The 109,444-nt window shown below is 29.2% G+C and carries 104 protein-coding genes (1 of these 104 running past the window's edge); 77 read left to right on the top strand and 27 right to left on the bottom strand.

Annotation, left to right across the window (positions count from 1 at the left end; all coding sequences use genetic code 11):
- Nucleotides 1-374, top strand: a 374-nt coding sequence (locus O5Y44_RS01055; protein ID WP_371465223.1) for an IS3 family transposase, incomplete at its 5' end; no start/stop codon positions are given.
- Nucleotides 375-505: 131 nt separating this feature from the next.
- Here O5Y44_RS01055 and O5Y44_RS01050 read toward each other — a convergent pair.
- Together O5Y44_RS01050 and O5Y44_RS01045 are read right to left on the bottom strand one after the other, a co-directional pair.
- Nucleotides 506-901 (bottom strand): type II toxin-antitoxin system HicB family antitoxin, encoded by a 396-nt coding sequence (locus tag O5Y44_RS01050; RefSeq protein ID WP_271965255.1) that lies wholly within the window; start codon nt 899-901, stop codon nt 506-508.
- A 28-nt stretch (nt 902-929) separates the two neighbouring features.
- The gene (locus tag O5Y44_RS01045; RefSeq protein WP_271965256.1) at nt 930-1,112 is read right to left on the bottom strand and encodes a type II toxin-antitoxin system HicA family toxin; all 183 of its coding nucleotides are present in this window, start codon (nt 1,110-1,112) and stop codon (nt 930-932) included.
- A gap of 453 nt (nt 1,113-1,565) precedes the next feature.
- On the opposite strand from O5Y44_RS01045, the gene purE reads away from it, so the two are divergent.
- The 18 genes from purE to O5Y44_RS00955 all read left to right on the top strand — a co-directional run bounded on the left by purE (nt 1,566) and on the right by O5Y44_RS00955 (nt 27,685).
- Nucleotides 1,566-2,042 carry a 5-(carboxyamino)imidazole ribonucleotide mutase gene (gene purE / locus O5Y44_RS01040; RefSeq protein ID WP_316447553.1) on the top strand — a complete coding sequence of 159 codons (477 nt, stop codon included), beginning with the start codon at nt 1,566-1,568 and terminating at the stop codon, nt 2,040-2,042.
- Nucleotides 2,039-3,082, top strand: coding sequence for a 5-(carboxyamino)imidazole ribonucleotide synthase (locus O5Y44_RS01035; RefSeq protein ID WP_371465221.1), 1,044 nt, complete (start codon nt 2,039-2,041; stop codon nt 3,080-3,082). Before purE ends, O5Y44_RS01035 begins: the two co-directional genes overlap by 4 nt.
- Complete coding sequence (locus tag O5Y44_RS01030) at nt 3,075-6,752, top strand: phosphoribosylformylglycinamidine synthase (protein ID WP_371465219.1); 3,678 nt, start codon at nt 3,075-3,077, stop codon at nt 6,750-6,752. The genes O5Y44_RS01035 and O5Y44_RS01030 overlap by 8 nt, the downstream gene beginning before the upstream one ends.
- Complete coding sequence (purC, locus tag O5Y44_RS01025; protein WP_371465217.1) at nt 6,752-7,453, top strand: phosphoribosylaminoimidazolesuccinocarboxamide synthase; 702 nt, start codon at nt 6,752-6,754, stop codon at nt 7,451-7,453. Before O5Y44_RS01030 ends, purC begins: the two co-directional genes overlap by 1 nt.
- Complete coding sequence (gene purF / locus O5Y44_RS01020; RefSeq protein ID WP_371465215.1) at nt 7,446-8,897, top strand: amidophosphoribosyltransferase; 1,452 nt, start codon at nt 7,446-7,448, stop codon at nt 8,895-8,897. The genes purC and purF overlap by 8 nt, the downstream gene beginning before the upstream one ends.
- Nucleotides 8,897-9,901 (top strand): phosphoribosylformylglycinamidine cyclo-ligase, encoded by a 1,005-nt coding sequence (gene purM / locus O5Y44_RS01015; protein ID WP_316447549.1) that lies wholly within the window; start codon nt 8,897-8,899, stop codon nt 9,899-9,901. The genes purF and purM overlap by 1 nt, the downstream gene beginning before the upstream one ends.
- Nucleotides 9,898-10,461, top strand: coding sequence for a phosphoribosylglycinamide formyltransferase (gene purN, locus O5Y44_RS01010; RefSeq protein WP_371465213.1), 564 nt, complete (start codon nt 9,898-9,900; stop codon nt 10,459-10,461). Before purM ends, purN begins: the two co-directional genes overlap by 4 nt.
- Nucleotides 10,458-11,978: a bifunctional phosphoribosylaminoimidazolecarboxamide formyltransferase/IMP cyclohydrolase gene (gene purH, locus O5Y44_RS01005; protein WP_371465211.1), complete on the top strand. Its 1,521-nt coding sequence runs from the start codon at nt 10,458-10,460 to the stop codon at nt 11,976-11,978. The genes purN and purH overlap by 4 nt, the downstream gene beginning before the upstream one ends.
- 1 nt (nt 11,979) lies before the next feature.
- Nucleotides 11,980-13,215, top strand: coding sequence for a phosphoribosylamine--glycine ligase (gene purD, locus O5Y44_RS01000; protein WP_371465209.1), 1,236 nt, complete (start codon nt 11,980-11,982; stop codon nt 13,213-13,215).
- A gap of 50 nt (nt 13,216-13,265) precedes the next feature.
- The gene (gene purB, locus O5Y44_RS00995; RefSeq protein WP_003145935.1) at nt 13,266-14,570 is read left to right on the top strand and encodes an adenylosuccinate lyase; all 1,305 of its coding nucleotides are present in this window, start codon (nt 13,266-13,268) and stop codon (nt 14,568-14,570) included.
- A gap of 37 nt (nt 14,571-14,607) precedes the next feature.
- Complete coding sequence (locus O5Y44_RS00990; RefSeq protein WP_204643091.1) at nt 14,608-16,263, top strand: formate--tetrahydrofolate ligase; 1,656 nt, start codon at nt 14,608-14,610, stop codon at nt 16,261-16,263.
- A 256-nt stretch (nt 16,264-16,519) separates the two neighbouring features.
- A complete protein-coding gene (locus O5Y44_RS00985; protein ID WP_371465206.1) occupies nt 16,520-17,806 on the top strand; it encodes an adenylosuccinate synthase in 1,287 nt (428 codons plus the stop codon).
- A gap of 299 nt (nt 17,807-18,105) precedes the next feature.
- Nucleotides 18,106-19,032 (top strand): helix-turn-helix domain-containing protein, encoded by a 927-nt coding sequence (locus tag O5Y44_RS00980; protein ID WP_371465205.1) that lies wholly within the window; start codon nt 18,106-18,108, stop codon nt 19,030-19,032.
- A 285-nt stretch (nt 19,033-19,317) separates the two neighbouring features.
- On the top strand, nt 19,318-22,287 hold the full coding sequence (locus O5Y44_RS00975) for an SEC10/PgrA surface exclusion domain-containing protein (protein WP_371465203.1): 2,970 nt from the start codon (nt 19,318-19,320) through the stop codon (nt 22,285-22,287).
- A gap of 928 nt (nt 22,288-23,215) precedes the next feature.
- Nucleotides 23,216-24,145, top strand: coding sequence for a helix-turn-helix domain-containing protein (locus O5Y44_RS00970; protein WP_371465201.1), 930 nt, complete (start codon nt 23,216-23,218; stop codon nt 24,143-24,145).
- A 233-nt stretch (nt 24,146-24,378) separates the two neighbouring features.
- Complete coding sequence (locus tag O5Y44_RS00965) at nt 24,379-25,764, top strand: ABC transporter permease (RefSeq protein ID WP_371465199.1); 1,386 nt, start codon at nt 24,379-24,381, stop codon at nt 25,762-25,764.
- Between the two features lie 15 nt (nt 25,765-25,779).
- Nucleotides 25,780-27,039, top strand: coding sequence for an ABC transporter permease (locus tag O5Y44_RS00960; protein ID WP_271987642.1), 1,260 nt, complete (start codon nt 25,780-25,782; stop codon nt 27,037-27,039).
- Between the two features lie 13 nt (nt 27,040-27,052).
- Nucleotides 27,053-27,685, top strand: a complete 633-nt coding sequence (locus tag O5Y44_RS00955) for an ABC transporter ATP-binding protein (RefSeq protein ID WP_204642338.1) — start codon at nt 27,053-27,055, stop codon at nt 27,683-27,685.
- Nucleotides 27,686-27,739: 54 nt separating this feature from the next.
- Here the strand turns inward: O5Y44_RS00955 and O5Y44_RS00950 are convergent, their stop codons facing one another.
- Nucleotides 27,740-28,198, bottom strand: a complete 459-nt coding sequence (locus O5Y44_RS00950; protein ID WP_316447621.1) for a nucleoside 2-deoxyribosyltransferase — start codon at nt 28,196-28,198, stop codon at nt 27,740-27,742.
- A gap of 165 nt (nt 28,199-28,363) precedes the next feature.
- Between O5Y44_RS00950 and O5Y44_RS00945 the strand changes: the two genes are divergently transcribed.
- From O5Y44_RS00945 to codY, 8 genes are all read left to right on the top strand, one after another.
- The gene (locus tag O5Y44_RS00945) at nt 28,364-30,472 is read left to right on the top strand and encodes a DNA topoisomerase III (RefSeq protein ID WP_371465196.1); all 2,109 of its coding nucleotides are present in this window, start codon (nt 28,364-28,366) and stop codon (nt 30,470-30,472) included.
- A 143-nt stretch (nt 30,473-30,615) separates the two neighbouring features.
- Entirely contained in the window at nt 30,616-31,290 is a 675-nt protein-coding gene (gene cmk / locus O5Y44_RS00940; protein WP_371465194.1) for a (d)CMP kinase, read from the top strand.
- Nucleotides 31,291-31,309: 19 nt separating this feature from the next.
- Nucleotides 31,310-31,897: a lysophospholipid acyltransferase family protein gene (locus O5Y44_RS00935; protein WP_316447618.1), complete on the top strand. Its 588-nt coding sequence runs from the start codon at nt 31,310-31,312 to the stop codon at nt 31,895-31,897.
- Nucleotide 31,898: 1 nt separating this feature from the next.
- Complete coding sequence (locus tag O5Y44_RS00930; RefSeq protein ID WP_371465192.1) at nt 31,899-32,330, top strand: acyl-CoA thioesterase family protein; 432 nt, start codon at nt 31,899-31,901, stop codon at nt 32,328-32,330.
- A gap of 223 nt (nt 32,331-32,553) precedes the next feature.
- On the top strand, nt 32,554-33,705 hold the full coding sequence (locus tag O5Y44_RS00925; RefSeq protein WP_371465190.1) for a cysteine desulfurase family protein: 1,152 nt from the start codon (nt 32,554-32,556) through the stop codon (nt 33,703-33,705).
- Nucleotides 33,695-34,945 carry a tRNA uracil 4-sulfurtransferase ThiI gene (gene thiI / locus O5Y44_RS00920; protein ID WP_371465188.1) on the top strand — a complete coding sequence of 417 codons (1,251 nt, stop codon included), beginning with the start codon at nt 33,695-33,697 and terminating at the stop codon, nt 34,943-34,945. Before O5Y44_RS00925 ends, thiI begins: the two co-directional genes overlap by 11 nt.
- A 20-nt stretch (nt 34,946-34,965) precedes the next feature.
- Nucleotides 34,966-36,270 carry an FADH(2)-oxidizing methylenetetrahydrofolate--tRNA-(uracil(54)-C(5))-methyltransferase TrmFO gene (trmFO, locus tag O5Y44_RS00915; RefSeq protein WP_271965291.1) on the top strand — a complete coding sequence of 435 codons (1,305 nt, stop codon included), beginning with the start codon at nt 34,966-34,968 and terminating at the stop codon, nt 36,268-36,270.
- 79 nt (nt 36,271-36,349) lie between these two features.
- The gene (gene codY, locus O5Y44_RS00910) at nt 36,350-37,132 is read left to right on the top strand and encodes a GTP-sensing pleiotropic transcriptional regulator CodY (protein ID WP_271965292.1); all 783 of its coding nucleotides are present in this window, start codon (nt 36,350-36,352) and stop codon (nt 37,130-37,132) included.
- Nucleotides 37,133-37,206: 74 nt separating this feature from the next.
- On the opposite strand, the gene O5Y44_RS00905 is transcribed toward codY, so the two are convergent.
- The 3 genes from O5Y44_RS00905 to O5Y44_RS00895 all read right to left on the bottom strand — a co-directional run bounded on the left by O5Y44_RS00905 (nt 37,207) and on the right by O5Y44_RS00895 (nt 38,371).
- Nucleotides 37,207-37,590 carry a thioesterase family protein gene (locus tag O5Y44_RS00905; RefSeq protein WP_271965293.1) on the bottom strand — a complete coding sequence of 128 codons (384 nt, stop codon included), beginning with the start codon at nt 37,588-37,590 and terminating at the stop codon, nt 37,207-37,209.
- A gap of 18 nt (nt 37,591-37,608) precedes the next feature.
- Nucleotides 37,609-38,082 (bottom strand): NUDIX hydrolase, encoded by a 474-nt coding sequence (locus O5Y44_RS00900; RefSeq protein ID WP_271965294.1) that lies wholly within the window; start codon nt 38,080-38,082, stop codon nt 37,609-37,611.
- Nucleotides 38,083-38,188: 106 nt separating this feature from the next.
- Entirely contained in the window at nt 38,189-38,371 is a 183-nt protein-coding gene (locus O5Y44_RS00895) for a DUF2929 family protein (RefSeq protein WP_003145970.1), read from the bottom strand.
- 237 nt (nt 38,372-38,608) lie between these two features.
- Here O5Y44_RS00895 and O5Y44_RS00890 point away from each other — a divergent pair, with 237 nt between their 5' ends.
- From O5Y44_RS00890 to O5Y44_RS00850, 9 genes are all read left to right on the top strand, one after another.
- Nucleotides 38,609-39,493: an NUDIX hydrolase gene (locus tag O5Y44_RS00890; RefSeq protein ID WP_271987651.1), complete on the top strand. Its 885-nt coding sequence runs from the start codon at nt 38,609-38,611 to the stop codon at nt 39,491-39,493.
- 27 nt (nt 39,494-39,520) lie between these two features.
- The gene (locus O5Y44_RS00885) at nt 39,521-40,228 is read left to right on the top strand and encodes a YoaK family protein (RefSeq protein ID WP_271965297.1); all 708 of its coding nucleotides are present in this window, start codon (nt 39,521-39,523) and stop codon (nt 40,226-40,228) included.
- Nucleotides 40,229-40,403: 175 nt separating this feature from the next.
- Nucleotides 40,404-41,309 carry a tyrosine-type recombinase/integrase gene (locus tag O5Y44_RS00880; protein WP_271987302.1) on the top strand — a complete coding sequence of 302 codons (906 nt, stop codon included), beginning with the start codon at nt 40,404-40,406 and terminating at the stop codon, nt 41,307-41,309.
- Between the two features lie 71 nt (nt 41,310-41,380).
- On the top strand, nt 41,381-42,016 hold the full coding sequence (locus O5Y44_RS00875) for a segregation and condensation protein A (RefSeq protein ID WP_371465184.1): 636 nt from the start codon (nt 41,381-41,383) through the stop codon (nt 42,014-42,016).
- A 1-nt stretch (nt 42,017) separates the two neighbouring features.
- Complete coding sequence (gene scpB, locus O5Y44_RS00870; protein WP_271987304.1) at nt 42,018-42,566, top strand: SMC-Scp complex subunit ScpB; 549 nt, start codon at nt 42,018-42,020, stop codon at nt 42,564-42,566.
- Nucleotides 42,567-42,575: 9 nt separating this feature from the next.
- Nucleotides 42,576-43,307: a pseudouridine synthase gene (locus tag O5Y44_RS00865; RefSeq protein WP_271987305.1), complete on the top strand. Its 732-nt coding sequence runs from the start codon at nt 42,576-42,578 to the stop codon at nt 43,305-43,307.
- Between the two features lie 19 nt (nt 43,308-43,326).
- Complete coding sequence (locus O5Y44_RS00860; protein WP_003145978.1) at nt 43,327-44,043, top strand: response regulator transcription factor; 717 nt, start codon at nt 43,327-43,329, stop codon at nt 44,041-44,043.
- An 11-nt stretch (nt 44,044-44,054) separates the two neighbouring features.
- Nucleotides 44,055-45,356 carry a MurT ligase domain-containing protein gene (locus tag O5Y44_RS00855; protein WP_371465181.1) on the top strand — a complete coding sequence of 434 codons (1,302 nt, stop codon included), beginning with the start codon at nt 44,055-44,057 and terminating at the stop codon, nt 45,354-45,356.
- A 4-nt stretch (nt 45,357-45,360) separates the two neighbouring features.
- Nucleotides 45,361-46,089, top strand: coding sequence for a type 1 glutamine amidotransferase (locus O5Y44_RS00850; protein WP_204642257.1), 729 nt, complete (start codon nt 45,361-45,363; stop codon nt 46,087-46,089).
- A gap of 80 nt (nt 46,090-46,169) precedes the next feature.
- Here O5Y44_RS00850 and O5Y44_RS00845 read toward each other — a convergent pair whose 3' ends face one another.
- Nucleotides 46,170-47,411: an aminotransferase class I/II-fold pyridoxal phosphate-dependent enzyme gene (locus tag O5Y44_RS00845; RefSeq protein WP_371465178.1), complete on the bottom strand. Its 1,242-nt coding sequence runs from the start codon at nt 47,409-47,411 to the stop codon at nt 46,170-46,172.
- 321 nt (nt 47,412-47,732) lie between these two features.
- On the opposite strand from O5Y44_RS00845, the gene clpX reads away from it, so the two are divergent.
- The 11 genes from clpX (at nt 47,733) to prmC (ending at nt 57,960) form a co-directional block, all read left to right on the top strand.
- The gene (gene clpX, locus O5Y44_RS00840) at nt 47,733-48,941 is read left to right on the top strand and encodes an ATP-dependent Clp protease ATP-binding subunit ClpX (RefSeq protein WP_271965312.1); all 1,209 of its coding nucleotides are present in this window, start codon (nt 47,733-47,735) and stop codon (nt 48,939-48,941) included.
- A 22-nt stretch (nt 48,942-48,963) separates the two neighbouring features.
- Nucleotides 48,964-51,261, top strand: a complete 2,298-nt coding sequence (gene lon, locus O5Y44_RS00835; RefSeq protein ID WP_271965314.1) for an endopeptidase La — start codon at nt 48,964-48,966, stop codon at nt 51,259-51,261.
- Nucleotides 51,262-51,263: 2 nt separating this feature from the next.
- Nucleotides 51,264-51,860 (top strand): ribosome biogenesis GTP-binding protein YihA/YsxC, encoded by a 597-nt coding sequence (yihA, locus tag O5Y44_RS00830; RefSeq protein WP_271965316.1) that lies wholly within the window; start codon nt 51,264-51,266, stop codon nt 51,858-51,860.
- A gap of 464 nt (nt 51,861-52,324) precedes the next feature.
- On the top strand, nt 52,325-52,597 hold the full coding sequence (rpsP, locus tag O5Y44_RS00825) for a 30S ribosomal protein S16 (protein WP_003145074.1): 273 nt from the start codon (nt 52,325-52,327) through the stop codon (nt 52,595-52,597).
- A 132-nt stretch (nt 52,598-52,729) separates the two neighbouring features.
- The gene (locus tag O5Y44_RS00820) at nt 52,730-53,374 is read left to right on the top strand and encodes an amino acid ABC transporter permease (RefSeq protein WP_271965318.1); all 645 of its coding nucleotides are present in this window, start codon (nt 52,730-52,732) and stop codon (nt 53,372-53,374) included.
- 3 nt (nt 53,375-53,377) lie between these two features.
- Nucleotides 53,378-54,007, top strand: coding sequence for an amino acid ABC transporter ATP-binding protein (locus O5Y44_RS00815; RefSeq protein ID WP_371465175.1), 630 nt, complete (start codon nt 53,378-53,380; stop codon nt 54,005-54,007).
- A 12-nt stretch (nt 54,008-54,019) separates the two neighbouring features.
- A complete protein-coding gene (locus tag O5Y44_RS00810) occupies nt 54,020-54,850 on the top strand; it encodes an amino acid ABC transporter substrate-binding protein (protein ID WP_371465173.1) in 831 nt (276 codons plus the stop codon).
- Nucleotides 54,851-55,105: 255 nt separating this feature from the next.
- Entirely contained in the window at nt 55,106-55,351 is a 246-nt protein-coding gene (locus O5Y44_RS00805) for a type B 50S ribosomal protein L31 (protein WP_003145327.1), read from the top strand.
- Between the two features lie 85 nt (nt 55,352-55,436).
- Nucleotides 55,437-56,015, top strand: a complete 579-nt coding sequence (locus O5Y44_RS00800; protein ID WP_204644375.1) for a thymidine kinase — start codon at nt 55,437-55,439, stop codon at nt 56,013-56,015.
- A 14-nt stretch (nt 56,016-56,029) separates the two neighbouring features.
- Entirely contained in the window at nt 56,030-57,118 is a 1,089-nt protein-coding gene (gene prfA / locus O5Y44_RS00795) for a peptide chain release factor 1 (RefSeq protein ID WP_271965325.1), read from the top strand.
- A complete protein-coding gene (gene prmC / locus O5Y44_RS00790) occupies nt 57,118-57,960 on the top strand; it encodes a peptide chain release factor N(5)-glutamine methyltransferase (protein ID WP_271965326.1) in 843 nt (280 codons plus the stop codon). The genes prfA and prmC overlap by 1 nt, the downstream gene beginning before the upstream one ends.
- A gap of 49 nt (nt 57,961-58,009) precedes the next feature.
- Here prmC and O5Y44_RS00785 read toward each other — a convergent pair whose 3' ends face one another.
- Complete coding sequence (locus O5Y44_RS00785) at nt 58,010-58,642, bottom strand: LexA family protein (protein WP_271965327.1); 633 nt, start codon at nt 58,640-58,642, stop codon at nt 58,010-58,012.
- Between the two features lie 551 nt (nt 58,643-59,193).
- Here O5Y44_RS00785 and gpmA point away from each other — a divergent pair.
- Nucleotides 59,194-59,880, top strand: a complete 687-nt coding sequence (gene gpmA, locus O5Y44_RS00780; protein ID WP_048802621.1) for a 2,3-diphosphoglycerate-dependent phosphoglycerate mutase — start codon at nt 59,194-59,196, stop codon at nt 59,878-59,880.
- Nucleotides 59,881-59,886: 6 nt separating this feature from the next.
- A complete protein-coding gene (locus tag O5Y44_RS00775) occupies nt 59,887-60,645 on the top strand; it encodes a hypothetical protein (protein ID WP_271965329.1) in 759 nt (252 codons plus the stop codon).
- A gap of 62 nt (nt 60,646-60,707) precedes the next feature.
- Here O5Y44_RS00775 and recD2 read toward each other — a convergent pair whose 3' ends face one another.
- Complete coding sequence (recD2, locus tag O5Y44_RS00770; protein WP_271965330.1) at nt 60,708-63,044, bottom strand: SF1B family DNA helicase RecD2; 2,337 nt, start codon at nt 63,042-63,044, stop codon at nt 60,708-60,710.
- Between the two features lie 274 nt (nt 63,045-63,318).
- On the opposite strand from recD2, the gene O5Y44_RS00765 reads away from it, so the two are divergent.
- From O5Y44_RS00765 to O5Y44_RS00640, 26 genes are all read left to right on the top strand, one after another.
- A complete protein-coding gene (locus tag O5Y44_RS00765; RefSeq protein ID WP_271965332.1) occupies nt 63,319-64,095 on the top strand; it encodes a Nif3-like dinuclear metal center hexameric protein in 777 nt (258 codons plus the stop codon).
- 15 nt (nt 64,096-64,110) lie between these two features.
- Nucleotides 64,111-64,500: a transcriptional regulator MntR gene (mntR, locus tag O5Y44_RS00760; RefSeq protein WP_271965333.1), complete on the top strand. Its 390-nt coding sequence runs from the start codon at nt 64,111-64,113 to the stop codon at nt 64,498-64,500.
- Between the two features lie 12 nt (nt 64,501-64,512).
- Nucleotides 64,513-65,445, top strand: a complete 933-nt coding sequence (locus tag O5Y44_RS00755) for a thymidylate synthase (protein WP_271965334.1) — start codon at nt 64,513-64,515, stop codon at nt 65,443-65,445.
- 10 nt (nt 65,446-65,455) lie between these two features.
- Nucleotides 65,456-65,947 carry a dihydrofolate reductase gene (locus O5Y44_RS00750; RefSeq protein WP_271965335.1) on the top strand — a complete coding sequence of 164 codons (492 nt, stop codon included), beginning with the start codon at nt 65,456-65,458 and terminating at the stop codon, nt 65,945-65,947.
- A gap of 3 nt (nt 65,948-65,950) precedes the next feature.
- Nucleotides 65,951-66,790 carry a DegV family protein gene (locus O5Y44_RS00745; RefSeq protein ID WP_271965336.1) on the top strand — a complete coding sequence of 280 codons (840 nt, stop codon included), beginning with the start codon at nt 65,951-65,953 and terminating at the stop codon, nt 66,788-66,790.
- A gap of 15 nt (nt 66,791-66,805) precedes the next feature.
- Nucleotides 66,806-67,060, top strand: coding sequence for an IreB family regulatory phosphoprotein (locus O5Y44_RS00740; RefSeq protein ID WP_003146016.1), 255 nt, complete (start codon nt 66,806-66,808; stop codon nt 67,058-67,060).
- Nucleotides 67,061-67,489, top strand: a complete 429-nt coding sequence (gene ruvX / locus O5Y44_RS00735; protein ID WP_271965337.1) for a Holliday junction resolvase RuvX — start codon at nt 67,061-67,063, stop codon at nt 67,487-67,489.
- A gap of 24 nt (nt 67,490-67,513) precedes the next feature.
- A complete protein-coding gene (locus O5Y44_RS00730; protein WP_003146018.1) occupies nt 67,514-67,819 on the top strand; it encodes a DUF1292 domain-containing protein in 306 nt (101 codons plus the stop codon).
- Between the two features lie 3 nt (nt 67,820-67,822).
- Nucleotides 67,823-68,953 carry an endolytic transglycosylase MltG gene (gene mltG / locus O5Y44_RS00725; RefSeq protein WP_271965338.1) on the top strand — a complete coding sequence of 377 codons (1,131 nt, stop codon included), beginning with the start codon at nt 67,823-67,825 and terminating at the stop codon, nt 68,951-68,953.
- Between the two features lie 167 nt (nt 68,954-69,120).
- A complete protein-coding gene (locus O5Y44_RS00720; RefSeq protein ID WP_271965339.1) occupies nt 69,121-69,870 on the top strand; it encodes an RsmE family RNA methyltransferase in 750 nt (249 codons plus the stop codon).
- Between the two features lie 12 nt (nt 69,871-69,882).
- On the top strand, nt 69,883-70,206 hold the full coding sequence (locus tag O5Y44_RS00715; protein ID WP_271965340.1) for a DivIVA domain-containing protein: 324 nt from the start codon (nt 69,883-69,885) through the stop codon (nt 70,204-70,206).
- 32 nt (nt 70,207-70,238) lie between these two features.
- Nucleotides 70,239-71,417 carry a bifunctional phosphopantothenoylcysteine decarboxylase/phosphopantothenate--cysteine ligase CoaBC gene (gene coaBC, locus O5Y44_RS00710; protein WP_271965384.1) on the top strand — a complete coding sequence of 393 codons (1,179 nt, stop codon included), beginning with the start codon at nt 70,239-70,241 and terminating at the stop codon, nt 71,415-71,417.
- A gap of 32 nt (nt 71,418-71,449) precedes the next feature.
- Nucleotides 71,450-73,813, top strand: coding sequence for a replication restart helicase PriA (priA, locus tag O5Y44_RS00705; protein ID WP_371465159.1), 2,364 nt, complete (start codon nt 71,450-71,452; stop codon nt 73,811-73,813).
- A 163-nt stretch (nt 73,814-73,976) separates the two neighbouring features.
- Nucleotides 73,977-74,300: a YlxM family DNA-binding protein gene (gene ylxM, locus O5Y44_RS00700; RefSeq protein WP_003146027.1), complete on the top strand. Its 324-nt coding sequence runs from the start codon at nt 73,977-73,979 to the stop codon at nt 74,298-74,300.
- An 11-nt stretch (nt 74,301-74,311) separates the two neighbouring features.
- On the top strand, nt 74,312-75,664 hold the full coding sequence (gene ffh, locus O5Y44_RS00695; protein ID WP_271965342.1) for a signal recognition particle protein: 1,353 nt from the start codon (nt 74,312-74,314) through the stop codon (nt 75,662-75,664).
- A gap of 3 nt (nt 75,665-75,667) precedes the next feature.
- The gene (trmL, locus tag O5Y44_RS00690) at nt 75,668-76,144 is read left to right on the top strand and encodes a tRNA (uridine(34)/cytosine(34)/5-carboxymethylaminomethyluridine(34)-2'-O)-methyltransferase TrmL (protein WP_271965385.1); all 477 of its coding nucleotides are present in this window, start codon (nt 75,668-75,670) and stop codon (nt 76,142-76,144) included.
- Nucleotides 76,145-76,334: 190 nt separating this feature from the next.
- Nucleotides 76,335-76,808 carry an rRNA maturation RNase YbeY gene (gene ybeY / locus O5Y44_RS00685; protein WP_371465156.1) on the top strand — a complete coding sequence of 158 codons (474 nt, stop codon included), beginning with the start codon at nt 76,335-76,337 and terminating at the stop codon, nt 76,806-76,808.
- Nucleotides 76,809-76,810: 2 nt separating this feature from the next.
- Nucleotides 76,811-77,719 carry a GTPase Era gene (era, locus tag O5Y44_RS00680; protein WP_271965344.1) on the top strand — a complete coding sequence of 303 codons (909 nt, stop codon included), beginning with the start codon at nt 76,811-76,813 and terminating at the stop codon, nt 77,717-77,719.
- Nucleotides 77,703-78,434, top strand: a complete 732-nt coding sequence (gene recO / locus O5Y44_RS00675; RefSeq protein ID WP_271965345.1) for a DNA repair protein RecO — start codon at nt 77,703-77,705, stop codon at nt 78,432-78,434. The genes era and recO overlap by 17 nt, the downstream gene beginning before the upstream one ends.
- Nucleotides 78,435-78,447: 13 nt before the next feature.
- Nucleotides 78,448-79,242: a glutamate racemase gene (racE, locus tag O5Y44_RS00670; RefSeq protein WP_271965347.1), complete on the top strand. Its 795-nt coding sequence runs from the start codon at nt 78,448-78,450 to the stop codon at nt 79,240-79,242.
- A 9-nt stretch (nt 79,243-79,251) separates the two neighbouring features.
- Nucleotides 79,252-79,836, top strand: a complete 585-nt coding sequence (locus tag O5Y44_RS00665) for an XTP/dITP diphosphatase (RefSeq protein ID WP_271965348.1) — start codon at nt 79,252-79,254, stop codon at nt 79,834-79,836.
- On the top strand, nt 79,826-80,038 hold the full coding sequence (locus O5Y44_RS00660; protein ID WP_271965349.1) for a ferredoxin: 213 nt from the start codon (nt 79,826-79,828) through the stop codon (nt 80,036-80,038). The genes O5Y44_RS00665 and O5Y44_RS00660 overlap by 11 nt, the downstream gene beginning before the upstream one ends.
- A 202-nt stretch (nt 80,039-80,240) precedes the next feature.
- Nucleotides 80,241-82,361, top strand: coding sequence for a DNA translocase FtsK (locus O5Y44_RS00655; RefSeq protein ID WP_371465226.1), 2,121 nt, complete (start codon nt 80,241-80,243; stop codon nt 82,359-82,361).
- Between the two features lie 63 nt (nt 82,362-82,424).
- A complete protein-coding gene (locus O5Y44_RS00650) occupies nt 82,425-83,192 on the top strand; it encodes a hypothetical protein (RefSeq protein ID WP_271965351.1) in 768 nt (255 codons plus the stop codon).
- 116 nt (nt 83,193-83,308) lie between these two features.
- A complete protein-coding gene (pgsA, locus tag O5Y44_RS00645; protein WP_271965352.1) occupies nt 83,309-83,878 on the top strand; it encodes a CDP-diacylglycerol--glycerol-3-phosphate 3-phosphatidyltransferase in 570 nt (189 codons plus the stop codon).
- Nucleotides 83,879-83,934: 56 nt separating this feature from the next.
- Nucleotides 83,935-84,483 carry a GrpB family protein gene (locus tag O5Y44_RS00640; RefSeq protein ID WP_271965353.1) on the top strand — a complete coding sequence of 183 codons (549 nt, stop codon included), beginning with the start codon at nt 83,935-83,937 and terminating at the stop codon, nt 84,481-84,483.
- Nucleotides 84,484-84,503: 20 nt separating this feature from the next.
- Here O5Y44_RS00640 and O5Y44_RS00635 read toward each other — a convergent pair whose 3' ends face one another.
- The 9 genes from O5Y44_RS00635 to O5Y44_RS00595 form a co-directional block, all read right to left on the bottom strand.
- Nucleotides 84,504-84,746: a CBU_0592 family membrane protein gene (locus O5Y44_RS00635; RefSeq protein WP_048802648.1), complete on the bottom strand. Its 243-nt coding sequence runs from the start codon at nt 84,744-84,746 to the stop codon at nt 84,504-84,506.
- A 63-nt stretch (nt 84,747-84,809) separates the two neighbouring features.
- A complete protein-coding gene (gene xerS / locus O5Y44_RS00630; protein WP_271965354.1) occupies nt 84,810-85,856 on the bottom strand; it encodes a tyrosine recombinase XerS in 1,047 nt (348 codons plus the stop codon).
- 476 nt (nt 85,857-86,332) lie between these two features.
- The gene (rpmB, locus tag O5Y44_RS00625) at nt 86,333-86,521 is read right to left on the bottom strand and encodes a 50S ribosomal protein L28 (RefSeq protein ID WP_003144993.1); all 189 of its coding nucleotides are present in this window, start codon (nt 86,519-86,521) and stop codon (nt 86,333-86,335) included.
- A 117-nt stretch (nt 86,522-86,638) separates the two neighbouring features.
- Complete coding sequence (locus O5Y44_RS00620) at nt 86,639-88,039, bottom strand: GntP family permease (protein ID WP_271965355.1); 1,401 nt, start codon at nt 88,037-88,039, stop codon at nt 86,639-86,641.
- Nucleotides 88,040-88,118: 79 nt separating this feature from the next.
- Complete coding sequence (locus tag O5Y44_RS00615; protein ID WP_271965356.1) at nt 88,119-88,661, bottom strand: DUF1697 domain-containing protein; 543 nt, start codon at nt 88,659-88,661, stop codon at nt 88,119-88,121.
- 66 nt (nt 88,662-88,727) lie between these two features.
- Entirely contained in the window at nt 88,728-89,285 is a 558-nt protein-coding gene (gene efp, locus O5Y44_RS00610) for an elongation factor P (RefSeq protein WP_003145634.1), read from the bottom strand.
- Nucleotides 89,286-89,441: 156 nt separating this feature from the next.
- On the bottom strand, nt 89,442-90,083 hold the full coding sequence (gene trmB, locus O5Y44_RS00605; RefSeq protein ID WP_271965357.1) for a tRNA (guanosine(46)-N7)-methyltransferase TrmB: 642 nt from the start codon (nt 90,081-90,083) through the stop codon (nt 89,442-89,444).
- Between the two features lie 12 nt (nt 90,084-90,095).
- Nucleotides 90,096-92,963 carry an insulinase family protein gene (locus tag O5Y44_RS00600; RefSeq protein WP_371465150.1) on the bottom strand — a complete coding sequence of 956 codons (2,868 nt, stop codon included), beginning with the start codon at nt 92,961-92,963 and terminating at the stop codon, nt 90,096-90,098.
- Between the two features lie 24 nt (nt 92,964-92,987).
- Complete coding sequence (locus O5Y44_RS00595; RefSeq protein WP_102169808.1) at nt 92,988-93,500, bottom strand: adenine phosphoribosyltransferase; 513 nt, start codon at nt 93,498-93,500, stop codon at nt 92,988-92,990.
- 276 nt (nt 93,501-93,776) lie between these two features.
- On the opposite strand from O5Y44_RS00595, the gene O5Y44_RS00590 reads away from it, so the two are divergent.
- The gene (locus O5Y44_RS00590; protein WP_371465149.1) at nt 93,777-94,154 is read left to right on the top strand and encodes an iron-sulfur cluster biosynthesis family protein; all 378 of its coding nucleotides are present in this window, start codon (nt 93,777-93,779) and stop codon (nt 94,152-94,154) included.
- A 66-nt stretch (nt 94,155-94,220) separates the two neighbouring features.
- Nucleotides 94,221-94,754: a VanZ family protein gene (locus O5Y44_RS00585; RefSeq protein ID WP_271965360.1), complete on the top strand. Its 534-nt coding sequence runs from the start codon at nt 94,221-94,223 to the stop codon at nt 94,752-94,754.
- 90 nt (nt 94,755-94,844) lie between these two features.
- On the opposite strand, the gene O5Y44_RS00580 is transcribed toward O5Y44_RS00585, so the two are convergent.
- The 9 genes from O5Y44_RS00580 to uvrC all read right to left on the bottom strand — a co-directional run.
- Complete coding sequence (locus tag O5Y44_RS00580) at nt 94,845-99,077, bottom strand: leucine-rich repeat protein (RefSeq protein ID WP_271965361.1); 4,233 nt, start codon at nt 99,075-99,077, stop codon at nt 94,845-94,847.
- Between the two features lie 217 nt (nt 99,078-99,294).
- Nucleotides 99,295-99,921, bottom strand: a complete 627-nt coding sequence (locus O5Y44_RS00575) for a DsbA family protein (RefSeq protein WP_371465147.1) — start codon at nt 99,919-99,921, stop codon at nt 99,295-99,297.
- Between the two features lie 20 nt (nt 99,922-99,941).
- Nucleotides 99,942-102,203, bottom strand: coding sequence for a single-stranded-DNA-specific exonuclease RecJ (recJ, locus tag O5Y44_RS00570; protein WP_371465146.1), 2,262 nt, complete (start codon nt 102,201-102,203; stop codon nt 99,942-99,944).
- A 33-nt stretch (nt 102,204-102,236) separates the two neighbouring features.
- Complete coding sequence (locus tag O5Y44_RS00565) at nt 102,237-102,515, bottom strand: LapA family protein (RefSeq protein ID WP_003146067.1); 279 nt, start codon at nt 102,513-102,515, stop codon at nt 102,237-102,239.
- On the bottom strand, nt 102,515-104,506 hold the full coding sequence (gene ligA, locus O5Y44_RS00560) for an NAD-dependent DNA ligase LigA (RefSeq protein WP_371465144.1): 1,992 nt from the start codon (nt 104,504-104,506) through the stop codon (nt 102,515-102,517). Before ligA ends, O5Y44_RS00565 begins: the two co-directional genes overlap by 1 nt.
- A 6-nt stretch (nt 104,507-104,512) precedes the next feature.
- Nucleotides 104,513-106,696 (bottom strand): ATP-dependent helicase, encoded by a 2,184-nt coding sequence (locus O5Y44_RS00555; RefSeq protein ID WP_371465142.1) that lies wholly within the window; start codon nt 106,694-106,696, stop codon nt 104,513-104,515.
- Between the two features lie 235 nt (nt 106,697-106,931).
- Nucleotides 106,932-108,071 carry a recombinase RecA gene (gene recA, locus O5Y44_RS00550; RefSeq protein WP_048802663.1) on the bottom strand — a complete coding sequence of 380 codons (1,140 nt, stop codon included), beginning with the start codon at nt 108,069-108,071 and terminating at the stop codon, nt 106,932-106,934.
- Nucleotides 108,072-108,087: 16 nt separating this feature from the next.
- Nucleotides 108,088-109,002 (bottom strand): fumarylacetoacetate hydrolase family protein, encoded by a 915-nt coding sequence (locus tag O5Y44_RS00545; protein WP_371465140.1) that lies wholly within the window; start codon nt 109,000-109,002, stop codon nt 108,088-108,090.
- A gap of 131 nt (nt 109,003-109,133) precedes the next feature.
- On the bottom strand, nt 109,134-109,444 hold the end of the coding sequence (gene uvrC, locus O5Y44_RS00540) for an excinuclease ABC subunit UvrC (protein ID WP_371465139.1). Its footprint extends 1,438 nt past the window's final position; the window shows 311 of its 1,749 coding nt (coding positions 1,439-1,749); its start codon lies beyond the right edge, outside the window — the gene reads right to left on this strand; the stop codon is at nt 109,134-109,136.

Raw genomic sequence — 109,444 nt, 5'->3', positions numbered from 1 at the left:
CAAATTTAAATCAGATAAAAAGGATGTTAGAACAAGCATTTAATAAATTTCCAAATACAGACGGATTAATTATGCATTCGGATCAAGGGTGGCAGTATCAACATTCACACTATAGAAGTGAGTTGAAAAAACATGGAATCATTCAATCAATGTCTAGAAAGGGAAATTGTTATGATAATAGTATCATGGAATCATTTTTCGGAAGAATGAAGACGGAGATATTTTATGGTTATGAAAAGAATTATATGTCATTTGAAGAGTTTAGTAAAGCTGTATATGAATATATAGCTTATTATAACAACAAGAGAATTCAATCAAAAACGAAATGGATGTCACCTGTACAATACAGGATAACATCCACATGTTTAAACTAAATATATATGTGTCCAGAATTTTGGGTACACATCAGTTTCTCCGAAATTACGATTTTTGAGTTACCCCCTATATTACTTATATTAAATCAAAATAAAAACAGTGGATTCATTCCACTGCTTTTTTAACTTTGTTATACTCCTAATTCATTTTTTAACGCTTGCTGTAATACTTGTGAAAAGTTTATTTTTTTCTCTTTCCCTAAGTCTACTAACCATTTTGGCAAAGTAACCATTTTATTTACTGCTTTGTTTTCTTCTCTACGTCTAATAAAATCAGTATCAACATTAATTAATTGTAATTGTTGATTGTCGTTTAATTTAGCTTGTAACTCTTGATATGTACTTGGTTTAGGTATACTCATTTTTTCATCTTCTAATACTAATAAATAACCCTCTAGAGCGTCTTTACTCATGTATAAAGCTTCTTCTAAATTATCACCAAAAGTAATACAACCTTTTAAATCTGGGAATGTTATATCTATATAATCTTTTTCTTGCGTAAATACTGCATAATACATATATTTCATGTGGTTAACCTCCTAAAATCAAGGGGTTTTATTTCAAGCCCGCTTGTTTTAATATCTTTTGTGCCGTCCCTTTTGGTAAATCTCTTTTTGGGTGCGGTACAGTTATAAGATAATCTTTGTTAGGGTGCTTAAATTGGTGGTGACTGCCTTTTATTCGGACTTCTTGCCAACCTAACTTATTAAGCTGTTTTATTAATTCTTTCGAACTCATGAGTTTACCTCCTAACACTATATATTTTAACATATGTTTTAACATATGTAAATGTTTTTGTAGAAGATTATTCATTATGATTTTTTTATCTTAAAATATTCTTGTTTTACTTATCGGTTTTTAAAATGATTTTTGCGAAAAAATAGGTTTTTCTTTTAACTTCGTAGTGTATTTTGTAAAAGTCAAGTATATCAAGGCTCTAGAATATTTAAAAATCAAATGTCTGTATTTTCATATGTAAATAAACAGTATAAATAAATGAATAGGTTAAAAAGTTCATAAAATCTTAAATATTGTTTATATAAAATTAAAAATATCCGATTTTTATTCTATTTATACTTGATAAAAATTTAAACAAGTAGTATAATTTGAAATGTAGACGTACGATAAAAATAAAATATGTAAATATATAATCAAATAACGTACATTCAAATAAAAAAAGGAGCTTAAAGTATGAAAGTTGCGGTAATTATGGGTTCGAAGTCGGATTATACAACGATGGAAGAAACTTGTAAGTTGTTAGAAGAGTTTGAAATTCCTTTTGATAAAAAAGTAGTAAGTGCACATAGGACGCCTGATCTTTTAGTTGAATTTTCTAAAAACGCGAAAAAAAATGGTTATTCATTAATCATAGCAGCTGCAGGTGGTGCAGCACATCTCCCTGGGATGGTTGCTTCTATGACGACATTACCAGTTATTGGTGTTCCGATTAAATCTAGTGTTCTTAGTGGAGTTGACTCATTGTATTCGATAGTACAGATGCCTGCAGGTGTACCTGTCTTAACTATGGCAATTGGGGTAGCTGGAGCTAAAAATGCGGCTATTAGTGCATTATCAATACTAGGAATTTATGATGAGAAATATGCTAGTAAGTACGAACGATTTAAAAAAGAACAAGAAAGAATAGTATTGGAAGAGATGAAACTATGATTAAGACGATATTACCAGGAAAGACTATTGGAATAATCGGTGGTGGTCAATTAGGAAGAATGCTCGCTATGAGTGCCAAAGAGATGGGTTACAAGATTGCTGTTCTAGATCCTAGTGACAGCTGTTGTGCAAAAATTTTTAGCGATATTTTTATTCAAGCTGAGTTCAATGATTTCGCAAGTGTTGAAAAGTTATGTTCGGTTAGTGATGTCATCACTTTTGAATTTGAGAATATTGATGCCGCTTCTTTAGAAAAACTAGAGAAAAAGTATAATATTGTCCAAAGTTCAGAAGTATTAAGAACTACTCAGCACAGATATTATGAAAAAGAATTTGCTAGAAAATTAGACATTCCAACAGTAGACTATATGTATATTGAAGAAGATACTAATGTAGAAATAACTAAGCCTTATTTAATGAAAACTGTACGTTTTGGTTATGATGGAAAAGGTCAGAAAAAAATAAGCTTTAGTGAAGAAGTAGAACCACATACGTTACTAGAAGAGTTCGTTAAACTTGATAAAGAAATTTCGGTCGTGGCTGTTAAAGATAAAGACGAGGTTAATATCGTTGCAGTAGTAGAAAATGAACATAGAAATAATATTCTATATCGTTCGAAAGTACCTACTTCAGCTACTAAGGAGCAAGAAGCTCTTGCAATAGAGTATACGAAAAGAATTCTTAGTAATTTTGACTATTACGGAGTACTTACTGTTGAATTTTTTATAAGTGAAGGAAAAGTTATTTTTAATGAAATAGCACCACGAGTTCACAATTCAGGTCATATTACGATGCAGAGTGCAACTAAGAGTCAATTTAGAGCTCATATTGAAGCTATTTGCGGCTTAAAAGTTGGTAAGATAGAAAATAAAGAAACGACATTATATAATATCCTAGGTCAAGACTTAAATTATTATATAGATGTGTATAAAAATAATGGTGGTTACTTACACTTATATGAAAAAGAACCACGACAAGATAGAAAAATAGGACATATTAATTTTTACGGTGATGTAATTTTAGGAGGAGAACATGACTAATAAACGAATTTTTGTAAAGAAACGTAATGGATATAATAAAGAAGAATTACAGCTAAGAGATAACCTGAACTTAGAGTTTAATCTAGGTCTTGACTCTGTCGAGTTGTATGTAATTTATGATGTCTTTAATATTGATGAAGAAACTTATGAACTAGCTAAAACTTCTGTATTTTCTGAGATTGTTGTCGATGAAGTGTTTGAAGATATTGAGCTAAATGATGGGAAGCACTTCGCTTATGAAGTGTTACCTGCTCAATACGATCAAAGAGCTGACAGCGCAAAAGAAAGCATAAGATTGCTTAACTCGAAAAGTAAAGCAACTGTACGAAGTGGTAAGCTAGTTCTTTTTAATAAAAAATTAACAGATGAACAATTAGAACTTGTAGAAAGTTACTTAGTAAATCCTATTGAAGCTCGTAAAAAAGATTTATCAATTCTTGACTTTACATTAGATTCTACTCCAAAACCACTAAAAGATTTAGCTGGATTTTTAGAGTTTGACAAAGATGCGTTACTTGGTCTTAAAAAAGAATTTTCTCTAGCGATGAATATTGAAGATTTAGTATTTATCCAAGATTACTTTAAAAAAGAAGGTCGCGTACCAACTGAAACTGAAATCTATGTATTAGATTGTTACTGGAGTGACCACTGCCGACACACTACATTTGAAACTGTGTTGGATGAAGTTAAAATTGAGTCAGAACTTTTCCAAAAAGAGATGCAAGATGCATTTGATTATTACTTAAACGTCCGTGATGAACTTGACCGTAACGATAAACCTATCACGCTTATGGATATGGCGAGTATTATCGGTAAATATCATGTAAAAGTATTAAAAGATGAAAATATTGAAGTAAGTGAAGAAATTAATGCATGTTCATTCTTTACTACTATAGAAAATAATGGTGAAAAAGAACGTTGGTTAATCCAATTCAAAAATGAAACTCATAACCACCCAAGTGAAATCGAACCATTTGGAGGAGCGAGTACTTGTATAGGGGGAGCTATTAGAGACCCACTATCAGGACGTAGTTACGTTTATCAAGCTATGCGTATTTCAGGAAGTGGTAATGTATTACAAAAACGTGAAGATACTTTAAAACACAAACTTCCCCAAGTAGATATAGCTAAAGGAACTGCACACGGTAATTCATCATACGGTAACCAAATTGGACTTGCGACTACTTTTGTTCGTGAATTATATGATGATAGCTATGTAGCTAAACATATGGAAGTTGGTGCTGTAGTCGGAGCTGTTAAGGACGGAGATTATAAACGTGAAACTCTTGTCGATGGTGATATCGTTGTAATGATTGGTGGTAGAACTGGTCGTGACGGTATTCAAGGTGCGAGTGGTTCAAGTGTAGAACATACTAATGATTCATTAAATACTATGTCTAGCCAAGTTCAGAAAGGTAATGCCCCTGAAGAACGTAAGTTACAGCGTCTATTTAGAAAACCAGAAGTTACAAGACTTGTTAAAAAATGTAATGACTTCGGTGCTGGTGGTGTTTGTGTAGCTATCGGTGAACTTTCTGATGGTATTGAAATTCATTTAGAAAAAGTTCTTACTAAATATCAAGGATTGAATGCTACAGAATTAGCTACTAGTGAATCTCAAGAACGTATGGCAGTAGCTATTGATAAGAAAGATTATGATGCGTTTGTTCGTAAATGTGAGAAAGAAAATATTGAATACGCTCATGTTGCTACGGTAACTAATAGACGTCGCTTAGAGATGTATTACAACGATGAGAAGGTTGTTGATATGAGTGCTGATTTCTTAGAGACAAGTGGTGTTCGTCAAAAATCGTCAGTTACGATGAAGGATAACAATGCAGCTAATCCATTCTTAAATAAAGAAGTAACTCGTGAAAATATTTTAAGTGAATTAGGTGAGTTAAATGTAACTTGTCAAAAAGGTCTTGCTCAAAAATTTGACTCATCAATTGGTGTAACTACAGTACTTATGCCTTTTGCAGGTAAACATAAACTTACACCAGTTCAAGCAAGCGTTCAAGCTTTACCAACATTACATACAACAAGTGATACAGCGACAATCTTAACTTATGGATTTATTCCAAAAATTTCTTACTACTCACCATTCCTATCATCTATTTATGCGGTGTTAGAATCAGTAGCAAAAGTTTATGCAGTAGGTGGAAATAAAGATAGCTTATACTTCTCATTCCAAGAGTACTTCGAAAAATTAGGAACTGATAGTACTAAATGGGGTAAAGTTACTCAAAGTTTATTAGGAAGTATTTATGCTCAAAAAGAAATTGGTAGACCAAGTATCGGTGGTAAGGATAGTATGTCAGGTACTTTCAATGACTTAAATGTAGTTGAAACATTAATTTCATTTGCTTGTACACCTGTAAAAATAGCTGATGTAATAACTCCTGAACTTAAACAAGTTGGCAATAGATTATATTATGTACCTGTAGAAAAAGATGAAAAAGGATACCCAGACATTAAGAAAACTTTAGAAAATTATGAACTTATTCATAAATATATTAAAGAAGGTAAGATAGTATCTGCTTATGTCCAAGAAGAGGGAAGTATTGCCGCTTCATTAGTGAAAATGTCACTAGGTAATGATTTAGGTTTTGAAGTTGAAAAAGAAAACATTCTTAACTTTGATCCAGCATCTCTTGTAGTAGAAGCAACAGCTGAGCTACCATTTGAAGAATTAGGAAAAGTTAGTGAAAGAATTATAATTAATAACGAAGTGTTTATGCATAAAGATATTTACGAAGCATATACAAAAACACTAAATAAAGTTTATCCATTATATCAAAATGAAGATAAAGGTAATGTAGAAAACTTACATACAGAATATAAAGAGAAAAAATATTATCCTGAATATGTAGAAGATGTAAAAGTGGTTATTCCAGTATTCCCTGGTACAAACTGTGAATATGATAGTGAAAAAGCCTTCTTAGAAGCGGGAGCTACACCAATAACAGTAGTTATTAGAAATACACGTGAAAATGATATTGAACAATCGATAGAAGAGTTCACAAAAACTATCGAACAGTCTCATATAATTATGTTCCCTGGAGGATTCTCGAGTGGTGATGAACCAGATGGAAGTGCTAAATACATTGTAAACTTCTTAAAAAATGAAAAAGTTAAAGAAGCGATCCATAAACACCTTGCTCAGAAAAAATTAATCTTAGGTGTGTGTAATGGATTCCAAGCATTATTAAAATCAGGGCTATTACCTTATGGTGAAGTAAGAGAGTTGGCAGAAGATGATCTAACACTATATAGAAATGATAGTTATGAACATATTTCAACTACAGCCTTTACTCGTGTAGCTAATACAAATTCACCTTGGTTACAAGATTTTAACATCGGAGATCAACACGAAGTAGTGTTCAGTCATGGTGAAGGTAAAGTTGTAGGACTTAATATTAACAAATTTAAACATCTTGTAGCTTTCCAATATAGCGACTTTGATGGTAATGCTACATTAAATGGTCGCTTCAATCCTAATGGATCAATTCTAGCTACTGAAGGATTAGTTAGTGAAGATGGACTTATACTAGGAAAAATGGGACACAGCGAGAGATACGGAGCTACATTATATAAAACAAATACAATAAAAGTAAAACAAGATATATTCAAAAATGGAGTGAATTACTTCAAAGGGGGAAGAAAATAATGAAACTTTTATATGAAGGAAAAGCTAAACAACTGTTCGAATGTGAAAACAATGATGAGATTTATGTGCATTATAAAAATAGTGCTACAGCCTTTAATGGTGTGAAAAAAGAAGAATTTGAAGGTAAAGGAGTATTTAATAATACAATTACTTCATTAATCTTCGAGTATCTAAAAAAACAGGGTGTAAAAACTCATTTCATTAGAAAAGTTAACGAAACAGATCAAATATGTAAACACGTAACTATTATTCCTTTAGAAGTAATTGTACGTAATATAGTAGCTGGTTCTATGGCAAAAAAATATGGACTTGAAGAAGGAAAAAAATTAAAAAAACCAGTCTTTGAACTTAGTTATAAAAATGATGAACTAAATGATCCATTAATAAACAATGATCATGCAGTTGCATTAGAAATTGTTACAGAAGAAGAGTTAGAAAATATCAGAACTCAAGCTTTAAAAATCAATGAACTATTACAAAAATTGTACTTAGATGCAAACTTAGTACTTGTTGACTTCAAAATTGAATTCGGAAAAACTAAAGATGGTGAAATAATTCTAGCTGATGAAATTTCTCCAGATACATGTCGTCTTTGGGATAAGGATACAAATGAGAAATTAGACAAAGATAGATTTAGAAGAGATTTAGGTTCAGTAATGGAAGCTTATGAAGAAGTTTTAAGGAGATTAAAAAATGCGTAGTCTTAATGAAGAATGTGGAGTATTTGGTATTTGGGGACATCCTGAAGCAAGTAATGTAACGTACTTCGGTTTACATAGTTTACAACATAGAGGTCAAGAAGGAGCTGGAATAGTTTCTAAAGAAGGTACAACACTTAGAGGGCATCGTGACCTAGGTCTAGTATCAGAAGTATTTCGTGATAAAGAAAAATTAGAAAGATTAGTAGGTGAAAGTGCTATTGGACATGTTAGATATGCAACTAGCGGTAGCAATAGTATTCAAAATATTCAACCATTTCTATTTCATTTCTATGATATGAGTGTTGGTATCTGCCACAATGGTAACTTAATCAATGCGAAAACTTTAAGAAAAGAATTAGAAGAACAAGGTGCAATATTCCATTCGTCTTCTGATACAGAAGTACTAATTCATCTTATTAGAAGAAGTAAAAAAGAAACGTTTAAAGAACAGCTTAAAGAAAGTCTAAATATTATCAAAGGTGGATTTACATATTTAGTATTAACAGAAAAAACTCTTTACGGTGCGGTAGATCCAAATAGTTTTAGACCTTTAGCGATAGGTAAGATGAAAAATGGGGCCTATGTTGCGGCAAGTGAGACTTGTGCATTGGATATAGTTGGTGCAGAGTTTGTATGTAATGTAGGTGCTGGAGAGCTAGTTACTATTAATGATAAAGGTATTAGAATCGAGAAATATACAGAAGATACACAAGTAGCTATAGCAGCGATGGAATATGTATATTTTGCTAGACCAGACTCAAATATTGCTGGTATTAACGTTCACAGTGCTAGAAAAAGAACAGGTCGAACACTTGCTAAAGAGCAACCTACACCAGATGCTGATATGGTAATAGGTGTACCTAACTCATCTTTATCAGCAGCTAGTGGTTATGCAGAAGAAAGTGGACTTCCATATGAAATGGGATTAATTAAAAATCAATATGTTGCTCGTACATTTATACAGCCTACACAAGAACTTCGTGAGCAAGGTGTTAGAATGAAATTATCGGCGGTTCGTGGAGTAGTTCAAGGTAAGAGTATTGTATTAGTTGATGATTCGATAGTTCGCGGTACTACTAGTAAGAGAATAGTGAAAATGTTAAAAGAAGCGGGAGCAAGAGAAGTGCACGTAAGAATAGCATGTCCACCACTTATGTTCCCAAGTTTCTATGGTATAGATATTTCTACTACACAAGAACTTATCTCAGCAAATAAAACAAATGAAGAAATTTGTGAAATTATTGGAGCGGATTCTCTAGGATTTCTAAGTGAACAAGGATTAATAGATTCTATTGGTTTAAACTATGATGCACCGTATACAGGGTTATGTATGGAGTGCTATAACGGAGATTATTCAGCAGGTCTATATGACTATGAAGAAAGTTACGTTAATTCAATGACAGATATTCAAATACAATTTCTAAAAGAGAGGGGTAGAATGTAATGAGTAAAAAGTATGAAGAAAGTGGTGTAAGTTTACAAGCTGGTTATGAAAGTGTGGAGCGTATTAAAAAACACGTAGCTCGTACAAAAAATCTTGGTATGATGTCAGCTATCGGTGGCTTTGGGGGAGCGTTCGACCTTAGTAGTTATAACTTTAAAAATCCTGTATTAGTTAGTGGAACTGACGGTGTTGGAACAAAATTAAAACTTGCATTCGAATTAGATATTCATAATACAATTGGTATAGATGTTGTAGCGATGTGTGCTAATGACATACTAGCTCAAGGTGCCATTCCATTATTTTTCCTAGATTATCTAGCTGTAGGTAAAAACTACCCTGAACAAGTAGAAGCAATTGTTGAAGGTGTTGCTGAAGGTTGTGTTCAAGCAGGATGTGCGATAGTCGGAGGAGAGACTGCTGAGATGGCAGGATTTTATGAAGATGGAGAATATGATATTGCTGGATTCTGCGTAGGAGCTCAAGAAAAAGAACTATTATTAAGTACTGAAAATACAAAAGCTGGACAAGTTGTGATTGGTCTTCCATCAAGTGGAGTACATTCTAATGGTTTCTCTTTAGTAAGAAAAATTTTAAAAGATAATAATATTGGTTTAAACGAAGAATTTAATGGAAGTACAGTAGGAAAAACATTATTAACACCTACTAAAATCTATGTAAAAGAAGTGCTTAAAGTACTAGAAGAGGTAAAAGTAGCTGGAATAGCTCATATTACAGGTGGTGGTTTCCATGAGAATTTACCTCGTGCTCTTAAAGATGGATTAGGTATGAAGATTGATAAAAATTCATATGAAGTACCAGCGGTATTCAAGTATCTACAAGAAAAAGGTAAAATCGATGAAGAAGAAATGTACCACATCTTTAATATGGGTGTAGGAATGGTATTAATAGTAAACAAGGAAGACGTAGATAAAACTTTATCATTAATAGATAATGCGTTTGTTCTTGGAGAAGTAACAGATGAAAGTGGAATAAAAATAGTATGAAGAAAGTAGCAATATTTGCATCAGGAACAGGAAGCAATTTTGAGAAAATTGCAGATGATGAAAGATTAAAAGATAAAATCTCAATTGAGCTGTTAGTATGTGATAAGAAAGATGCAGCGGTTATTAGAAAAGCACATGATAGAAATATTAAGGTGTTTATATTCTCTGCAAAAGATTTTGAGTCAAAAGAAGCATATGAAAGTGTAATTTTTGAGAAAGTTAAAGATTTAGATTATATATTTTTAGCAGGATATATGAGAATTATTTCACCTTATTTCTTAGAAAAATATAAAAAGACAATTCTTAATTTACATCCGTCTTTATTACCCAAATTTAAAGGTAAAGATGCTATCGAACAAGCGTTCAATGCAGGTGAGAATGAGATAGGAATTAGTATCCATTATGTAAATGAAGAACTTGATGGTGGAGAAGTGATTGCACAAAGATCATTTGAAGTTTTAGAAGAGGATACTTTAGAAACTGTTATTGAAAAAGTACATAAACTAGAACATAAATTATATCCAGAAGTAATATTGAAGTTAGTTGAGGAGGCACTATGACTAAAAGAGCATTAATAAGTGTAAGTGATAAAACAAATATTGTAGAATTTGCAAAAGGTTTAGAAAAACATGGTTTCGAAGTTATTAGTACAGGTGGAACTTATACACATTTAAAAAATAATGGTGTAAGCTGTATTAGTATCGAAGATGTTACTCATTTTCCAGAAATTTTAGAAGGTCGCGTAAAAACTTTGCACCCTAAAATTCATGGAGGTCTATTATCAAAACGTGGTAATGAACTTCATAATAAACATGTAGCTGAAAATAACATTGAATATATTGACTTAGTTTGTGTAAACTTATATCCATTCGAAGCTACTGTAAAAAAAGAAGATGTTAGTGAAGAGGAGATTATCGAAAATATCGATATCGGTGGTCCGAGTATGCTAAGAAGTGCTGCTAAAAACTTCAATGACGTAGCAGTAGTTACTGATATTAATGACTATGATAGAGTACTTTCTGAACTTGAACAAGGTGGTATTACTTATGAAACAAGAAGAGCATTAGCTATAAAAGTATTTAATACAACAGCTAGTTATGATGCTGCTATCGCTAATTACTTTAATAAAAAAGATAACTTAGTACCTGAAAAATTAACATTATCGTATAAACTTCAAGATAGTCTTCGTTATGGGGAAAACCCTCATCAAAAAGCTTATCACTATGTACAAGATAATAACGAAAGTTATGCTTTGCAAAATGCTGTGCAACTTCATGGTAAAGAAATGTCATACAATAACATTCAAGATGCTTCTGCAGCACTAGATATTCTTTCAGAGTTTGATGAAACTACATGTGTTGCTGTTAAACACATGAATCCATGTGGAGTAGCGACAGGAAATTCTGTATTCGAAGCATATAGTCGTGCATATGAAGCGGATCCTGTATCAATCTTCGGAGGAATCGTTGCAGTAAATGGAAAAGTAGATAAAGAAACTGCTGAAAAAATGCACAGTATCTTTTTAGAAATTATATTAGCGACAGATTACGATGAAGAAGCGTTAGAAATACTAACTAAAAAGAAAAATCTACGTATTTACAAACTGTCAGAAAAAAATAATAATCATGAACAACAAATTAAAAGTGTACGAGGTGGAATCTTAGTACAAGATTTTAATGATAAACTAGCAGATGAATATGAAAGTGTGACTGAGAAAAAAGTTGATGAAACTCAACAAAAAGATATTGAGTTTGGCTTAAAAGTGGTAAAACATGTTAAATCAAATGCAATAGTAGTAGTAAAAGATGGGCAAACTTTAGGAATTGGTGCTGGTCAGATGAATAGAGTAGGTTCATGTAAAATAGCTTTAGAACAAGCAGGAGAAAAAGCAAGAGGTGCAGTGCTAGCTTCAGATGCATTTTTCCCAATGAGAGATAGTGCTGATATTGCGGCTGATTACGGTATCGCTGCGATAGTGCAACCAGGTGGATCTATACGAGATCAAGAAAGCATAGATGCATGTAATGAGAAAGGTGTGGCGATGGTCTTCAGTAAAATACGTCACTTTAAACACTAATATGGCTAAAGTATTAGTAGTAGGAAGCGGCGGTAGAGAGCACGCTATCGCTTATAAATTCCATAAAGAAGGTCACGAAGTACATATGGCAGGAATTAATCCTGCAGTCGAAGAATTTGGAGTATGTGTAGCATTAACAGAAGACCAAATACCAAGCTACGCAAAAACAAATGGTATCGACCTTGTTTTCGTTGGCCCGGAAGTGCCATTAGTTAATGGTCTAGTAGATGAACTACAAAAAGAAGGTGTACGTGCCTTTGGACCATCTAAACTTGCAGCGCAATTAGAAGGAAGCAAAGTATTCTCAAAAATGATGATGAGAAAGTACGATATTCCGACTGCAAAATATGAAAGTTTCAATGATTATAAACAAGCTAAAGAGTACTTAAGCAAGCAAAAAGCTCCGATTGTTCTTAAAGCAGACGGACTAGCAGCGGGGAAAGGTGTAATTATAGCGAATACTCTAGAAGAAGCACAAGCTGAACTTAAGGAAATGATGTGCAATGCTAAATTCAATAAGGCCGGTTCTAGTGTCGTTATTGAAGAATTTCTTCAAGGTGAAGAATTTTCGTTGATGTGTTTTGTTTCTGATAGAAAAGTATATCCGATGGAAATTGCTCAAGATCATAAACGAGCTTTTGATAATGATGAAGGATTAAATACTGGAGGAATGGGAGCATATCTTCCACTTAAGAAAATTACTCAAGAAGACATTGATGAAGGGGTTAGAAATGTTGTTCAACCCATGGTTGATGCTATGAGTGATGAAGGAATGCCATTTTACGGTATATTATATGCCGGTCTTATGAAATGTCATGATGGTGTAAAAACTATTGAATTTAATGTTCGTTTTGGAGATCCAGAGAGTGAAATTCTACTTCTATCATTAGAGAGTGATTTATACGAAATAGCAAACAATATTATAGATGGTAAAGAAGTAGAGTTAAAATGGAGTGAGGATGCTTTTATCGGTGTTGTAATGGCAGCGAAAGGATATCCTGAACACAGTGAAAAAGGAGCTGTAATACACGGCTTAGATAAAGTGTCAACACCAGTATTCCATATGGGAACTAAGCGTGTAGGTGATGATATAGTAATTAATGGTGGTCGTGTATTATTAATTTGTGCACAAGGAAAGAGCTTGCAAGAAGCGTATAAAAAAGTGTATAATGAGATAGTAAAAATAGAATGTGAAGAACTATTTTACAGAAAAGACATCGGTCATTTGTCATTATAATATTTTTAGATAGATCGATTGAAATAAAAAAACATCAGGAGATTATTGCAATGATTGAAAGATATAGTAGAGAAGAAATGCGTAATATCTTTAGCGATGAGAATCGTTTTAAAGCATATTTAGAAGTAGAACTTTATGCGACAGAAGCTTGGAGTACATTAGGTGTTGTACCAAAAGAAGATGTTGAAAAATTATTCGCTAATGCAAAATTTGACCTACCAGGTATTTTAGAATTAGAAAAAGAAACAAAGCATGATATAGTAGCATTTACTCGTAATGTTTCTAGTTATCTAGGTGATGAAAAAAAATGGGTGCACTATGGATTAACATCTACTGATGTTGTTGATACTGCTTATGGATATTTATATAAACAAGCTAATGATATACTTTACAGAGATCTATTAAATTTCCAAGAAGTATTAAAGGAAAAAGCACTACAATATAAATTCACACCATGTATCGGACGTACTCACGGGGTTCATGCTGATATTAGCAGCTTTGGATTAAAATTCGCACTTTATTATGATGAATTTAATCGTCATATCAAACGTTTCAACGAAGTAAGAAAAATTATTGAAGTAGGAAAAATTTCTGGAGCCGTAGGTACATTTTCAAATACACCACCAGAAGTTCAAGACTATGTTTGTGCAAAATTAGGAATTGAATCAAGTAATATTTCAACACAAACTTTACAACGTGATAGACATGCTGATTACTATGCAACGTTAGCATTAATAGCAAGTTCAATCGAAAAAATTGGGGTGGAAATTCGTCATCTACAACGTACAGAAGTAAGAGAAGCAGAAGAATTCTTCTCGAAAAATCAAAAAGGTTCAAGTGCAATGCCTCATAAACGTAATCCAATCTCAAGTGAAAACATGGCAGGGTGTGCTAGAATTATGCGTGGATACATGTTTGCAGCTTACGAAAATATTCCATTATGGCATGAACGTGATATTTCTCACTCAAGTGCAGAAAGAATTTTAAGTAATGATGCAACAACATTATTAGATTATATGTTAAACAGATTTACTAATGTTGTGAAAAATCTAACAGTATTTACAGATAACATGATTAAAAATATTTATGCCACTAACGGTGTGATTTTCGCTCAAAGAACTATGAGTAACCTTATCGAAAAATACTCATTCTCTCGTGAAGAAGCATACGATTTAGTACAACCACTTGCGATGAAATCTTGGTTCGAAGGTATTCCATTTAGAGAGCTTCTTGAAGAAAATGAAACTATTAAAAATACAGTTTCTAAAGAAGTGTTAGATAGTTGTTTCGATCTAAATGTACATCTAGTAAATATCGATAAGATCTATAAACGTATTCCAGGATTGGAAGATTAAAATAAAAAACAAAGACCAAAGAAAAGAGGTAGATTAAATGAAGTCAGACTTTCAAATTTCAAACGAATGTGAAAAGAAACATATTGCTGAAGTAGCAGGAAAATTAGGGATAAAAGAAGAAGATTTAATATTATACGGAAATCACAAAGCAAAAATTCAAACAAAAAATATCAAGAAAGATATTAGTGAAGATGCTAAACTAGTATTAGTAACATCTATTAACCCAACATCAAGTGGTGAAGGGAAAAGTACTGTAACTATCGGTTTATCTGATGGATTAAATAAAATCGGGAAAAAATCTTGTGTTGCACTACGTGAACCATCTTTAGGACCTGTATTAGGAAGAAAAGGTGGAGCAGCTGGTGGAGGATATGCACAAGTTGTACCGATGGAAGATATTAACCTACACTTTACTGGAGATATGCATGCTATTACTACAGCGCACAATGCAATCGCAGTACTAGTAAATAACCATGTATTTCAAGGTAACGAATTAGAGATTGATAAGATTGTCTTTAATCGTGTTATGGATATGAACGCACGTGATTTACGTCATATTAAAGTTAATGCTGGAACTGACTTAGAGCGTCTTGATGGATTCGATATTACAGTAGCTAGTGAAATCATGGCAATCTTATGTTTATCAGAAGGATTAGGAGATCTTAAAGAAAAATTAAGTAATATTCTTGTTGCTTACAACAAAAAAGGTGAACCTGTTTACCTAAAAGATTTGAAAATTGAAGGTGTTATAACTTCATTATTAAAAGATGCGATTAAACCAAATATTGTTCAAACATTAGAAAACAACCCAGCGATTATTCACGGTGGACCATTCGCAAACATTGCGCATGGATGTAACTCAATCTTAGCTACAAAAACAGCTTTAAAATTTGCTGACTATGTAATTACAGAAGCTGGATTCGGAGCTGATTTAGGAGCTGAGAAATTCTTAAACATTAAATGTCGTAAATCAGGTTTAAGACCAAAAGCTGCAGTGGTAGTTGCAACAATTAAAGCATTAAAACTACACGGTGATATTGAAGAAAAAGATCTAAAAGAAGAAAACTTAGAAGCATTAGCTAAAGGTGTTCAAAACTTAGAAAAACATATCGAAAACTTACGTAAATTTAATTTACCAATAGTAGTAGCTCTAAATGTCTTTGTTACTGATACAGAAAAAGAATTAGCGTTCTTGGAAAACTGGGCAAAAGAACAAGGCGTAGAATTCTCTCGTACAGAAGTATGGGAAAAAGGTGGTCTTGGTGGAATAGACCTAGCAGAAAAAGTAGTAAAAGCTGTTGAAGGAAACGATAAAGAACTTCAATTATTATACAAAGATGAAGCTTCAATCATTGAAAAAATTGAAACTGTATGTCGTGAAATATATGGAGCTGATGGAGTTAACTTCTCTGATGAAGTTAAGGCTGAAATCGAGAAAATAGAAAATCTTGGATTCAAGAACTTACCAGTATGTATGGCAAAAACTCCAGCTTCATTAACAGATAATGCAAAAATTAAAGGTCGTCCTACTGGATTTAACATTACTATTAACGATGTTAAACTACGTAGTGGTGCAGGATTCGTAGTAGCTTATGCGAATAAAGTATTAACAATGCCAGGACTTCCAAAAGTACCAAGTGCATTAAATATCGATATCGATGAAGAAACAGAAACAATCTTAGGAATCTTCTAATATTATATTAATAACAAGTAACTCGAAAAATAGTTTATGCTATTTTTTGAGTTATTTTTTTGTTTTACTTTTTCAATGTAGTTGACAGGGTTCAATTATGATTGTTTTTAATGAAAACGCATAAAAGTGAACAAAGTGTGAAAATAAGCTATATCGTACGATAATTTTGAGTTTTTTATAAAAAATGGTTGTAAACGTCTGTATTTGTGATATAATTATTAATGGAAAAAATAATTGCTTTCAGGAGGCGTAACTAATGTCAATAATCGTAGTAGTAGGTTCACAATGGGGAGATGAAGGTAAAGGTAAAATTACCGACTTTTTAGCAGAACGTGCGGATGTAATTGCTCGTTATCAAGGGGGTAACAATGCAGGACATACTATTAAGTTTGATGGAAAAACTTACAAACTTCAATTAATCCCATCTGGAATTTTTAATGAAGAAAAACTTTCAATTATCGGAAATGGTCTAGTAGTAGATCCTAAGTGGATTTGTAGTGAGATTGATAGACTAAGAGAAAGTGGAGTTACTTGTAAGGGACTAAGAATCTCTAATAGAGCACACGTAGTATTACCATATCACTTAAAACTTGATGAGGTTGAAGAAGCTCGTCGTGGAGAAAATAAAATTGGTACTACTAAAAAAGGTATCGGACCATGTTATGTGGATAAATACAAACGTTGTGGTATCCGTATAGCTGATTTATTAGATGCTGATCTATTCAAGAAAAAATTAGAACAAAATCTGAAAGAAAAAAATGAACTATTCGAAAAAATCTATGAAACTGAAGGATTCACAGTAGAAGAAATCTTCAATGAATACTTCGAATATGGAAAACAATTAGCACAATATGTTACAGACACTTCTAAAGTATTAGAAGATGCGCAAAACGAAAATAAAAATATCTTATTCGAAGGTGCGCAAGGTGTAATGCTAGATATCGATCACGGAACATACCCATATGTTACTTCATCTAACCCATCTGCAGGTGGAATCACAGTAGGTAACGGATTTGTTCCAACAAACGGACTTAAAGTATTAGGTATTTCAAAAGCTTATACATCACGTGTAGGTGATGGACCTTTCCCAACAGAATTATTCGATGAAATTGGGGATACAATTCGTGAAGTTGGTCATGAGTATGGAACAGTTACTAAACGTCCACGTCGTATTGGATGGTTTGATACTGTAGTAATGCGTCATTCAGCTCGTGTATCAGGTATGACTAATCTGTCAGTAAACTGTCTAGATGTACTTTCAGGTCTTAAAGAAATTAAAATCTGTACAGCTTATGACTATAAAGGTGAAATCTTAACTGAATATCCAGCTAATGAAAATATCATTAAAGATTGTAAACCAATCTATGAAACATTACCAGGATTTGAAGAAGATATTACAGGTGTTAAATCACTAGATGAACTTCCTAAAAATGCAAGAAAATATCTAGAAAAAATTGAAGAATTAGTAGGGGTTAAAATCTCTGTCTTCTCTACAGGACCAGACAGAACACAAACTCACTTATTAGAAGATTTATGGAACTAGTATAAAGATTAATATAAAAAAGAACCTCGAGGTATAGAGTGTAATGCCTTGAGGTTTTTTAGTGGAATTCAAATATAAATCTATATATTACATACGACAGATTTGTCACATAAATTTCTATATAAGGAAATTAAATGAAAAATACTTTACAATGGGACATATTTGTCATGTTTTAAAAATATAAGTTAATTTAATGATAAAATATAGAAGGAAACATTATTATAACAGTATTTACTTACATCTATTTTAGATAATTATAGTAATAAATTTTAGCTAATATTAAATTTAGGAGATGAAGAATGAACGATAATAAAATGCATGGACGAGTTTTAAAAAAACTAAGAGAGGAAAGAGGATATAAATTAAAAGATGTAGCAGGTGATGTGATATCTACAAGAACACTAATGCGTTTTGAAGCTGATGAAACTAGTATTTCTATTTCTATTTTTGAAAAATTATTGGATAATTTGAATATTAATTATCTAGATTATTTTACTTTTTATTTGGATAATACCGACTCTGAAACTACTGAATTTGCTAATAAATTGCAGAAACTGTTACAATCTGGTTCTTCATCAAAGTTAGTAAATGAATGTAAAAAAGAGCTAAAGAAAAAAGATATAGATTTTAGTAAGAGATTAACTATATTGATTTATTTAAATAATATTCTATGGGATAAGGATAAAGAATTATTTGAAGAGAATCGAATATTAATAAAGGATAGAATTGATTCATTGGATAAATTGGGATCTGATGAAATTTACGGACTGTTTATTTTAATATATTCGTCTTCAAAAGGTGATTATTCAGTAGAATATATTGAAAGGGTTATTGAAGATTGCTTTAAAAATATCCCAGTAAGAAACTATTTGAGTAAATATATGAGTGCTGCATATTGTGATTTGTTAAAAGTAGCGCTATCGTTCTTAGTGAGAGCTGGTTACTATGAATTAGCTGAGAAAAGATGCAAAGAGACGCTTAAGCTATTTAATGAAAATCCGTTGTTAATAAATAGAGCTGCTTTTTCTAAGGAAGTCGTTGCAATAATGGCTACGCTATATTTAAGGCAAAATAAGGAAGAAGGAGTTATTTTAGCGAATAAAATTCTGAAATATGAAGATATTGTTGCTGAGATTACTGGTGATTCTTATTACAGACAGGTAAGGGATGTAACTTATGAAGCTTATTGTAAAGTTAATAAGACAGGTATTGATATAGAATTTTAATAATAGATGTATTTATAAAATAATATATTTTAAAGAAACTAATTTACTACATAGTGATTTAGTTTCTTTTTTACATGTTCAATGTATTAATATAACTTTTAATATTAATTAATCCAAAGAAATAAGAGGACAGTTTTGTCATATTTAAGAAGAAAAATAAGTGAAATATTAACTATTTATTAAGTAATGTGACGATTTCTTCGTAATTTATGTTAACTCTGATACTATATGATAAAATTATCTTTATAAAGTGATTATTTACATATTTTTATGGAGGAATTAATTATGATAAAAAGGAAACAGAAGTTTTCCCTTAGGAAAAATAAACTAGGAGCAATGTCGGTTCTTTTAGGAATTAGTTTTGTTGGAGCTGTTGCTAGTGGCGGCGATGTTAAAGCGGGTGATGTTAATACTGAAAATACACCAAAGCTAATTGAAAAAGAAGTAGTAGGTAAGACTACAAAACAAGATGTAGAAAAAGCTCAAACAAAGGTAGATGCATCTAAAGAAGCAAAAAGCTTAAAAAATAAAGATATTGAAAATAAAACAATAGAAATTAATAATACTGATAAGAAAATTAATGAATTAAATTCAGAGATAGACAAGTATAAAGATGCTACTGATGAAAATATCAATAAAGCTGAAAAGAAAGTTGATTCAACTTCAAAAGATTTAAAAAATAAAACTAGTGAATTAGTAAAAACTAGAGAAGAAAAAGAAGGAAAAGAATCAGACTTAGAGACAGTTCGCCAAGATGTAGCAGAAAAATCTAAAGACTTAGAAACTAAAAAAGAGAAAGCTAAAGAAATCAAAGATGAAATTGATAATACAGAAAATGTTACTAAGAAATTAGAAACTGAAAAAGCTAAAGACAGTGAAGTGAAAAAAGAATTAGAAACAGAAAAATCTAATAAAGTAGCTGCTGAGAAAGAATTAGAAAAAGCTAAAGAATTTGATGCAAAATTAGCTGAAGATACTAAGAAAGCTGAAGAAAACTTAAAAGCTAAAAACGAAGAATTAAAAGCTAAAACAGCTGAACTTGATGAAGCGAAGAAAGATGAAAATACTAAAAAAGCAGAATATGATGCAGTTGTAATGCCTTATGGTAGAAACGTAAAATATAAAATTGCGTTAGACCAAAGATTCGTAGACAAATTCCAAGAGTTTATGGACTTAAACCTTAACTGGAGATCTAAAGGTTTAACATCTAAACAGTTCATAGCTAAAAAAATTGAAATGATTGATGAATTAATTGCAATTGAAAAAGAAATTGGTTATGAATTTAAATTCAACAATTATAACCATGAAGATGATTACGAAATTAACCTTAAAGATATGTCAGAAGAAGAAAGACTTAAAATGTCACAATATGGTATGCACCTACTGAACCAAGTTCGTAAACAATTTGGATTAGAACCATTAAAAGTCAACAAAAATTCAATGCAAATTGCTAAAGAAATCTCTGAAACAATGACTAGAGATAATCACAGTTCACTTGATGCAGGACACTATGTAAAAGGTATCTCTGAAGTAGCAGGTAAACACGGACTATTACGTGGAGGTAACTTCTACGAGAACTTATATAATGCTGGTTCTGAAACTAAAAAGGATAATACAATGTCAAGAAATGAGCTATATGCGCATGTTTACAACTCAGTGATGTTATTCTTCTATGAAGGAATTATCACAGGTGCTTATAGTCATGCCGAATCATTATATAAAGCTAATGACCCAATGGGATTAAGTGTCGCTCATTTTGAAAACGTTGGGTTGACTGATAATTCAAACAGAATGCCAAAAGAATTAATTGAAAAATACAAACAATACATTAAATTCGATGAATTTGGTAATATTCTTGAATATAAAGCAATGCCAATGGATATCTTCAATGAATTTGAAAAAGCAAGAGCAACGCTACCAAAAACTGGAATTATTAAAATCTCTTACATTAATGTAAAAGAAAGAAATGCAATCCCAGGTGAAGTTGCAAATCATATGCCAACTTATGATGATCCAAGCGATGAGGCAATGGAACGAGCTAAAGAAAACTATAAAGCTAAATACAGCAACGAATCTAAAGATACAGTAGAATTACCAGCAGTACCAGATCTTGAAAGCTTCAAGAAAGTATACGCTGATGCTGTAAAAGTTCGTGAAAGTAAAGAACAACCATTAGTAGATGCTAAAGCTAACGTAGATAGTGCTACTAAAGCATTAGACGAACTTAAAGCAATTGAAAAACAAACAGAAAAAGCAACAGCTAAAGTACAAGAAGTTGACGCTAAAATCAACAACTTAACTACTAAAGCAGATGAACAACAAAAAGTTGTTGATCAACTTGAGTTAGATAACGTTAAATACGTTGAAAAAATGACTAAATTGGCTGCTGATTTAGACGTTGCACAAAAAGATGTAGAAGAAAGTGCTAAATTATTAGATCAAGCTAAAGCCTTACAGAAAGAAACTGAAGATAAAATTAGCAAACTTAATACTAAGATTGCTGAACTAAAGTCTGATGTAAAAGCAACTGAAGAAGAATTGAATAAAGCAAAAGCTGATTTAGAAAAATTAAGAATAGATAGAATTCAGTTAGATCAAAATAAAGAAAAACTAGCTAAAGCTCAAGAAGAAAAAGCTAAGTTAGAAGAAGAACTAAAAACTCTTACTACTGAATTAGATTCAATTAAAAAACAATTATTAGAGGATACTAAAGAATTCGAGAGAATTCAAAGACAGTATAGATTAGAAAACTTCAAATGGGCAATATTAGCTGATAATAATACAATAGATCCAATAGAGTTTGATTTAGAGAAATATTTAAGAGATGAAGAAGAGAAGAAAAGACAATCTGAAATAATCCCAGAAATTCCAGAAACTCCTATTAAAGAAGAAAAACCTAATTTACCAGGAACACCAGAAGATAAGAATCCTGGAAAATCAGGTGAACTAGGAAAAGAATTAAATAAAGATCTAATCCCAGGTAAAGAACAAACTCTAGAAAAAGACCAAAACCCAAGGAAAAATCCAGGAGACAAACCAGATCCGAAACCGGGTCCTGAAGACACGCCAAAACCAGGTGACAAAGCTCCAGGTTCATCAAATAACCAACCTAACTTACAACGCACAAGAGTCAATTCAAATGGATTAAATACTCTACCTAATACAGGTGAAAATCAAACAGGAATGGCAACTGTAGCAGGATTAGTAGCATTAGCAGTAGCTGCGAAACTACGTAAAAATAAAGAAAATAATTAAGTTAAATAATAGTTTAATTGTCTCCCTTTTTATGAGAAGGGGGGACAATTATTTTATAAATATAAGTAGAAAAGAATAAAGTAGAAAACGAATATTGAAAAAATTAAGATAATAAAGCTTAAAATTAATTAATTAAATTTTAGTATTAAATTTTTATTAAAGAAATTTTAAGATAATGAATTTCTTAGAATTCAATACATCTAATTATTTCTTATTTCTGAGCGATTTCTACTGTTATAAAATAACAAAATTAATCTAAAGAATTTTAGAAAATAATTACTTTTAAAAAATAATTCTAGTATTAAATCCAAAAGAGTGTCACTGATGTCACTTTTGTGTAAATATAAACTATAAAATGCCAAAAAGTGACAATTTTAACACAAAACGTAAATTATGAAAAAATAATGCTATAATAATAAATGTCTATAAGAGTCCGTACTTATTATTTACTAAAACAAAGACAAAATATCTTGTTAACACTTTTGGTTGTTTTTTCGTTGACATAGATATGCTAGGGAAAAGAAGGTATAATTATAGAAAAGAAAGTTGAAGTTTATTAAAGATAATTTTGTTAACTTGCTATTATAAATTAATTTGAAAAAGTTGTTCAAAAGAATTTATATTTAACAAAATTGGAGAAAAATATTACGTACCTAAATATAATTAAGTAAAAAATATAATAATGATGAGAAAAGTATTAATTTTGAAGTTTATAAAACAAGGGTAATTAAACGGAGAAAAATATAGGCGTAAAAAAGAGTAACTGTGTTGTGTTGTGTTGTCGGTTACTCTTTTTTAATTTGTCTAAATTGTGAACATTTAACTTGAATGATTTAATAAAAATGAAAAAATCAAGCACTCTTACAACATTAATTACATTATTTATGTTATAATTGTACTGAGATTTATTTAGGAGGCGGATACTTAAGTGGACGAGAAAAAAATACATGGAAAAGTCTTCAAACAAATACGAGAAGAACGAGGCATAAAACTGAAAGATGCAGCAGGTGATGCCATTTCAGTGAGAACTTTAATCAGATTCGAGGCTGATGAAACTAGTGTTTCTTTAGATGTATTCGAAAAGCTACTTGTAAATATTGGTATTAAATATCATGATTATTTTTCTGAGTATATACCGCTTGTAGATTTCGATATATCTGAATTTTTAAGAGAAGTGAGAAATCTAGATTCGTCAGGAAGTACCACAGCTATTAGATCTTTGGCTGTAAAAAGCTTACAAAAAGATAAAATAAGTATGAATGAAAGACTATATATTGATCAGATTATTAGTATATCTGGTGATCTTGAGGGACCTAAGATAATTAAAGAAAATAGGGAAATTGTTTTAAATCATCTAAGAAGTTTAGATAGTCATAATTCTAATGAAATGTTAACATTAACTTTTATGTTAAGAACATCTACAGCAGAAGAATTTTCAGATGATTTTATTCGTCGTGTAATAGAGGAAAACATGAAACCTGTTATTTCAGATAGTATATTTTCTGTTGAGAGATCGGAAAGATCTCTGATATTAGTACATGGTGCTGTAGCATTGTTATCGAGAAGAGGATTTGTTGAAGAGGCTGAAGAAAGGTGTATAGAAGCTATAAATTTACTCAAGACGCATTATGCTAATGTTACTTATTTTCAGTATCATATGAATGCTTTTAACTACATATTAGCTCAAATTCAACTTAAGCTCAATAAACCTGAAGGAGTAGAACTTGCTAACAAATGTATACGTTATTTAGACGCACAAATTGCTTTAAACAATCTTCTTGCTGATAATTTAACTAGGGATAGATTAGTTAAATGGTTTTATGAGAGAAATAAAACAGGTATTGATTTTGAATTCTAAAAAATTATCTATTAATGATAGTGTAAATTAATTAAAAATGTGTTTATCCAAAATATCGAGAAACAAATGAATCTTGTGTTTTGGATTTTTATTTGTATTATTAATTAAAACGTTTTAAATTTATATGAATAATATAAGTTTAATTTTAAGTAAAAGCGTTATCATATAAATAAAGGTTGATAATAGTTATTAATCCTATTTAAGTTAAAATATTATAAAAAGAGGTGTAAAAAATGTCAATTTTAACTAAAGCTTGGTTATATATAACTAGGAAAAGTTTTAAATCATTTGTTATATTTTTGATTTTAGTAACAATGTCATCATTAATTTTAAGTACTATTTCAATAAAAAAATCAACAGATGCTTTATCTAAAGAAACTTTCCAGAATATAACTAGTAGTTTTTCTATGGAGATTAATAGAAAAACTAATCCAGGTACTGCAAGAGGTGCAGGTAACTTAATCGGGGAGGATATAGAAAAAATAAAGAATCTTCCTGGTGTGAAAAAATATATAAAAAGAATGAATGTGAGTGCCGATCTAGTTGATTTAGAACCACTAAAACTTGCTAATCACCAACAAGAGGAGAAAAACAACAAACAAAGACAACTTTTCTCTAAAACTGTAATTGTAAGTGGAACTAATGATTCTTCATTAGACGATAGATTCTCTGCTGAGACACTTAAGTTACAAGAGGGTAGACATCTTAAAGATGATGATAAAAACTCTGTTTTAATTCATGAAGGTTTTGCTAAGAAGAATAAAGTTAAAGTTGGGGATAAGATTAAATTAAAAGGTAATCCAAATGATGCTGATAATGAGAAAAAATCTGATAAAGAGGTAGAAGTTACTGTAGTTGGTATTTTTGGAGGACAAAATAAAGGTGTAACTTCTAGTCACATGGAGCTGTATGATAATATTTTTATAGCAGATACTCAAACTACTAAAACTTTATATAACTATGAAGATGGAAAAGAAATATATCAAGATGCAACCTTTTTAGTTGATGGAAAAGATAAGGTGGATAGTATAATTAACGATGCTAAGAAATTACCTATTAACTGGAAACAATATATGCTTGTTAAAAGCAATCAAAACTTCCCAGCATTACAACAATCATTAGATACAATATATAGCTTAACTAATGGAGTATTTATAGCTACAATAGTATTTAGTATAGTAATTCTTTCTTTAATTTTATTCTTATGGATAAACAGTAGAAGAAAAGAGATTGGTGTAAATTTAGCAATCGGGATGACAAAAGCAAGTATTATTGGTCAATTTATTCTTGAGGTTCTGCTAATTAGTATTCCAAGTTTTATAGCTTCGTATTTTGTTGGAAGTGCGATAAGTCAAAGTATGGGTAATCAAATTTTACAACAGTCAATTAAGTCGGTAAGTAAATCTATATCTAGTCAGGCTAATGGTGTTAATCTTGGAGCAAATGCAGAAGTTGAAGGTGCGAATAAAATTATTACAGCACTAGATGTAAGTGTAGGACTTGGCAATATGCTAACAGTAGTCGTTGTGGGAATTTTAATTATTATTGTTGCTGTAGGTATTGCTTCTAGTAGATTGGCTTATAGGAAACCAAAAGATTTATTATCGGATATTAACTAATGTAAGGAGAAACTCATGAGTATTTTTAATAGGGCATATCTTTATATTATTAGAAAAAAAGTTAGGAGTACCATTTTATTTTTCATTGTTACACTAATATCGTTGTTCTTATTGAGTGGAAGTATACTAAATACAACTGTGGGAACTATCTCTAAAAATCTATATAAAGATGTTAACTTTGGATTTACTATTGAAAGTATAGATAAATCAAATAAGGAAATAGAAAAGGATACTTTGAAGAAAATTAATGAAGTTGCTGGAGTAAACCAGAAGAATTATCTTTATGCGAAGTCTGTTAATGTAGTAGACAAAAAAGTTGTTCAAGAAAATCAAAATATTACCATTACTGAGGAAATAAAAAATAAGAGTAATTTAGTGATGATGAATGGAATAACTTCTACAAAAAATAATATAGATTTTAAAAGTGAAGTTCTGAAACTAGAAAAGGGAAGACATATAGAAGAAAATGATCAAAATAAAATCCTAGTTCATGAAAAATTTGCTTCAATGAACAATTTAAACTTAGGTGATAAGATTAAATTAGAACAAAATGGTAAAACTGTTGAATTTGTAGTAGTTGGAATTTTTTCAGGGGAGAAGACTAATAATTTTGAAGGATTAAGTTCAGATTTTATAGAAAATACAGTTTATACAGATTATAACTCTAGCCAAAAGTTATTAGACTATTCTTCTAATAACAAAGTTACATCTGTAGAGTATGGAGTTAATAATCCAACTAAGTTAGATGATATTATAAGAAGCGTTGAGAGTTTGGGAATAAATAATATCGCTGTCTCAAAATCCAACAAAAATTACGAATTAGTTACTTCTTCAGTTGAAAGTATTACAAAACTTACAAATATGATTAGAATTGGTAGTGTAATTGTAGGAGTTGTGATTTTATCACTAGTGCTTATGTTTTGGATAAGAGAACGATTATATGAAATTGGAGTTTTACTATCGTTAGGTATAAGTAAAATAAATTTAATTTTACAATTTGCTGTAGAAACTTTAATGGTTACGATATTTGGATTTTTATCAGCTTTAGGACTAGAGTTTATCTTACTTAAATATATTAGAGGTAATACTACAAGTATTTTTTCAGAAGATTTACCGAAAATAATTAGTGATGAACTAACTAAAATTTCGATTAATGGTTCAGATATTATTGGTGTGATAGTTGTTATGATAACTATTGTAATGATCTCAGTTATAGTTGCTTTACTACCAATATTAAAAATGAAACCGAAGAAAATTTTAACGCAAATAAATTAGAGAGGATTAAGAAATGTCGATTTTTAAATTAAAAAATGTAGATTACTTATATGAAAATAGCAAATCAAAAGTACTAAGTGGAATTACTTATAACTTTGAAGTAGGGAAGTTTTATGCAATAATAGGAAAGTCAGGTGCTGGTAAATCAACTTTATTATCTTTATTAGCTGGGTTAGATACTCCTTCTAGTGGGGAAATCTTATTTGATAACGTAAATATTGAAAAAATAGGATATAGTGAACACAGACGAAAAGATATTTCTTTAGTATTTCAAAATTATAATCTTATTGATTATTTAACACCATTAGAGAATCTAAAGCTAGTTTCGAAAAATGTGAATAAAGATATTCTTCTAAAACTTGGATTGGAAGAAGAGCAGATTAATCGTAATGTTATGAAACTTTCTGGAGGTCAGCAACAACGTGTAGCTATAGCGAGAGCATTAGTATCTGAAGCACCAATTATACTTGCTGATGAACCAACAGGAAACTTAGATGAGAATACTGCACAAGAGATTATTGATATTCTAAAAAAAGTTGCTGTTGAGAATAATAAATGTGTAATTGTTGTTACTCATAGTAACCAATTAGCAAATGCTGCTGATGTAGTATTAGAATTAAAAGATAAGAAATTGAAAGTTAAATAAAAATAAAGGGGTTGACTCAATCTATTAATTAGTTTGAGTCAACCCTTTTTAATGTTAAAGTTTAGTTTTTAGACAAAACAGTTTTTCTAGTTCGTCCATAGCTTCTTCAAAGCTGTATACTAGTGTACCATGTTTTAAAATACCACCAAGAACGTAATGGTTCATTGCATAGCTAGGTATATCGTATTTGTTAGCTGATTTTAATCTAATATCAGAATTAATAGCTATGATTTTTTTGTTCATTGCAATAGCTATTCCTAATTCTACCATAACTCCGCTGTCTTCGTTAGTTACATCTGCTAAGAATATGTCGCAATTTTCTACTGCGTATGTATCTCCATTGAAAATATCTTGTGGTGTAGGTAATGTTTGTTTATCTTCATTGAAAGGTTGCTCGATTGGATTGAAAACAGATAATCTTTCTCCGAATCTTTCACTTAATAATTTTCCCTCTTTTAAACGTTGAGCGATCTCCGCTTCATTAAATAATGCTCCTGCTAAATATAGTTTCATAGACAAAACCTCCTTTGTTGTTATATAAATTATAATATATTTAAGCTCTAATTTACAACTAATGTTTTAGGAAACTGATAGTGATTATATGTTCTACTAGTTATTTTAAACTATTTCTATTATAATAATTATAGTAGTATAGAAAAATATGTGAGGATATTATTAATGAAAAGTGTAGTACTTTGTGAAAAACCCTCTGTTGCTCGTGATATTGCGAGGAATTTAGGGGCTAAAAATAATAAAAATGGATGTTTAGAAGGAGATAAATATGTAGTTACATGGGCATTAGGACACTTGATTACCCTTCAAACACCGGATAAATATAAAGAATTTAATAATGTGAACTTAGAAAGTTTACCGATGATTCCGAAATATATGAAGACTGAGGTTATTAAGAAGACTTTTAAACAATATAAAGTAGTGGAGAATGCTCTAAATAGAAAAGATGTTAAAGAAATTATTATTGCAACTGATGCTGGACGTGAGGGAGAGTTAGTTGCGCGCTACATTATTGATAAAGCTAAATGTAATAAAAATATTAAACGTCTATGGATTTCATCTGTAACTGATAAGGCGATTAAAGATGGATTTAAAAATTTAAAAGATGGAAAAGAATATCTTGGGCTATATCACTCTGGGATAGCTCGCGCTAATGCGGATTGGTTAGTTGGGATTAATGCTTCAAGAGCCTTAACTCTGAAATATAATGCATCTTTAAACTGTGGTCGAGTTCAAACTCCAACTTTACAGATGGTTTTTGAAAGAGAAGAAAAAATTAAACAGTTTAAGCCGAAAGATTATTTTACATTTGAAGCTCAAATTGATGGTGTTAAGTTTAGCTGTAGTAACAGTGAGTTTAATTTAGGTAGAGCAGAACAGTTTATTAAGAAAAATATTAATAAAGACATTAAATTTAATGATGTTCAAAAAAAATCTAAGACTTCTTCGGCTAAACCATTATATAATTTAACAGATATTCAACAAACAGCAAGTGCTTTATTTGGTATGTCGCCGAAACAGACGCTGAATATTGTTCAAAGTCTTTATGAAAGACATAAGGTATTGACATATCCTAGAACGGATAGTAGATATTTAACAAGTGATATGAAAAATACTTTAAGAGATCGTGTGCAGGCTATAGGTGGAGATTTTAAAGAAATCACGGCTAAGTTACTAAGAGAAAAAGACTTAAATGCTAAGAAAATTATTAATAATGCAAAAGTAAGTGATCACCATGCGATTATACCTACAGAACAAAGACCAAATTATATGTCTATGTCTGAGATGGAGATGAAAATATATAATTTAGTGGCAAAAAGATTTTTAGAAAACTTACTACCTGACTATAAATATGAAGAAACAACTTACTCATTTACTCTAGAAAATAAGGTGTTTTCAGCAAAAGGTCTAAAAGTTCTTCAGGAAGGTTATAAAGTTTTAAGTAAAGAAGAAATCCAAGATAAAGTTATTAATCTAATGAATAATAGTCTTAAACTTGAATCATTAGTTTATAATAAGAAACAAACTACTCCTCCTAGTTATTATACTGAAGGTAGTTTAATATATGCTATGGAAAATCCATTTGAATTTGTTGATGATGAGAATGAAAGAAAAATTCTTAAGGAAACAAATGGTATCGGAACTGTTGCGACAAGGGCGGATATATTAGAGAAACTATTTACGAATGATTATTTAGTATTGGATAATGGAAGAATTAAAACTACTAATAAGGCTAAACAGCTACTTAATTTAGTTCCGAAAAATCTTAAGAGTCCGTCTCTAACAGCGGTATGGGAAAAACAACTTGATAATATTGCTAGAAATAAACTTTCTAAAGATAAGTTTCTAAATGATGTTAAACAATATACAAAATCTTGTATCGCAGAAATTAAAGATAGTGAAGATAAGTTCAAGCATGATAACATTAGTGGTAAGAAATGTGAAGAGTGCGATAGTTTTATGTTAGAAGTAGATAAAAAAGGAACTAAAATGCTAAAATGTTCTAATCCAAACTGTCGTAATCGCAAGGTGATTAGCCGTTTAACAAATCTTCGTTGTGATAATTGTCATAAGAAAATGACGTTATTCGGAAATGGGGAAAATGCTACATATCGCTGTCAATGTGGAAATTCGTTGAAACAAAAAGAAGTCGATAAGAGAATTAAATCAAGTAAAAAAGATAAGGCTAGCCGTGTAGATATGAAAAAATACATGAAGCAGGAAAAATTAGAAAATAACGCACTAGCAGGATTAGCAGGATTAAAGCTTAAGTAAAATTATAGAGATACATCTTGTTAAATTTATAGATTGAGTTTAATTAATGATGATGTTAAAAAAATTTTTTTCGTATAAATGTAGTGTTAAAAGCAAGTCTGTGCTATAATGTATATTGAAAAAATTTGTCTGAGAGGTATATAATGAAATATGTATCAGTGGCTGTAGATGGGCCAGCAGGATCTGGAAAAAGTACGATAACAAAAATGGTAGCTGAAAAACTAGGATTTAACTATGTTGATACTGGTGCTATGTATCGTGCATTAACTTATAATTTTCTATCTAATGATCTAAAAGAATTGGAAGAAAATAAAATTAAAGAATTACTTAAAGAGTTAGATTTTAGAGTAGAATATGTTGATGGTGTTCAATATGTATATGTAAACGATGTGGAAGTTAGTGATAAAATACGTACTGCAGAAGTTAGTAAGTATACTTCATTATTCGCTAAATCTCCTGCAGTAAGAGAATTCCTAATTGATACTCAAAGAAATCTAGCTCATACTAATAATATTATTATGGATGGACGTGATATTGCTTCAGTTGTCCTACCTAATGCAGATGTTAAAATATTTTTAACAGCATCTGTTGAAGAAAGAGCAAGAAGAAGGGTATTGGATTTTGAACGTCAAGGTATAGAAAATGTTGATTTTGAAAAAGTTAAGGAAGATATTAAAGCTAGAGATTGGCAAGATGAAAATAGAGATATTGCCCCACTAGTAAAAGTTGATTCTGCAACGTTAGTAGATACGACTTCTATGACTATTGACGAAGTTGTTGATAAAATGACTGAATTAGTGAAAGCTGTAGAAAGATAAAATTAAATAGGAGTGTAGCATGTATAATCTTATAAGAATATTATTAAGTTTATTTTATAAAACATTTTATAAAGTTACGATTGTTAATAAAGAAAAAATAGAAAATGCTAAAGGTGTAGTAATCTCAGGGAATCACCTGAGTAATCATGATCCATTATTATTCCCAGCTTTTTTCGAGAAAAATATCCGCTTCATAGCTAAAGAAGAATTGTTTAAAATAGTTTTTGTTAAACAAGCTTTAGAAGCGACAGGAGCAATTCCTATAAAAAGAGGCACATTTGATAGAACAGCGATAAATAACAGTATTAAATTACTTAAAGAAGGAGAAGTTATCGGGATTTTTCCTGAGGGTACTCGTTCTCATTCAAAAGATCTAGACCTTGGTCAATCTCATAACGGAGCGTCATTTATCGCTACGAGAGCGAAAACAAAAATTATTCCATTTGCTATTATCCCAAATAAAAATTTTAGAATTTTTTCTAGTATTAAGATAGTAATTGGTGATGAGATAGATGCTGCTTCTTTAAAAGAAGAAGGTAAGACTCATGACGAGATTACTGCTATATTAATGGAAAAAATTTCAGAATTGATTGCAAAGGAGAAATAAAGTGTACGAAAAAACGATTAAATTTAAATTAGAAAAAAAAATTTTCAATCAAGCTGGTTTTTTAGATAATAAATATGTTTACGAATGGATGAATCTTGCTAAGAAGTATTATTTAAACGGCTTAGGTATAGATATCGATTCTTTAATTAACTATAATTTATATTACGCTGATATTGATGTTAAGTATTCGATAAGATCCAATATAAGATATAATAGTCAAGATATTTTTATAAAAGCATGGATTGAAAAACATAGCGGAATCAAAACGATTTTTTCTTATGAATTTTTTGTGGATGGAGAAGTATTTATTATCGCTTCAAGTTCTCACAATATTCTAGGAACAGATAGTGACCGTGCTATAAGAATAGATAGAAATTTACCAAAATGGGATCAAATTCTTAAAGATGTTGTAGCAAATGAATATAAAGAGTAACTATAAATAATTAAAGGAGTTTCTCACTAATATGAAAATTTCATATTTTTGAGAGGCTCCTCTTATACTTTTAAAACTTTACGATGAATTTATGAATGTAGATATATTAAATATATCCTGTTTAATTGATAAATAATTGATTTTATTATATACTTTATAGTGGTTCAAAATATGTTTATTTTTTAAAAACATATTTAATTATTGAGAAAGAAAGGTAGATAGTATGATATATTTAGATAATTGTGCTACGACTAAACCGTATAAAGAAGCTCTAGATGCTTTTGTGGAAGTTAATACGTCTTATTATGGAAATCCAGCTAGTATCAACAAATTTGGAAAAACAACTAATAAGCTTCTTTCAGCTGCAAGAGCTCAAGTGGCAACTATTCTTGGTGTAGGGGAAGATAGTATCTTTTTTACTTCATGTGCTACCGAGAGTAATAATATTGCATTATTAGGAAGTGTTGAACACAAGAAAGATTTTGGAAATAGAATTATTGTTTCTAAGATAGAACATCCTTCAGTTTTAGAAACATTTAGAGAATTAGAAAGACGTGGTTTTATTTTAGACTATGTTAATGTTGATGAGAATGGTATTATAGATTTAAATCATTTAAAATCATTATTAACTAAAGAAACTATATTATTAAGTGTGATGCAAGTTAATAATGTATTCGGGGCAATTCAACCTATCAATGAAATTTCAGAGATACTAAAGGATTATCCAAAAGTTCATTTTCATGTCGATGGTGTTCAAGGAGTATTAAAAAATAGTATTGACCTTTCAAAAGTTGATAGTTACTCTATTTCTGCACATAAATTTCATGGATTAAAAGGTATTGGAGTGTTGTATTTAAAATCTAGACGAACAGTTCATAATATTACTTTTGGTGGTGGACAAGAGGATGGATTACGTAGTGGAACAGTAAATGTAGCAGCTGCGGTAAGTTTAGCAAAATCATTAAGATTATCGCAAGAAAAAGTTGAAGTGATAAAAGTTAAACACAAGGAATATAAAAAACTTATTGTTGATGAATTCTCTAAATATAAGCATATAGTAATTAATTCGCCATTGAGTGAAAATTTTGTGGATTCAATTGTTAATATTAGCTTACCAAAAATTAAGGGTGAGGTAATTGTTAACGCCTTGAATGATAGAGGTATTATGGTTTCTACAACTAGTGCTTGTTCTTCAAAAACATTCCATCTTAATGAGGCATTGTATGCAAGAGGATTATCTAAGGAAAATATAGAAGGTAGTATTCGAGTTAGTTTCTCATATGAAACTACAAGAAAAGAAGTTGAAACGTTTATTGAAGTATTAATAGATGAGTACAATAAAAAATTTAAAGAGGTAATTGAAAGTGGAATTTAGTCATATTATAGTAAGATACGGAGAACTTACTCTAAAATCTGGGAATAGAAATGAATTTCTAAAAAAACTTACAAAAAATATTAGATATAATTTACAAGGGTTAACAGGTTTTCATGTTCAAACAAAAAGAGATAGAATGTATATACATTTAGATCATAATGAAGATGTTCATGAAATTATGGAAAGATTAAAAAGAGTACCAGGTATTCATAATTTTTCACCTGTACTAAGAGCGGGATTAGATGTTGAAGAAGCTAAGAAGGTTATTGATAAGCTGCTTGAAACTAAGTTAGATAAGGAATACAAATTTAAAATTCAAACAAAAAGACCAAATAAAAACTTCCCGCACAACACAAATGAATTAAATAATGTATTTGGAAGTCATGTGTTAATAAACTATAAAAATCTAAAAGTAAATGTAAAACAACCGGATTTTGTTATTAATGTGGAAGTTCGTAGTGAAGGAATATTTATTTTTACTGATTTTATAAAAGGAGTGGGAGGGTTCCCAGTTAATACTTCTTCAAAAGCTTTATTACTATTATCTGGTGGAATTGATTCACCAGTAGCTGCACACACACTTCAGGTTAAGGGTGTAGAAGTTGAAATGATTCATTTTCAATCACCTCCTTTCACTTCTGCGGAAGCTCTACAAAAGATTTTTGATTTAACTACAAAATTAAGTCAAGTAGTAGGGAAAATTAAATTACACGTTGTTAACTTCACTAAGTTACAAACAGAGATTGTTAAACGTGTTCCGTCGAATTATACTATGACTTCGACAAGAAGATTCATGTTACGTATAGCTGAAGAAGTAGCTAAAAAAGAAGGATGTTTAGCAATTGCTACAGGAGAATCATTAGGTCAAGTAGCTTCTCAAACACTAGAGTCGATGAATTGTATTAATGAGGTAACTAACCTACCGATATTAAGACCACTATTGACAATGGATAAAGTAGATATAATTAAAATTGCTCAAGAAATTGAAACATTAGAAATTTCTAATCTTCCTTTTGAAGATTGTTGCACAATTTTCACACCAAAGGCACCAAAAACAAAACCAAGATTAGAAAAAATTAAAGCTTATGAAGCACGAGACGATTACTCAGATTTAATAACTGAGACATTAGATAGTGTTCAAACATATTTATTTGATAAAAATGGTAGAGTTATTACTCAAGATATGAAAGAACAAGAAGCTAAAAAAGAAGAAAAAGAAGATTTTTCAGATTTATTATAAAATAGAAAGTGAGATAATTAATGGAAAAAAAAGTAATTGTAATTGGAGCAGGACTAGCAGGAAGTGAAGCTGCTTGGCAACTTGCAAAACGTGGAGTAAAGGTTGATCTTTATGAGATGAGACCTAAGAAAATGACTCCAGCTCATAAAACACAAAACTTTGGAGAGTTAGTTTGTTCTAACTCACTACGAGCTAACAATATAACTAACGCTGTTGGATTATTAAAAGAAGAGATGAGAATGTTAGATTCAATCATTATTAAATGTGCGGATGCAACTCAAGTACCAGCTGGTGGAGCACTTGCGGTAGATAGAGATAAATTCTCAGAAATGATTACTGAAACTATTAAAAATCATCCAAATATTAATGTTATCGGTGAAGAACTACCACAAATTCCTAAAGGAGATGTGCCTGTAATAGTAGCAACAGGACCACTTACATCAGATGCATTAAGTCAAGATATTAGAAACTATACTAAACAAGATGGATTATATTTCTATGATGCAGCAGCACCGATTATAGAAAAAGATTCTATCGATATGGAGAAAGTTTATCTTAAATCAAGATATGATAAAGGAGAAGCAGCTTATTTAAATTGTCCGATGACAAAAGAAGAATTCACTAATTTCTATAATGAATTAATAACAGCTGAAGCTGCTCCGTTAAAAGAATTTGAAAAAGAAATTTACTTTGAAGGGTGTATGCCTTTTGAAGAAATGGCAAAACGTGGAGAGAAAACTCTATTATTTGGACCGATGAAACCAGTAGGATTAGAAGATCCAAAAACTGATAAACGTCCATATGCTGTTGTTCAATTGCGTCAAGATAACAGTGAAGGAACTCTATACAATATTGTTGGATTCCAAACACACCTTAAATGGGGTGAACAAAAGAGAATAATTAATATGATTCCTGGGCTTGAAAATGCTAATATCGTACGATATGGTGTTATGCACAGAAATACATACTTAAATTCTCCACAATTATTAGAAAAAACATATAGATTAAAAGAAGAAAAAAATATTTATTTCGCTGGTCAAATGACAGGGGTAGAAGGATATGTTGAAAGTGCAGCTTCAGGTATTGTTGCGGCGTTAAATGCGCTTTATAATACTGAAGACAGAGATGTAGTATTTCCAACTGAAACAATGATAGGGGCAATGGCTAACTATATCGTTGATAGCACAAGTAAAAACTTCCAACCAATGAATGCGAATTTTGGTATTATCAAACCACTTCCTGAAAGAATCAAAGATAAAAAGGAAAAATATGAAAGATATGCTAAAAGATCGCTAGAAATGTTAGAAAATTTCAAAATTGATTAAATTAATTTTTAAAAAGTCTTACAATTTATTGAAATAAATGTTATAATAGTCAGGGAAGTATTTTGTAAGGAGAAAATTAATGGCAAGTTTATTACAAAAAACAAGAAAAATTAGTACAATTTTACAAGAAGGACGTCACGATAACGTAGACTTTGAAGCTATGGCTATGCGTCTTAGTCCGATTTTAGATTCAGTAGTTTATATTCTAGATACTGAAGGGAATATTCTTGGTTATGATTCAATCGTTGATTATTCAAATGAACGTATGGAAAAAATTATCCAAGAACGAAAGGTTCCTAAAGCGTATTTGGATGCAACATTAAAAGTTTATGCTACAAAGGTTAATATTCCTTTCCAAGAACCATTATCAATTTTCCCCGAAGAAGAAGAAGAACGCTTTGAAGGAAACAGTTATACTGTAATCCTACCAATTCGAGGTGGTGGAGAACGTTTAGGTACACTTGTAATTGGTAGAATGGATAATGATTTCAAAGATGATGATTTAGTTTTAGCTGAGTATGCATCTACAGTAGTAGGTATCGAGATTTTACATGAAAAACAAGATAAAGAGAAAAACTTAGCAAGAGATAAAGATATGGTTAATATGGCTCTGAACTCATTATCATTCTCTGAGAAAGAAGCTATTGAACATATCTTTAGAGAATTAGATGGAACAGAAGGATTATTAATTGCTAGTAAGATTGCCGATAGAGTAGGAATTACTAGATCTGTAATCGTAAATGCTCTTAGAAAATTAGAGAGTGCAGGTATTATTGAATCTAAATCATTAGGTATGAAGGGTACATATATTAAAGTACTAAAAGAATATTTCTTAGAATTAATGTTTTCTAACGAATTTTAATAAGTAAAATTGTAAAAAAAGAAAGGTTGTAGATTTACAGCCTTTCTTTTTTTACTTGAAAATTATTTAGTATTCTATTTAGTTAATTTATCAATAAATTTTTTATTGTTAATAATTACTCTCGTGTGTGAAGCATCGCCGATTTTTTTATCTTCTTCGAAGGCTTCTAAAGAAAAAATAATAACTTTTTCTTTAATAACTTCAGTAATTTCTCCTTGAATTGCAATTTCTTTACCAACCAAAGTAGGAGCAAGATGGTTAATATTTATATTACTTCCAACACTACCAAATTCATCTGATAAGAAAGCATTCAGGTATGTTTTAGCAGCATTTTCCATAAATGCCACAAGACTTGGAGTGGCTAATACTTCTAGATCACCGCTTCCCATGAATTTAGCTGTGTTTGTATCTGATACGGTATATTTTTGTTTGAATTGTTTATTAATTTCTATATTCATAATTTTACTCCTATTGAATTATTCATAAAATGTAACTTCGTAGTCTACGAATTCATTATTTTTGTAATTGAATTTAGCTGAGAAGAATGGTTTATCTTTAACTAACCAATCAAGGAAGATATAGTCACCTTCCCATGTTTTTATATTTTGGATTTCAGATTTTTTAACCCATACTAAGTCACCTTCGTTACAATCTTCTGTCAGTGTACCTTTGTAGTTAGATGCAGTAAATACATAAGTATACCAGTCACGTTCACCATCGAAATTAGGGAAGGTAATAATACCTCTTAATTTAGGGTTAATAATATCTAAGTTTGTTTCTTCTTTTACCTCTCTAATTACGCAATCTTCTGGACTTTCCCCAGGTTCAAACTTTCCGCCAACACTAATTGTTAATCCTTCGTGAATATCGTTTTCTTTCTTTGTTCTTTTTAACATTAAGAAACTATCGCCATTGTCAATGTAGCACATAGTAGCTAATACATTATTCATTATATTATCATCTCCTCATATTTAAAGAAAAAGTAGGAAAGAGGATTTACCTCAATACCTACTTTCTTTTGTGAAAAATTTTTATTAAAGTTTTAAATAGCTTCGTTTAACGTTTTTTATCTAAACCTACAGCGTCTAGTAATGCAACAAATACTGTAAACATTACAGAAAGAATAGCACAGTCACGAAGTGTATTAACTTCACCATTGCTACCTAAAATAGATGATACGATAAATATTACAATAAATGCGAATATAAATGACCAAATTAGTGAAATAATATATTTCATCGTTATCACTCCTTAATTTTTTCTTATACTAACTATTATACAACTATTATCGAAATCTAGCAACATTTTTAATAATAAATTGTATTTATAACATTTGTGTGTAATAATTAAAGTAGTGATATATATAATATGTTATTGTACAAAAAAACAATGAAAACGAATCTAATTTTTCATAGTTTTCTAGAAATTTTCAAAAAATATGATATAATAAAATAAATAAAACTTTGGAGGTAGTTTATGTATCAAAAATTATATATCGATAAGAATTTAAAAGATAATATTTCAAGTGATATAAAACAATTGTTTTTTGATAATGAGATACCTTTTGAATTTATTGAAAGTCCAGACATTTTTGAATCTAATGTTTTGTTTTTAACTGATAATAAAAATAACCTTAGTTCTACATTGGCTAATGTATTCTTAATGAAACAAGAATATGATTTTCTAGATGTTAAAAATGCTATTTTTATTAGAAGTGTTGAAGACATAGTAAGGGTATTTAAAAATGATGTTTGGAAAAAATGGGCACAAGAGCTTCAATTTCTTTCTCAATGCAGTTTAGCTTATAGTAAAGATAAATTTGATAGAGAGCGATCAGAAAGAATTAGAGAAATTGCATGTGAAATGTTATCATATAAATATGATATTCCTGTAGAGAAAGTTAAGCTAGATTTTGCTGGAGAATTGGGATATCAAACACCTAAAGTAGAAACAAGAGCAGCCGTTATTAAAGATAACAAAATTTTATTAGTTAAAGAACAGTTTGATGGTAAGTGGGCTCTTCCGGGTGGTTATCAAGATGTTAATATGAGTATCAAAGAGAATGCAATAAAAGAAGCTAGTGAGGAAGCAGGAGCTGTTGTTAATCCTGTGAAAATTATTGCAGTACTTGATTATAATAGACATCATCATGTAAATTTTCCATTTGGAATGGTTAAGGTGTTTGTTTTATGTGAATATGTGAGTCATAGTTTTGTTGAAAATACTGAAACATTGGGAGCAGAATTTTATTCGCTTGATGAATTACCAGAATTATCAACAACTAGAACGACAAAAAAACAATTAGAAATGTGTTTCGATTGTTATAATAATATCGAAAATTGGGAAACTATATTTGATTAATTTTTATGAGGAGTGATTTTAGAGTTTATGAATTTACGAGAGACATTGATTAATAAAAATCTTCCAGTACATGAACAATTGATGTTCTGTTTATTGTTGACGGTTATGGGTGGTTTTTTTGATGCATATACATTTGTTAACTGTGGAGGTATTTTTGCTAATGCTCAAACGGGGAATTTGATTTTTGTAGGTATTGATTTAATTGAGGGGAATTTTGGAGAGGTCCTACATTATTTAATCCCTATATTTTCTTTTGTTGTAGGGGTATTAGTAAGTAAGTTTATTGAGTACAGGTATAAAGAGTTATCTATTTTCAAGCATATATTTATGTTATTATTGATACAAATGACATCTTTAATAGTAATTTCAATAAAACACCAGTTTTTTGGAATCGATGTGAGACCTATCGTTATTTCTTTTATTTGCGCAATTCAATATGATGGTTTTAGAAAAGTTAATAATTTAGTATTTGCTAGTGTATTTTGTACTGGTAATTTACGTTCAATGAGTGAGCATCTATACAAGCTTGTTGTTTTGAAAAAACAAGAGAGTAAAACACCGTTAATTATTTATTCTACAGTAATTAGTGTATTTTTATTCGGAGTAATTTTAGGGGCAGCTATGTCGAAATATTATCTACATAAAGCGATTATTGTTCCTATTGGTATAATTTCTGTTAATTTAGTTTTTATTGTTGTTATTTATAATAAATTCGGAAGAAAAAAATTAGTATAAAATAATAAAATTTCAAGGCGATTTTAGAAAGTTTTAATTAGCTTTTTAAATTGTCTTGGATTTTTTTATATTTCAAGAAAAATTGTTATAAATGCATTTACATAAAGTTTTATAGATGTTATAATCAATATAGATACAAAAAATAGGGTAGCTTTAATACTAAGGGGGTATTTATATGAGTGAAACAGTATTAAACAATTTTAATGAATATCTAATAAATAGAAAAGAGTTTTCAACAAATACTATTAATTCATACGATAGGGATTTGAAAAAAATCTTTTTATATTTAGCTGAAAAAGGATATTCAACAGATGATTATTCATGGCTTAATGAGGAATTCATTGCTCGATATATTGATTACTTAAGAGAAAAAGAGTATTCGTCAGCAACATTATCAAGAACGATTTCTACTGTCCATATTTTTGTAGAATATTTATGGATGGAAAAAATTATTCCTAATAGAATAAATATCGATGTACATATTGATAAAGAAGAACACCAAGATTTGGTAATTTTTACAAGACAAGAAATTTCAAAAATTTTAGATGTAAAAACACATAATCTTATCGGTTATAGAGATAAAGCGATATTTGAATTATCTTATTCTATAGGAATAAAACCTACAGAGTGTATTAACTTAGAACTTAAAGACGTTAATACTACTATTGGTTTCTTAAAATATAGAAAAAAAGAAGGGTATAGAACTGTCGCATTAAATAGAGAATCAGTTGAAGCGATTGAAAATTATATCGCAGAGTTGAAAAAGGAATATCCTGATATTAAGGACGATAGTAAGTTATTTTTAAATCATGATGGTGAAGGTATAAGTCGCCAAGGTTTTTGGAAAATATTTAAAAAACGTCAACAGGATTTAGGTTTGACGAAAGAATTAAATACTATGAATTTTAGAAATTCTTTAGCTATTCATTTGCTTGAAGATAAAGTTCCAGCCGAAGAAGTTCAAGAACTACTTGGTCTGAAAAATATTCATAGCTTAAAATTGTATTTCTCAAGTTTAGAGGGGAACAAATCTAAAAGAACAATGACTAATCATCCAAGAAAAACAATTAATAAAGGATAAAATTAATGTATAATGTTAACTTAGAGGTTTTTCAAGGGCCACTTGATTTACTTTTACATTTGATAGAAAAGATGGAAATTGATATTTATAATATTCCTATAGCGCGTCTAACAGAGAGTTATCTGGAATATATAAATAATAACGATGAATTTTCTTTAGAAAATGCAGAAGAATATATTGTTATGGCAGCAACTTTGCTTCATATAAAAAGTAAGAATTTACTTCCTAAGTTTGAAGATGAAAATATTGGTGATGAAGAGGATTTAGTTCAACAGCTTCTTGATTATAAAAATTACAAAGAATTGAGTGAAAAACTAGATAATCTTCAAAGAATGAGAGCTCAATTTTTAGATAAAGAAAGTGCTAATATAGAAGTAGAAGGTAGTATCGATTCACTTCGAATACCTTCTACTAAATTGTTAAGGGCGATGGAGAATATTCTTAGATCTTTTGATGAAAAAGATAGTGAAGTTTCTTTAATTAGTTATCGTAGAGAAGTCTCTTTTGAACAGGTAAAAGAGGAACTTATACATAAGTTCAGAAATAGACCGAAGATGCACTTTTATAATCTTGTAAAAACATATTCTCAAAAAAATGAGATAGTCTTGATGTTTATGGGAATCTTAGCTATGATAAAAGAACAAGAATTATTATGTGTTGACAAAGATGGTGAAATCATTTTAGAATATAAATTAAAGGAAAATTAATATGCTATTAGATGAAACAAAGAAAATAATTGAGGCTTTGCTCTTTATGAAGGGAGAGGATGGTCTTAATATTGAATATTTTTCTACCTTTATGGAGGTGGAACAACACGAAGCGGAAAATATGTTGAATGTATTCTGTGAAGATTATAATAAAATCAATAATTCGTTGATTATTAAAAAGTTTGGATCAACTTATAAAATGCTCTTAAGGGATGAAATGACAGAGGTAATAAAAAAAGCTGTTATTTCTAAAAATCTAGTTAAGTTATCTAAAGCTTCTCTAGAAACATTAGCGATAATCGCTTATAATCAACCAATTACAAAAGTTCAAATTGATAAGATAAGGGGTGTAAGTAGTGATTCTATATTACACTCTCTTGTTAGTAAGGAGCTTATAGTATCGAATAAGACTTTGGATACTATTGGGAAGCCTAAGTTATATGAAACTACAGACATATTTTTAGATGTTTTTGGTTTAGAAAGTTTAGAACAATTGCCAAAATCGGAAATTGTTAGTAATGAAGAGATTAATAAATTTTTACAAAATTAGGAGGATGACATGGCAGAAAGACTGCAAAAATTAATAGCTGCATCAGGATATACTTCAAGAAGAAAGGCTGAACAATTAATTCTTGATGGAAAAGTAAGTGTTAATGGTGAAGTCGTAAAAGAACTAGGTGTAAAAGCAGAACCAAGCGATATTATTATCGTAGAAGGTGTTCGTTTACTAAAAGAAAATAAGAGATATTATTTATTTTATAAACCTGAGAAGGTTATTACATCAATGTCAGATGAAAAAGATAGAACATGTGTAAAAGACTTCTTTGAGGATGTTAGTGAACGTGTTGTGCCTGTTGGAAGACTAGACTACGATACTTCAGGAGCACTTATAATGTCAAATGATGGGGAGTTTATTAATTTAATAACGCACCCTAAGCATAAGATTAGAAAGACATATGTTGCGAAAATTAATGGTAAATTAGAAGATAATCACCTTAGAATTCTTCGTAATGGTGTGAGAATCGATAATTATAAAACTGCTAAGGCAGAGGTGAATATCGTAAAAAATAAAAATAAGAGTGGTAATACTTTAGTTAGATTAACTATCCATGAAGGGAAAAATAGACAAGTTAGAAGAATGTTTGAAGCTTTAGGATATGAAGTTATGAAACTTAAACGTGAATCTATTGAAGACTTAACATTAGAAGGTTTGAAAAAAGGTGAATATAGAACCCTTACGATTCATGAGGTTAAAAGACTTATTAATAAAGCTAAGAATGGTGAAAAGTAAGATTAGGAAGTGATGTATTGTGGCAGAAAGAATATTAATAGTAGATGATGAGGAAAGAATTAGAAAATTATTAGTAATGTATCTAGAAAAAGAAGGATATATTGTAGATGAAGCTAGTAATGGTCATGATGGTTTAGAACGTCTAAAGTACATGGATTATTCTTGTGTACTATTAGATGTACAATTACCAATGTTAAATGGTAAGTCTATTCTATCTGAACTTAGAAAAACTAAGGCTACTCCTGTAATTATAATGTCTGCCCAAGCAGATGAACAAAGTAGGGTTGAAGGTTTTGAATTAGGTGCAGATGATTATGTAATTAAACCATTTAGCCCGAGAGAGCTTATGTTGAGGATTAATGCTATTCTTCAACGTACAAAACGTAGTGTATTTTATACTCCGGAGCTATATACGAAGGATGTGTTAGTTTTCCCTGGTTTAATTATTGATGTTAATTCACATAAAGTAATTGTTGAGGATAGTGAAGTTTTATTAACACCTAAAGAATTTGATCTATTATTATTTTTAGCTAAATCTCCGGATAAAGCTTTTAAACGTAATGAAATTTTACGAGCTGTATGGGATTATGATTTTTATTCTGATTTAAGAACTGTAGATACTCATATCAAGCGTGTAAGAAAAAAATTCGATAAAATTTCTCCAAAAGTTGCTCAGATGATTGTTACTGTTTGGGGAATAGGGTATAAATTTGATACATCACAAAATAGTCTATAAAAGGAGAAAACATGCTAGGATTTTATAGAAATTTAGCGAAATTAACTAGAACTGCTAGTAAAATTGCAGGTAAAAAAGGAACGGATCTACCGGGTAAAGTATTAAGAAAAGTAAATGACAATGTACTAACAAAACTGGCTAGTGATTTTGATGAAATTGTATTCGTAACCGGAACTAATGGTAAAACAACTACATCAAATCTTATTGGACACACCCTAAAAACTGCTGGAGAAAATTTCATAAATAATTTTGAAGGAGCAAATATGTTGGATGGGATTATTTCAACTTTTGCTATTCAAGCTAAAAATGATACAAAGTTAGCAATTATAGAAATTGATGAAGGTTCAATTAGAAGGGTAATGAAATATATTACTCCTACTAAGTTTGTTATAAATAATTTCTTTAGAGATCAGATTGATAGATTCGGTGAAATTGATACTTTAATAGCAACAATAGGTGAACAACTAGAAGGAAAAAATATTCAACTTATATTAAACAGTGATGATCCTTTCGTTACAAGGCTATCAAAATATGGTGAAGATAATATATACTTTGGTATTTCAAAAGATGCTTATAAATTTTCTGATTTTGGTATTTCAGAATCTAAATTCTGTCCTAATTGCGGAATGGAACTAATTTATGATCATGTTCACTATAGTCAACTTGGTTTTTACCACTGTTCTAAATGTGATTTTAAACACCAAGATGTTAAATATGAAGTAACTAATGCTACTGTAGAACCATTTATTAATATGACTATTAATGAAGATACTTTGATTGAAACAAAACTAGCTGGTGATTATAATATATATAATCTACTTGCAGCTTATTCACTTTTAAAAGAACTTGGATTACAAGATGAAAAGATAAAGTACGGTTTAGAATCATATACTGCAACTAATGGACGTATGCAGAGTATTTCTTTAGCTGGTGGCTCAACAGTTTTATTAAATCTAGCAAAAAATCCGGCTGGATTAAATGCTTCTTTAGCAATTGCTAATTCGATAAAAGAGGAAATTAACTATCTATTAGTATTGAATGATAATGGTGCTGATGGTATTGATATATCTTGGATTTGGGATACTGATTTTAACATACTGAACGGTCAAAAGATTAATAATATTGTTTGTTCCGGTAAACGCGCAAAAGAATTAGCGCTGAGATTGAAGTATACAGGAATTAATGCTAATGTAGTTGTTTTAGAAAGTATTTCAGAAGCAGTTGAAAAACTAAAAAGTTATAAAGAGAAATATGCAATTGCTATTCCGAATTATACTGCTTTAGTAGAAACTCAAAAAGAATTGGAGAAATAATTCTATGGATTTGAAATTATATCATTTTATGCCAGATAAATTAAATTTATATGGTGATATTGGAAATGTTATTGCGCTAAAAAAACGTTGTGAATGGAGAGGTATCAATTTAGAAATTGAAAATATTACTTCGACTGATGGTGTAAAACTTACAGATTGTGATATGTTTTTCATCGGTGGTGGTTCTGATAGGGAACAATGTATAGCGACAGAACAATTTAGTAAAATTAAACATGAATTTAAATCAGCAATTGAAGATGGGATACCAGCTCTTACAATTTGCGGTGGTTATCAATTTTTAGGAGAATATTATAAGACTGTTGATGGTGATAAATTACCTGGTTTAAATATTCTTGACTTTTATACAGAATCAAAAAAGGATGCACCGCGCTTAATTGGTAATATATTAGTTGAATCCGAAAAATTTGGAAATATAGTAGGTTTTGAAAATCACGGCGGACGAACATATCATAATTATGAAACATTAGGAAATGTGGTAGTAGGATATGGAAATAATGATGAAGATAAAAAAGAGGGTATTTTATACAATAATCTGATTGGGACATATCTACATGGGCCTATCTTACCTAAAAATCCAAATGTCACAGATTATCTGATTAAAGCAGCATTAGATAATAAGTATGGAACATATGATTTTATTGAGTTGAATAATGATATCGAATTAAATGCCAATAAACATATGGTTGAATTATTGAAAAAATCAATTAAATAAAATTTAATGTTCAAAGATTACAAAGAAACGACTTAAAAGTATGATTATTATTAATCTAACTTTTAAGTCGTATTTTTTTATTAAAATTGTTTAATGCATTGTTTGAATTTGTTTATAAGTTCTGGAATTAATTCTTTATCTAAACATGAGAATGCGATTCTTATATGTTCATCATCCATTGAGTATACGCCATATTTATATTCGTTTAGGAATTTAAGTCTGAACTCATGTGCATTTATATTAGATGGTAATTTTATAGTAAAGAAGTAACCTGAATTAAATGGAAGAACTCTAACAAGTTGATCTAATTGTTCTGTGGAAATAGCTTGTTTTAATTCGTTATAACGTTCTTCAATTATTTTATCATTGATTTCTTTTTCTTCTAATGATTGTTTATTATCTAACAATCTCACAGCAATTTGTTGCGATAGGTTAGAAGGAGATGATGTAGTACTTCTCAAATAACCTTGTGTTTTTTCTAATAGAATTTTTCTTAATTCATTATTTTTAGTATAGTATGTAATAAAACCTACACGAAGTCCCCAACTGTAAAATTCTTTAGTGATACCATCTAGTTTGACTATTAAACAGTTTTCATTTTCTGCTAATTTATACGTAGCACTTAATGTTGGTGTTTTGTGATTTTTTTCAAAGAATAGTCCAAAATATGCATCATCAGAGACAATAATAAGTTGTTTATTTTTGTTTTCTTTTGCATATGTACTTATTACATCAACTAGTGAATTTAATTCAACATCAGATGGTGTATAACCCGTTGGATTATTTGGGAAGTTTAAAATTAGAGAAATTTTATCTTCTTTGATACTATAAAGAGTTTCTTTGAAGTTTGAGATACTAAACTCATTGTTTTCGTCAAATTGATTGTATTTATAAATCTTATTTCCTAACTTAATTGTATAAATCTGAGCATAGTTTTGCCAAAAAAGATTTGGTAGTAAAAGAGCATCTCCACTTTCGCTAAATAGATTTGCTGCGATATCGATTCCTTGGGTAATTCCTGTTGTAACCATAGGTAATGATAAAAAGTCTTTATTAATACTAGGGTTATCAGCTAAGATTTTTTCTTTCCATAATTCTCGCATTTTTGGTAATCCAGGTGTAGGAGAATAAGGTAGGTATTCTGAATTATTAATTTCTGTTATTACTTTATTTATTGAAGGTAAAGCCATAGCTTTTTTATTAGATGTAGCAATACCAATTGTGGCGTTAATCGCACCTGGAATAGCTGCTGTTTCTTTTGATTGAATTAATACGTCTTGAGGTAAAATTATATTTTCACCTAGTTTTGAAAAAAATGACATAGTATTCCTCCTGTTTTCTATATAGAATTATTATACCATTAATATGACATTACTAAAAGGGAGAATTATAATTAAGAAATTGAATAACATATAAAATTTTAAGAATTAAATTATAATAGGTGAAAGATTTTAAAATTTTAAATTTATTATAGTCTAAGATTTACTATAAAAGGTTTAATATTAAATATTATATGATAGTCTTTGCTAGAAAAAAATTGTATTGTATGGTATAATAATGTGTATCTTTTTGGGCTTTAAATAGATTAGATAATAAAAAGATAATAAGATATAAGATAAAGTTCAATAATGTGAGGTGTAATTATGGTAAAAAATAAAGAAGAAGTAAGATGTTCTTTTTGTGGAAAAAATACTAACGAAGTTTTTAAAATGATAGCTGGGAATGACGTGTTTATCTGTGATGAATGCGTTGATTTATGTTCAGATATAATCGAAGAAGAAATAGAATATAGAAATGCAAATAATAAACCAGCATTTAAATTATTAGAACCTCAAAAAATAATGGAGCATTTAAATGAATATGTAATCAGTCAAGATAAGGCGAAAAAATCTGTTGCAGTTGCTGTTTATAATCATTATAAGAGAATAAAAGCTGCAGAAAATCATGATATAGAATTACAGAAAAGTAATATTGCCTTAATAGGAAGTACTGGATCAGGAAAAACATTGATTGCTCAAACTTTAGCTAAAATGCTAGATGTCCCTTTTGCTATATCAGATGCAACTACGCTTACAGAAGCAGGTTATGTAGGAGAAGATGTTGAAAATATCTTACTTAGATTAATTCAAAATGCTAATTATGATATTGAAAGAGCTGAAAAAGGGATTATATATATTGATGAAATTGATAAAATTGCCAAAAAGGGTGAAAATGTATCAATTACTCGTGATGTATCAGGTGAAGGTGTTCAACAAGCTCTTCTTAAAATTTTAGAAGGTACTGTTGCTAGTGTTCCTCCTCAAGGTGGAAGAAAACATCCTGGAGAAGAAATGATTAAAATCAATACGAAAAATATTCTATTTATCATAGGGGGAGCTTTCTCAGGTATAGAAGAAATAATCAAACGTCGTCTAGGAGAAAAAGTTATAGGTTTTTCTAAGAGTGATGAACTAAAAGATGATGAAGATATTATTTCTAAAGTAAAACATGAAGATTTAGTTAAGTTCGGTATGATTCCTGAATTTATTGGACGTATTCCGGTAGTTTGTTATTTAGAAGAACTTGATGAGAAAGATTTAGTTAGAGTATTAACTGAACCAAAAAATTCAGTTGTTAAACAATATGAATATTTATTTGATCTTGATGGTGTTAAATTAATTTTTGAGGAAGAAGCGCTTGAAGAAATTGCTAAAGAATCTATCAAGAGAAAAACAGGTGCACGTGGACTTCGTTCTATTATTGAAGAACTACTACTTGATGTTATGTTTGAAATACCAAGTAAAAAAGGTATTAAAACTTGTACAGTAACACGTGATAACGTAATTAATAAAACAAAACCAATTTTAAAATAAATAGGTTAGAGAGGAGTTCGTTTTGACAAAATATTATTTATTAGAGAATAGAGATTTATTCTTTCCGTCTAATACTTATACAATAGATGTAACGGACAAAAAATTTTTAAAAACAATTAAAACTATTAAGAAAGATAAAATTCCAGTTTTTGTAACATATAAACGAAAACCAATTGATAGTTATGATGATTCATTTTCTGAAGAAGATGTATTTGATAGTAATGGTTTTAATGTGTTCTTTGGGACATATGGTCAATTAACAATTGATAAAAAGAATAAAAAATATGAGTATCAATGTTATGGTATTGCTGAGGTGAAAAGTGGTGTTTATAACAATAACCATGTTGAACACCTTGAGATTAATATTAGAGAAGTTGTGGATAATGGTTTTGATAAAACAGGTTTATTGAACAGTATCAGAACAAATTTTCTAAATTATTTAAAGAGAGAAAACTTCGATATTGATTACTATAAAACTGATGATTTAGAGAAATTTATCAATAAAAACATTAAGTTTTTCCCAATTGATAAAATGCTTAAACAACGTGTATTGTTCTTGTTAGATTTAGAGAAAAAGGCTATTTTCTTAAATAGAAGTCTAGAAGCTTTCTTAGTTGGAAATAGCTTTAAACGTGAAATTGACGAGAAGGTTCGAGCTAATATCGATACTCAACAAAAGGAATACTTCTTACGTGAACAGATGAAGGTTGTACAAGACGAGTTGAAACAAATAGCGCCAGAAGATGACGATATTGAAAAGATTCGTCAAGCTATTAATGAGATTGAATTATCTGAAGAGGATAAAGCGGTGTTATTAAAAGAAGTAGATAGGTTAGAAAAAACACCGGTAATGAGTCCTGAACATTCTATCATTAGAACTTATTTAGATACTGTTGTTGCTCTTCCGTGGAATACACTAACAGCTGATGAAATAGATATAAAGAATGCAGAAAAAATTCTTAATGAAGATCACTATGGTTTAGAGAAAATTAAAGAGAGAATTTTAGAATTTTTAGCAGTTAAAAAACTAAGAGATGATATGAAATCTCCGATTTTATGTTTATCAGGGCCTCCAGGTGTTGGTAAAAGCTCATTGGCTAAATCGATTGCCGCTTCTATGGGAAGAAGTTTTGTTCGTATTTCTTTAGGTGGAGTACATGATGAAGCTGAGATTCGTGGACATAGAAGAACTTACCTTGGTGCTTTACCTGGTAAAATTATTCAATCATTGAAGAAAATAAAAACTAAGAATCCAGTTATTTTATTAGATGAAATTGATAAAATGGCTTCTGATATAAAAGGTGATCCTGCTGCAGCTATGCTAGAGGTAATTGATCCCGCTCAAAATAATGAATTTGTAGACCATTATTTAGATATTCCATTTGATTTATCAAAAGTATTATTCATTGCTACAGCTAACAATTTGAGTTTAATTCCAGCACCACTTAGAGATAGGATGGAAGTAATTGAACTTGAGTCTTATACGATTAAAGAAAAAGAAAATATCGCTGCGAAATATTTAATACCACGTCAAATTAAAGAAAATGGCCTTAAAAAAGGTCAAATTACTTTTAGTAAACAGGCGATTAATAAGATAATAAATGGATATACTTATGAGGCTGGAGTAAGGAATTTAGAAAGAGTATTTGGTTCTATTTGTAGGAAAGCAGCATTAAAAGTTCTTCAAGGAGAAGCGAAAATCAAAGTAGGCGTTACTAATCTTGAGGATTTTGCTGGACCTGAAAAATATAGTTTAAAAGATAAAAATATTAAACCTGAGATTGGTTTGGTTAATGGTCTAGCTTATACTGTTGTTGGTGGAGATACTCTAGAAATTGAAACAAGCGTATCTAAAGGAAATGGTAAGATCATTCTTACAGGTAAACTAGGGGATGTAATGAAAGAATCAGCACAAATGGCGATTTCTTATTTGAGATCTAATGCTGAAAATCTTAATCTTGAGGATATTAATTTCTCAGAAATAGACATACATCTACACGTTCCTGAAGGTGCTGTTCCAAAAGATGGACCATCTGCTGGTATAACTATTACTACTTCGGTGTATTCTGCATTAACTAAAAAACCAGTTGATAATAACATAGCGATGACTGGAGAAATGACTTTACATGGAAAAGTTTTACCAATAGGTGGAGTAAAAGAGAAGATTTTAAGTTCTGAAAAAATGAATATAAATACAATAATTATTCCGACTAAGAATAAAAAAGATTTAATTGATATTCCGAAAGAAGTACTTGAGAAATTAACTATCTATTCAGTTGACAGTATTCAAGAAGTATTTAAAATAGTATTTGGAGAATAAAGATGAAAAAGTTAAATACACATAATGTTGATCTGCTTATAAGTGCAGTTTCAAAAAAACAATATCCTGAACATGATAAACCAGAAGTAGCGATGTGTGGTCGTTCAAATGTTGGTAAATCATCTTTTATTAATACAATATTAGAAAGAAAAAACTATGCGCGTGTTTCATCAAAACCTGGTAAAACTCGTACATTAAACTTCTTCGATGTTGATAATAAGTTAGTTTTAGTCGATGTACCAGGTTATGGGTATGCTAAATTATCAAAACCAGAAAAAGAAAAACTATATGATATGATTGTTGAGTATTTTACTAATAGTGAAAATTTAGGTTTTGTTCTACATTTAGTAGATAGTAGACATAAACCATCTCAAGATGATATAGAGATGAATGAATTTTTAAACTATTATGAAATTCCATTCGTTATAGTTATGACTAAAATTGATAAAATTTCTAAAAATGAACTTGCTAAGAATACAGGAATAATTAAACGTGAATTAGATTTAACTAATAATATGGCTATTATTCCGTTCTCTTCTGTTACTAAAATAGGTAAAGAACAAGTTCTAAACGAAATAGCTAAAGTATTAGAAGATTAAAAGTTAAAATAGAAAGGGCTGACCCAAAAGCCCTAAATGTTAACAAGGTTTATATGAAAACTCATAGACGTAGTGGTTTATTGATATCTAAATTCGCTTTATAAAAGCTTTTTAGATATCTAATAAACTGTTCGAGGGTGACTCGACAAAATCGATTTCTCGAAATCACGATTTTTGAGTCACTCCCTTCTATATTTTTAATTGTTAATAGGTTAGTGGAGTGAAATTTTTATAAATATTTTATCTTTACATAGTATAGAAAAATTGATATAATAGGGATTAGACGAGTCAACAAAAAAAGTTGACATTTTTCGTCAAAAAGTATTGACATACTTTTATTTTAATGTTAGAATAATATCTAGCTTAGAAAACTTAGCGTTATAGATTCAACTTTTTCATTAAAACACTTCATAAACACACACACATAAAATTAATAAAAAAGTTGAAACATAAGGAGTACAAACATGGCAGTAAAAATCCGTTTAAAAAGATTAGGTGCTAAAAAATCACCTTTCTACCGTATCGTTGTTGCTGATTCAAGATCTCCACGTGATGGACGTTCTATCGAAACTATCGGTACTTACAATGCTGTTAAAGAACCAGCAGAAGTTAAAATCGATGAAGAGTTAGCATTAAAATGGTTAGGTAATGGAGCTCAACCTTCTGACACAGTTAGAAGTTTATTATCAAAAGAAGGAATTATGAAAAAATTCCACGATTCAAAATTAAATAAATAATGAATATTTAGCCCCTTAATTATTAAGGGGTTTTTGTTTTTATAAAATTGTGTTATAATTAGATTTAAAATTCAAAAACAACCAACTATATGGCTGTCGATTGTGGTTAATAAATATAAAAGGAGGAAATATATGGAATATTTAATGGAAATATTGCCTAGTTTAATTAAAGGTGCTTTAATAACTTTAGAAGTATTTTTCCTAGTTTTAATTTTATCTATTCCGTTAGGTGTAATTATAGCTTTTATTATGAGATTTAATATAAAGCTATTGAATTATTTTATCAATATATATATTTGGATAATGCGTGGAACACCGTTGTTATTACAATTAATTTTTATATATTATGTACTACCTTCAGTAGGGATACGATTTGATAGGCTACCTGCTGCTATAATTGCATTTACGTTAAACTATGCAGCGTATTTTGCTGAAATTTTTAGAGGTGGTATTGACTCGATTCCAAAAGGTCAATATGAGGCTGCTAAAGTATTAAAATTTACTCAATTTCAAACTATTAGATTTGTTATTTTACCGCAGGTTATTAAGATTGTATTACCGAGTGTATTTAATGAAATCATGAGCTTAGTTAAGGATACTTCTTTAGTATATGCATTAGGAATAAGTGATTTGATTTTAGCTAGTAGAACAGCTGCTAATAGAGATGCAAGTTTATTGCCGATGTTTGTTGCTGGAGCAATTTATTTACTACTTATTGGTATTGTAACAATAATATCGAAACGAGTAGAACAGCGTTATAACTACGATAGGAGGTAACACATGTTAGAATTAAAAAATATAAGTAAGAAATTTAAAGATAGACAAATTCTTGAGAATTTTAATCTAACTGTAGAAGAGAATAAGATTTTAGCGATAGTAGGGCCTTCTGGCGGTGGGAAAACTACGTTGTTAAGAATGTTAGCGGGACTAGAAAAAATCGATTCTGGCGAAATTATTTACAATGGTGAATCACTCCCAATTGATGAATTAGAAAAGAGAAATTTATTAGGATTTGTTTTCCAGGATTTTCAATTGTTTCCGCATCTTACAGTCCTTGAAAATTTAGTACTTTCTCCAATTAAGACTATGAATATGTCTAAAAATAATGCTGAAGAAAAGGCGCTTACTTTATTGGATAAGCTTGGTCTAGATAAGCAAGTAAACAGTTATCCAATTTCATTATCAGGTGGACAAAAACAACGTGTTGCCTTAGCAAGAGCAATGATGATTGATCCTAAAATAATAGGTTATGATGAACCTACTAGCGCATTAGATCCAGAGCTTAGATTAGAAGTAGAGAAACTTATTCTTAAAAATAGAGAATTAGGTATTACACAGATTGTTGTAACTCACGATTTACAATTTGCAGAAAATATTGCAGATAGTATTCTGAAAGTAGAACCAAAGTAAGAGGTGATAATAATGAAAAAATTTAAACTACTTATTACCCTTCTTATTAGTGTTTTAATAATTAGTGGTTGTGCTTCTGGAGGAAAAGATAAACCTAGAAAAGATAATTGGGAAGCTTTTCAAAAAGACAAGAAGATTGTTATAGGTTTTGATAATACGTTTGTGCCTATGGGATTCCAAGATAAGAGTGGTAAAAATGTTGGATTTGATATAGATTTAGCAAACTCAGTTTTTGAAAAATATGGAATAAAAGTTGAGTGGCAAGCAATTAACTGGGATTTAAAAGAAACTGAGTTGAAAAATGGTAATATTGATTTAATTTGGAATGGATATTCAAAGACTAAAGAAAGAGAAAGTGTTGTTCAATTTACAAAGCAATATATGATAAATGAGCAAGTTGTAGTAGTAAAAAAATCTAAAAAAATTAAAAATATATCTGAACTAAAAGATAAGATACTTGGTGCTCAAAATGGTTCGTCAGGATATGATACTTTTAATGAGAAACCAGAAGTTCTTAAAAATATTGTGAAGAGTAACGATGCTACTCAATATGAAAGTTTTAATGAGGCGTTAATTGATTTAGAAAATGATCGAATTGATGCATTATTAATTGATAAAGTATATGCAAATTATTATTTAAAACAACAGAATAAACTCCAAGATTTTGATATTTTAAATGCAGGATTTGATAGTGAAGCATTTGCAGTAGGAGCGAGAAAAGCGGATGTTACGCTTGTTAATAAGGTGAATGAAGCATTTAGTAAATTATATGAAGAAGGAAAATTTCAAGAAATATCAAATAAATGGTTCGGAGAAGATGTTGCTACTGATGAGATAAAATAATAACTTAAGACTAGGAGATGAACTATTGAAGACGAATATAATAGTTTGTCTCTCTTGTATTTTTCAACTATAATAAAAGAGAGATTTTATAGCGAAAATATAATGCAAGGTGTCAACAAAAAAAGTTTACAAATATTAATAAAAGTACTTGATTTTTTTAAGATTATTATTTATAATAATAAGGTATGTGATTAACTCACTGAAAAATAACTCTGTTCGTATTAAAAGCGTTCAGGGCAGAAGGAGACGATAATAATGAGAGAAGGAATTCACCCAGATTACCGTAAAGTTGTATTCATGGATACTACAAGTGGTTTCAAATTTTTAAGTGGTTCAACTAAACCATCTAAAGAAACTATCGAGTGGGAAGACGGGAATACATACCCATTATTAAAAGTTGAGATCTCTTCAGATACACACCCATTCTACACAGGGCGTCAAAGATTCGCTCAAGCAGATGGACGTATCGAACGTTTCAACAAAAAATACGGTATCAAGTAAGAAAAATAAAACAGACATTTCTTTATTGGATTGTCTGTTTTTATTCTATTAGTAATTGTATAATATAAGCCCGAGGGGATTAATAATGATAGAAAATAGAAAATTCGGATGGATAGAATGTATTTGCGGAAGTATGTTCTCTGGAAAATCAGAAGAATTACTAAGACGTATAAAACGAGGGGTAATAGCCAAACAAAAAGTACTTCTATTCAAACCGTCTATAGATAATAGATACGAAGAGAATATGGTCTCTACACATAATGGAAATAGTTATGAGTCTGTAAATATTGATAAAGCTGAACAGATTTATGACTATATTATTGATAAAAAATATGATATCATAGGAATTGACGAAGTGCAGTTCTTTGATGAAAAAATTGTAGAAGTTATTAATAAGCTTGCTGATGATGGAATACGAGTTATTGTGGCAGGATTAGACATGGATTTTAAAGCAGAACCGTTTCATCCGATGCCTGAAATAATGGCTGTAAGTGAAATGGTAACAAAGCTTCATGCTGTTTGTAATAAATGCGGTAAAGAAGCTAGTCGAAGTCAAAGATTGATTGATGGTGAACCTGCTAGATATGATGATCCAATAGTAGTTATCGGTGCTAGTGAGTCATATGAAGCTAGATGTCGTCATTGTCATGAAATTAAAAGATAAATTAGGAGGAAGAAATGGAAATTTTTGGACAACTTGAGATAGTTGAAGAACGTTATGAGAAGCTAAATGAATTACTTAGTGATCCAGATGTTGTAAGTGATACGAAAAAACTTATGGAATATTCTAAAGAACAACGTTCTATTGAAAAAACTGTAGCTATATTTAGAGAATACAAAGATATAGTTCAACAAATTAAAGATACTAAGGAACTTCTTGAAATAGAAGAAGATAAAGAAATGAAAGAAATGATGCAAGAGGAAATCAAAGAATTAGAACCATCTCTTGCACCTATGGAAGAAGAATTAAAAATCTTATTATTACCAAAAGATCCTAACGACGGGAAAAATGTTGTTGTTGAAGTTCGTGGAGCAGCTGGTGGAGATGAAGCACAACTATTTGCTGGTGATTTATTACGTATGTACACTAGATTTGCTGAATCTCAAGGATGGAAAGTTGACGTCTTAGAACGTTCTGAAACTGGTATAGGTGGTATTAAAGAAGCGATCTTTATTATTTCTGGAGAAGATGTGTATTCTAAAATGAAATTTGAAAGTGGTGCACACCGAGTTCAACGTGTTCCTACAACAGAATCAAGTGGACGTATTCACACATCTACTGCAACAGTTGTAGTATTACCTGAAGCAGAAGAGATCGAAATTGATATTAATGAAAATGACATCCGTGTCGATACTTTCGCATCTAGTGGTGCTGGAGGACAATCGGTTAATACAACGATGTCAGCTGTACGTTTAACTCACATTCCTACTGGTGTAGTAGTTTCTATGCAAGATGAACGTTCTCAGATTAAAAACAAAGAAAAAGCTATGAAAGTTTTACGTGCTCGTGTTTATGATAAATATCAACAAGAAGAGCAAGCTAAATTCGACGCTGAACGTAAATCTAAAGTTGGAACAGGGGATCGTTCTGAACGTATTAGAACTTATAACTATCCTCAAAACCGTGTTACTGATCATAGAATTGGTTTAACTATTCAAAAATTAGACCAAATTATGGAAGGTAAACTTGATGAAGTATTAGAAGCGCTTCGTATTGCTGAACAAGCTGAGAAGATGGCAGAACTGAATAAAGGTGAAGAACTATAATGAACAGAAGGCAAGCTATAACAAGAGCTTGTCTTCTTTTAAGAAGACAAGGAAAAGAAGAATCATTAGCGAGATTTTTATTAATGTATATATTGGATGAAAATTCTCAACAATTTACAAATAATATTTCTGAGCAACTATCAAAAGAAAAAGAAGAATTGTATTTTTCTTTAATTGATAAACATATAGAGAAAAATGTGCCATTAAGTCACCTTGCGGGATTTGAGTATTTTTATGATAGAAAGTTTAAAGTCACTAAAGATGTATTATCGCCTAGAATGGAAACAGAAGAACTTATATATAAAGTTATTGAGTATATAAAATCTATTAATAAAAATAATATAAAAATTCTTGATTTATGTACAGGTAGTGGTATTATCGGAATAACTTTACGAAAAGAACTTGAATCTAAGTCGTTAGAGGTGGTCGCAAGTGATATAAGTGAAGAAGCTCTAAAAGTTGCTAAAGAAAATGCAATAATGAACGAGGCAGAGGTTAAATTTATACAATCTGATATTTTTGAAAATATAAATGAGAAATTTGATATCATAGTTTCAAATCCTCCATATATAGCATATAATGATAAAGTAACAATGGAAGATAATGTTTTAAATTACGACCCACATCTTGCTTTATTCGCAGAAGAAGATGGTATGTATTTCTATAGAGAAATAGTAGAAAACGCTAAAGAATATTTAGAAGAAGATGGTCTAGTATTTTTTGAAATAGGATATGATCAAAGAGAGAAGATACTGAAACTAGCCAATGAGAATGGATTTAAGGCTGAAGTGTATAAAGATATAAATGGCCGAGATAGGATGGCTATATTAGTAAGAATTTAAAAATAAGAGTTTCTTAGGGATTTATCTAAGAAACTCTTATTTTATAAAATTATAGTTCTCTATATACACCGACGCACTCACCAATAATTTCAACATTACGTGTTACTATAGGTTCATAGTCAGGATTACATGGATAAAGAATTACATTGTCATTTTTAACAAAAATTTTCTTTAGAGATGCTTCGTTCCATTCAGTTAATCTAACAGCAGCAATTTTACCGTTTCTAACAGAACTTTGTTGACGAATGAAAACTAGGTCACCATCAAATATACCAGCTTCTATCATACTATCTCCTTTTACACGTAATGCAAAATCAGCACGCATACCTTGATCGATAAAAATATGTTCATCATATTCTTCTTCAATATAAACACCATCTCCTGCACAGATTGTTCCTAAAATAGGAAGTTTAGAAACATCATCTAAATAGTTATTGTTGGAATTTAAATTACTATCTAAAGATTCTGTTTCCATTGTACCACTTTCTCCCATAAGCCATGCAGGATTTACTGATAAATATTCAGCTATAATTTGCAATTTATCTCTTTTAGGTGTGTATTTGCCTTTAGACCAATCGCTAATTGATGAAGGTGTAATTTTTGTTGAACGAGCAAGTTCAGCCTGTTTTATATTTTTTTCTTTTAAACATTTTTTAAATCTAATACTAAAAGTTGTAGTCATAATATTACATTCCAATCTATTTTCTATCTATATATTGATTATAAAGGAAACCGTATATAAAATCAAGGGTATATAATAAAAAAATTAAGAAATATGAATTTTTCTCTTGATTTTCGGTTTTCCGTATGTTATTATATAAGTACAAAGAAAATTAAGTTTTACGTATTAAATGAAAGAAGGTAATAGTATGTTTATATATTGGATAGTTATATTAGTTTTATTAGCTAAAGTCTTTACTTTTTTTGAGACTAACAAGTTAAAAATTGTAAAAAGGGGTAAAGTGGAGCATAAAGTATTTTAAAAATACAAAATTCATTATAAAGTCATTATGAACAGAAAATATTATTTATTATTATAAGATTAGATGGAAATTATTATTCAGCTAGTCTTATTTTTCTTAATATATATCAGAAAGTGAAAAATATATGTAATTTATCAAAATCAGCATACCTATAACGTTTTCAATATGTTTTTTATAATAAAAACTATGTACTAATACTAAAAAATATTGTATAATTAAAATATAATAATAAAACTAGGAGGATTTCTTAATGAAATTAGTATTAACTAGACACGGTGAAAGCCAATGGAATCTAGAGAACAGATTTACAGGATGGGTTGATGTTGATATCACAGATAAAGGAAGACAAGAAGCTATCAAAGGTGGTCAAACACTTAAAGAATTAGGTCTTACTTTTGATGTAGCGTATACTTCTTACCAAAAACGTGCTATCAAAACTTTAAACTTATTCTTAGAAGAATTAGATTTATTATGGATTCCAGTATACAAAAGCTGGAGATTAAATGAAAGACACTACGGTGCTTTACAAGGATTAAACAAAGCTGAAACAGCAAAAAAATACGGTGATGAACAAGTTCACATTTGGAGAAGAAGTTTCGATGTAGCGCCTCCTGCAGTAGATAAATCTAGTGACATGTACCCAGGAAACATCGATAGATATAAAGAAATTCCTGAAAATGAAATTCCAACAGGAGAAAGCTTAAAACTTACAATTGATCGTGTATTACCATACTGGGAAAGCGATATTTCTAAACAAATTAAAGCTGGTAAAAACGTACTTATTTCTGCTCACGGTAACAGTTTAAGAGCGTTAATCAAATACTTATTAAACATCTCTGATGAAAAAATCTTAGATCTTAACTTACCAACAGGTACTCCATTAGTATTTGAAATTGACGAAAACTTAAACATTATCTCAGCACCAGAATTATTCTAATAAGTAATGAAAAAGCTGATAATATTACTAACAACCTTGCTAATTTTGCAAGGTTGTAGTTCTAAGTCGGATATAACTACAGAACAATTGCAAAATCTTACAAATTCTGTTACTCTAAACCAGCTAGAAAAAACTGAATTTGATAAAAAAGATAATAAGTTGATAATTACTACTAATGATGAAGTCATTAACAAAGAAGGTTTTGAATCTTTATTGAAATCATTAAAACTTAATAATTTTAATGGGAAAACTCTAAATATTGATAATATTAATTCAAACGAGTTTAATAATAAAGATTTCAATATTGAAATTGTAACTAAAAATAAAAACTCAGTTGCATTTAATTTAAAAGATAGTGCTAACAAGAATTACAATATTTCGCAAACAAAATATTCAAGTGAATATATGAAGAATAAGCTAAGTTCATTTTCAAAAGAATTAATCACTTTTGACGAACTAGCAGGAACTATTGAAACAGATCTTGATAAGGGACGTCCTTTAGGCGATAAGGTAGAGAAATTTAAAGAGATGACTGACAAAGTAAATTCTTCGATAGCAACTCTAAAAACGCTAAATAATGAAAATATTGAGTATGAAAAATTAGATGAAGTTAAGGCTAAATTAGTTCGTTTAGATGCACTAACTAAAAATATGATTGCAGCAGTAAATAGTTCTGTTGCAGCAAAAAATGGTTCTGCAATAGCAGCAGCATTTTTAAATATTAATGATATAGATAAAATTGCTCGTGATTTAGCAGCTATGTAATAGATAAAACCTGGATATAGATTTTCTATGTCCAGGTCGTTTTATGTATGTAATTGAGGATACTACAGGAAATCTGTAGGTTTTATATTTTCCATACCGATCATAGGGTCAATAGTATTTATATTTTGAAAATCTAATATAAATGTTTTAAGCTCTTCATCGATTTCAATGTCTTCAATATCCGCTTCTCTGTCTGTTGTAAAGAACCATTCTAGAGCAGTCTGTCTATTGACAGTATTTGTAGGCTCGATTGACTTATAAAAAACATTATGATTTCCACATAATATTAGTTTTTTCTTTGCACGTGTGATAGCAGTATAAGTTAAATTTTTATTAAGCATAAAGTTATAATTATCAATAAACGGAATTATAACATTTTCAAATTCTGATCCTTGTGCTTTGTGTATAGAACATGCGTATGAAAGGGTAATTTGATTTAATTCTTGTTTTTCATAAGTAACAAAATTATCATCATAATCTATGACAATCTTTAATTTATTACCTTCTTTATAAATTTCTTTAATATAACCTATATCGCCATTAAATATATTATCTTCGGGTCTATTAACAAGTTGCATAACTCTATCTTCAACCTTATATATCAGTTCTCCATATTCAATTTGTTCTTCGTTATCGTTAAATCTTGATTGAATAGCTGTATTAATTTCATTTATACCACTAGTTCCTTTATAGATTGGAGCGAGAATTTGTATGTTTTCTTTACTAGTGTTTTTAAGTAAATCGTCATATACCGCAGAGATTACATTAATCATTTCATTTTTATTTGCTGAAATGAATTCCTTATCATCAAAGTTTTCTAATATATCGAATGGTATATCATTTTTTATAGAATGAGAGATGTTTATAATACTTGAATGTTCGCTTTGCCTAAAAATTTTATTTAATTTAACTGTTGATATGGCTTTAGAATTAATCAGGTCATTAAGAACATTACCAGGAGCGATTGATGGCAATTGATCATTGTCACCGACTAGAATGATTTTCGCATCTTTATGAATAATCTTTAATAAGTTATACATTAAGAATACGTCAATCATACTTGATTCATCTATTATTACCAATTCAGATTTTATGCTCTTATCACTAACAAATTCTTCCATATTTTCATCTTCTGTGCTCCAACCAATAGCTTTATGTATTGTTGATGCATAAAAGCCTGTACTTTCTGACATTCTTTTGGCCGCTTTCCCTGTAGGTGCACATAAGGTAATAATATTTCTAGTTTCATCCAATAAGTCATGAATACTATAGTTATTAATTTTTTGGAAGAGTTTAATAACTGCTAGTATAATTGTTGTTTTACCAGTTCCGGGACCACCAGTTAAAATAGAAAAGTTATTTTGTATACAGTTTTTTATTGCAGCAATCTGAACTATATCGTATTCTATTCCTAATTCATCTTCAACTTCTTCTATATATTTATCTAGAAGTTTTTCGCTAATATCTTCAGTGTTTTTCATTTCTAATCTTCTATTTATGTCACTATAGATAGAATACTCTGAATAGTATATTTCTGGTAAGAAAACTCTATCTTCAATTTCTATTAACTTTGCAGTATCTAGAGCATAAGTATATGTTTTTAGTATGTCTTCTTTATCGACAGCTATATTTCTAGAAGAATATAATATGTTAAAAGTATTGTATAGTAAGTTATTCTTTGAAATATATGTATTACCAGTAGAAAAACAATATGTATTTATAGTATAAATAAAACCGTATAGTATTCTTTCTTGATCATTCGCAGCAATTTCGTTAGTTTCTGCAATTTTATCTACTGTTTTAAAATTTACTCCTTTTATATCTTTAATAAGAGAGTATGGATTTTCTGTAATTGTACGTAACGTGTTATGCTTGTAAAAGTTATAGATTTTCAGAATTAAATTATTGCTAAGATTATATTCGTTTAGCTTTAAAATAATATCTTGAGTTTGTTTATTTGCGACAATTGTAGCATAAATAGTATCTTTACGCTGTGTAGGGATACCCTTTATTGCGAATAGTGCATCCTTATCTTCATATATTTTATCTAGTGCATCGACTCCTAAACTTTCTACTATTAATTCGGCAGTTTTTCTACCAACACCTTGAAAAATGGAACTTGATAAGTAGGATACAATAGCTTCTTTATCTTTTTCGATTACAGGTTCAACTACAATCGCGGATAGCTGAGTTCCGTATTTTCTATGTTGGACTATTTCGCCTTTGAATGAATATAATTCATCTTCAACGAAGTCGAAGTCATTAAATGTTCCTACAACGCTTAAATAATCTCCTTCAGCAAAATCATATTGATCATTTAAAAATATAGATAAAATATAATAATTATTTTCTTTATTATGAAAGATAATTTTATTTAGATAACCTTCTACAGTTTGCATAACAATCTCCTACGAATTTCTTTATAAGAACAATGATAATATATTATAAAGAAAATGTCTAGTATTCATAGGATAGGAGTAAAAATTAAACTAAATTATTGAGAATATATAGCCTTATAGGGTAAAATAATTTGTATAGCTATATTTTTATAGTATAAGAAAAAATATTGTGTGGAATAAATATGTTATTTTAGTTACAAAATAAGTTTCGTAATGGCAATATTTTTCATAAAATGTTATAATAAAATGATAATAAGATAAGGAGGTAGGTCTTATGAGAACGGTAAAAGATGTATTTATTCACTTAAATAAACTAGCTGATGTCAAGTTAGCAGAAAATTGGGATAATGTTGGATTGTTGTTAGGAAACAATAATAATGAGGTAAATAAAGTGTTAGTATGTTTAGATGTAACTACTGACGTCATAAAAGAAGCTATAGCTAATAATGTTAATCTAATAGTTTCACATCATCCTCTTATCTTTAAACCATTAAAATCTTTAGATTTTACTTCTGATTTTAAATCGAGAATTATTCGTGATTTGATAAAAAATGATATCTCAGTTATTTCATTTCATACAAATTTAGATTCTGCGACATTAGGTCTTAATGATTATTTAGCTAAACTTCTTAAATTAGAAGATATTCAAGTATTATTTGAACATAATTTAGATAAAACAGCTGGTTTAGGAAGAATTGGAAAATTAAGTAGTCCACTGAAATATAGTGACTTTATTACTTATTTAAAAGATAAATTTTCATTAGAAAATGTGGCGGCTGTTATTGGAGATAAAAAGGAAATCTCTACTGTTGCATTATTAGGAGGAAGTGGAGCTGATTTTATTTATACATTACCGGAAGTGGATGTATATTTAACTGGTGATGTAGGTTATCATGTAGCACTTGATGCAATAGAAATGAAAAAAAATATAATTGATATTGGTCATTATACTGAAAGTCTTGTAAAAGACTTGCTTTTAGATTATATCTCAGAATTAAATATAGAGGTAATTAAGTCAACAGTTGAAAAATCACCATTTACAATACTATAAAGGAGGTAACGATTTATGGCAAAAGCAACACCAACGATGGAAGATTATATAGAAGTGATATATTCATTAGTAAAAAATAAAGGTTATGCTAGAAGTGCTGATATCGCAGAAAAATTAGAAGTATATCCTTCTACAGTAACTAAAATGTTAAAAAAGCTTGATGTCGAAGGATATATTGTGTACGAAAAGTACAGAGGAATTGCACTTACTGAACAAGGTGAGAAAATGGGGGAATATGCCTTAACTCGTCATGAATTATTAGAAGATTTTCTTAGACTTATTGGAGTAGATGAAGATAAAATATATGAAGAAGTTGAAGGTATTGAACATCATTTTGGTAAAAGTTCATTAGAAAAAATAAAAGACTTAATGAAATATTTAAAAGAAAACAACTATAAAGCGTAATGGAGAATAATTGTGGTAGATAAAGAGTATTTAAAATTATGTCAGTACATTCTAGATAATGGAATAGAAAAAGAAGATAGAACTGGTGTAGGTACGAAAAGTATCTTCGGTTATCAGATGAAATTTGATCTTTCTGAAGGATTTCCATTATTAACCACTAAAAAAGTGAACTTTAATTTAGTTTGGTCAGAATTGCTGTGGTTTATAAAAGGTGATACAAATATCAAGTTTTTATTAGAAAATAAAAACAACATATGGAACGAATGGGCATTTAAAAAGTGGGTAGAAAGTGAAGAATATACTGGTCCAGATATGACGGATTTTGGTCATAGAACATTGGTTGATGAGGAATTTTCTAAACTATACAAGGAACAAATGGAAATATTTAAAGAACGAGTACTTACAGATGAGAGCTTTTCAGAAAAATATGGTGATTTAGGTAATGTTTATGGAAAACAATGGAGAAACTTTAACGGTATAGATCAACTTAAAAATGTAGTGGAACAGATTAAAACTAATCCGTCTTCACGACGTTTAATTGTTTCATCATGGAATCCGGCGGAAGTAGATACTATGGCCTTACCGCCATGTCATTCACTATTCCAATTTTATGTGAATGATGGTAAATTAAGTTGTCAATTATATCAACGAAGCGGAGATGTTTTCTTAGGTGTTCCATTTAATATTGCATCTTATTCACTTCTTACTATTTTAATAGCTAAAGAATGTGGGCTTGAGGTTGGTGAATTTGTTCATACACTTGGTGATGCACATATTTATAAAAATCATTTTGATCAAGTAAAAGAACAAATGTCTAGAACACCATATTCTTTACCTGAATTAAAGATAAATGACTTTGAAAGTATCTTTGATCTTAAGATTGAAGATGTTAAAGTTGTTAATTATGAAAGTCATCCATTTATTAAGGCACCAATAGCTGTATAGGAGGGGTAATATGTTATCACTAATAGTTGCATATGATAAGAATAAATCTATAGGTCAAGAAAATACTATTCCTTGGCGTTTAAAGAGTGATATGTTGCGAGTAAAAGAGTTAACTACAAATCAAACAATTATCATGGGGCGTAAAACTTTAGATAGTATAGGAAAAGCCTTACCTAATCGTATAAATAGAGTTTTGACTCGGAACAAAGATTCTTTAAATCATTATTCAAATATAGAAATCTATTCAGATGATTCAATTTTAGAAAATATCGAAACTGAAAAGGCATATATATTTGGTGGTGGAACGATTTATAGTAAATTTTTTGATAAATGTGATGAAATGTTTATCACTGAAGTAGATACAATAGTAGATGCTGATACGAAGTTTCCTGATTTTGATGAAAATGAATGGGACTTGTTAAGTCGAGAAGAATTTAAAAAAGATGATAAAAATGAATTTAACTATTCATTTTTACATTATATAAGAAAAAGGAAGGAGTAGGAAATGGAAAAAGTAAAAATTATTATTGATTCATCAAGTGATTTAACGTTTGATGAAATAGAAAAATATAATGTTGATGTGATTCCACTTACAATTAATATTGATGGAAATGAGTATGATTACCGTACAATAAGTAATGATGAGTATATAGAAAGAATGAGAACAGCTACTACTTTTTCAACTAGTCAACCAGCAATTGGTAAGTTTTTAGAGGCTTATGAAAGATGGACAAAAGAAGGATATAAAATTATTGTTTTAACTCTTTCTTCTGCCTTAAGTGGTACATATAATACTGCTGTTACTGCAAGTTCTGAATTTGAAGGTGTTTACGTTGTCGATAGTAAAACTACAACTCGTGGAATGGTATTTTTATTAAAAGAATGTCTAAAACAATTGGAAGAACAGGTAGCTATTGAAACGATTGTAGAAAGCTTAAGAGAAAAAGCTAAAAATATTTTAACGTATGTTACAATCGATAAACTTGACAATTTGGTAAAAGGTGGTAGACTAAGTAAGTCGCAAGCTTTAATCGGGGGGCTTTTAAATATAAAAGTTTTAACACAGTTAAAAGAAACAGAATTAGTTGCTTTAGATAAAGTTCGCGGTAAGAAAAAATTAGTTCAGACCTTAATTAAACATATTGAAGAAGATAAACAAGGTAAAACGATAAAAAGTATAAGTTTACCTAATTCTTTAGCTGAAGAATATGTAGCTTTAATTAAGTCAGAACTAAAAGAAACATTTGGTTATGAAGTAAAAGAAGATGAAATATTTACGACAACACCAATTATTTCAACGCATACAGGAGAAAATGCAGTAGGTATCTTAGTAGAGTTAGTATAATCGGAGGTAAAGATTATGACAAATTTCGATGAAACAAGATTATTTGATAGCAATTTTTATGATAAAAATGATATTCACAACATATTAAAAAATGTTGTTGAAACAATAAAACAGCGTGGATATGATCCTATTAATCAATTAATGGGATATATTAAAACTGCTGATCCAGTGTACATTCCTAGAGATAATCATGCAAGGGAGCAAATAAGATTAATAGATATGGATGATATACTAGAGTACTTATTATACTTTTTTATACAGGAGTCGTAGATGTTAGATAAGAGAATAATGGGCCTTGATTACGGATCAAAAACTATAGGTGTTGCCGTTAGTGATTTGTTAGGCTTAACTGCACAAGGTATTGAGACTATTAATATCAACGAGCAGATAAAAGATTTTAAAATTAAAAGGATTAAAGAGTTAGTCCAAGAGCATAATGTAGGAAAAATTGTTGTTGGCCTTCCTAAAAATATGGATAATTCTGTAGGTTTTAGAGGTGAAGCGACATTATATTTTGTGGAAGTTTTGAAAAAGAAAATTAAGAATGTTGAAATAATTCTACAAGATGAGCGTTTAACTACTATGGGTGCTGAAAGAGTGCTTCTTGAAGCAAATGTTTCAAGGAAGAAAAGAAAAGATGTTATTGATAAAATGGCTGCAGTATTAATATTACAGACATATTTAGATAAATTAAATTAATATAAATTTCAGGAGGAAAATAAAATGCAAGAAAAAGATTTAAAAAACATTAGTATTGATAATACTGAAGAGGTGTATACACTTAGTACTTTAGAAGGTGAAGAAAAAGAATACCGTAAAATTTTAGAATTTACTAACCCTACAAACGGTAATCTTTACTATATCTTCGCTGAGGAAGAAACGATTGATGAAGAGGAAATTAGTATTTTCCCAATGGTATGTATAGAAGATGGAGAAGATGCAGTACGTTTTGAACCAGTAGAAACAGATGAAGAATATGATATGATTTCTGAAGTTTTAGATACTTTTTATTACGACGAAAGTGAGTAAGTAATGAGAGAAGATAAGATAAGAAGAAGTAAAGAACTTAGAAAGAAGAATAGAAAAAGAAAATCTATCATTCCTATAATACTGACAGTATTTGTTGTTATAGGTATAGCCGTTCTATCAATATTTTATTACATGACAACACCAGTCGATAAAAGTAATAACAAGGACATTACAGTAGAAGTAAAAGAGAATTATGGAAGTGCTAGAATAGCTCAAGAATTAAAAGCTAAAGGTTTAATCAAGAACGAAGAGGTATTTAAAATTTACTCTAGATTAACACCGAGCACAACATTCTATGTTGGTAGCTTTAAATTAAAACAAAGCATGAGCTTATCTCAAATTATACAAGAATTAGGAGCTAAGAATAAAGGTAAAACAGGAAAAACGTTTGCTTTAATCGAAGGAGACAGTATTTTAAAAATTTCTAAGAATCTAGAAAAGACAAAGTTAGATCCTAAAGAATTTTTAGCTAAAGTTAATGATGGTGAATTCATTAAAAAATTACAAGCTCAGTTCCCTGAGTTAATCACAGATGAGATTTACGGTAAAGATATTAAATATGCTTTAGAAGGATACTTATATCCAGCTATTTATGAGTTAAAAGATGATGAAACAGTTGAGAGTTTAATTACTAAGATGGTTAAATTATCTAATGAAAAAATAGTACCGTTTTACAAAAAGAATAATAAATCATGGAACATTGGTGGACAAAATAAACAAGTTTCTATTCATCAATATATGACGCTTGCTAGTATCTTGGAGAAGGAGTCTACAAAATCAGATGAGAACAGATTAATTGCTAGTGTATTCTTGAATAGACTTGCACAAGGTATGAGATTACAAACTGATCCATCAGCAAACTATGCTGCAGATAAACTTACAGGGGCACCGACGCAAGCAGAGTTATCATTAAACTCTCCTTATAATACTTATACTAATATCGGTTTACCACCTGGTCCAATTTCTTCAATTGGTTCAGAATCATTTGAGGCGTTAAACAATGCGGAAAATACAGATTATGTTTATTTCTTACATGCAACAAAAGATGGAAAAGCATATTTCTCAAAAACATATCCAGAACATGAAAAATTAGCTAAAGAACATATTGAAGGCTATATTCCATCAGGAAGCTAGGAAAGTAAATAATATTTTTAATTTAACATATTAGAGAATAGTCTAATTAATCACTTTAAATATTGATTGATTAGGCTGTTCTCTTTTTATGTTTGTAATTAGCTACTATTGAATAAAAAACAAGATTAAGGTAAAATTAGATATAAGATAAAATTTTAGGAGAAATTATGCAGCAGTATTTTTTAAATGAAGAATTGAATGTTGAATCAACATATGAATTATCAAAAGATGACAGTAATCATATTGTCAGAATTATGAGAAAAAAAATTAATGATAAGGTATATGTTGTTTTTAATAATGAAGTTAAGTACATTTGTAATATTATAGATAATAATGTAGATAAAGTACTAATAACACCATATAAACAGGTAGATGGTAGTAATGAACTTCCAACAAAAATAACAGTGGCTATTCCACCTTTGAAAAATGATAAAATAGAGTATTTAATTCAGAAACTTACTGAACTAGGAGTTAGTAATATTGTTTTATTTAACTCTGAACGTAATATAGCGAAAATTAAGAAAGATAAAGTGGATTCTAAATTAAATAGATGGAATAAGATTATAAAAGAAGCGGCTGAACAATCAAAACGTAATATTATACCTGATATAACGTATGTCGATAGTTTGAAAGAATTAGTTTCATTTAGTGAAAATTACAATTATAAAGTTGTTGCTTATGAAAAAGAATCTATAAATGAAGATAATATTAATCTTAAGAGATTATTGAATTCTGATTTAAACAATAAAGATGTTATTGCAGTTTTCGGTAGTGAAGGTGGGCTATCAGAACAAGAAATCGATAATTTAATAGATGGTAATTTTGATGTAATTGGCCTAGGAAAAAGGATACTAAGAGCTGAGACAGCCCCTCTGTACTTTGTAAGTTGTGTTAGTTATTTTAGTGAATTTAAGTAAAGGAGTTTAACTATGAGTATTGAATTAAATTTAACAGCAAAAGAAATATACGAGAAAGAATTTAAAAAAACGAGAGTAAAGGGTTATAGTGAAGAAGATGTTAATGATTATTTGGACTTAATAATTGAAGACTATATGAAACTTGATAAACTACTTACTCGTTTAAAAGAATTAGAAATTGAAAATCAAAATCTTAAAATTAAAATTGAAGCTATAAAAAACGCTAGTCGAGAGGATAAACCAGTCCAGGTTACTAATTTAGATATATTGAAAAGATTATCTAAACTTGAAACAGCAGTTTTTGGGCCTAATCATACAGAGCAGGATTTATATTAATATATTATTATAAAAGATTAAATAAGGAGAATATCATGAATATTTTACTGATAGTTTCTGGCGGAATTGCAGCATATAAATCGATTGATTTATCTAGTTCTCTAGTGAAGAAAGGTTACGATGTTAAGATTATTCTTACAGAAAATGCAAAGAACTTTGTGACTGAACTACCATTTCAAACATTAACTAAAAATAGAGTGTATACTAATACTTTCGATGAATTAAATGAAAATGAAATCCAACATATTGATTTAACTAAATGGGCAGATAAAATAATTGTAGCACCAGCTACAGCAAATATAATTTCAAAATTTTCGTGTGGAATTGCTGATGACTTAGCAACTTCTCTTATGTTAGCTGTTCAGGATGTAACAAAAGTATATATCGTTCCTGCAATGAATACAGTTATGTATAACAATCCTATTATTAAAGAAAATATAAGTAAGCTTTTGAAACTAGGTTTTAATTTTGTTGAACCTGATAGTGGATTGTTGGCTTGTGGCGATGTTGGGAAAGGGAAATTTCCAACAGTAGAGAAAATTGAAAAAGCTATTTTTTTTGAGTTGCAATTGGATTTAAAAGGAAAAAAAGTTCTAGTAACTGCTGGTCCGACTAAAGAATTCATAGATCCATTTAGATGTTTAACGAATCCATCTACTGGGAAAATGGGAATTGCTATAGCTAATGAATTCAAGAAAAGAGGAGCTGAAGTAATTTTAGTGTCTAGTGTGAAGAATGATACTATTTTAAATGGTATAAAGGTATTAGATGTTGTAAGTACAAAGGATATGTTTGAAGCGGTAAAAAATAATTTTAAAGACTGCGATTATATAGTTAAGGCAGCTGCAGTATCTGATTATACTCCTGTCCTTGTCTTTGATAAAAAAGTAAAAAAACAAGATGGAAATCTTACAATGGAGTTTGAGAGAACTCAAGATATATTAAAATATGTTGGTGAAAATAAAACAGAAGAACAGATTGTTGTAGGATTTGCAGCTGAAACTAACGATCTTCTTGCCTATGCAAGAGAAAAAATAGTTAAGAAGAATTTAGATTATATTGTGGCAAACGACATATCTCAAAAAGATATCGGTTTTGGAAGTGATAATAATGAGGTGTGTATTATTGATAAATTTAATAATATTACAAAAATCGATAAATCTAGTAAGACAAATATAGCTAAAGAAATTGTAGATACTATTACTAAGTAAGCTTAAAGATTTAAAGAAGGTGAGGTGAGATTATGTATGCTGAAGTAATTGTCGATGTAAATAATCATAGTGTCGATCAAAGTTTTTACTATTTGATTCCTGAAAAATTTAAGGAACGTAATCTTATAGGTTATAGAGTAGAAGTACCTTTTGGTACTCGTGTAGTTCAAGGATATGTTGTTAGTGTTAGTAAAAAATATAACGGGGAATATGATAAAAATAACTTTAAAAGTATAAAAAAATTAAAAGATGACTTTCCAATTTTAACTAAAGAAATGCTTCTTTTATCAAAAGTTATGGCAGATGAACTTTTTTGTACTAGAATTCAGGCTATAGAGACTCTAATTCCGACAATATTAAAAAATAAATATATCGAGTATTATGAGTTGATAGACGCGAATAAAACTTTACTATATGATTATGCTAAGTATTTTGATAAGAACAACCTAGTTGAAAAGAAAAAGTTTGAAAAAATTTTTTCAATCGAACAAATTGGATATTTAATCTCGCTAAAAGCAATCAAACTTATAAGTAAAGTTAAAGAAATAAATAATAACATTATGGAAGAATTTTATATTCTAGGTGATATAAGTAATGTTAAATTAACAAAGAAACAACAGATAATTGTAGATTATCTTAGTAACAATAAGAAGATTAAGAAATCAGATGTTAAAGAAATATTAAATATCGGCCCTTCAGTAACGAAGAAGTTATTAGAGCAAAATGTTATTTTTATCATTGAAGAAGAGGTAATTCCTGAAATTGACACGACTATTTTACAAAATGAAACAAAATTGAGTAAATATCAGAAAGAAATCTTTGATAAAATTGTAAAAAATTATAACACCGAAAAATTTAATGAATATCTCCTTCATGGTGTTACAGGCTCTGGAAAGACTGAAATATATATTAAATTAGTAGAAGAAACATTAAAAAATGGAAAAGATGCTATTGTTCTTGTTCCAGAAATAATTTTAACACCGCAAATAGAGAGAAAATTCAAGAAAATTTTTAATGAGAATATTGCAGTAATACATTCTAGATTAAATACTAAAGAGAAATATAATGAATGGAAAAAAATTAAAGATGGTAAGGTTAAAATCTGTCTCGGGACTAGATCGGCTATTTTTGCACCTTTTGAAAATCTTGGTATTATAATTATAGATGAAGAACATGAAAATAGTTATAAGCAAACTGAATCTCCAAGATATGATGCTAAAGATATAGCAAAAAAACGTGGTGTGTATAACAAATGTACAGTAGTGTATGCTAGTGCAACACCATCGGTTGATTTATATTATAATTTCGAAAAGAATAATTCAAGTAACCTTTTGACTCTAACGCATAGATTTAACAATAATTTACCAAAAATTAATATTGTTCATACAGAAGATAAAGAAAAAGTTATAGCTGATGAATTGCTTATTAAGATTAAGGAAAAAATTGACAAAAAAGAACAGGTATTATTGTTAATGAATAAAAGAGGATATACTAACTTTATTCGTTGTTTTACCTGTGGTCATTTATATAAATGCGAGAACTGTGATATAAGTTTAAATTATCATAAACACGACAATTCATTACGTTGTCATTTTTGTGGATATCATAAAAAAATTTCCAATATAAAAAAATGTTGTGAACATCCGGAGTTGGTTTCAGGTAACTATGGAATTCAAAAGGTAGAAGAATTTTTAATCAAGAGCATTCCAGGTGTTAGAATTACAAGGATGGATTCCGATACGACTAGTCGAAAAGGTGCATATGAAAAACTCTTAACTGATTTTAAAAATCATAAGTCTGATATACTACTAGGAACACAGATGATATCAAAAGGTTTGGATTTTCCTAATATTACTTTAGTTGGAGTACTATCTATTGATAGTATGATAGCTATACCTAGCTTTAAAGCGAATGAGAAGCTATTTCAATTATTAGTTCAAACAGCAGGAAGAGCTGGAAGAAGTGAAAAAGAAGGCGAAGTAATCTTTCAAACGAATATAGCGAGTAATATATTGGATTATGCAATTAATCACAGCTACGAAAGATTTTATAAGTACGAATTAAATCGACGTAAACTTATTGATTATCCGCCGTTCTGTAAGATTTCATTTATCACGATAAAAGGTTATGATGAGGTGAAAACAGAACAGGTTGCAAAGATGATTTATAACTTTATAATTAAAAAGCTTAGTGGTACATCTATTCTTGGTCCGAATAAAAGCTTATTCTATAAAATTAATAATGAGTTCAAGTATAATTTGGCAATAAGGTATAATGATGAGGACTATAGTAAATTACATCCACTTTTGAAGTATATAAATGATTATTTTGCAGAAAGTTTTTCAAAAGAGAAGATAACTATAACTATAGATAATTCAGCTTTAGATTTTATGTGATTTTATATAAAAATTAATTCAATAGATTCAATTAATCAGCTTGTAGAAATTGCTTTACAAGTTGATTTTATTTGGTTAGAAATATGATAAAAATTTGAAAAAATAGCGATTTTATCGTATAATATAAGGATGTAGATTTATATTTTATGACTGGAGGAAGATTGTGGAAATAGAACAAGTTATAAAAATTTCACAACTCTATGATTTTTACTCTGAATTACTTAGTGATAAACAAAAACAATATTTAAATGATTATTATTTTAATGATTTATCATTAACAGAGATATCGGAAAATTACAATATTTCAAAACAAGCTGTTTCAAATAATATTAAAAGAACAGTGTTAGAATTAGAACAGTTTGAAGAGAAGTTAAATTTAATTAAATTAAACAATCAAAGATTGTTTTTACTAAATGAAATAAAAAAATCAACGAATGATACAGAAGTACTAACATATGTTGATGAATTGATAAAATTAGAAAACTAGGAGAATCTTTTATGGCATTTGAAAATCTATCGGAAAGATTACAAAATACAATAGCGAAGCTTACAGGAAAAGGAAAAGTTTCTGAAGCTGATGTTAAAGAAATGATGAGAGAAGTTAGGTTGGCATTACTAGAAGCCGATGTTAACTTTAAAGTAGTAAAAGAATTTGTTAAGAAAATTAGTGAAAGAGCAGTTGGAACTGAAGTTATGAAATCATTAACTCCTGCTCAACAAATTGTTAAAATAGTAAATGAAGAACTTGTAGAATTACTTGGTGGTTCTAACGTTGAATTAAATCAAGGTGGTAAAATTACAACAGTAATGATGGTTGGTCTTCAAGGGGCTGGGAAAACAACTACAGCAGGGAAGTTAGCACTTAAAGTTAAGAAGACTATGAAGAAAAAACCGCTTCTTATTGCCGCTGACGTCTACAGACCAGCAGCGGTTCAACAATTAAAAACTTTAGGGAAACAACTTGATATAGAAGTTTTCTATGTTGATAAAGATCCTGTAGATATAGTTAAAGAAGGATTAGCATTTGCTAAAGAAAATTACTTTAACTATGTAATTATCGATACTGCTGGGCGTCTTCACATCGATGAATTACTAATGGATGAATTAAAAGATATTAAAGCGACAACAACGCCAGATGAAATCCTACTTGTTATTGATGCAATGATTGGACAAGAAGCTGTTAATATTGCGAGTTCATTTGATGAACAATTAGATATTACTGGACTGGTTCTAACAAAACTTGATGGTGATACACGTGGTGGTGCGGCATTATCTATTAAATCAATCACTGGTAAGCCAATTAAGTTAGTTGGTATGGGTGAGAAGATGAATGACCTAGAGATATTCCATCCAGAACGTATGGCTTCTCGTATTTTAGGTATGGGTGACGTGCTTACTTTAATAGAAAAAGCTCAAGCTTCTATTGATGAAGATGAAGCTAAAAAAATGCAGGAAAAAATCCTTAATCAAAGTTTTACCTTCGAGGACTTTTTGACACAACTTGAACAAGTGAAAAAACTTGGTAGTTTAAAAGACATACTAGGTATGATTCCTGGAATGGGTAAACTTAAAAATATGAATTTAGATGCTGTTGATGAAAAGCAATTTGTTTATATTGAAGCTATCATCAAATCTATGACTATTGAAGAAAGACAAAATCCTGATATAATTAATGTACCACGAAGAAAACGAATTGCACAAGGTAGTGGTAGACCAATTAATGAGGTGCATAAGTTAATTAAACAATTTGAAGAAATGAGAAAAATGATGAAACAGTTTGGTGGACTTATGAATGACAAATCTAAGAGAAAGGGTCTAGGAAGAATGTTTGGTGGCAAACTTCCATTTTAATAAATTATGAATAATATAGTTTTATTTCAACCAGAGATACCAGCTAATACAGGTAATATCGCACGTACATGTGTTGGTACCAATACAAGATTGCATTTAATTAGACCTTTAGGTTTTTCTATTGATGATAAGCATGTTAAACGTGCTGGTTTAGATTATTGGGAACATTTAGATTTAGTTGTTTGGGATAGCTTTGATGAGTTTCTTGAAGCGACTAATGATAAACATTATTATCTTATTACTAAATTTGGTTCAAAGAATTATTGTGATTTTGATTTCTCTAATGAAGAAAATGAAGATATATATTTTATCTTTGGAAGAGAAACTAAAGGATTGCCTAAAGAGTTCCGAGAAAAATATAGTGAGCAAGCATTACGTATACCTATGAGTGAAAATGTTCGTTCATTAAATTTATCAAATACTGCTGCATTAATTATTTATGAAGCTCTGAGACAACAGAATTTTAATAAATTACAGTAATATGATTGTAACATAAAAGTCCTAAATTAAAGAGAACTAATAAGAACAGAGGTTTATTTATATCTAAATTTTTTATAAAAGTTTTTTAGATAACTAATAAATATTATGGGAGTAATCGACAAAATCGAATTCTTTAAAATCTTGATTTTAATTTACTCCCTCCGTATTAATAATATAAAAGGAGAACAACATGACATTTGTTGATATTATAGATGATAATAACTTAGTAGAAGATAGCACCAAAGATATGTTATTAAAATTGTTAGAATGTGCTGCAGAGTATGAAAATATTGATACTGAGATTACTGAGATGTCATTATCTTTTGTAGGTAAAGAAGAAATTCAAGAAATTAATCGTGATTATAGAGGAAAAGATGTTCCTACTGATGTTATTTCTTTTGCATTAAATGATGAAGTAGAGGACGAGATTGACATTATTGGACTTGAAGATGAAATTAATTCTATTGGTGATGTTATTATCTGTATAGATATTGCTCATGAACAAGCAAAAGAATATGAACACAGTTTCGATAGAGAGATTGGTTTCTTGGCAGTGCATGGATTTTTACATCTACTTGGTTATGATCACATGACTGAAGAAGATGAAAAAGAAATGTTTGGAAAACAAGATGAAATTTTAGAAAAATTTGGTTTAAGGAGATAAGCATGTTTGAGGAACAAATTAAAACTGGATTTGTCACTATTATCGGTCGTCCTAATGCTGGTAAATCTACGTTATTAAATAATATATTACAACAAAAAATTGCAATTATGTCAGATAAACCACAAACAACGAGAAATATTATTAATGGTGTATATACTGATAATGATTCACAAATCGTTTTCATTGATACTCCTGGAATCCACAAGCCAAAGCATAGACTTGGAGATTATATGATGAAACTTGCAAGTAGTGCGATTCAAGAGTCAGAAATAGTTTATTTAATTATAAATGCAAGTGAAAAGTTTGGGACTGGAGATCAACACTTAATAAATATAGTTAAAGAATTAAAGGTACCAACATTTTTATTAATTAACAAAATAGATTTAATTTCACCGGAGCAATTAATTCAAATCATAGAATTTTATAAAGATTTATATGATTTTGTGGAAATAGTTCCAATTTCTGCTCTTAAATCAATAAATGTAGATAATCTACTAAATACAACAAAAAAATACTTGCAACCTAGTTTTAAAATGTATCCCGATGATGTAATTACAGACTCACCTGAGTATTTTGTAATTTCTGAATTTATTCGAGAAAAAGTTTTACAATTAACAGAACAAGAAATTCCACATTCTATTGCTGTTGTTATTGATCGAATTGAAAAACAACCTGGTAAAAAGAAAAATATCATTGCAACTATCGTTGTTGAGAGAAAATCTCAAAAGGGTATGATTATCGGTAAACAAGGTAAAATGATAAAAGAAATTGGTTCTAGAGCAAGAAAAGATATTGAAGTTCTTCTTGGCGAAAAAATATTCCTAGAATTATGGGTAAAAGTTATTGATAACTGGAGATCAAAACCAAATCAAATTAGAGATTTAGGCTATAGGGATGATATCTTTGACTAATAGAAATTTCATAACGGGGATTATAATTAAAAAAATCCGTTATAAAGATTATCATGAAATTTTACAGGTTTTAACTGAACAAGGATATATAGAGAGTTTTTTTTATGAGAATGTTCATAAAAGTAAAAAGAAAATTAAGGTTAGTACACCATACGAAGTGAGTATTAATTATTTTCCTACAAATGGTATGAACAAAATTACAAATTTGGAAATTGAAAATACATATACCAATATAGTTTATGATGTTATTAAAAATAGTTATGTTTCAAATATGTTGGAATATACATATTTGCTTAATGATAACTCCTTTAATATTTATAAACTTTTAAAACTTTGTTTAAATACTATTGAAAGTAATGTTTCTGAAAAGCTAGTTGTAAGCTATTTTTTAGCGAAAATATTAAAAGAGCAAGGTTTTATGTTTAAATATCAAAAAACTGATTATAATTATGTAGGATATAGTTTTCAGAAGAATAGTTTTATTGATAAGTTTAATACGGACTACAGTGTCTATGGATTGAATGATCACCTTGTAAAACTTACATACTATCTATCAATTAAAAATATCGATTTTTTGGAAAGTTTAGAAATTGAAAATAAAGATTTAATTAGACTCTTTTCATTTTTTAATATGTTGTTTAAAGAATTTATTGGAGTTGAAACGAAATCATATAAAAAAATACTAGAACTTGAAGAAGTATTAGGTTCTAAATAGAAAGAGGCTATGTATGAATAATGCAATAGGAGTATTCGATAGTGGAGTGGGTGGATTAACGGTTGCTCGAGAAATAATGAGACAACTTCCTAATGAAACTATTTATTATTTCGGTGATGTGAAAAATTGCCCGTACGGAGATAAAACTAGGGAAGAGATAATTAAATATACGGATAGAGCGGTGAAATATTTAATTGATAAAGGTGTAAAAATGGTTGTATTAGCATGTAATACAGCAACGGCAGCAGCACTTAATTATCTTCAAGATAAATATGACATACCGATAATAGGAGTAGTACAACCTGGAGCAAGACGTGCAATCCAGGCTACTGAGAATAATAAGGTTCTTGTTTTAGGTACTAAATTCACTGCAAAATCAAAAGTTTATGATATTGAAATTGAGAATATTAATTCTGATATTCAAGTCGTTGATAAAGCTTGTCCTGCTTTTGTACCTTTTATTGAATCAGAAGGTAACGTTGATAAAGATGCAACAAAGACGATTATAAATGAAACTTTGGAGAACACACGTAATTTAGGAGTAGATACAGTTGTTTTAGGTTGCACGCATTATCCAATTTTAAAAAAAGATATTGAAGAATATTATGGTAATAATATTAAGGTTATTTCTTCAGGGAGAGAAGCTGCTCGAGAAGTTAGCTCTGTATTAGGGTATACAAAGTTACATCAGAAGAAATCTAATAAGAAAGAGCATAGATTTTTCATATCAGAAGATAGTGATAACTTTAATAATATAGCTTCGAAATGGTTGAATAAAGAAATCATTGCAGAAGTAGTAGATTTATAGGAGAAAGTAATGAAAGAATTAATTTTAGCATCTAATAATGCTCACAAAGTAGAAGAAATTAAAAGTATATTAGAAGATTATAGTATCTTAACTCTTAAGGATATTAACTACACAGAAGAAATAGTAGAAGATGGTACTACATTTGAAGAGAATGCATTAATTAAAGCTCGAACAATATGTAAATACTCTGGTAAAACAGCTATTTCTGATGACAGTGGATTAAGTGTTGAACTACTTGATGGGAGACCCGGTGTTTATTCTGCAAGATATTCTAAAGAACAAACTGATGAAAAAAATATAGAAAAAGTTCTTTTAGAGTTAAATGGACAAAAATCAAAAGCTAAATTTGTTTCAGTCATAGCTCTTGTAAAACCTGATGGAACAGAATTAACTTTTAGAGGTGAGTGTCATGGCGAAATTATTTTTGAAAAACGCGGTACAAATGGTTTTGGATATGATCCAATCTTCTATGTTCCATCTTTAGATAAAACTTTTGCAGAGTTAAGTGCTGAACAAAAAAATAGTATTAGTCATAGAAAACAATCATTAGAGAAATTTTCTCAATATTTGAAAGAAGAAAGTGATGAAAACTAGAATTATTCGTGAAGATTGTATTGCTTGTGGAAATTGTAATGCTATCTGTCCTGACATATATGATTATGACGAAGATGGAATTGCATATTGTATTATAGATGAAAATAATATGACGGAAGTAGTTCCAGATAAATATAGAAGTTTGGTTCTTGAAGCACAAGTAAACTGCCCTACTGAGGCGGTTTATGTAGAAGAGGACTAGAAAGGAGAGAAGATTGAGCAATAAAAAAACAAAAAAATCCAAAAAAACAAATGGAACAAAAAAATCCACTAACTCCAAAGGTAAAAAAGGTGCTACAAAGAAAAATCCTAAGAAAAATATAATTCCAGTTTTAACTAAAGAAACATACAGAGGATTGTATTTTGTAATTTCTGTTCTTATTATAATTTTATCTGTTCTTCAGATGGGATTTGTAGGTAGATTTTTCGATTCATTATTTAAATATCTATTTGGTAGCTTTAGCTATATATTATATATAATTATAGTAGCTACACCAATTTATTATATAATGAATAAGAAAATCAAAACACCCGCTATTGTAGTAACGCTTTTAGTGTTGATAGATTTCTTATTCCAGTTAATACTAGTAGGCAATGCAGAAAGTACTTATATTAGTTTTACGGAGATATATAATGGTAAAGTATTAACTTATGGCGGTGGACTGATATCTTACTATCCAGTTAAATTTTTAATATACTTATTATCATACTATGGATCTTTATTAGTAGTTATATCAGCAATTATTACATCTATATTCTTATATTTTAATATAAATCATAGAACTCTTGTTTTAAGATTAAAGCATCAAATTGTGGATGCTTTTGACAAAAATGAGTATGTAGATGAAGAACATGACGAGTATCTTGAAATTGATGAAGAAATAATAGACGATTATAATTATGTAGATACAAAAAAAGAAAATTCTAATGAACAAAGATATAATAATATCAAAGACAAAGATTTAGTAGTAGATATTAGAGAATTTAAAGAAGAACCTGAGGAAGAACTTGTACAAAGAGTTACAAGAAAACAAGCTAAGTCAAAAGAAGTTAAAAGTGTTGATGTTGTTGAGGAATCTTTAAATGAAGCAGTATCTGAAGAATCATATGATAATTATCAACTACCTCCTATTACATTACTTAATAGTCCAGTTAAAAAACAAACAATAACTAAGGGTGATGTAGTTGAAAAATCTAAAATATTACAAAGTACATTTAATAACTTTGGTATTGAGGTGAAAATAGTTAAAGCAATAGTAGGTCCTTCTATTACACAATTTCAAATTTTACCAACTCCGGGAACAAAGGTTAGTAAAATTGTAAATTTAAGCAATGATATTGCGCTGAATCTTGCAGCTAAAGATGTACGTATTGAAGCACCAATTCCTGGTAAGTCATTAATTGGTATTGAAATTCCAAATACAGTAAATGAATTAGTAACAATGAAGGAAGTATTTGTAAATGATGAGGATAATTCTCCTCTATCAGTTGCCTTGGGGAAAGATGTATCTGGTGAATCAATTTTTACAAGAATCGATAAAACACCGCACTTATTAATTGCAGGTTCAACAGGTAGTGGTAAATCAGTATGTGTTAACACGATAATTACAAGTATATTACTAAAAAATAAACCAGATAAAGTAAAATTAATAATGATAGACCCTAAAATGGTAGAATTATCAATATATGATGGAATTCCGCATCTATTAACATCAGTTGTAACTGATCCAATAAAAGCTGCTGATGTACTTCATAAAGTAGTTTTAGAAATGGAAAATAGATATCGAGAATTTGCTAGAGCGCGAGTTAGAAATATGGAAGGCTATAATAAAATAGCAGCAAAAGATCCAGATTATAAAGAACTACCTTATATAGTAGTTATTATTGATGAATTGGCTGACTTGATGATGGTGTCATCTAAAGAAGTAGAAGAATCGATTGCACGAATAGCTCAGAAAGCACGTGCTGCAGGAATTCATATGATTATAGCTACTCAAAGACCGTCTGTAGATGTTATAACAGGTGTAATTAAAACAAATATACCTTCAAGAATAGCATTTGCAGTAAGTTCAAGTATTGATTCAAGAACAATTCTAGATAAGTCTGGAGCTGAAACCTTACTTGGTAAAGGTGACATGCTTTACTTATCAGCTGATTCAAGTAAACCTGTACGTATCCAAGGAGCCTTTCTTTCAGATGAGGAAGTAGAAAAAGTAGTAGATTATGTTAAGAGCCAGTCAGAGGCCCAATATGATCCAAATATGACACCAAGTGAAGTAACTTCACAAGGTAGTGGTAGTTCATCAGCAGATGACGTAGATCCACTGTATAAAGAAGTATTACTATTTATAGCAAAAACACAAAAAGCTTCAGCTTCACTTTTACAACGTAGATTTAAAATTGGATACAATAGAGCAGCTAGAATAATAGATATGCTTGAAGAAGACGGTTATATTGGTCCAGTTGATGGGAGTAAACCTAGAAAAGTATTTTTAGAGAAGGAATTTGCAGAAGATTATGAATAAAATAGTTTACATAAATAATTTTATGTAAACTATAAATGATATTATTAAGAGAGGTAAATTAAATTGAGAAAAAATAATAAAGTACTAGTTGGATTATTGATAATCGTACTTTTAGCGGTTATCGGACTATCTGCTTATGCTTATCAAAAACATAAAGCTTTAAATAATGTTAAACCAAAAGTTACAGAAACTAAGAAAGAAGATTCTAAATTCGAAAAAATAATAAAAGAAAGTTCTAGTAACTTTAATAAAGAAAATGAATTAAGTAAGAAAATTGATATACTAAAAAATCTGTTAACTTATAAAGATGAAATAAGTAAAGAGAATAAAGATAAACTTAACGAACAATTTAATTCTCAAGTCAAAGAGATGAGAGAAAAAATTAAAAATAGTTTAAAAGATAAAATTAGTTCTCTAATAGTTACTAATGAAGATAAAACTAATACTGAAAAAATTACTAATGTTAAAAAAGAGCTTACAGAACTACAAACTTTAGTAGATAAAGAAAAAGAAACAATTTTTGAAAAAGATGAGGACTACAATGATATTTCTCAACTAATTAAAACAAATCTTGCAACTACTGAAGTAACACAAACAGCTACAACAACGAATAATAGTAATACAACTACTGAACAGGCTCAACATACTCAGGTAGTTGAAGTACCAACTCCTCAAAGATCACGAGGAACGACTACTTATACTCCTCCAAGAGTGCAAAATAGTCCAACAGCCCCTTCTAGAAACTCTGATTCAAGTGCTACTGTTACACCACCTGCACCAGTAACACCAACTACACCAGCAGTTAGTGAAACAACAGGAACAAGTGAATAAATTTTTAAAAACAGGATAATATACAACATTATCCTGTTTTTGTTATTGTAGCATATTACAGAATATGTTATAATTATAATGAATTTAAATTTATGCAAGAAGGGTAAGTAATAATAATGAATCTACCAAATAAAATAACATTATTTAGAACAATATTAATACCTATATTTATAGTATTTTTATTATATAATATGGGAGGTAGTATTTCTATCCTAGGTGGTCGAAATATAACCCTTAATATTTTCATAGCAGCATTGATTTTTATGTTTGCATCATTCACAGATTTTATCGATGGATATCTTGCTAGAAAATATAATTTAGTGACTAATATGGGTAAATTCTTAGATCCATTAGCCGATAAACTTCTAGTTGGAAGTGCCTTTATTGTAATGGTTGAATTAGGATTAATGCATAGTTGGATGGTAGTAGTTGTAATTGCTAGAGAATTTGCGGTTACGGGACTTAGACTTCTGGCTGTAGAAAAAGGGGAAGTAATACCCGCAGGAATTTTAGGTAAACTAAAAACCATTAGCCAATTATTAGCTATTATTCTAATTTTATTAGGAAATCCGATATTTAACAGTATTGGTTTTGAACTAGATTATATCCTATTATGGATTTCTGTAATATTAACTATTTTATCAGGATTGGAATATTTCAAAAATTCTTTACATGTATTTAAATAATGTTAGTGATAGGATTTCCTATCCTAACATTTTTTTTAATGGAAAATTAGAAAGGTGTGATTATATTGGATAATATTTTGAAAGATGAGTGTTTTAAGAAAAAATATCCTATTATTCTAGTATCTCATAATAATAAATGGATAGAATGGTATACAGAAATGGAAGTAAAATTATCAAAATTACTTAAAGATATACCAGTAAATATTTATCATATTGGAAGTTCTGCAATACCAAATATGAAATCAAAAAATATAATTGATATACTTATAGAAACTATTGATGACAGAAATTTTGGTAATATAGTTAAAATTCTTTCTAAAGAATGGGAATTACGTTGGAATGAAGACGATAGAGCTTTTTTAGTTAAAGGATATGGCGAGAAAGGTTTTCTAGATAGAGTATTTCATCTTCATATAAGAAAAAAAGGCGATATTACTGAAGTAGAATTCAAAAATATATTATTAGAATATCCAGAAGTTGCAAAAAAATATGAGGCTTTAAAGTTAAAACTAGAAAAAGAATATAAATTTGATAGAGAAAGATATACTGAAGGTAAAACAGAATTTATAGATAATATTATAAGAGAATACAGTTTACATAAATAACTTTATGTAAACTGTATTCTCTATTTTACTTCTTTTTTATTGAAATAATTATATAATCCGTGAATAGCAACTATTGACCAAACACCTTCTAGTAAAACAAATCCCCATTGTTTACCAATAAAGGCATCAATTCCAAGAATTAATGCTCCGATAGCATTTAGTAATAAATAACTAAGTGATGTAGTTTTAAGTTTTCCTAATTGACTAAATACAAAGCCGATAAGAATCAAGAGTGATCCTAAAACTTGTACAATAATCCCCATTTTATACCTCCATAATATTTAATAACTTTTATATTTTAACTTAATTGGAGATACATTGCAATACTAATCATCTAATTTATCAATAGATTGTTTAATTATTTTTTTAGATTCGTTAATGTATAGCATTGAAGTATCACTGTTAGAGTGTCCCATTTGAGTCATAATGATTGGTATATTACCGTTTGTTTTTAATGCTAATTTAGTACCGTAACTATGTCTTAGTTTATGTGGTGACATTGGAACATTAAAGGCATCTGTATATTTCATAACTAGTTTTTGGATAGCTCTTATTGATAATCCAGTTTTGTTTTTACTAATGAAAACAAAGTCTTCTCTATTAAGTTTAAAAGGTAGGGAAGTTATATACTCATTAAGTCTGTCTAATGCGGATTTAGTTATTATAACTGTGTCTACTTTATTACCTTTTCTAATGACGTTTATCTCACTATTTAGAAAATCTATATCTTTAACTTTTAAATTAGCAAGTTCATTAACACGAATACCACTTTTTAAAAATAGCGTTAATATCGCAAGATCTCGTGCTTTATCACGTAAAAAGAACGTTTTTCCATGTTTTGATAAAGTTTTTTCATACTCAAATTCAACATACTGCAAGAATTCTTCGTCCTGAGAGTCTAAAAAAATCTTTTCAGAAATTTTCTTTGATCTTGATGATAGAGTCTCTTTCACACGATTAATAGGTATCTTAAGCATTACATTTCGCTCAAAATAAGCTCGTCCTTGTTCATTTTCGCTTGTAACAGTAAGGAACTTATATAAAGACCTCATAGCAGCCTTATAATTGTTAACAGTCGTTTGACTACGATATTTTCCGTTAACTTGTTCACGAGAAAGAGATTTAAAATAACTTTCCATTTCTTTTTTTGATATATTTTCTAAAGTAGATAGTTTAACTTCTTTTATATTTTCTGCATCTGAAATTGTTTCTCTAATAGTCCAATTTAGAAAGTTCTTATAGGTTTCTAAATATCTATGTAATGTAAGTGGTGACAAATTATCGTAATATGTGTCGATGAAGTCTTCTATATAATCTGGGAATTCAGGAAGTATTTTATTTATTTTTTGTTTATAATAATCACGTTGATTCATTGGTATTACTACATTCTCCTAAAGTTTATTAATTATACATATAATATGTATTATACGAACAAATATATTATATCATATTTATTAATTTCTTTCAATATACTTCAATCCCCTTATCTCGATAAAGAATAAAATATTTCATTTTTAATTTCTGATAAATGATTATTTATTTGATCTATTTTGTTTTAAATTAATTTTTTCAATTTAATGAGTAACTATAATTAATAATATATGAGTTTCACTTTCAAATTTGAAATTCTAGAAAAAACGACCTATTTAAACGTCATATAAGCTTTCTAAAATATTTTTTAATACAATTACTCCAAAATGATATAAAACCTCTTAAAATTGATTTAAATGCTTAATTTGACATTTATAGCTAATTTAGCATATATCTTGTTTGATTTCTATATATATTTATTAATATAATGTAAAAAGCTACCTAAGTTTCCTTAGATAGCTTAAAGTTTATCGCTTAATTATACACGCTCAACTTTTCCAGATTTTAAAGCTCTAGCAGAAACCCAAACTTTTTTAGGTTGTCCGTCTACTAAAATTGTTACTTTTTGTAGATTAGCTTTGAATTTTCTTTTATTTGCGTTCATTGCGTGTGAACGAGTATTTCCTGAACGTGCTTTACGTCCAGTAACGTAACAAACTTTTGCCATGAATTAATCCTCCTTTTGGAAATAGTTTATTCATAACATTTACTACATACACAAGTATTAATATAACATACCTTAACATAAATATCAAGCAAAAAACTCATATAATTTTAAAAAAATTTATGTAATCGAAGTCATAATTAATATTATTAAAAATGCGACTGTAGATGCCACTGTTGTTCCCAATGTCCATGTTTTAAATGTAGTTTTAAAATCTAAATTTAGATACTGTTTAAATAACCAGAAACCTGGATCATTTACATGTGAACAAAACATACTACCAGCTGTAATACTTAACATTATAAATACCGGTGAATAACTGATAGTCGGAACTAAAGGTTCTACTATTGCTAACGTTGTAATTGCTGCAATAGTTGCGCTACCTAGTGATATTCTTAGGATGGCAGCAACAAAGAAACTAATGAGTATTGGTGATATGTTCATACCACTAGTTATTTGTACTATCTCATCTGTTACCTTTGAATCTACTAATACCTGTTTCAAACCTCCAGCAGCACCGTTAATAAGTAATACGACTGCTATTGTTTTAATAGATTGACTTAACAATGGAGAAATACTACTAACCCTCAAATGTTTTACAATCATCAATTTCCAAATGGCTATTAATAAGCTGATTATCAATGCAGTAACTGGATTACTTATAATTGTTAATATATCTTTTAAGTAAGTTGGCAAACTATTTAAACTTAATGCTACTGTAGGAATAGTAATTAAAATAACAGGTAATAACATTAATATAATAGCAAAGCTAGAACTCATCATCTGTCTCTCAATTTTTAAAACACTTATATTATTTTGTTCTCTTTGTACGATAGGTTTAGTTTGTACCATCTTTGAATTAGTTAATAATAAACCACCAATAATTGCTGTTGGTATTGCAACTATTAAGCCATAGAAGAATACTTCCGCCATATTAAGATGGAAAGTTTTAGTAATAATACTTGGACTAGGATGTGGTGGGAATAGTGCATGGATTGTTAGTACACCAATACTTGCTGGTAAAGCTAAGTAAATTTTATCGAAATCTAGTTCTTTTGCTACTGCTAAAATAATGGGAATTACCAAAATAAAAGCTACATCAAAAAATAAAGAAAAACTTATACACATTCCAGCAATAAGAAGACCTAATTGAATCCTCTTAATTCCGAATAGACTAATCATTTTCTTTGCAGTAATTTCTACTGCTCCTAATTCTTCAAGTATTCTTCCAAACATAGCTCCTAATCCTAAGATTAGAGATAGATGTCCTAGAAGAGATCCTGTCCCCTTCTCTACCGAATCAATTATAGAACTAGGGGATAAGCCTAAAAATAAACCTAGAATAATTGCTACTATAAGTATTGATAAGAAGGGTTCAAAATGTAATTTTGTTATTAAAAATATTAGTACGCTAATTCCTAAGAAAACTAATAACAATTTATAAGAATGAATTCCTAAAAAATAAGCTAGGATCGAATATATAATTAATCCTAAGCTGATTAATATTTTATCTAATTTCATTATATTCTCCTTAATTTTTTCATTAGGTAATTATATCATTATTAGCTATATCAAGTAAAGATATACGCTTACTATAGAATTAGTGTTCTTTATCTAGTAACTCAGCGATTTTCATAAAAGTTCTTCCGTTTCTAATAGTAACAGCTTTATAGAAAGATTCTTTAATTAAATATTTATGATATGCCGTTTTTAAATAGTTCTTTTCATTAAATTTTCCCCAAATAACAGCTCTTTTTCCAAAGTGAACTTTTTCGTCGTTTAAAGGCATACTATTTATTCGTTCTTTGATAATAGAATAATCTATATCTTCACTATAAAATAGCACATCTTTTCTATAAAAATTATCATTCCACCAACTAGGCAAATTTTTAAGTTCTTCTATGTATTCATCTTTTGTTAATATTACTTTATTAATTTTGAAAGGATATGAATTCAATATCTGTGATATCTTATCATTAACAACACTTATATTTTCAGTGGAATTAAATATTATATTGCCACTGTTTATATAAGTAATAACATTTTCATAACCTAAGGTTGAAATCATATTTTTTAAATCAGCCATAGAGACTTTATTCTTACCACCAACATTGATTCCACGAAGCAAAAGTACATATTTCATTATTTTCTCCTTTTATAAAAAACTCTCTATCATTGAAATAATAGAGAGTTTTAAATTATTCATAAATTATGCTCTTGATACGTAAGAACCTTCTGCTGTATTGATTACTAATACATCTCCTTCTTTAACGAATAGAGGTACTTGTAATGTGTATCCAGTTTCTACTGTAGCAGCTTTAGTAGCTCCTTGTGCAGTATCACCTTTAACACCAGGTTCAGTTTCAGTTACAGTAAGTTCTACTGTTGTTGGTAAGTCAATACCTAAGATTTCATCACCAAACATTAAGATTGAAACTTCCATGTTTTCTTTTAAGAAGTTTAATTCGTATTCTAATTGTGCTTCTGGTACTTCGATTTGCTCGTAAGTAGCGTTATCCATAAATACATAAGCTTCACCTGTTGAGTAAAGGTATGACATTTTTTGGTTATTGATTTGAGCTTTTGCTACTTTCTCACCAGCTCTGAATGTTTTATCATTAACTGCACCTGTACGCATGTTTCTTAATTTAGAACGTACGAAAGCAGCTCCTTTACCAGGTTTAACGTGTTGGAATTCCATTACTTTCCAAATGTTTCCATCAACTTCGATAGTAACTCCAGTTTTAAAATCATTAACTGATATCATTATTGTATTTCTCCTTTAAATTGTACTAATATTATTATAAATAAAAATTTTTTTAAAATCAAGGTAAAAACGATTAATTTTAATGCAAAATACTATAAAACTAGTATATTCTAAGTATTTAGTTTACATAATATATTTTATGTAAACTAAATGCAGTTATTTTACTTTTACAGCTTCTACCATGTATATTCTATTACCTTTTTTAATGAACTTATCTTCATATTCCGTATGAACATTATCTTCTTCATAGATACTGTTTGTTAGGTCTAATGATAATCTATTGAATGTATATCCATAACTAGCATAACTCATTAGACTATATTCAAATAAGCCTTGATTATCTGTTTTTTGTATAATAGTTTTATCTCCACTAAGTATTGCTTCATAACGAGCTAAAAATGTGTGGAATGTTAGACGTCTTTTCTCGTGTCTTGTTTTTGGCCATGGATCAGAGAAGTTTAGATAAAGTTGATCAACTTCTCCTTCAGCAAAATACTCAAGTAAATCTTCAGCATTTCCAGAAATAAGTTTTAGATTTTCTCTGTGAGTTTCTTCTACTTTATCTAATAGAAACGTTAATACAGTAGGTTGAGCCTCCATTGCGATAAAGTTTATATTTTGATGTTTTTCTGCTAATGTATGAATAAACTTACCTTTTCCACTCCCTATTTCAAGATGAATTGGATTTTCATTTCCAAATATTTCTTTCCATTTCCCTTTATTATCTTTAGGTTGTAAAAATACAACGGGACTATTTTCTAAACGCTCTCTTGCGTCTGCTCTATTTCGAACTCTCATTCATGCACCTTTCTATTTTAATTCAATTGTTTCATTGAATAAATCTTTATTTTCTAATACTTTTTCTTTTGAACCTAGTACACAAGTATAGGCTCTAGACTTCATATTTTCAAATACAGTTGCTAATTTTTGTATATCTTCAACTGTGGTATTTTTAATTTCATTTACAAGTTCATCGTAAATATTAAATGGTGAATTTGTTAAATATTTATTAAGTGAATATGTTGCTAATGTACTTGGTGACATCAATACATCTAATGTATTCAATGTACCGATAATGTATTTATTTAAATCATTCTCATCAGCGATAAAGTTTCGGACATAGTTATCAATATTGTAATATATATCTAGTGTTTCAACTAAATTAGGATCACGATAAGACCATAAGTTAAAATCACCAAAGTTATTAAATATTGCTCCAGAACCGTAAGCACCATTTTTCACACGAACATTATTCCACAAATAATCTAAACTTAGGATATGTCTTAGTACTAGATGAGTTCCGGTATAATCTTTAATACTGTATCCAACACCCACATACTGCACAAGAGAATCAAAGTAAAATCCTTCAGAATAACCGTTTTCTTCTAATTTTATTTCAAATCCTTTTTGTCTATTTGTATCTTTTGGATATTTTTCTAAGAAGCTAGTAAAAACTTCTTTAAAATCATTATATTCTTCTTTATTTCCAACAAAGTTTGTTAATAATCTAGATTTATTGAAAATTAATTTAGCAACATTATAAAGATTTTCTTTTATACTTTCGTTGTCAGATTTATAATTATCTAGTAATTTATTGATGAATAAGTAGAAGTCATATTCACCATGGTATGATGCTAACCTACTTTGTGGATTATAGAATCCACTAATTCTACGTGCTACAAACGCATGTCCTGAATTCTTGAATTTGTTTTCTAGCATTAATTTAACTTCTAAAAGGACGTTGTATAATGCTTCTTTATCTTCAAAATCAACATTAAGTGTTGTTTCCTCTATTATATTAGCTAATTCTTTTGATTTTTCAACAAGATTTTTCGCGCTAATTATAAATTTAACTTCACATTCATCACTCTTATGTTTTCTAAAGACATTTATATAAGAACTAACTCCACCAAGATTTGCTCCTATTTCTTTAATAACTTCTGCCTCGGTTTTATTTTTTGTGTTAAAGTTAAATAATAAATATGATAAAATTGAAGCGTATTGAAGCTGTTCTAGCTCAAAATCGCTAATATCAAAAAGTAATTTAGTATAAGAAATTCCATTTGTTACTGCATTATAATGAGAGAATTTTAAATCTTTATATGTTTCAAATAATGTTTCTTCAAAAGGATTTTTTAATTCAACTTCTTTAGCATCAACACATTTAATTTTTTCAAGATCTTCTTTCTTATCTATACTATTTTGCCAGTTTTGTAAAGAGATATTATTTTCAACTATATCTTGTAGTTCATTTTCGGATAATGAAGCTTTGTATTCAACTAGATTTTTCTCTTTTTGCTCTTTTTCTAAAGTTGGAATTAACTGTAAAACAGCTTGTTTCTCATTATTAATTAGGAACTCTTTTGCAAGACTTTCATATTTTTTATCTTTACAATTTTCTTGTAAATCAGCTATAACTTTATCTAAATCAAATGAAGACAGTATGTCTTCTTCACTGTAAAGCCAAGTTCTTAATAATCTTATTGCGTAAGAAACACCTTTTGGTGCAGAAGTTTTGTTAATTTCTTCTTTAATTGAGAAATTTTTCTTATTGATTGAAGCTTGTACTTGCTCATAATCAAAACCTTTTTCAATGATTGATTTAAGAAGTTTTTTGTATTCAGTATCAAGTTTATCTAATTTATCATCTTTTACATATTTGAAGATGACTGAATAGACAGTTTCTTTTCTATCTTTTTGAACATAACTATAAACATCTTCACAAAAATCATTTTCTATGAAATATTTTCTAAATTCAGTATTACTACTTCCTAGAAGTATATCATCTATAATATCAATATTTTCGATTCTACTGAATTCATTACTATCACCAAGAATGTAATTATATGCAACATATGCCTTGTTACTAAGCTCTTCGTTAAAATAAGTTCGCTTAACAATTTCTTTTGAAAAATGATTTTGACGTGATAAGTTATAGTCACTATAATCTTTATAATCATAGTTATTTAAATAACTATCGATATGTTTCAAATATTGGTCTACATTTAGATTACCATATAAGAAGATATAACTGTTACTTGGGTGATAATTATAATTATATGTTTCTAAAAATTCTTCTTGTGTTATTGAAGGAATAGCCTCCGGTTTCCCTCCTGAAGAATATTTATATGGTGTATCACTGAATAAGTGTTCACTAACATATTGATCAAGGACTTCATCTACTGATGAGTATGCACCTTTCATTTCATTATAAACTACACCTTTGTATATAAGTTCATCCTCTTTATTTTCTAAATGGTAATGCCAACCTTCTTGTGCTAATATATTCTCATTATCTTTTAAATTTGGATTAAATACAGCATCTAAATAGATGTCCATTAATATTTCTAAATCTTTTTCATTTTTAGATGATACTGGATACATAGTTTTATCAGGAAATGTCATTGCATTTAAAAATGTATTAAAAGAACCTTTAAGTAGTTCTACAAAAGGTTCTTTTACTGGATATTTCGCTGAACCACATAAAACAGAATGTTCTAAAATATGAAAAATACCATTATTATTATAAGGGATAGTTTTAAAACTTATGCTAAAACTTTTATTTATGTCGTCATTTTCAAAGAAAACTAATCTAGCACGAGTTTTAGTATGCTCATAAAGATAAGCATTTGTATTAATATTTTTTAGATATTTCTTTTCTATAAGTTCAAATGTCATATTATTTAATTATTTCATAGTAGATTACATTTTTAGTAATGTAAGAACATCATAACCTTGTAGTTTGTCCATTCCATTTAGACCATCTAGTTCGATTAAGAATGCAATACCTACTACGATTCCTCCTAATTCTTCTACTAATTTAATAGTTGCTTCAATTGTTCCACCAGTAGCTAGTAAATCGTCAGTGATAAGAACACGTTGACCAGGTTTAATAGCATCTTTGTGCATTGTTAAAGTGTTACTACCATATTCTAAATCATATTGGTAAGAAATAACTTCACGAGGTAATTTATTAGGTTTTCTAACAGGAACGAATCCAATACCTAATGAATAAGATACAGGACATCCAATGATAAAACCACGTGCTTCTGGTCCAACTACAACATCAACTTGTTTTTCTTTTGCATAGTTAACGATTTGATCAGTAGCATATTTATATGCCTCACCATCTGCCATTAATGTAGTAATATCTTTAAAACTAATTCCTTCTTTTGGCCAATTTTCTACGATTGAAATGTATTTTTCTAAATTCATTTATTTTTATTTTCTCCTAAATGTTTTCTTAACTCAATTATTATACTATAAAATCCCAAAATAAGCAATTTTAAACACTATTAATACACTAAGAAACAGTAATTTATTAGATTACGTGCTACTTATAATATGAAAAATATACTTATAGTATTATATAATCTAGAACCCTGTATATTTTTAGCAATTTAAAATCATCGGTTAATAAAATCAATTATTATTTGTATTCAATGTTATGTGTTAAAATATATTATAAATACGATATAAGGAGATTCTAGTATGAAAATTACATTTACTGATTCAGCTGTGAATTATATTTATAAAAAATTTGAAAGTAAGGACACTAATGCATATGATATTATTATTGACTATTTAGATGGAAATAGTCCATATTCAGATAACGTTAATGGGTGTCATTGTCAAGTATATGATAAATATAGAATTTTAATTGTTTCTAAGGAAGACAAAAATATTAAATGGGATAAATATGATAAAGAACTTTCTACAAACATAGGTACTGTTCATTATCCTTCTTACTATGAAGTTATGTTTGATAAAGACAATAAATTTGATTTTAGTGAAACTAATTTTACTTTATATTTAAAAAGCGAAGCGGGAATTATTACAGAACAAGTTCAATTAATAATTAAAAAATAAATTTAAGTAAATTTTAATAAGTTTTGCTAACATTATCATAAGTGTAATTAAAGAAAGGAGAATGTTTTGAAATCTTTTCTAAACAGTAGAAAATTAACAGTATTTCTATTTTTTGTATATTTATTTATACTTACATGGGTAATAGTAGCTAAAATGGATTGGAACTTACTACTCAGTAGTAATTTTTCTTGGATACATAATCCTCGTGTATTACTCTATCCTGGCGTATCTTGGAGAACAATCAATCTAGTACCATACAGATTTGGAAATTTTGACATTGTTGAAGTTTTACTTAATATAATTTTCTTTATACCTTTTAGCTTTTATATCAAAATGCTATATCCTAAATCATCTGGTTTAAGAGCTATAATTTTAGGGTTTATATTAAGCTTAATATATGAATCTACTCAATATATCTTGACTATTGGGTTCCCTGATATAACAGACTTGATAGATAATACTTTAGGAGCCTGCATAGGAGTAATAATTATCAATATTATTTCTATAATTTTAAAAGAAAAACTTAGATTGTATATGAATTTCATTTTAATACTTCTTTCAGGATATATTATTTATGAAATAATTAATGTAATATCTTAAATAACAAATAATAACGGATGTACTTGACGATTGTTAAGTACATCCGTTATTTATATCTTATGTAATTATTATTATTATTAAATTTTTAAATTATCTTTTTCTTCTGAAGCCTAATGCAGCTAATCCAATACCTAATATACCTACTAATAATGCTCCAACACTATTTTCAGTTAATCCTGTTTTAGGTAATATGTTATTGAATCTTTGTGAAATTGTATTATTTCCAACATTAGTATTGTTATTTTGAGTAGATAATGTAGCATTTGTATTAGAATCTTGGTTATGTGATCCATTGTTATTTGTTCTTGAAACAATAGTATATGTACTGAAGTGATCTGTATAGAATGTTAATTTTCCATCTGAATATGTACTTGGGACTTTTTCTAATTTATCACCATTTACATAATAAACTGCTAATGTTTCATTGTCTTTGGAAAGAACAGCTACTGTAACTGCTCTAGTTTCTCCGTCTTTATTTATTACATTACCATTATCATCTGTGAAGAATAAATCTAAAGTTTTCACAACATTTAAATTCTCATCAAGATCCTTAACTAATTCTTTTACTTCGTTTACTTTTTGTTCATTAGAATTTTGAGCAACAAAGTGAATACCAGTAACATCTTTAGCCTTGAATTTTACAGTTACTTCTTCATCTCCAGGTAATTTAGCAACAAGTGTATCTTTTAGATTGCTAAGTTTAGCATCATGATTATCATCATTTGTAGGATTACTTGGTTGTTCAATTGCTGGTGTTTGAGTATTTTCCTCTGATTTAGGCTGTTCAGGTGTTACCTGAGGTTTTTCTTCTGGTTTAGGTTGTGCTGGAGTTACTTGAGGTTTTTCTTCAACCTTAGGTTGCTCAGCAGGATTTTCATCTTTTTTATCTTCTACTTTCGGTTCTTCTTTTTTAACATCAGCATCAACTGTTGTTATAAGTTCAACTAATTTATCATCGATATTAGTAGCATTTTTCTCGAATAGAGTTTTAGTAATTCTATATTTATCTCCTGCTTTCATATCATTATCAGTAATTTCTAGTTTTTTATCATCTTCGTTAGAAACACTTGTTGAACTAAGTTCTTTAACTTCATTACCGCGGATACGTTCTACCTTAGTAACAATATACCAGTTACGTCCATAATCGTCACTCTTAAGTAGTTCTGCCATAGGTTTTGTTTGTTTACTTAGGAATTCTTTATATTTTTCTAAACCTTGTAAGATACCTTCTCCACCATAAAATTCAGAACGACCTCTATACCAGTGTAGAAGATTAAGAATTGTTAATTTTTCATCTTTAGGTTGAATTGTAATCTTATTATCTTTTGCTACAACATTTAATTCAATAGCTTGTTTTTGTGGATAATAACCTTGTGTAACTTCAGGAGAAATTCCTAATAGTTTTGTATCAGAATCATTATACGGTAATGTTGCTGGTAAATTGTTATTAGCAATATCAAGAATGTGTAGACTACCATTTGCTTTAATTAAGTCTAACGGTATATTACTAATTTGGTTGTTAACCAGTCTTACAGTTGCTTTATTTTTAGCAAGTGTTTTCCATAATTCATCAGATAAGCTAGAGATATGGTTATTATTTAAAGCTAGAGTATTTAATTTTGTTAAATTAACTCCATTTTCTGGAAGTGATGTTAATTTGTTGTTAGCTGCATATAACTGTGTTAAAGAAGATAAATTAGCTATACTATCTGGAAGTTTAGTAAGTTCATTATCAGTTACAGATAAGAATGTTAATCCTGTATTGTTTTTAAATAAATCATTTGGAAGTGATACTATTTTATTGTTAGATAAACTTACAGTTTTTAGCTTCTTATTATTAGCAAAAACATTTGCTGGTAATGTTGATAACCATGATTGACTGAATTCAACTGAATCTAATTCAGGATTATTTGCAAACAAGTTTTCTGGGATATTACCTAAGTTATTAGAAGATAAGTTCACAGTTTTTAATTTTTTGTTATTAGCAAATAGATTTTCAGGAAGTTTAGTAACCCCGTTTCCTCCTAAGTTAATATGCTCAATATTAACTGCATTTTTGAATAAGTCTTCTGGTAATTCACCGAAGTTATTACTATCTGAAGAGAATGATTTAACTCCAGGACCCATGTGTTTTAGTAAATCTAAGTTGTAAATAGCACCTTTATCAACTTTTCCATCGATCTCTAATGATCCAATGTTGATATCACCAGTGAAGTTTTTTAATTCATCTTCTGTTACTTTGCCGTCTTTGTTAGTATCTACCCCATTGGCAATTAATTTTTTCTGAAGAAGATCATCGCTTTTTTTACGTTCTTCACTATTTTTTTCTACTAACTCAAATCCATTCCATCCTTTTTTGATCTCAGGTTTGAATTTTAGTTTAACAGTAGTATATTTGTCGAAGTTTCCTTTATCACTCTCTAGAGATCCCATATAAGAAACTATAACACCACCTAAGTGTACTTGATCTAGATCTTCAACCGGAAGTGTAAATAACGCTCTGTCATATTGTCCCGCAGAGTTCTTCTCACCAAAGTTTTCTTTTACACCTGATTCCCATTTACCTTTATTTTGAATAGCAAAATCATATAATCCGTGAGCAAATAAAGTATTTAACATTGTTATACTCATTTTCCCATCTTTAACTACTAATTTTACATTTTTGTCAAAGAATCCTTCTAGCATAGAAGTACCTTGTCTTCCATCAGCGTATAAAGCGTTAAATCCTAAAGTATATTCACCATCTTCTAATTTATCAGTAAGAGAATAAGTTTTTTCTTCTTGTTTTTCAGGAGTTTTTTCTGGTGTTGGTTTTTCTTCAACTACCTTGTTTCCAGTTGTATAAGCTTTACTTTCGCTACCGTCATTTGCTTTAAATACAATTGTATTATCTCCATCGAAGTTCCAAGCTTTAAATGCTTTAAGACTTTCTCCACCATCATCGAAAGTAACGATTTGATCATTATAGTTTTTACTAAACAGTGATTTGTTGAAAGTTTTTCCATTGATAACAACTTCTTTAGTATTTTTAAGAACATCTTCTGCTTTAAATCCATCAGCTAAAGTAATGTTTAATTCATCAGCATATTTATTCTTCTCTACTTTAGAAACTAAATCTTTTTGAGCATATGATGCACTAGTAGCTGGTGTATCCTGTTTTGGTTCTGTGGGCTTCGCATCTTCTTTTTTATCAGTTACCGTTGGGTATGAAATTATAGTTCCATCAACAAGTTTAACCTCTAGTTTATTGTCTGAGTCTTTTAACGCTTTTACTAAATCTTCGTTAAAAATTCTAATTCCAAGATATTTTGATGTTTCTACTTTATCTTTGAATACATCTTTATTCACAGTAGTTCCATTTAAAGTTACACTTGCAATTTCATCAACAAAATTATCATAAACAGAAGTATCAGATAATTCTAAAGTTAAGTGTTTTTCATCTTTCCAGTTTTTACCTTGATCTAATTTAGAAATTGTATATTTAGCATTTGAAGCAGGTTTATTAGAACTACTTTCACTATCTCTTGATGGTGTAGTCGTTTCATTACTTGGCTCTACATAACCAGCATCTTCATATGTTGTTTTAGAACCATCCTCAAATGTAAACTCAATTTTGTGTTTATCTTGTTTTTTGTAATGTTCAGTAATAGCTTTATCTGCAGCAGTTACTTCTCCATTATATAATTTATAAAATTTACTATTTGTATTTTGTTTATCAAATCCGAAATCTTTTCCATCTACTGTAAGTTTAGTTACTTTTGACCAGTAGTTTTTATAAAGATCAGAACCTTCTAAGAAGAAGATTAGAGAATCGTTATCTATTTGTGGTTCTAAAATTTTTAGACCTTCACTAATTAATTTTGGTTTAGCAGTTGGATCTACATACCCTTTATCTTCATATACAGCTTTTGATCCATCTTTAAAAATAAATTCTATTTTGTGTTTATCTTGTTTATTATAATGATTAGTTATTTCACTATTATTAACATAAATAACACTATCAAATAAAGAATAGTTTTTTGAAGAAGATGCTTCACTATTAAATCCGAAGTCTTTTCCATCTATTAATAATTTATCAATTTTATTCCAGTATCTCTTAAATAAAGTATCTGAAGTATCTTGACCCTCAACGGCAATCTCTAGTGATCCACTTGTTCCAATCTCTGGTTCGTAGACTTTAAAACCTGTGCTCTGTTGATCTTGTGCATAAACTACATTAGAATCAAGATTTAGTTTAGAATAATTGAAATCAACTGAACCTATACTTAAACAGATAGGTACTGCTAATCCAATTATTAATTTATTATTATATTTTTTGTTCATGACATTCCTCCATAAAAACAATGATAATCAATATCGATTAATTATAGCTACATTATACTACAACAGGTAATAAGATACAAGTGAAAACATCAAAATAAAAAAAAATTAGAGCATAATTTTATAAAATCAGTTCATAAAAAGCTGATTTCATAAGCTTATACTCTATAAAATAATGTTCATATTTTTGCCACAATGAAAAAATAATTAATATTAATTATTAGAATCTTTTAGTTATCAAATTATAGTGTATTTCGATATCCTCTGGTTCTGTAGCATAACCACGTAAATCATAATATTCTCCATCTTTTTCTAATACTGCAGTAGGATAAGATTCTATACCTAAGTTAAGTGTTCTTAGAAAATCTGGATGAAACGGATTTGTATTTTTAAAAGCAATTGTAAGTTTTAATGCCAAATCAGAACTATCGATTTCATATTTGTCGCATAGTTCTAAGTATGTTGTAATATCACTTAAACTTTTACCCTCAACAAAAAACTTACATTGCATATCATATGCATAATCTAATAACTTTGAATTTGGTATAAGTTCTTTTACTGTATTAAAAGCAATCGCAGGATGAAGTGAATTTAATACCATTTCACCTTCTTCAAGCACCTTCTTATATCCTTCTCCAAACTCAATATTATACATTTCTGAAATTTGTTTGTTGCCTTCTGCTATATATGTGTACTCTCCTATTTTTTTACTGTTTTCTCCAATAAATAATCCGCCAGAGATAATATCAATTTCTATGTCTGTATGATTCTTGTAAAACTCAGTAAATAATTTGTCAAAACCATAGCACCAACCACAGTATGCGTCCCAAAAATATAATATTTTCATTTTATTCTCCTTTTATTACATTAATTTTTATCAAAAGCTTTGTTAATATTCGTTATATTCTCTTTTAGTAAAATCTTCTCAACTTCGAATATACTTTCCATTCTAACAAAACTTGCTGATTGTTTTAAATCAACTTTTTTATAGTTTTCATTCAATTTAATGGTATTATTCTCAAAAGTTATAAGATTTAATTCTTTAAAAATTTGAATCATGATTTTCAAACTATCCACATTTGTTTTTAATGTTGTTAACAATTTATCTAATTGCTGTGCAATATTAATTTGTTTATTAGTCGTAGATAAAATTATATTAAAAAGTTTAATCAATCTATCTTTGTCAATTAAATAAACATCAGATAATATTTGCTTTTCTTCACAAATTAAATATATTTTCTTAGGATTTAACTTAATTAATTTTTCGATATATTCCTTACTAGTAGGAATGTCTAATAAGTAGATATCTTCAATATTTTCTTCTAGCTGTTCAATATCTTTATATAAATAGAAATTGTTATCCCTGTCATCAATTTTTTTAGAAATCTTTATTGCTTTATTATCAATTTTTGAAATGTCATAATTAATAAATCTTAAGTCTTCAAATAAGAATTCTTTAATATCTATATCTATTATATGAGCTTGTAATTTTGTACGACCATTAAAGTTATTTTTATCAATTGTACATAATAGATCAATGATATCATTCTTCTCAACTTTTTCAAATGCACCACTATCTTTAAAAGTGATACATTCTAGATTACCTACTTCATCAGCTATTGTAAGTCTTAGATACTGTTTGTCTGATCCGAAATAAGATTTATTTAATACCATTGCATTTTCTAATAGTACTGTTGGTTTTTCAAAGTCCATTCCAAATGGTTTTAATATTTCTAGTGAATTAAGGAATTGATAACTTATTTCTTCTAAACTAGTAACAATATCAATTTTTTTAGTTGATTTTAATTCATTATTCTTCTTATATTCTTCATATTCACTATTAAGAAAATCTTGTATTTGATCTAGATTATTTTCATCAAATGAGAAACCAGCAGCAAGGGTGTGTCCACCAAATGCTAAAAATAAATCCGATATTTTATTCATAGCTGTGTAGATATTAAAATCAAAAATACTTCTGGCCGATCCTTTCAAAACTCCATCTTTATTATTCATAATAAACACAGGTCTTTGATATTTTTCTACAATATTAGATGCAACTATTCCCAGAACGCCTTCATGATAATTTCCAGATATCATAAGAACATTATTATCTTTTTTATTAGACCTCTCTATTTGACTAATAACATCTTTAACAATATCTTCCGTAACTTGTTTACGTTCAATATTATATTTTTCAATTTGTTCAGCCAATACTCTTGCTGTCTCAGCATCTTCAGCCATTAGGAATGAAAGTCCTAATTTAGCACTATCCATTCTACCAATGGAATTTAATTTTGGACCTATATAAAAGCCAATTGTTTGTTCATCTACTTTAGTATCAATATTTGATAATTCAAGTAACATTTTTAATCCTATACGTGGATCTTCATTGATTAATTCCAATCCCTGTTTAACAAAAATCCTATTTTCATCAGTAATTGAAACCATATCAGCTATAGTTCCTATTGCAACTAAGTCTAAAAGAAAATCAGGGAAAATTTCAAGTAAAGCATGAGCTAGTTTAAATGCAACCCCAACTCCTGCTAGTTTTTTAAAAGGATATTCTCCTTCTGGATGTTCGGGATGTATGATAGCATATGCATTTGGAATGGTATCTTGTATTTTATGGTGATCTGTAATAATGACATCACAACCTAATTCATTAGCAAGATCTACTTCCTCGACACCTGCAATACCATTATCTACTGTAATAATTAAAGTAATTCCAGATTCAATAATTTTTGTAAAGGCTTCTTTATTAGGTCCATAACCTTCATCAAATCTATTTGGTATGTATGATGAGACATTTGCTCCTAAAGAAATTAGTGTTTCGACTAATAGTACTGTAGATGTAATACCATCGGCATCATAGTCACCATATACCAATATTTTTTCTTCATTCTCAATAGCTTCATTAATTCTATCAACAGCTTTTTGCATATCATACATTAAAAATGGATCATAACCTTCTTCGTATTCATCTGAAAAATATTTTTTCACTGAAGACATATCTGTAATAGACCTGGCATTTAATATTTTCGCAACGTTTTTTGATATATTATACGATTCTATCTCCTTTATAAAATTTTCGTCGTATGTTGGATATATCCAATTGTATTTGATTCCCATTTTTTCACCTCACTTCTTTTGATTTTTATTTGTTTATTCTTTTTTATCTTCTTCCAACTGTTCTTTAGTAAATAATAATTTTTCTGTTCTTTCGTATTTTTTTGATAAAGTTTTATATTTTTGACGCCAATATAGACTCGCAAGTATCATTCCTATAAAGAAACATACAAAGAATAGAATCGTTAATGGCAATTTAACCGTAAAGAAGATAAATGATACAGGTACAGAATTATAATTCATTATAAAGAAAGTAATTATTGATACAAAGGCTATGACTATCCCAAATACTTTATAAGGTAACTTATTATCCATTATTCCACCTCTCTAACCATATTAGCAAATTCTTCTTCGTTTATTACTCTAATTCCTAATTGCTCAGCTTTAGCTAGTTTTGAGCCTGCTTTTTCTCCCGCAATTACTAAATCAGTTTTTGAAGTCACACTTCCTGTAACTTTTGCTCCATATTTTTCTAGATATTCTTTAGCTTCATTTCTAGTTAATTCTACTAATTTACCAGTTAAAACTACAGTTTTTCCAGCAAAAATATTATCAGTATTAACTTCTTGAACTTCATACTGAGGATTCATTCCAACTTTAATTAAATCATTTATAAATTTTATGTTATTTTCATCAGATAAATAATCTAAAATAGATTCAGCAGTAATTTGACCAACATCATCTAGATTTACAAGTTCATCTAGTGTAGCATTCATTAAATTAGAAAGATTTAAATACTTTTCTGCCAATATTTTCCCTGCTTTTTTTCCTACATTAAGAATACCTAGTGCAAATATGACCTTGTCTAAACTGCTTTGTTTAGAATTCTCAATTGCACTTAAAAGATTATCTACTGACTTCTCTCCCATTCTATCTAATGATATTAGTTTTTCTCTTTCTAATGAAAATAGATCAATAGTATGAGCAATAATACCTTTCTCATAAAGTGTAGTAACAACTTTATCGCCTAAACCTTCTATATTTAAAGCATCTCTTGAGGCAAAGTGTATTATTCTTCTAATATTTTGATCGGGACAATCTGGATTTTTACATCTCGTAAATGGATCATTTTCTTTTGTGTAAGTTTGTTGTCCGCAAGATGGACATGTATTAGGCATTGTATATTTTGTTGAACCCTCAGTTCTTAGTTCTCTAACTACACGTACTACTTTTGGAATTATCTCACCTGCTTTTTTTACAACGACCATATCACCTATGTGAATATCAAGTTCCTCAATAATATCTTTATTATGTAAAGAAGCTTTAGACACTGTAGATCCAGAAATTACTATAGGATCAAGAATAGCAACTGGAGTGATAATACCGGTTCTACCAACACTTAGTTCTACATCAAGCAATTTAGTGGCTAATTCCTCTTCAGGAAATTTGTATGCGGTAGCCCATCTTGGACTTTTTTGAGTGTAGCCTACTTCTTCTTGTGTTGAGTATGAATTGACTTTTATAACTATACCATCAATGTCATATGGTAGATTTTTCTTGTGCTCTGTCCAATAATTTATATAATCTATAACCTCATCGATATTTTTGCATAATTTGAAGTTAGGATTAACTGGAAGATTATACTCTTTAGCTGTATTTAGAGCATTTTCCTGAGATATAATGCTGTCATCTCCAACTATTGAATAAATAAAAGCTGATAATCTTCTTTTCGCAGTAATTTTTGAATCGAGTTGTCTTAATGAACCCGCCGCTGCATTTCTTGGATTAGCAAATAATACTTCATTATTACTCTCACGTTCAGAATTTAATAGTTCAAATGATTTTCTTGGTAAGTAAACTTCACCTCTCACTTCAAATGTTCTATTATCTTTTAGTACTTTTGGAATTGAGAAGATGGTTTTAATATTTTCAGTAACATCTTCACCAACGCTACCATCTCCACGTGTAGCAGCACTTACCAATCTTCCATTCTCATACTTAATTGAAATTGCTAAACCATCAATTTTTAATTCACATATATATTCAACACTGTGATCTGGTACTAATTTTGAAATTCTTGAATCAAAATCCCTTAAATCTTCAGTTGAGAATGTATTAGATAAACTTAACATTGGAACCTTATGTGTTATTTTTTCAAATTCATCTAATACCCTATCACCTACTCGTTGAGTAGGTGAGTTCTCTAATATATACTCAGGATGATTTTCTTCTAGTTTTTCTAATTGTTTATATAATGTATCATATTCTGTATCTGATATTTGTGGATTATCTTCAACATAATAATCATAAGAATATTTATTTAATAAAGAAACTAATTTCGAAATTTCTTCTTGAACTTGTTTCATAAAAAATTAATCCTTTCTAGTTAAGTTGGCATATTCGATTAGTAATGTTTTCACACCAACTTCACTAAATTCAACTTTAACACTATCGCTTGTAATATCTAATACTTTACCTTCTCCAAATTTCTTATGAATAACAGCATCACCAATTCCATAATTAGTACTTACAGCATTCTTAGGTTTATCTGATATTTTAATTTTTGGACTAAGTCTACTAATAAATTTATTTGCTTCTTCAACATTTGAGCTAGTAGACTCAAATGAAGTTCCAAAAGATGATTCAAAGTGCATAAGCTTATTAGGTACTTCATCTAAAAATCTAGAACGTTTATTCATCTTAATAGAACCAAATTGCATACGTCTATTAGCATATGACATAAATAGTTTTTCTTTAGCACGTGTAATTGCAACATATGCTAAACGTCTCTCTTCTTCCATCTTATTCTTCTCATCAGCACTACTTTCCGCATCACGAATTGAAGGGAATAGATTTTCTTCAAGTCCCATAATAAAGACTACTTTATATTCTAATCCTTTTGCGGCATGAACAGTAGATAACACAACAGAATCTTCTTCATTTTCATCATCAGCGTCAGATGTAAGTGACATTTCAGAAATAAAGTCAATAAGACTATCATTCATACTTGAGAATTGTTTAGCTGAAGACACTAATTCAGAAATATTCTCTATTCTACTTTCAGCATAAGCATCATTTGATTCTTTTAGCATATTTTCATATCCAGAATCTTTATAAATACCAATAATCAACTCATCAATTGAGTATTTATCAGTTTCCGAATATTTTTCTATTAGATTTGTTAATAAGTGGACATTAGTTGTAATTTTCTTAGATACCCCTACTGCCTCTATATTTTTCAAAGCATCAAATAACGATATACCATATTGTGTTGCATAGTTGTCAATTTTTTCCATTGAACTTGCTCCAATACCACGTTTAGGAACATTTATAATTCTTCTTAGACTAAATTCATCATCTCTATTAACTATAACATTAAGATAAGCTAGTAAATCACGCACCTCTTGACGTTGTAAGAATTTTAGAGATCCAATAAGTTTATATGGTATACCAAAAGATAAACAAGAATTCTCCATTTGACGAGAAAGATAGTTTGCACGATATAAAATAGCAATATCCTTATACGATATACCTTCTTTTTTCAATTCTTGAATTTTTTTTGCAATATCATCTGTTTCATCTTTATCATTTGAAGCAGCGTATACTGATATTTTACCTCCACCTTTGTTTTCAGACCATAGAGCCTTTTCTTTTCTATCAGTATTATTTTTAATTACCGCATTCGCAGCATCTAAAATAGTCGAATTAGAACGATAGTTTTGATCTAAGAAAATTAGCTCAACATCTTTATAATCTTTTTCAAAGTTAATAATATTATCACTACATGCACCACGCCAACTATAGATACTTTGATCATCATCCCCAACAACACATACGTTTTTATGGATTTCTGATAACATTTTAATTAATCTATATTGAATTACGTTAGTATCTTGATACTCATCGACATGAATATATTCAAATTTATTTTGATAAATAGCTAGTACTTCAGGGAATTTCTTAAATAGTATAATAGTTTTTAACATAAGGTCATCAAAATCAAGTACACTATTTTTCTTTAGATATCTTTGGTAATGAGCATATATTTCAGCTACGTTTTTCATATATCCAAAACGTGATTGTTCTCTCATAGCCTTTACAGTAGTCATACTATTTTTCGCATTTGAAATTATTTTTAGTATATTAGCTGGTTGATATGAGTCTTCTGAAAGATTAAGATTTTTAACAATTGTTTTTATAATACTTTTTTGTTCACTAGTATCCAAAATTGTAAAGTTTTTATTGTATCCTAATAGTTCTATGTGTTGACGTAGAATTCTTACACACATTGAGTGGAAAGTATTTATCCAAATGTATTTAGAAGTTTCTCCTACTAATGCATAAATTCTTTCTTTCATTTCTTTAGCTGCTTTATTAGTGAATGTTATTGCTAGTATATTACTTTCTAATACATTTTTCTCAGCGATTAAGTATGCAATTCTATTAGTTAATACACGTGTTTTCCCACTACCAGCACCAGCTATAACCATTACTGCACCATCAGTTTTTAAAATAGCTTTTAGCTGATTGTCATTCATATTTTGTACAAAATTCACAGTTATTTCTCCTATTTTTTCTCTAGTTATATTTTATCATACTTTCAAAATAAAAGGGAGTGACTCAAAAATCTTGATTTTTGTAAAATCGATTTTATTGAGTCAGTCCCTCTATTTTTATTTAGTTTGTATATAGATTATAAGAATATTGCTATAGCAGAGATAAATCCACTAGCTAATATAATAAAAATCATTAACCATAATACAATTTTAAATAATTTTTTATTCATATATATTATTCTACCTCACCTAATGTTTCAATCCCTAAGTCAAGTTCATCGATGTCATCATCTTCATCATTTTCTACAACTGAGTCAGTTTTTTTCCCAGTTTTATTCATCATTTCTTCCCTAACAAGACCATAAATTTCATTGTAAAGTTCTTCATTTTCCTCGAAAACTTTTTTCACATTTTCACGACCTTGTCCTAAACGCTCTCCATTATAAGAGAACCATGATCCAGATTTATTAATAATATCTAAATCAACTGCAAAATCAAGAGTTTCTCCAATTTTAGAAATTCCTTCACCAAACATAATATCTACTTCTGCAATTTTAAATGGTGGAGCTACTTTATTTTTAACAATTTTAATTTTTGTTCTGTTACCTAAAATTTCACTATCAGCACCCTTAATTGCTTCACCTTTACGTACGTCAATACGAACTGTAGAATAGAATTTCAGTGCACGTCCACCAGTTGTTACTTCTGGGCTACCAAACATTACACCTACTTTTTCACGAAGTTGGTTAATAAATAACGCAATAGTATTTGCTTTATTAATTTGACCAGTTAATTTACGTAAAGCTTGTGACATAAGACGAGCTTGTAAACCAATATGGTTAGCCCCCATAACTCCATCGATTTCAGCTTTTGGTACTAATGCTGCAACTGAGTCGATAACGATAATATCAATAGCTCCTGATAAAATTAATTTTTCAGCAATATCAAGCGCTTGTTCTCCGCTATCAGGCTGAGATAGGAAAAATTTACCTGGTGTAAAATCAACACCTAGAGCTTTTGCATATTCGATATCAAGTGCATTTTCAGCATCTATAAATGCAGCAATACCACCTGTTTTTTGAACTTCTGCAATTGCATGTAAAGCTATTGTAGTTTTCCCTGATGATTCTGGACCATAAACTTCAACAATACGACCTTTTGGATACCCTCCAATTCCTAAAGCTGAGTCAATCGCTAATGAACCTGATGATACAGCTTCAACTTTAATCGGATTTTCAGATGAAATATCCATAATAGCACCTTTACCATATTCTTTTTCAATTACTTTTATGGCTTCATTAATAGCGGCTTGACGTGCTTTTAAATCGTCTTTTTCTATATGAGTGACTTGTTTATCTTTTGATTTTTTTGCCATTGTTTTTCCTTTCTGCTTATTCTCCAATTACTGTAGTTAAAGTTCCAATACCTTCAACAGTGATTTTAATTTCATCACCTGTTTGTAAGAATCTTGGTGGGTTTTGCGCTGCACCTACTCCTGCAGGTGTACCAGTAGCAATGATGTCACCAGCTTCAAGTGGAACAATTTTACTAATTTCCGCCAATACATCATCAACTCTAAATAACATTTCTGATGTCATAGCATTTTGTTTAATTTCTCCATTAATTTTTGTTACGATACTCATTGATTCAGGTGAACTAACTTCATCTTTAGTTACTAGATAAGGACCTACAACTGCAGATTTTTCTAATGATTTCCCTAGGAAAAATTGTCCATGTTTGTATTGTAAGTCTGTAGCTGTAATGTCATTCATGATTGTGTAACCAAAAATATAATCTAAAACTAATGGTCTTAGTATGTTTTTACCTGGTTTAGATATTACTACAGCAAGTTCTCCTCCGAAGTCTAAGCTATCTGTAATATTTTTATGAGATGGAACTACTTCATTATTTCCAGCTAGAGCTGTTGTTGCTTTCGTAAAGATAAGAACATCCTTAGGAGTTTTAGCAAGCTCATCGCCAAGTTCATTAACATGAGCCTCATAATTGTGTCCAACACAAAGAATATTTTTTGGTGTTCTTGTAATAGGTGAACGCCAAATTATTTTATCAAAGGGTACTTTATAACTTTCAGCTTTACCACTTTCTTCAACTAATTTTAGTACTTTTCTAATTTTTTCAATGAAAGAAACTCCATATATTTCAATTGCTTCCCTTAAAGTCGCAGGTATTTTATCAGTATTATCAAAATCTTCTAGTACTTTAATTAGATTCCATGCACTTTCTTCACGTTTTACTTTTACTCCATATAATTCATTATCGTTATAACTGAATGATAAAAATTTCATAGTTGCCTCCTCGACTGTTATAATTTCTTTAAGTTATTATACCATACTTTTAGTAATATTACTATAGAATAATTCAAAAAAATTAAGTTATCCGTATATTCATTTATATAAAATAAGGATAACTTAATAATTTATAAATTTTTTTTCAAATTGTTTATTACATCTTTTGGAATACCTAATTTTAACAGTCTTTCTTCAGATGCTTCTTTAATTTCTTCAATTGAAGAAAATGTTTTAAGTAAGAGATTTTTTCTCACTTTTCCAATACCTTGAATATTGTCCAAACTAGAGTTATACATATTTTTAGTTTTAATTGCTCTATGATAAGTAATAGCAAACCTATGCACTTCGTCTTGTATTTGTTTTAAAAACAGATATTCTGCTGAAGTTTTTGGAAATTCAATTATTTCGTAGTCATCAGTAATAATATACTCTGTTATAT

Source organism: Gemella sp. 27098_8_155, from assembly GCF_041433725.1.
GTDB classification, from domain to species: Bacteria; Bacillota; Bacilli; order Staphylococcales; family Gemellaceae; genus Gemella; species Gemella haemolysans_D.
The sequence above is the reverse complement of the archived record's forward strand: the minus strand, read 5'-3'. Positions and strand labels throughout refer to the sequence as shown.

What these genes read in the sequence shown, in the direction of transcription:
- O5Y44_RS01050 (WP_271965255.1), bottom strand. Translation starts at nt 901, where the DNA reads ATGAAATATATGTATTATGCAGTATTTACGCAAGAAAAAGATTATATA.
- O5Y44_RS01045 (WP_271965256.1), bottom strand. Translation starts at nt 1,112, where the DNA reads ATGAGTTCGAAAGAATTAATAAAACAGCTTAATAAGTTAGGTTGGCAA.
- purE (WP_316447553.1), top strand. Translation starts at nt 1,566, where the DNA reads ATGAAAGTTGCGGTAATTATGGGTTCGAAGTCGGATTATACAACGATG.
- O5Y44_RS01035 (WP_371465221.1), top strand. Translation starts at nt 2,039, where the DNA reads ATGATTAAGACGATATTACCAGGAAAGACTATTGGAATAATCGGTGGT.
- O5Y44_RS01030 (WP_371465219.1), top strand. Translation starts at nt 3,075, where the DNA reads ATGACTAATAAACGAATTTTTGTAAAGAAACGTAATGGATATAATAAA.
- purC (WP_371465217.1), top strand. Translation starts at nt 6,752, where the DNA reads ATGAAACTTTTATATGAAGGAAAAGCTAAACAACTGTTCGAATGTGAA.
- purF (WP_371465215.1), top strand. Translation starts at nt 7,446, where the DNA reads ATGCGTAGTCTTAATGAAGAATGTGGAGTATTTGGTATTTGGGGACAT.
- purM (WP_316447549.1), top strand. Translation starts at nt 8,897, where the DNA reads ATGAGTAAAAAGTATGAAGAAAGTGGTGTAAGTTTACAAGCTGGTTAT.
- purN (WP_371465213.1), top strand. Translation starts at nt 9,898, where the DNA reads ATGAAGAAAGTAGCAATATTTGCATCAGGAACAGGAAGCAATTTTGAG.
- purH (WP_371465211.1), top strand. Translation starts at nt 10,458, where the DNA reads ATGACTAAAAGAGCATTAATAAGTGTAAGTGATAAAACAAATATTGTA.
- purD (WP_371465209.1), top strand. Translation starts at nt 11,980, where the DNA reads ATGGCTAAAGTATTAGTAGTAGGAAGCGGCGGTAGAGAGCACGCTATC.
- purB (WP_003145935.1), top strand. Translation starts at nt 13,266, where the DNA reads ATGATTGAAAGATATAGTAGAGAAGAAATGCGTAATATCTTTAGCGAT.
- O5Y44_RS00990 (WP_204643091.1), top strand. Translation starts at nt 14,608, where the DNA reads ATGAAGTCAGACTTTCAAATTTCAAACGAATGTGAAAAGAAACATATT.
- O5Y44_RS00985 (WP_371465206.1), top strand. Translation starts at nt 16,520, where the DNA reads ATGTCAATAATCGTAGTAGTAGGTTCACAATGGGGAGATGAAGGTAAA.
- O5Y44_RS00980 (WP_371465205.1), top strand. Translation starts at nt 18,106, where the DNA reads ATGAACGATAATAAAATGCATGGACGAGTTTTAAAAAAACTAAGAGAG.
- O5Y44_RS00975 (WP_371465203.1), top strand. Translation starts at nt 19,318, where the DNA reads ATGATAAAAAGGAAACAGAAGTTTTCCCTTAGGAAAAATAAACTAGGA.
- O5Y44_RS00965 (WP_371465199.1), top strand. Translation starts at nt 24,379, where the DNA reads ATGTCAATTTTAACTAAAGCTTGGTTATATATAACTAGGAAAAGTTTT.
- O5Y44_RS00960 (WP_271987642.1), top strand. Translation starts at nt 25,780, where the DNA reads ATGAGTATTTTTAATAGGGCATATCTTTATATTATTAGAAAAAAAGTT.
- O5Y44_RS00955 (WP_204642338.1), top strand. Translation starts at nt 27,053, where the DNA reads ATGTCGATTTTTAAATTAAAAAATGTAGATTACTTATATGAAAATAGC.
- O5Y44_RS00950 (WP_316447621.1), bottom strand. Translation starts at nt 28,198, where the DNA reads ATGAAACTATATTTAGCAGGAGCATTATTTAATGAAGCGGAGATCGCT.
- O5Y44_RS00945 (WP_371465196.1), top strand. Translation starts at nt 28,364, where the DNA reads ATGAAAAGTGTAGTACTTTGTGAAAAACCCTCTGTTGCTCGTGATATT.
- cmk (WP_371465194.1), top strand. Translation starts at nt 30,616, where the DNA reads ATGAAATATGTATCAGTGGCTGTAGATGGGCCAGCAGGATCTGGAAAA.
- O5Y44_RS00935 (WP_316447618.1), top strand. Translation starts at nt 31,310, where the DNA reads ATGTATAATCTTATAAGAATATTATTAAGTTTATTTTATAAAACATTT.
- O5Y44_RS00925 (WP_371465190.1), top strand. Translation starts at nt 32,554, where the DNA reads ATGATATATTTAGATAATTGTGCTACGACTAAACCGTATAAAGAAGCT.
- trmFO (WP_271965291.1), top strand. Translation starts at nt 34,966, where the DNA reads ATGGAAAAAAAAGTAATTGTAATTGGAGCAGGACTAGCAGGAAGTGAA.
- codY (WP_271965292.1), top strand. Translation starts at nt 36,350, where the DNA reads ATGGCAAGTTTATTACAAAAAACAAGAAAAATTAGTACAATTTTACAA.
- O5Y44_RS00905 (WP_271965293.1), bottom strand. Translation starts at nt 37,590, where the DNA reads ATGAATATAGAAATTAATAAACAATTCAAACAAAAATATACCGTATCA.
- O5Y44_RS00900 (WP_271965294.1), bottom strand. Translation starts at nt 38,082, where the DNA reads ATGAATAATGTATTAGCTACTATGTGCTACATTGACAATGGCGATAGT.
- O5Y44_RS00895 (WP_003145970.1), bottom strand. Translation starts at nt 38,371, where the DNA reads ATGAAATATATTATTTCACTAATTTGGTCATTTATATTCGCATTTATT.
- O5Y44_RS00890 (WP_271987651.1), top strand. Translation starts at nt 38,609, where the DNA reads ATGTATCAAAAATTATATATCGATAAGAATTTAAAAGATAATATTTCA.
- O5Y44_RS00885 (WP_271965297.1), top strand. Translation starts at nt 39,521, where the DNA reads ATGAATTTACGAGAGACATTGATTAATAAAAATCTTCCAGTACATGAA.
- O5Y44_RS00880 (WP_271987302.1), top strand. Translation starts at nt 40,404, where the DNA reads ATGAGTGAAACAGTATTAAACAATTTTAATGAATATCTAATAAATAGA.
- O5Y44_RS00875 (WP_371465184.1), top strand. Translation starts at nt 41,381, where the DNA reads ATGGAAATTGATATTTATAATATTCCTATAGCGCGTCTAACAGAGAGT.
- scpB (WP_271987304.1), top strand. Translation starts at nt 42,018, where the DNA reads ATGCTATTAGATGAAACAAAGAAAATAATTGAGGCTTTGCTCTTTATG.
- O5Y44_RS00865 (WP_271987305.1), top strand. Translation starts at nt 42,576, where the DNA reads ATGGCAGAAAGACTGCAAAAATTAATAGCTGCATCAGGATATACTTCA.
- O5Y44_RS00855 (WP_371465181.1), top strand. Translation starts at nt 44,055, where the DNA reads ATGCTAGGATTTTATAGAAATTTAGCGAAATTAACTAGAACTGCTAGT.
- O5Y44_RS00850 (WP_204642257.1), top strand. Translation starts at nt 45,361, where the DNA reads ATGGATTTGAAATTATATCATTTTATGCCAGATAAATTAAATTTATAT.
- O5Y44_RS00845 (WP_371465178.1), bottom strand. Translation starts at nt 47,411, where the DNA reads ATGTCATTTTTTTCAAAACTAGGTGAAAATATAATTTTACCTCAAGAC.
- clpX (WP_271965312.1), top strand. Translation starts at nt 47,733, where the DNA reads ATGGTAAAAAATAAAGAAGAAGTAAGATGTTCTTTTTGTGGAAAAAAT.
- yihA (WP_271965316.1), top strand. Translation starts at nt 51,264, where the DNA reads ATGAAAAAGTTAAATACACATAATGTTGATCTGCTTATAAGTGCAGTT.
- rpsP (WP_003145074.1), top strand. Translation starts at nt 52,325, where the DNA reads ATGGCAGTAAAAATCCGTTTAAAAAGATTAGGTGCTAAAAAATCACCT.
- O5Y44_RS00820 (WP_271965318.1), top strand. Translation starts at nt 52,730, where the DNA reads ATGGAATATTTAATGGAAATATTGCCTAGTTTAATTAAAGGTGCTTTA.
- O5Y44_RS00815 (WP_371465175.1), top strand. Translation starts at nt 53,378, where the DNA reads ATGTTAGAATTAAAAAATATAAGTAAGAAATTTAAAGATAGACAAATT.
- O5Y44_RS00810 (WP_371465173.1), top strand. Translation starts at nt 54,020, where the DNA reads ATGAAAAAATTTAAACTACTTATTACCCTTCTTATTAGTGTTTTAATA.
- O5Y44_RS00805 (WP_003145327.1), top strand. Translation starts at nt 55,106, where the DNA reads ATGAGAGAAGGAATTCACCCAGATTACCGTAAAGTTGTATTCATGGAT.
- O5Y44_RS00800 (WP_204644375.1), top strand. Translation starts at nt 55,437, where the DNA reads ATGATAGAAAATAGAAAATTCGGATGGATAGAATGTATTTGCGGAAGT.
- prfA (WP_271965325.1), top strand. Translation starts at nt 56,030, where the DNA reads ATGGAAATTTTTGGACAACTTGAGATAGTTGAAGAACGTTATGAGAAG.
- prmC (WP_271965326.1), top strand. Translation starts at nt 57,118, where the DNA reads ATGAACAGAAGGCAAGCTATAACAAGAGCTTGTCTTCTTTTAAGAAGA.
- O5Y44_RS00785 (WP_271965327.1), bottom strand. Translation starts at nt 58,642, where the DNA reads ATGACTACAACTTTTAGTATTAGATTTAAAAAATGTTTAAAAGAAAAA.
- gpmA (WP_048802621.1), top strand. Translation starts at nt 59,194, where the DNA reads ATGAAATTAGTATTAACTAGACACGGTGAAAGCCAATGGAATCTAGAG.
- O5Y44_RS00775 (WP_271965329.1), top strand. Translation starts at nt 59,887, where the DNA reads ATGAAAAAGCTGATAATATTACTAACAACCTTGCTAATTTTGCAAGGT.
- recD2 (WP_271965330.1), bottom strand. Translation starts at nt 63,044, where the DNA reads ATGCAAACTGTAGAAGGTTATCTAAATAAAATTATCTTTCATAATAAA.
- O5Y44_RS00765 (WP_271965332.1), top strand. Translation starts at nt 63,319, where the DNA reads ATGAGAACGGTAAAAGATGTATTTATTCACTTAAATAAACTAGCTGAT.
- mntR (WP_271965333.1), top strand. Translation starts at nt 64,111, where the DNA reads ATGGCAAAAGCAACACCAACGATGGAAGATTATATAGAAGTGATATAT.
- O5Y44_RS00750 (WP_271965335.1), top strand. Translation starts at nt 65,456, where the DNA reads ATGTTATCACTAATAGTTGCATATGATAAGAATAAATCTATAGGTCAA.
- O5Y44_RS00745 (WP_271965336.1), top strand. Translation starts at nt 65,951, where the DNA reads ATGGAAAAAGTAAAAATTATTATTGATTCATCAAGTGATTTAACGTTT.
- O5Y44_RS00740 (WP_003146016.1), top strand. Translation starts at nt 66,806, where the DNA reads ATGACAAATTTCGATGAAACAAGATTATTTGATAGCAATTTTTATGAT.
- ruvX (WP_271965337.1), top strand. Translation starts at nt 67,061, where the DNA reads ATGTTAGATAAGAGAATAATGGGCCTTGATTACGGATCAAAAACTATA.
- O5Y44_RS00730 (WP_003146018.1), top strand. Translation starts at nt 67,514, where the DNA reads ATGCAAGAAAAAGATTTAAAAAACATTAGTATTGATAATACTGAAGAG.
- mltG (WP_271965338.1), top strand. Translation starts at nt 67,823, where the DNA reads ATGAGAGAAGATAAGATAAGAAGAAGTAAAGAACTTAGAAAGAAGAAT.
- O5Y44_RS00720 (WP_271965339.1), top strand. Translation starts at nt 69,121, where the DNA reads ATGCAGCAGTATTTTTTAAATGAAGAATTGAATGTTGAATCAACATAT.
- O5Y44_RS00715 (WP_271965340.1), top strand. Translation starts at nt 69,883, where the DNA reads ATGAGTATTGAATTAAATTTAACAGCAAAAGAAATATACGAGAAAGAA.
- priA (WP_371465159.1), top strand. Translation starts at nt 71,450, where the DNA reads ATGTATGCTGAAGTAATTGTCGATGTAAATAATCATAGTGTCGATCAA.
- ffh (WP_271965342.1), top strand. Translation starts at nt 74,312, where the DNA reads ATGGCATTTGAAAATCTATCGGAAAGATTACAAAATACAATAGCGAAG.
- ybeY (WP_371465156.1), top strand. Translation starts at nt 76,335, where the DNA reads ATGACATTTGTTGATATTATAGATGATAATAACTTAGTAGAAGATAGC.
- era (WP_271965344.1), top strand. Translation starts at nt 76,811, where the DNA reads ATGTTTGAGGAACAAATTAAAACTGGATTTGTCACTATTATCGGTCGT.
- recO (WP_271965345.1), top strand. Translation starts at nt 77,703, where the DNA reads ATGATATCTTTGACTAATAGAAATTTCATAACGGGGATTATAATTAAA.
- racE (WP_271965347.1), top strand. Translation starts at nt 78,448, where the DNA reads ATGAATAATGCAATAGGAGTATTCGATAGTGGAGTGGGTGGATTAACG.
- O5Y44_RS00665 (WP_271965348.1), top strand. Translation starts at nt 79,252, where the DNA reads ATGAAAGAATTAATTTTAGCATCTAATAATGCTCACAAAGTAGAAGAA.
- O5Y44_RS00660 (WP_271965349.1), top strand. Translation starts at nt 79,826, where the DNA reads ATGAAAACTAGAATTATTCGTGAAGATTGTATTGCTTGTGGAAATTGT.
- O5Y44_RS00655 (WP_371465226.1), top strand. Translation starts at nt 80,241, where the DNA reads ATGGGATTTGTAGGTAGATTTTTCGATTCATTATTTAAATATCTATTT.
- pgsA (WP_271965352.1), top strand. Translation starts at nt 83,309, where the DNA reads ATGAATCTACCAAATAAAATAACATTATTTAGAACAATATTAATACCT.
- O5Y44_RS00635 (WP_048802648.1), bottom strand. Translation starts at nt 84,746, where the DNA reads ATGGGGATTATTGTACAAGTTTTAGGATCACTCTTGATTCTTATCGGC.
- xerS (WP_271965354.1), bottom strand. Translation starts at nt 85,856, where the DNA reads ATGAATCAACGTGATTATTATAAACAAAAAATAAATAAAATACTTCCT.
- rpmB (WP_003144993.1), bottom strand. Translation starts at nt 86,521, where the DNA reads ATGGCAAAAGTTTGTTACGTTACTGGACGTAAAGCACGTTCAGGAAAT.
- O5Y44_RS00620 (WP_271965355.1), bottom strand. Translation starts at nt 88,039, where the DNA reads ATGAAATTAGATAAAATATTAATCAGCTTAGGATTAATTATATATTCG.
- O5Y44_RS00615 (WP_271965356.1), bottom strand. Translation starts at nt 88,661, where the DNA reads ATGAAATATGTACTTTTGCTTCGTGGAATCAATGTTGGTGGTAAGAAT.
- efp (WP_003145634.1), bottom strand. Translation starts at nt 89,285, where the DNA reads ATGATATCAGTTAATGATTTTAAAACTGGAGTTACTATCGAAGTTGAT.
- trmB (WP_271965357.1), bottom strand. Translation starts at nt 90,083, where the DNA reads ATGAGAGTTCGAAATAGAGCAGACGCAAGAGAGCGTTTAGAAAATAGT.
- O5Y44_RS00600 (WP_371465150.1), bottom strand. Translation starts at nt 92,963, where the DNA reads ATGACATTTGAACTTATAGAAAAGAAATATCTAAAAAATATTAATACA.
- O5Y44_RS00595 (WP_102169808.1), bottom strand. Translation starts at nt 93,500, where the DNA reads ATGAATTTAGAAAAATACATTTCAATCGTAGAAAATTGGCCAAAAGAA.
- O5Y44_RS00590 (WP_371465149.1), top strand. Translation starts at nt 93,777, where the DNA reads ATGAAAATTACATTTACTGATTCAGCTGTGAATTATATTTATAAAAAA.
- O5Y44_RS00580 (WP_271965361.1), bottom strand. Translation starts at nt 99,077, where the DNA reads ATGAACAAAAAATATAATAATAAATTAATAATTGGATTAGCAGTACCT.
- O5Y44_RS00575 (WP_371465147.1), bottom strand. Translation starts at nt 99,921, where the DNA reads ATGAAAATATTATATTTTTGGGACGCATACTGTGGTTGGTGCTATGGT.
- recJ (WP_371465146.1), bottom strand. Translation starts at nt 102,203, where the DNA reads ATGGGAATCAAATACAATTGGATATATCCAACATACGACGAAAATTTT.
- O5Y44_RS00565 (WP_003146067.1), bottom strand. Translation starts at nt 102,515, where the DNA reads ATGGATAATAAGTTACCTTATAAAGTATTTGGGATAGTCATAGCCTTT.
- ligA (WP_371465144.1), bottom strand. Translation starts at nt 104,506, where the DNA reads ATGAAACAAGTTCAAGAAGAAATTTCGAAATTAGTTTCTTTATTAAAT.
- recA (WP_048802663.1), bottom strand. Translation starts at nt 108,071, where the DNA reads ATGGCAAAAAAATCAAAAGATAAACAAGTCACTCATATAGAAAAAGAC.
- O5Y44_RS00545 (WP_371465140.1), bottom strand. Translation starts at nt 109,002, where the DNA reads ATGAAATTTTTATCATTCAGTTATAACGATAATGAATTATATGGAGTA.